Here is a 115,343-nt window from a genome sequence, read left to right as displayed (position 1 = left end):
CCTGAACAACTTCGACGAAATCCTCGAAGCGTCTGACGGCATCATGGTTGCGCGTGGCGATATGGGCGTTGAGATCCCGGTTGAAGAAGTTATCTTCGCGCAGAAGATGATCATCGAAAAATGTATCCGTGCACGTAAAGTCGTTATCACTGCGACCCAGATGCTGGACTCCATGATCAAAAACCCGCGTCCGACCCGCGCTGAAGCCGGTGACGTAGCGAACGCCATCCTCGACGGTACCGACGCAGTAATGCTGTCTGGCGAGTCTGCAAAAGGTAAATACCCGCTGGAAGCCGTTACCATCATGGCGACCATCTGTGAGCGTACTGACCGTGTGATGACCAGCCGTCTGGACTTCAACAACGACAGCCGCAAACTGCGCATCACCGAAGCCGTTTGCCGTGGCGCGGTTGAAACTGCTGAAAAACTGGACGCGCCGCTGATCGTCGTCGCAACCCAGGGTGGTAAATCCGCTCGCGCAGTACGTAAATACTTCCCGGATGCCACCATCCTGGCGCTGACCACCAACGAAACTACCGCGCGTCAGCTGGTGCTGAGCAAAGGCGTTGTTGCACAGGTGGTTAAAGAAATCAGCTCTACCGATGATTTCTATCGTCTGGGTAAAGAAGTCGCTCTGGAAAGCGGCCTGGCTCAAAAAGGTGACGTTGTGGTTATGGTTTCTGGTGCACTGGTTCCGAGCGGCACCACCAACACCGCATCCGTTCACGTGCTGTAATAATTCCATCGCGAATTAATTTGCTAAAAAAAGCGCCCTGGTGGCGCTTTTTTTATTTTATCGATAGCCACAATTAATAAAAAATCAAATCGGATTTCACTATCTAATCCGTGATTATCTAAGATGAATCCGATGGAAGCTTTCTGTTTTCACTCGGGTTTTTAGCCGTTTTTGCACAATTCGATGCTTCTTTGAGCGAACGATCAAAAATAAGTGCATTCCCATCAAAAAAATATTCTCAACATAAAAAAGTTTGTGTAATACTTGTAACGCTACATGGAGATTAACTCAATCTAGAGGGTATTAATAATGAATCGTACTAAACTGGTACTGGGCGCGGTAATCCTGGGTTCTACTCTGCTGGCAGGTTGCTCCAGCAACGCTAAAATCGATCAGCTGTCTTCTGACGTTCAGACTCTGAACGCTAAAGTTGACCAGCTGAGCAACGACGTGAACGCAATGCGTTCCGACGTTCAGGCTGCTAAAGATGACGCAGCTCGCGCTAACCAGCGTCTGGACAACGCAGCTACTAAATACCGCAAGTAATAGTATCTGTGTAATAAAAATGGCGCACATTGTGCGCCATTTTTTTGCTCTGAATTCCCCTTCCCTGTTATTGTGTAGCGCGCACCTCAGCATCTCCTCCCGGCACGCCATTTTGCGCAGACTTCACTTCTGGCCCATTGCTCGCGACCGATGCTTGCCCGGCAGTGACGGTGACTGGATAACCTGCGCGACGATACAACGCCCTTTCCACCAGACTGTTATCCACCGCTTTATTATCTTTAAACTGGGTGAAACCGGCTGGCAGCACATACGGCATGGTCTGGACGTTTTGCTCCTCTTCCGGCGACAGCGGTCGATGCACTTCGACATACCTCATTCCGTTCGGCTCAATCGAATATTTTATCGGCTCATTAATCACCTTGACCGGCGTGCCTGTGCGGACCTGAGCAAACAGTGCTTTAATGTCCGGCGCGTTCATGCGAATACAACCAGAACTCACACGCAGGCCCACGCTGTCCGGCGCGCTGGTGCCATGGATCAGATACTCACCGTTTCCATGCGCCAGACGCAGTGCAAAGCGTCCTAACGGGTTATTTGGCCCAGCAGGTACAACAGGCGGTAATGTGATGCCGCGCTCCAGAGAGCGTTTACGGATGCCTGGTGTAGGGGTCCAGGTAGGATTCGGGATTTTCTGCCCAACCCGGGTTTCCATTACCGGCGTTTCCAGCCCCTGCAAACCGATACCAATTGGGAATACCTGAACAATATTCTCTCCTGGCGGGAAGTAATACAGACGCAGTTCCGCCAGATTCACAATAATGCCTTCGCGTGGTGCATCCGGCAGCAGTAATTGTGAGGGAATAGTAATCAGGGTTCCGGGTTTAGGTACGGGGGCAATAGTATTGTTGGCTTCAAGGATCAGCATGGCAGCGGTATCAAACTTACGGGCTATCGCCTGTAGGTTTTTATCGCCTTCCTGCACGGTGTAGGTTTGGTTTTGCCCAACAAGGCGGCTGTTCGCCTGGGGCAAAGGATAATCGACCGCCCATGCGGCCTGAATAGCGCTGTAAGCGCCGATTAGCATTAACGTAATAACAGACGCGCGTTTCATACTCACTCACCCCCCTGGCGTTCTTGCCGGACGGCGGCGAGCGCCCAATCCGGCTTACGAGTCACTGCGTTGCCTTACACGAACGCTTTCAAGTCGGTCTGAAAGTTAACGTGTTTTATCAGTTTAGCTAAGAGTTGCGGCTTTGGCGCGAATAGCCCGAATCATCGCCTCCAGCCCTTGTGAACGAGACGGCGTGAGGTGCTGTGCGAGCGCCATTTTTTCAAACCACGGACGCACATCAAAATTCACAATATCCTGGGCCGTCATGCGATCATACAAAATGAATACCACGGCAATAAGTCCTTTCACAATTGCCGCATCACTGTCGCCCTGTAATTCAATAATCCCTTCGCCATTCTGGTTCATAACAATCCATACCTGACTTTGACATCCCTGGATGCTATTTTCCGGGCAGCGTAAGTCGTCGTTTAATTCCGGCAAACGCTGACCCAGCTCAATAATGTACAGGTATTTCTCTTCCCAATTAGCGCAACGCAGAAAATTACGCAACAACTTTTCTTTATCCGGTAGCGCAGCCATAACGCCTCCCTGTTAGCCCAGTAAATGATGAATACGCTTGAGGCCCGTTACCAGGCGATCCACTTCTTCATGGGTGTTGTACATTGCAATCGACGCCCGACACATAGCAGGAACGTTATAGTAGGCCATCAGCGGCATAGCGCAGTGATGCCCCGTCCGCACGGCTATTCCATAGTTATCAAGAAAACTGCCGACGTCAAAGGCGTGATGTTTACCAAGGTTAAATGCAATCACACCCAGGCGGTTATCCGGTCCGTAGAGTGTCAAATCCGGCACATCCGCGAGCTGCTCCAACGCATAGCGCATCATGAACTGTTCATATTCGCTGATTTCAGTAAGCCCCAGTGCTGAAACATACTCAATAGCCGCGCCGAGTCCGATAATACCTCCGGTGTTTGGCGTTCCGGCTTCAAAACGCCAAGGGGCTTTAGCCCACGTTGTTCCCTGACTCAAACTCACCGTCGCAATCATTGAACCACCGCCTTCCCAGGGTGGCATCTCCTGCAACAGCGACTCTCTGGCATACAGAACGCCAATACCGGTTGGTCCATAAAGTTTATGCCCGGAGAAAACATAAAAATCGCAATCCAGTGCCTGGACATCCACCTGATGATGCATCACCGCCTGCGCGCCATCCACCAACACTTTTGCGCCGTATTGATGCGCCAGCTCAATCATTTCCGATAACGGGTTCTCGGTACCCAACACGTTAGAAACGTGGGTAATCGCCAGCAGTTGCGTACGATCGTCAAACAGCGTCGGCAGCGTCTCCAGCTGCAACGTACCATCGGCATTGAGCGGAATAACGCGCAGCTCTGCCCCTACGCGGGCACACAGCATCTGCCAGGGCACAATATTGGCGTGGTGCTCCATTTCGCTGATGATAATGTTATCGCCCGCTCGCACATTGCTGCTGCCCCAGCTGTTCGCCACCAGATTGATGCCTTCCGTCGTACCACGAACAAACACCAGCTCTTCCGCTGAGCGGGCGTTAATAAACAACGAGGCAAGCTTGCGCACATTTTCCATTTTTTCCGTGGCCTGGGCGCTCAGCGTATGAATACCGCGGTGGACCGCCGCATAGCCGTGACGATAAAACTCGGCCTCGGCATCAATCACCTGATTGGGTTTTTGCGCGCTGGCAGCGCTGTCCAGATACGCCAACGGTAAACCGTTCACTTCACGCGTCAGGACCGGAAAGTCAGCCCGTACTTTTTCAATGGGAAATGTCATGCTGCGCCTCCCGGCAAGCGTTGGGCGATCCGCGCCAGTACCTGTTGTTTCAGCGTTTCATCGCCCAGGGCTTCCGTCAGCTCAGCGGCAAACGCATAGAGAATCATGTGTTGAGCATCCTGCTGGCCGATCCCTCGCGAACGCAGATAGAACATCTGCTCGTCGTCGATCCGTCCTACCGTCGCCCCGTGGCTGCATTTCACATCGTCGGCGTAGATTTCGAGCTGTGGCTTGGTATCCACCTCCGCCAGCTTTCCGAGCAACAAATTATTGTTGGTCATCTGACCGTCGGTTTTGATGGCGTGCTGGGCGACGTTGATCAGACCATTGAAGACCGCTCGTCCCTTATCGCTGACAATCGTTTTATGCAGCTGGCGACTGTTGCAATACCCTTTGTTGTGCTCAAGCCAGGTCCGTGTATCACAGACTTCATTTTTCACCGGCATCGCCAGACTGTTCAGCCGAAGCGTGGTGTTTTCACCGTCAAGCTGCGTACTGGTGTTATGGCGCAATACCGCATCACCAAGCAAGAAACTGTGGCTAACGGCAGTAGCATCCGCGCCCAATTGAATGTCATTATGCGCAAAGTGGTGACTAAACGGATTTTCGAACGCCAGTTTGATATGGCGCAAATGGGCGTTTGCCGCGACGTTCATCGTTAAGCGTGCGCCGGTGAAATGGCGACGCTCGCTGAGGCTGGCATAGTGTTCAATAACGGTGGCTTCTGCGCCTTCCGCTAGCTCCAGATGGTGGCGATAGTGCGCCGTATTCACCTCATCGCCCGCCAGCCCCTGGGTTATGTGCAGCAGCAGCAGCGGTTTCGCGGGGCGCTGGTTACGCTTCACCTGAATGTGCGTTACGCTACGGGACAGGCTTTCGGTAAGGTGCAAAAACACTTCCGGTTGGATAGCCTCTGGCAGCGCCTGGCGCGCATCGTCAATGGTAATGTCAAAACCGCTACCGTCTGTACTGTCGCTGAGCGTCGGAGAGAATTGCCCGTCAACAAACACCAGTCGTACAGCATCAATTGTCGGCGACAACGCTGCACATTGGGCTGACGTTATCTCAGCGACATGACTGACAAACTGGCTGTTGGTTAATCCCTCCAGCGGCGTGTATTTCCAGTCCTCATGCTTCCGCGTTGGCAGCCCCAGACGCAGCATCTGTTGCAAGTGCTGCTGCGCATGGTGTGAGCGTGTCTCCCCTTGCGTCTCAAACAGATGGTGCCACTGTTGCAGCACGTTACTGCTGTTCGCTAAGCCAGCCATAACCTTGCTCCTCCAGTTGTTTGACCAGCGTAAAATCGCCGGACTTCACAATTCGCCCCTGGTAGAGAACGTGAACAAAATCGGGTTTGATATAGTCCAGGATGCGCTGATAGTGAGTGACGATAATGAATGAGCGTTTCCCGTCACGCAGCGAGTTCACGCCATCCGCAACGATTTTCAGCGCATCAATATCCAGCCCAGAGTCTGACTCATCAAGAATGCACAACTGAGGCTCCAGCACGGCCATTTGCAGAATGTCATTACGTTTTTTCTCACCGCCGGAGAAACCGACGTTTACCGAGCGCGTGAGCAAATCTTCCGGCATCTTCAGCAGCGCTATTTTCTCTTCCATCAGATCCTGGAAGTCGAATCGATCCAGCGACTCTTCGCCACGGTAACTTCGCACCGCATTCAGCGCCGTTTGCAGGAAAAACTGGTTACTGACGCCAGGGATTTCCACCGGATACTGGAATGCCATGAAGATCCCTTCACCGGCCCGGTCTTCCGGCGACAGTTCCAGTAAATCTTTGCCGTTGAACTCTACCGTCCCGCCAGTGACGTCGTAGTCTTCCCGCCCAGCGAGAGTTGCAGAAAGCGTACTTTTCCCCGAACCGTTTGGTCCCATAATGGCGTGAACTTCTCCGGGGCGAACCTCAAGGCTCAACCCACGCAGGATCGCCTTATCTTCCACACTGACCTGTAAATCTTTGATGCTTAACATGTGCTTTCCTTAAAATTTAACCGACGCTGTGCTCAAGACTTATGGCGAGAAGTTTTTGCGCTTCCACGGCAAACTCCAGCGGCAGTTCAGAGAACACGTCTTTACAGAAACCATTCACGATCATCGAAATGGCGTCCTCTTCACTGATGCCGCGCTGCAGGCAGTAAAACAACTGGTCTTCACCAATACGCGACGTGGTGGCTTCATGTTCAAGCTGGGCGCTATTGTTACGACACTCCACATACGGGAAGGTGTGTGCCCCACAATCCGCACCGATCAACATCGAGTCGCATTGGGTATAGTTGCGGGCGTTAGTAGCGGTCGGCATGATTTTCACTAAGCCGCGATAACTGTTCTGGCTGTGTCCGGCGGAGATCCCTTTCGAGATAATGGTCGATTTGGTGTTTTTGCCAATGTGGATCATTTTGGTGCCGGTATCGGCCTGCTGATGTCCACTGGTCAGCGCGACGGAGTAGAATTCGCCGATCGAGTTGTCGCCACGCAAAATGCAGCTTGGGTATTTCCAGGTAATGGCCGAGCCGGTTTCCGACTGCGTCCACGACATTTTGCTGTTTTCGCCTTCGCAGAGTGCGCGCTTGGTGACGAAATTCAAAATACCGCCCGTATTGCCATCGCCGGGAAACCAGTTTTGCACCGTGGAGTATTTCACTTCGGCATCTTTGTGGATGATGACTTCCACCACCGCCGCGTGTAGTTGGTAACTGTCGCGCACCGGGGCTGAACAGCCTTCGATATAGCTGACGTAGCTGCCCTCATCCGCAACCAGAATGGTGCGTTCAAACTGCCCGGTTTTTTCCGCATTGATACGGAAATAGGTCGACAGCTCCATTGGGCAACGTACGCCTTTCGGTACATAAATAAACGTGCCGTCAGATGCCACCGCCGCATTCAGCGCGGCAAAGAAATTGTCATTGCCAGGGACAACCGTGCCCAGGTACTGTTTTACCAGCTCAGGATGATCGTGAATGGCCTCACCGAACGAACAGAAAATAATGCCCTGTTCCGCCAGTTTGTCGCGATAGGTGGTCGCTACCGATACCGAGTCGAAAATGGCATCAACCGCAACTTCTTTGCCTTCACGTACCGGCACGCCAAGCTGTTCGAATGCGTCCTCAACCTCTTTGCTTAAAAATGCATTCGCGCCCGTTTGCTGTACCGCTCCCGGTTCAGACGCACAGGTTTCATCGCAGTTACCGCAGGAAGGTGCGGAGTAATAGCTGTACTCCTGATAATTCAGTTTGTCGTAATGCGCTTTAAGCCAGTGTGGTTCTTCCATGGTCAGCCACGCTTTAAAGGCATTCAGGCGAAATTCCAGCATCCAGTCGGGTTCATTTCGTTTTGCCGAAATCGCGCGCACGACATCTTCATTGATCCCTTTTGCCAGCTCATCGGTTTGCAGTTGGGTGAAGAAGCCCTCTTTGTAATTAAGGTGCCCGCCAGCCCAGGTGTTGACATCGTCAGTTGCTTCAGTATTACGAGACATAGTACCGCCTATACCCCAAAACTTTCGCCACAGCCGCATTCGTTCTGGGCTTTCGGGTTATGAAATTTAAATAACTGGTTTAATCCTTCGCGAACGAAATCGACTTCTGTGCCGTCAATGAACGGCATCGCCTGCAACGGCACATAAAGTCTGGCGCCCTCCGTTTCAAACAGCAGATCGTCTTTTTCGGGTTGGCGGACGGTATCCAGCACGTAACCGAATCCCGCGCACCCTGTTTGCTTCACGCCTAAACGCACACCCAACATGTCAGGTTGCTTTGCCACCAGTTCACGGATATGCGCCGCAGCCGCTGGCGTTAACGTCAGCCCACGCCAGGCAAAATCGTCCGGGTTAAATGTTCCTGAATGCAATTCCATAGAGTTACCTCGAGTCACTAGCTTTTAAGCTATAACACCATGTTAGTGATAATGATTATCACTTCAACCCCTCAACAGCAGGGGCATTCGGGTTAATCGCCCTTTTTGGCTACTTTTAATAAGCATAGACCCTGCAGCGAGGGTTTACAGGGATGGATTATTTTGTTCAATGCATTGATTAATAATGGATTATGAAAATCCAATCGTTCAGTCAGGTCAAATGACAAAAGATGTATAGAAAATGTCTATTTAAGGGATAGGTGGGGATGAAGGTAGGGAAAAACAATTCAAATAATAAACAAACAACGAAAAACCCTTAAGTCTGCTTGCTGGCAGGCTTAAGGGTTCCGGCCCCATCCGGCGCTTATCTCCGGCACTCATATTGGCTTAGCTCTTGAAGGGGCGATAAGAAGAATCTCATACACCGATTAGTTTTTTTTAACACTAATTGCGGTTTGACTATTTTATAAACGCGTTCAATCACATATTTAACGCTGTGCTTCACTGAGCGTGTCCAGCAGCAGGCGTAGCCCTGCGGGTTGATGTTCACGCGAAAGGTATAAACCATAAATCGGCAGGCACTTAGGTTGAAGTTCTGGCAGTAATCGAATTAGCTTTCCCTGCTCCAGCCCTTCCTGCGCCTCCAGCTCTGGTACCAACGCAATCCCCATTCCGGCCACCGCCGACTCGCAGAGCAGCGAAGAGATCCCTGCACTCAAATTCCCTTTGATTGCAACGGAGACAGGCTGCCCCTGAGGATCCAAAAAGTGCCAGGATTGTCCGGCAAAACCGCTGTAGTACAGGCAATTGTGCCGTGTGAGATCGTCGATTGTCTCAGGCGTGCCATGTTGATGCAGATAATCTGCAGACGCGCAAAGCACCGATTTACAGTCGCCCAACCGACGGGCAATAGTCCCTGGCTCTGGATTATCCGTTATGCGGATCGCCACATCGATGCGTTCCCCCACAAGGCTTACCGGTTGATTATTGATCTCCACCTCAATACGTAATTGCGGATATTGCGCCATAAACGTCGGCAGAACCGGAGCAAGAATATGCATCGCGGTAAAATGGGCGCAGGCTACACGTAGCGTGCCGGAGGGAATTTGCGCGGCACTGGCGGCACCAATATCCAGCGAAAGTTGCGCCAGAGAACGTGTTTTCACTAATGCCTCTTCACCCGCTGGCGTGATCGTCAAGCGACGCGATGAGCGATGGATAAGCCTTGCGCCTGCCCATTTTTCCATCTCGTCGAGATAACGACTGACCATCGGACGGGAAAGCCCCAACGCACGCGCGGCTGCGCTCAGGCTACCCAAATCACAGATATGGTTGAATACCGTTGCCGCCATCACTCTGTCCATTGTTCCCATCCGATCGTTTTATGAAACTCAGCATGTCCTAATGAGGGAATTCTAACAGATCCGAATATCCTTAAAATACGGGAACTATCAAAAGACAATTTCCTGCACAAGGTTACCTGGTATGAAAGTTAAAACTCTGGCCCTGCTGTTACCTCTGTTTGCGTCTTCAGCTTTCGCCGCGCCGCTACAGCTGGACGTCTATAATCCACAGGATAAGGCTATTTTCCCGGTTTCTTCGACGCTGGTGTCTGGCCCAAAAGAGGCGATTTTGTTTGACGCCCAGTTCAGTACCAAAGATGGTGAACAACTGGTGCAAATGATTCGCGCCAGCGGTAAAACGCTGAAGGCTATTGTGATCACCTCCGGCGATCCCGATTTCTATTTTGGTCTGGAGCCCATCGTTAAGGCCTTCCCACAGGTAAAAGTCCTGGCAACGCCGCAGGTGGTAGACCATATCCGCGCCACCAAAGAGGCCAAGCTGCAGTTCTGGGGCCCGCAAATGAAGGACGGCGCACCAACATCGCTCACCGTTCCGCAGGCGACTACGCAAACGCAGTTCACGGTTGATGACGAAACGCTGGAACTGCGTCACGCCAACGATTATGCAGCGTATATCTGGATCCCGGCGAATCGAGCCATTATTGGCGGCACAGGCGTGGCTTCAGGTATTCACGTCTGGACGGCGGATACACAGTCTGAACAACAACGTAGTGCATGGCGTAGCGTACTGAGCGAAATACAGAGCTTACAGCCCACTCAGGTGGTCCCGGGTCATTACATTGGCGACCGCCCAACCGGTGATAAAGCTATTCGCTTCACCCAGGACTATTTGCAGTCGTTTGAGCAGGCGATAGGGGCGAAGAAAGGATCGGACTATGTGATTAAAACCATGACGGCAGCATGGCCAGGCCTTGCAGACGTAAGCTCGCTGGAACTAAGTGCGAAGGTTAACAGCGGCGAGATGAAGTGGTAATGAAGATTTAAGGCAAAAAATAACCCCGAACGCGTGTCGGGGTTTCGTTACGATAAGCATACCGGAATCAATGAACGCCCATGCGCCAGGCAAAATAGATCTCTTCTTTCAGTTCAGTGGAAGAGAGCGCCAACAGATCTGCAAACTCCAGCTCAAGCTGTTTCAGCCTTTTCAGGTACTGAGCCGGTGAAAGATCGGTTTTATCACGACGTAAAAATTCTATTGCCAGTTGGGCAGGGTCTAATTGGGTAGACATATCATCCTCGCTTGTGTTCAAAACCTGCACAGTATAACACCATTCCCTGTGCAGATAATGACCAAAAGCAATATGCATCACAAAATTGCGGTCGTCAGACGCGACGTGCAGCACAATCGACCCTGCTCATCGAAGATTTCTATTTGCCACACCTGGTGACGAGAACCTGTATGTAACGCGCGACATACACCCCTGACGAGCCCTTCCCGTGCAGAACGGATATGGTTGGCGTTGATCTCCAGGCCCACCACTTTCTGCTCACCCTGAGTACACAAGTAGCCAGCTACCGAACCAATGCTTTCCGCCAGCACCACGGATGCGCCGCCGTGCAACAACCCAAAGGGTTGTTTGGTGCGATGGTCCACTGGCATCGTAGCTTCCAGCGTATCGTCGCCAATGTGCACAAAACGAATATCGAGCAACCCAACCATATTTCCTTCACCCATGGCATTGAGAGCCTCGAGTGTGACTTCACGTTTCCAGATCATCCTATAATCTCCAGCAGTGCCTGTAATGGGTGGCGAACGCCCGTACCTTCAACGCGTTTAACCTGGCTGCGACAGGAGTACCCTGTAGCCAGACAACGGTTACGTGGCAATCGTTGCATTGCCTGGTGCCATGATAACTCATAGATCCCCAATGAGTTTTGGTGATTCTTCACTTCGTGACCGTAAGTGCCCGCCATACCACAGCACCCCACGCTGACGTTCTCCAGCTTTGCGCCAAAGCGAGCAAAAATAGCCGCCCATTGTGCAGGCGCGCCCGGTAAAGCCGTCACTTCGGTACAGTGCCCAAAGAAGTACCACGGTTCACCGCCAACAGCGACTGACTGCTGTGTTTCCACAGCTTTTGATAACCATTCGTTGGCCAGCAGCACATGGAAATCACCCCGCTGTTCTCCCAGCACCAGCTTGTATTCATCGCGATAACAAAGCACCAGCGCCGGATCAACACCCACCATCGGAATATTCAGCTTCGCTACCCGGTTAAGAAACTCGGATGTCTTTTTCGCCGTTTTGGCAAAACGGTTTAAAAAGCCTTTAATGTGCTGCGCCTTGCCATTTGGCGAAAACGGCAGCAGTACCGGCTGCATACCCAGTTTTTCTACCAGACGTATAAAATCAGCGACCACCTGCGCATCGTAATAGCTGGTGAAAGGGTCTTGTACCACCAGCACCGTACGGGCTTTTTGCTCGAGGCTGAGTAATTCGAGCTGTTCCAGCGTCATATTGGCGGAACGATGCCCCACAAGTTGGCGTTGCAGCGACGGCGCAGACAATAGCGGTAAATCAACCATTCCAATGTGCTTTTTAGCCAGATTTCGCACCAGCGGCTGATTGATGAAGAAGTTAAACGTTTTAGGCGCCCGCGCCATTAGCGGTGCATAGCTCTCAACGGTCGCCACCATATGATCGCGCAACGGGCGCAGATAACGCGTGTGGTACAGTTGCAGGAAGCGTGAGCGGAACTCCGGCACATCAATTTTAATCGGACACTGTGTGGAACAGGCTTTACACGCCAGGCACCCTGACATCGCCTCTTTTACTTCGTGCGAGAAATCGTATTCGCCCTTGCGTGCATGCCAGCTGTTGCGGGTACGGGTAATCAGCGTGCGTAAACTGGCGCGTTTCTCCGGTAGCTCTTTTTCCAGTTGCACAGGATCGATCCCGCGATCGGCCAACAGACGCAGCCACTCACGTACCAGCGTAGCTCGCCCTTTCGGAGAATGGATACGGTTAAGGCTGATTTTCATCGACGGACACATGGGGCTTTTCGCATCGAAGTTAAAGCATAACCCGTTGCCATTACACTCCATTGCCCCACGCCACTCCTGGCGTACGGCCAGCGGGATTTGACGGTCATACGTTCCGCGTTTCACCGCGTCCACTTTCATCATCGGCGCATCAACGTCTTCCGGTGGACAGATTTTGCCGGGGTTGAGCCGGTTTTGCGGATCAAACACCGATTTCACTTTGCGCAGTTCACGATACAGTTCATCACCGAAAAACGCCGGACTGTATTCCGCACGGAAACCTTTCCCGTGCTCACCCCACAACAGACCGCCATATTTTGCCGTCAGCGCGACGACATCATCAGAAATGCGTTTCATCAGCACTTCCTGCTGCGGGTCGCACATATCCAAAGCCGGCCTGACGTGCAGCACGCCAGCATCCACGTGGCCGAACATGCCGTAACTCAGACCATGGCTGTCGAGCAGCGCGCGAAACTCGGCAATATAGTCAGCCAGATGCTCCGGAGGAACGCAGGTATCCTCGGCGAACGGAATTGGCTTCGCGGAACCTTTTGCATTGCCCAGCAGACCGACAGCCTTTTTGCGCATGGCGTAAATTCGTTCGACGCCCGCCAGTTCGGTACATAGCTGCCAGCCAATAACGCCCGCTTCCTGGCGAGCGATTAACCCATCCAGGCGTTCGCAGAGTGCGCTGACCTGCGAATTAATCAAGGTTTCGTCGTCACCGGCAAACTCGACAATATTCAGGCCCAGCATCTCTTTATCCGCGACATCGGTAATCAGTTCGCTTACCGAGTGCCAGACGATGTCTTCACGCGCCAGATTGAGTACTTTGGAGTCGACGGTTTCTACCGACAATGCGCGCGCTTCCACCATCACCGGCGCGTTACGCAACGCCGAATCAAACGAATCGTACTTAACGTTAACCAACTGTCTGACTTTGGGCAGTGGCGTGATATCAAGGCGGGCTTCGGTGATAAACGCCAGCGTACCTTCAGAGCCGGTAAGAATGCGGGTTAAATCAAATTCGGTCATCTCATCGTTAAAGACGTGCCGCAGATCGTAACCCGTCAGGAAGCGATTAAGTTTCGGGAATTTATCCATGATCAGCTGTCGGTTATCACGACAACGCTCATAAACGGTCTTATAGATTCGGCCAATCGTGGTATTGCTTTTACCCAGCATTTCGGCAAGCTCGACCGGCATGGGCTGGGTATCCAGAATATCACCGCCCATCAGCACCGCACGGATGCCCAACACATGATCGGAAGTTTTACCGTAAACCAACGATCCTTGCCCGGACGCATCGGTGTTGATCATCCCGCCGAGCGTTGCCCGGTTACTGGTGGATAATTCGGGGGCAAAGAAATAGCCATATGGCTTCAGAAACTGGTTGAGCTGGTCTTTTATCACCCCGGCTTCTACCCGCACCCAACCTTCTTGCGGGTTGATTTCAATAATGCGGCTCATATAGCGGGACATATCAACAATAATGCCCTGGTTCAGCGCCTGACCGTTAGTCCCGGTGCCGCCGCCGCGCGGGGTAAAAATCAACGACGAGAATAGCGGTTCTGCCGCCAGACGGGCGATTAGCGCCACATCTGCGGTTGAACGAGGGAAAACGACAGCATCAGGAAGCAGCTGATAAATACTGTTATCCGTCGACATTGTCAGACGATCGGCATAGCTCGTTGCCGTATCACCCGTGAATCCTTGCTGCTCCAGCGCCTGCAAAAAATTGAGCACCAGCTGAACGACACCTGGCGCCTGAGAAATTTGTGGAATCATTATAGTGACCCTTTCCTGCGGTCTGTGTTGTGAATTTAATCGTTTGCGTGTTGCTTTGTTTGTTGTATCACATTTTTTTCTAATACGCTCAGCAGATTTACAGGCAGAATCCGCCTGTTCAAAACCGCTGAAATTGCTCATCATTATAGAGTGTGATTAACGTGTTCACGTCGCGTCAACGTTCTGGCGCAAAGACAAAGGTGAAAAGTATTTATGGTAAATTTCCGTCAGCCCAGGGATATTGCACAAGTGCTGCTATCGGTGCTGTTTTTAGCCATCCTGATCGTGGCCTGTCTCTGGATTGTTCAGCCCTTTATCCTCGGTTTTGCCTGGGCAGGTACGATTGTCATTGCGACCTGGCCTATCCTGCTACGCTTACAAAAATTGCTCTGGGGACGTCGTTCACTTGCCGTACTGGTGATGACGCTGTTGTTGGTGTTGTTGTTCATCATCCCCATCGCGCTGCTGGTTAACAGTATCGTCGATGGCAGCGGGCCGCTGATCCATGCCGTAACCGCAGGTGATATGACGCTACCGGATCTGGCTTGGTTGAACAGCATTCCACTGGTGGGTGCCAAAATGTATGGCGCATGGCACAGTTTACTGGATATGGGCGGTTCGGCCATTATGGCCAAGGTTCGTCCTTATATCGGTACCACCACCACCTGGTTTGTCGGTCAGGCCGCGCATATCGGCCGCTTTATGATGCACTGTGGTCTGATGCTGCTGTTCAGTGCCCTGTTGTACTGGCGCGGTGAACAGGTCGCATTAGGTATTCGTCACTTCGCTTGCCGTCTTGCCTCAAAACGTGGCGATGCTGCCATTCTGCTGGCAGCACAAGCCATTCGCGCAGTCGCATTAGGCGTTGTGGTCACCGCTCTGGTGCAGGCAGTGCTCGGGGGTATTGGTCTGGCGGTAACCGGCGTGCCTTACGCCACGCTGCTGGCGGTATTGATGATCCTGTCTTGTCTGGTGCAACTGGGGCCGTTGCCGGTGCTGATTCCGGCCATTATCTGGCTATACTGGACGGGGGATTCCACCTGGGGCACCGTGCTGTTGGTGTGGAGCGGCGTGGTCGGAACACTGGATAACGTGATTCGACCGATGCTGATTCGTATGGGTGCCGATTTGCCACTGATCCTGATTCTCTCCGGGGTCATCGGCGGACTGATTGCCTTCGGCATGATTGGTCTGTTTATCGGTCCAGTAGTGCTGGCCGTTTCCTGGCGTCTGTTTTCCGCCTGGGTAAACGAAGCCCCTGCGCCAGGTACCAATCCGGATGAAATCCTCGAAGAAATTGCTGAAATCGAACGCAATAAGTAATCCAACATCAGGCGGCAGCGCCGCCTGATTGTTTAACAATACTAATCAATCCTCCCTCTTGCGGGATTAGACCCAACCTCGCCCTTCTTTAAATAATCATTTGTGTCGCAAATTCTTTACAGTTTTTAAACTATTGAGATGAATCTGATCGACGTAAAAAATCACTATGCCTACTATTAGCCCATGGCTTTAGATCAACACATTGATTTATAAGCATGGAAATCCCCTGAGTGAAACAACGAATTGCTGTGTGTAGTCTTTGCCCAACTCCCACGTTGGGCTTTTTTTTGTCCTTCGCGCGCCACTCCACCAACCTTAACGCACCAACACATTATCTTCCCCGTCAAGGAACAAATAATATTGCACAAAATACTGTGACTCTCTTCAAGCAGAAATATCCACAGCAATGTTATTACTATTCCACCGTCTTTTATGAAGTGACCAAATAATGAACGCATTAGAACTACAGGCGATCCGCCATATTTTTGCTATGACGGTGGAAGAAAGCGCCAGGTATATCGCGCGCGATAACAATGTTGCCGCCTGGCAGCAATGGGAAAAGGGTGAAAGAGAAATTCCAGAAGACATCATCCGCATTTGTTCAGAAATGAAAGCAAGGAGGAAGTTAAGAATTAATGCAATTATCGACAAAATAAATAATCGTATCGGTAATAACACCATGCGTTTTTTCCCCGATCTGAACGCTTTTCAGGCGGTTTATCACCACGATGGTTTTCTCGACTGGAAAATCTATCAGTCGGCTGCTGTTGAACTCTATGCTCACGATCTTGAGCGTATGTGTTAAGAGATTGCAACGCCTTACCTATTTAGCCTCTTCGCTGAGTAACACATTATGAAAAACACCTATTTCTCCACTGCGATAGGGCTGTACCTAAATTACCTTGTGCACGGTATGGGGGTCATTCTGATGAGCCTCAATATGTCTTCGCTGGAACAACAGTGGCAAACCAATGCTGCGGGCGTCTCGATTGTTATTTCCTCACTCGGCATCGGCCGCTTAAGCGTTTTATTAGTGGCAGGGATGCTTTCCGATCGCTACGGTCGCAGACCATTTATTATCCTTGGTATGACCTGCTACCTGATTTTCTTTATTGGCATCATCAATACTCACAGTATTTTTCTTGCCTATGCTTTTGGTTTTTTAGCAGGAATGGCAAACAGTTTTCTCGATGCCGGAACCTATCCCAGCCTGATGGAGGCATTCCCCCGCTCCCCCAGCACAGCCAATATTTTGATAAAAGCCTTCGTCTCCAGCGGTCAGTTCCTGCTGCCAATGATCATCAGCCTGCTGGTGTGGAGCGAACTTTGGTTTGGCTGGTCCTTCCTGCTGGCGGCTGCCGTTATGATACTCAACGGCGTGTTTTTGTTTCGCTGTCGGTTTCCGCCACACCCCGGGACTCATATCGTCATCCGGGCACAACCTGCTGAACGAGAAACCGCACAACCTAAACATCGTTGCTCCCTGCTCGACCTTGCCAGTTACACCCTATACGGCTACATCGCAATGGCAACATTTTACCTGGTAAGCCAGTGGCTGGCGCAATACGGACAGTTTGTCGCAGGAATGTCCTATACGTTATCTATCAAACTGTTAAGCATTTATACCTGCGGCTCTCTACTGTGCGTGCTGATCACCGCCCCGCTGGCGCGAAAAGCAGAACGCGCGACATCGATGCTGATGCTGTATACGTTTATCTCATTTGTCGCATTGCTGATGGTTTGTCTGCATCCGACACCCTACGTGGTCATTATCTTTGCGTTTGTCATCGGTTTTTCTTCCGCAGGGGGCGTTGTGCAAATCGGTTTAACGCTCATGGCCGCACGCTTTCCGCATGCGAAGGGTAAAGCGACCGGGATTTACTATAGCGCGGGCAGCATTGCGACCTTCACCATTCCATTGATAACAGCAAAACTCTCAGAAACCAGTATTGCTCACATCATGTGGTTTGATACTGGCATAGCTGCTGTTGGGTTCCTGTTGGCGTTATTTATTGGTTATCGCAGCCACATCGCGTCAAAGCATCAGCTAAAAATGATACAAGCCGTAGAATAGCGTGGATGCAATATTGTTCCCCCCTTCTGCAAAATAATTGGCATATGTTTTAAAACATCAACAAAACACCGGCTGGCAGAGTTCAATTTCACAGTGTGTTATGCAATATACCTGGTAACTTAAACGCCATGCTATGTAGGTTCTGTGGCTGCCGCCCGGTATATTAATTACAAGGTCGCCGCAATTTAAACAATATCGACGAGCACAGAACAATTTTAAAATCCGCAAGGAGTTGTGAAAATGTCTCAAAGCAAGACCTTTAATACGCCATTTCTTTTGGCGATAACCTGTATTTATTTAAGTTATTTCCTACACGGCATTAGCGTCATTACACTGGCGCAAAATATGACCTCTCTTGCAGAAAAGTTTTCCACCGACAATGCAGGAATTGCCTATTTGATTTCAGGCATTGGTCTGGGACGACTGGTGAGCATATTATTCTTTGGCGTGCTCTCAGATAAATTTGGTCGTCGGGCTATCATTCTGTTAGGGGCTATTCTTTATATACTGTTCTTCTTCGGTATTCCCGCCAGCCCTAATCTGATGATTGCCTTTATTCTGGCCGTTTGCGTTGGCGTGGCAAACTCGGCACTGGATACCGGTGGGTACCCGGCGTTAATGGAATGCTTCCCTAAAGCCTCTGGCTCAGCCGTTATCCTGGTGAAAGCTATGGTCTCGTTTGGGCAGATGATCTACCCCATCGTCGTCAGTACCATGCTGCTCAACCATATCTGGTACGGTTATGCGGTCATTATCCCGGGAGCGTTGTTTGTAGTCATTACCCTGATGCTGCTAAAAAGTCGTTTCCCCAGCCAGATGGTGGATGCCGGCATCGCGAAAGATCTGCCACAGATGAACAGTAAACCGTTGGTCTGGCTGGAAGGTGTGGCATCCGTCATGTTTGGTGTTGCTGCCTTTTCGACTTTTTACGTCATCGTGGTCTGGATGCCGAAATATGCGATGGCCTTTGCTGACATGGCAGAATCCGACGCATTGAAAACAATCTCTTACTACAGTATGGGGTCGTTGGTCTGCGTATTTATCTTTGCCGCACTGTTGAAAAAATGGGTACGACCTATTTGGGCAAACGTATTTAACGCCGGACTGGCAACCATCACCGCAGCCATGATCTATTTATACCCATCTCCGCTGGTATGTAACGCCGGTTCATTTCTCATTGGATTCTCTGCCGCTGGCGGTATTTTACAGCTCGGTGTCTCGGTGATGTCAGAGTTCTTTCCCAAGAGCAAAGCCAAAGTCACCAGTATTTATATGATGATGGGTGGCGTAGCCAACTTTATTATCCCATTAATCACCGGATACCTCTCTAACATTGGTCTGCAATACATTATTTTGCTGGACCTTGCATTTGCTCTGTTGGCTTTTGTCACCGCCATCATCGTCTTTATTCGTTACTACCGCGTATTTGATATCCCCAAAAATGATGTGCGGTTGGGCGAGCGTTATTTTCAATAAATTGTTTAGAAGGAGTATCAAATGGACGTAACTGCTAAATATGAACTGATTGGTTTGATGGCCTACCCTATCAGACACAGTCTGTCGCCTGAAATGCAAAATAAGGCATTAGAAAAAGCGGGATTGCCATTCACTTACATGGCATTTGAAGTTGATAACTCAACGTTTGCTAATGCAATTGCCGGGCTGAAGGCCTTAAAGATGCGGGGTACCGGGGTCTCAATGCCCAACAAGCAGCTGGCATGTGAGTATGTTGATGAATTAACACCCGCAGCCAAGCTGGTCGGCGCAATTAACACTATCGTCAATGATGATGGTTATCTGCGCGGTTACAATACCGATGGCACGGGCCATATTCGTGCAATTAAGGAAAGTGGTTTCGATATCAAAGGTAAAACCATGGTACTGTTGGGCGCAGGCGGTGCGTCGACGGCTATTGGTGCACAGGCAGCGATTGAAGGCATCAAAGAAATTAAACTCTTTAACCGCCAGGATGAGTTTTTTGCCAAAGCGCAGGAGTTTGCCAAACGCGTCAATGAAAACACCGACTGCGTGGTCACCGTTATCGATCTCGCCGATCGCCAGGCTTTTGCTGATGCACTTGCCAGCGCAGATATTTTGACCAACGGCACTAAAGTCGGCATGAAGCCGCTGGAAAATGAATCTCTCGTGACCGACGCGTCCCTGCTGCGTCCGGAACTGCTGGTAACCGAATGCGTCTACAACCCGCATATGACCAAATTATTGCAGCAGGCACAAAGTGCTGGTTGCAAAACAATTGATGGTTACGGCATGTTGTTGTGGCAAGGGGCTGAACAGTTCAAGCTCTGGACCGGGAAAGATTTCCCACTGGAGTATGTGAAACAGGTTATGGGTTTTGCCGCCTGACGGGCAAGCATTTGTACAATAGTTAAAGGGTAATCAATGAAAACCGTAACCGTAAAAAACCTCGTTATTGGCGAGGGTGCGCCGAAGATCATTGTCTCGCTGATGGGTAAAGACATCGCAACGGTAAAAAGCGAAGCGCTGGCCTATCGCGAAGCGGATTTCGACATTCTGGAATGGCGCGTAGACCATTTCACCGATGTCTCTTCCATTGAGGCTGTGCTGGAAGCTGCGCGCACCATCCGCGATGTGATGGCTGACAAACCACTGCTTTTCACCTTCCGTAGCGCCAAAGAAGGCGGTGAACAGGCTCTGTCTGTCGAGCACTATATTGCACTTAACCGCGCGGCGGTAGACAGCGGTCTGGTGGATATGATCGATCTGGAACTGTTTACCGGAGACGAACTGGTCAAAGCGACCGTCGAGCATGCGCACGCGAAAAATGTCTTTGTGATTATGTCTAATCACGATTTTCATAAGACACCAGCCGCTGAAGAGATTGTCCAGCGCCTGCGTAAAATGCAGGAGCTGGGCGCAGATATCCCCAAGATTGCCTTGATGCCGCAAAATAAAACGGATGTTCTGACGCTGCTTAGTGCCACGCTGGAAATGCAAGAACGCTATGCCGATCGCCCGATAATCACCATGTCGATGGCTAAAACAGGGGTGATTTCACGTTTGTCTGGTGAGGTTTTCGGTTCAGCGGCAACCTTTGGGGCAGTAAAAAAAGCCTCCGCACCAGGACAAATTTCGGTCACCGACCTGCGTACTGTATTGACAATATTGCATCAGGCTTAATTACAGATATATCCATATAAATATCACTAATGCCCTACCCCAGATATTCGTCTAACCACGGATATCTGGCCGGTAATTAAGCGTCATTAAATAACTCACAATATTATTGTCGAATATAGCGACAGGTAGTCGCACGCATATAATCTGGAGTTCACATGAAATTTTCAAGGCCAAATCGGATAGATGGTCGGGTACCCGTATTATCCGCTGCAGATGCAGTCAATTATATTCCTGATGAAGCAACGCTTTGTGTATTAGGTGCTGGAGGGGGTATTCTCGAAGCAACAACATTAATTAATGCACTGGCTGAAAAATATAAAAATTCTCAGTCACCACGAAATTTAGCGTTGATTAGTCCTACAGGTCTGGGTGACCGTGCCGACCGGGGAATTAGCCCACTGGCACAGGAAGGTTTAGTCAAATGGGCATTATGCGGACACTGGGGACAATCACCGCGAATCTCCGATCTGGCTGAACAAAATAAAATTGCTGCCTATAACTATCCTCAGGGCGTATTAACCCAAACCCTGCGTGCATCGGCGGCTCACCAGCCGGGGATCCTTAGTGATATCGGCATCGGTACATTTGTTGACCCTCGCCAACAGGGCGGTAAGCTGAATGAAGTGACCACCGAAGATCTGATCAAATTGGTGGAAATTGATAACAAAGAGTACCTGTATTACAAAGCCATTGCGCCAAACATCGCCTTTATTCGCGCCACCACTTGCGACAGTGAAGGCTACGCCACCTTTGAAGATGAAGTGATGTATCTTGATGCGCTGGTGATTGCCCAGGCCGTACACAATAACGGTGGCATCGTTATGATGCAGGTGCAAAAGATGGTGAAGAAAGCCACGTTGCATCCGAAATCGGTGCGTATTCCCGGCTATCTGGTCGATATTGTGGTCATCGACCCCGACCAAACGCAACTGTATGGTGGCGCGCCGGTTAACCGCTTTATCTCTGGCGATTTTGTTCTCGATGACAGCCAACAGACTGCCCTGCCGCTCAATCAGCGTAAACTGGTGGCCAGACGCGCCCTGTTTGAAATGCGCAAAGGTGCGGTCGGCAACGTTGGCGTAGGCATTGCCGATGGCATTGGCCTCGTCGCGCGCGAAGAAGGCTGTGCTGACGATTTTATTCTGACAGTCGAAACGGGTCCGATTGGCGGCATCACCTCTCAAGGTATTGCTTTCGGCGCCAACGTCAACACCCGCGCCATTCTGGATATGACCTCCCAGTTTGACTTCTATCACGGTGGTGGACTGGACGTGTGCTATTTAAGTTTTGCCGAAGTCGATCGCCACGGCAACGTCGGCGTACACAAATTCAATGGCAAAATCATGGGTACCGGCGGTTTTATCGATATTAGCGCCACCTCCAAAAAAATTATATTCTGCGGCACGTTAACTGCCGGAAGTCTGAAAACGGAAGTTGCCGATGGCAAGTTAAATATCGTGCAGGAAGGTCGGGTGAAAAAATTCGTCAACGAATTACCTGAAGTGACTTTCAGCGGAAAAATTGCTCTCGAACGTGGACTTGATGTGCGTTACATCACTGAACGCGCTGTCTTTACGTTAAAAGCAGATGGTCTTCATTTAATCGAAATTGCACCGGGAGTCTCTTTACAGGAAGACATCCTGGACAAGATGGATTTCACGCCAATTATTTCGCCAAATCTGAAGCTGATGGACGAAAGATTATTTATCGATGCCTCGATGGGTTTTGTATTACCCGACGCCGCCAATTAAAAGGAGTACCCTGATGGACTTTTCTTTAACTGAAGAACAAGAACTGCTGCTTGCCAGTATTCGAGAACTGATTACCAGCAATTTCCCGGAAGAATATTTCCGTACCTGCGATCAGACGGCGACCTACCCGAAAGAGTTTATGCGTGCCCTGGCGGACAACGGTATTTCGATGCTGGGCGTTCCGGAAGAGTTTGGTGGCATCCCGGCGGATTACGTCACACAGATGCTGGCGCTGATGGAAGTTTCAAAATGCGGCGCACCCGCTTTTTTGATCACTAACGGTCAGTGCATTCACAGTATGCGTCGTTTTGGATCCGCTGAACAGCTGCGTAAGACCGCAGAAAGCACCATGGAAACGGGCGATCCAGCGTATGCGCTGGCATTAACCGAACCGGGAGCTGGCTCCGACAACAACAGCGCGACCACCAGCTACACCCGCAAAAACGGTAAGGTCTATCTCAACGGGCAGAAAACCTTTATCACCGGCGCAAAAGAGTATCCATATATGCTGGTACTGGCCCGCGATCCGGAGCCAAAAGATCCGAAAAAAGCCTTTACGCTGTGGTGGGTCGATTCGAAAAAACCCGGCATTAAGGTTAATCCGCTGCACAAAATCGGCTGGCATATGCTCAGCACCTGCGAAGTCTATCTTGATGACGTTGAAGTGGATGAAAGTGATATGGTCGGAGAGGAAGGCATGGGTTTCCTCAACGTCATGTACAACTTCGAAATGGAACGTTTGATCAACGCTGCACGCAGCACCGGTTTTGCTGAATGCGCCTTCGAAGATGCCGCCCGTTACGCCAACCAGCGCATCGCATTCGGTAAGCCAATTGGTCACAATCAGATGATCCAGGAAAAACTGGCGCTGATGGCGATTAAAATCGATAACATGCGCAATATGGTATTAAAAGTCGCCTGGCAGGCCGATCAGGAACAGTCTCTGCGCACCAGTGCAGCGCTGGCAAAACTGTATTGTGCACGTACTGCAATGGAAGTGATTGATGACGCCATTCAGATTATGGGTGGGCTGGGTTACACCGACGAAGCACGCGTTTCTCGCTTCTGGCGTGATGTCCGCTGTGAACGCATTGGCGGTGGTACAGATGAAATCATGATTTACGTCGCGGGTCGCCAAATCCTGAAAGATTATCAGAATAAGTAAGCAGTAATGCTTGCCGGATAGCGCAAATGCGTTATCCGGCACGAGCCAGGTTAATCATATTTCTGGCATCAAACATTCCTGTTCTACAAGGTTATTTTTAAACTGCTTACGATAATCGCTGGGGGTACAACCCACATGCCGCTGAAAGAGTTTGGCAAAGTGATCGACATTTTCATACCCTACCCGCCAGGAAATTTCTGCCAACGAGGACTCCGTATTCGTCAGGGCAAATTTTGCCTCTGTCATTCGCCGCTGAATCACATAATTAATCGGCGAAATACGATACTCCTTAGTAAACTCGTGACAGATATAGCTCACGCTGGCACGAAATTTCTTAGACAACTGTTCCAGCGTAATTTTCTCTCGGAAATTGTTATTTAAATAAACCAACACATCTTTAATTAAGATATCTTTTTTAATATATCCCTGCTCAGAACGATAAGCATTTTTAAAGTTTTCGTAATATAAAACAGTTAATGCATAAGCGAAGGCGTCATAAGCGGAAGACGTCAGGTTATTCTTGCTCTGCGGGATCATAACACTCAGTTCATTAAAGATACTTTTAATAACCTCTTTGCCCTGGCTGACGTTAATAACCGGACACGAGTGCATCTGCAAGAGTTGGTTCTCCTGCCAGTCGTTAAAACGAAAGCCGTAGAGCGCACAGGTGTAAGTGGTTGCAGGTGCGCTGCTATCGGAAGCAACCGCATGTAACCGCCCTTGTTCTATCACTACGATGTCACCCGCATGTGCGACATACAGCGAAGAGTCGATAATTAGCCTTGCGACACCTTTTTTTACATAGATAAGCTCTGTTTCATTGTCATGAACATGATGACCCGACTCCCAGTTAGGATCATCACTGATGACGAATCGCGAAAATCTCGGGGTTTTTCCCTGTTCAAAAAGGGTCTCCATGGCATTATCAAAACAGCGTTGATACATGACAACCTCCACCGAAAGGCAGTAATTTTGCGGATAGTTAATATTGAAAAGTAAAAACGATGATGATGTTATACAACGTTATTCTATCCAGGCGAAACAAAATTATTTGCGTCGTCTGCAAGATGACACCTCCAACTTCAGCACGCTGCTCGCGCAAATTTTTTTATTTTAAAATAACAGGAAAGTATAAATGTTATTAAGTCAGCAATAATAATTTACACACCAGAAACAAAGTGCGTGCAGAAACGGATAAAAATATGATCCATTTCTCAAAAAAACGTCTCGATTTTATTTCCATATTTATCACTTTAACACCCGACGTCGTCTTTACGTTCATAAACTCAGCATTCCTAAAGTCCTTTTTTTTGCAAGATTGTTGGGAATGAAAACAGATTGCCCCGTCGAAAACAGTCCCCCTCTGCCGCACACTATTTTCAGTCAATTTTCCCTACTGTTGGTGATGTCACTCCCCGTCATCATCCACACGAGAATCACTGGAGATGCCATGAAACTAATAACCTGCTTTAAGTTGGTGCCTGAAGAACAGGACATTGTTGTTACCCCAGAACGTTCGCTTAACTTTGACCGGGCCGATGCCAAAATCAGTCAGTTTGATTTGAATGCAATAGAGGCCGCGACGCAACTTAGTGCGGAAGGTGATGAAATCGTCGCCTTAACGGTTGGCGGCTCGCTACTGCAAAACTCCAAAGTGCGTAAAGATGTACTGTCCCGCGGGCCGGACAGTTTGTTTATGGTGCAGGATCCCCAACTGGAGCATTCATTACCGCGAGACACGGCTCAGGCGCTGGCCTGCGCGGCCAAAAACATTGAATTCGACCTGATACTGTTCGGCGAAGGGTCTGGAGACATCTACGCCCAGCAGGTTGGCTTACTGGTTGGCGAACTCTTACAACTTCCGGTAATTAACGCCGTCAGCAACATCCAACGTAACGGCGATCGCATTGTGGTTGAACGTACGCTGGAAGACGAAGTTGAAGTGATTGAACTGTCGCTCCCCGCCGTGCTGTGCGTAACCTCGGATATCAATACGCCGCGTATTCCCTCGATGAAAGCCATTCTGGGCGCAGGTAAAAAACCAGTCACACCGTGGCAAGCCAGCGATATTGGCTGGACACCTGCCTCACCGTTAGCAGAACTGGTGAGCCTCACCGTTCCGCCACAAACAGAACGTAAGCACATCATTCTGGAAAATGACTCAGCAGAAGCCATCGCCGAGCTGGCTGAGCATCTGAAAAAAGCCCTGAACTAAGCCCAACGGAGAGAAATTATCATGAGTAAATTAGCTAACGTATGGGTGTTCAGCGATAACGTAGAACGCTATGCAGAATTAATGGCCGGCGCACGCCTGTGGGGTGAACAGGTACACCTTATTGTACAAGGCAACGAACAGGCCAATCAGGTTAAACCTCTGGGTGCCGATGAGATTGTCGTGCTTGAAACAACATCTGGTTTACAGCGTGTTGAAAATTTTGCCGAGACCATCGCCGCCCTGATACAAGAACACACCGGGCTATTGCTGATGCCAGCGACTAAACGCGCTAAATCCCTTGGTGCGCGGTTAAGTATTCAGCTCAATGCAGCGATGGTAAATGACGCCACGTCGGTAACGCTTGATGATGGCTCACTGTTCGCAGAACACCGTATGTACGGTGGCCTGGCATTCGGCAAAGAAAAAATCAAAACAACTCAGGCAATTATCACCCTTGCCCCAGGTGTACTTGAACCGGTAGAGGCTAATGCTTCACATACCTGCCCTGTTGTCTCCGCACCTTACATCGCACCGCACCATGAAATTATGTGCCAGGAACGTCGCGCCAAATCCGTGAGCAGCGTGGATCTCAGCAAAGCCAAACGTGTGGTGGGTGTGGGCCGCGGCCTGGTTGCGCAAAACGATCTGGAGATGGTGCACCAGTTGGCGTCTGTACTGGGTGCAGAAGTGGGTTGTTCACGACCGATTGCCGAAGGCGAAAACTGGATGGAACGCGAACGCTACATCGGCGTTTCTGGCGTGTTACTGAAATCGGACCTTTACCTCACCCTCGGCATTTCAGGACAAATTCAGCATATGGTTGGCGGTAACGGCGCGAAAGTCATTGTTGCCATCAACAAAGATAAGAAAGCCCCTATTTTCAATTACGCCGATTACGGACTGGTCGGCGACATCTACAAAGTCGTTCCGGCTCTTATCGAGCATCTCAGCCGCTAACCCCCACATTTAACGCACATATCCCGCTGCCCTCGCAGCGGGAAGGGAGCATAAAGCATGTCAGATGAAAAATTTGATGCCATTGTGGTCGGTGCTGGCGTGGCGGGTACGGTTGCAGGCTACGTGATGGCTCAGGCCGGACTGGACGTACTGGTCATCGAGCGCGGTAACAGTGCTGGTAGTAAAAATATGACCGGCGGAAGACTCTATGCACATAGTCTTGAGCGCATCATGCCGGGGTTCGCGCAGGAAGCGCCGCTCGAGCGTAAAGTCACCCGCGAAAAAATCTCCTTTCTGACCGAAGAAAGCGCCGTCACTCTCGATTTCCATCGTGAAAAAGCTGACGCACCAACGCAGGATTCGTATACCGTTTTGCGCAACAGACTTGACCCATGGCTAATGGAAAAAGCGGAACAAGCTGGCGTGCAGTTCATCCCCGGCGTGCGCGTCGATGCCCTGATCCGCGAAGGTAATAAGGTTACCGGAGTTCAGGCCGGTGACGATATCCTGGAAGCCAATATTGTCATCCTTGCCGATGGCGTCAACTCTATGCTGGGGCGTTCCCTGGGGATGGTTCCGCCCTCTTCTGCACATCACTATGCCGTTGGCGTAAAAGAGCTGATCGGCTTACCTCCAGCGGTCATTGCAGATCGCTTCAATCTTTCAGGTAATGAAGGCGCGGCCTGGCTGTTTGCAGGCTCACCGTCTGATGGGTTGATGGGAGGCGGATTTTTGTATACCAACCAGGACTCCATCTCTCTGGGTCTGGTGTGTGGTCTGGGGGATATTGCCCATGCCACAAAAAGCATTCCACAAATGCTGGAAGACTTTAAGCAACATCCAACTATTCGGCCATTGATTGCCGGTGGAGAACTACTGGAATATTCCGCGCATATGGTGCCGGAAGGCGGTCTGGCAATGGTTCCAAAGCTGGTCGATGACGGTGTGATGATCGTGGGCGATGCCGCCGGTTTCTGTTTGAACCTGGGTTTCACGGTGCGAGGTATGGATTTGGCCATCGCTTCCGCAGAAGCCGCAGCCCAAACAGCTATTGCAGCAAAAGGACGCCAGGATTTCTCTGCCAGCAGCCTGATGGACTACAAGCGCGCGCTCGAACAGGGCTGTGTGATGCGTGATTTACAGCATTTTCGCAAGATCCCGGCGTTAATGGAAAACCCACGGCTGTTCACTCAGTATCCGCGTATGGTGGCCGACATCATGAGCGATATGTTCACCGTTGACGGACGTCCAAATCAACCGGTTCGAAAGATGATTATGTCCCACGCAAAACAAATCGGGCTGATGAACTTACTGAAAGACGGTATCAAGGGGGCAACTGCACTATGAATCAGGACAATACCGTTAACGTTGACGTCAAACTGGGCGTCAATAAATTCAATGTCGATGAAGGCCACCCGCACATTATCCTGGCCGAACATCCAGACCTTAATGAATTTCGCAAGCTGCTGAAAGCCTGCCCCGCCGGGCTGTATAAGCAGGATGAGAGTGGAAACATTCATTTTGATTCTGCTGGTTGCCTGGAGTGCGGAACGTGTCGAGTACTGTGCGGCGACACGATCCTCGACCAATGGGAATATCCGGTCGGAACATTTGGCGTTGATTTTCGCTACGGCTAATGGATTTTGCCTGTAGTACACCGGATCGGCCACGCCGGCCATCCGGTCAGATGTATGCCGAAATCATCCTGGGAATAACTTCATGAGTATCACACTAACGTTTAACGCCGAACGCCGCGAAGTCTGGCGGCAACAGGGTTTATGGGGAGATGCTTCGCTTGGCGATTACTGGAACCAAACTGCCAGAGCCATGCCAGATAAAATCGCCGTGGTTGATAACCATGGCGCTTCATACACCTATGCTGCACTCGACAGCGCGGCCAGCAGTCTGGCAACCTGGTTTTTAGCCTGCGGTATTCAACCCGGCGATCGCATTGCCTTCCAGTTACCGGGCTGGTGCGAGTTTACGATTATCTACCTGGCCTGCCTGAAAACCGGGGCCGTTTCCGTACCTCTGCTGCCAGCGTGGCGTGAAGCAGAGCTGGTATGGGTGCTAAATAAGTGTAAAGCGAAGATTTTTTTCGCACCGACGCTGTTTAAACAGACCCGACCGGTCGATCTGATCCTCCCCTTACAAAACCAGTTGCCGCATCTGCAACAGATCGTTGCCGTGGATAAACTGGCTCCGGCAACTACCTCGCTGGCGCTCAGTCAACTGCTTTTAGCTCCGCCTTTAACCCAGATGACTAATGTTCACGCCGATGAACTGGCGGCGGTGTTGTTTACCTCCGGTACCGAGGGAATGCCAAAAGGCGTAATGCTGACCCACAACAACATCCTTGCCAGCGAGCGCGCCTACTGTGCCCGCCTCAATCTCACCTGGCAGGATGTGTTTTTGATGCCCGCACCACTGGGACACGCTACCGGTTTTCTGCATGGCGTTACTGCACCGTTTTTAATCGGCGCACGCAGCGTATTGTTAGATATTTTCACCCCAACCGCCTGTCTTGAACTGCTGGAGCAACAACGCTGTACCTGTGTGCTCGGCGCAACGCCCTTCGTCTACGACATGTTGTGTAGCATGGAAAAACGACCACGCGATCTCTCATCGCTACGCTTTTTCTTATGTGGGGGCACAACCATTCCACAGAAGATTGCCCGTGACTGCCAGCAGCTCGGCATAAAATTATTAAGCATTTATGGCTCGACAGAGAGTTCACCGCATGCGCTGGTCAATCTCGATGATTCGCTTTCTCGCATGATGAATACCGACGGATATGCTGCTGCAGGCGTCGAAATTAAAGTGGTCGACGAAGCACGCAATACGTTGCCCGCGGGGGTAGAAGGTGAAGAAGCTTCGCGTGGTCCCAATGTGTTTATGGGCTACCTCGATGAACCCGAACTTACCGCCCGCGCGCTGGATCAAGACGGCTGGTATTACAGCGGCGACTTATGCCGAATGGACGATGCGGGGTACATCAAAATCACCGGACGGAAAAAAGATATCATTGTCCGCGGTGGAGAAAACATCAGCAGCCGCGAAGTTGAGGATATTTTATTGCAGCATCCTCGCATTCACGATGCCTGTGTTGTCGCGATGCCGGACGAACGCTTAGGTGAAAGGTCGTGTGCTTACGTGGTCCTCAAACCCCCGCATCATTCGTTGTCGCTGGAATCAGTGGTGGCCTTTTTTAGCCGCAAGCGGGTGGCAAAGTATAAATACCCTGAGCACATTGTGATCGTGGAGAAATTACCGCGCACGGCGTCCGGTAAAGTACAAAAATACCAGCTTCGTCAGGATATTATTCAGCGTTTGACCGTGGAGAGTATTACAGGATAAAGCGCCGGATGGCGATGCTCACGCATCTTATCCGGCCTACGTTGAATAGGCCGGATAAGGCATGATATTACTTGTTCAGTTCCGCCAGACTCAGCCAGGTTTGTACGACGGTGTCCGGGTTCAGCGACAGACTGTCGATCCCCTCTTCCATCAGCCAGGCCGCGAAGTCTTCGTGGTCAGAAGGTCCCTGGCCGCAAATACCCACGTATTTGCCCTGTTTCTTGGCTGCACGAATCGCCATCGACAGCAGCGCTTTCACCGCGTCGTTACGCTCATCAAACAGTTCAGAAACCACACCAGAGTCACGATCCAGACCCAGCGCCAGCTGCGTCATGTCGTTTGAGCCGATGGAGAAGCCGTCGAAGTATTCGAGGAACTGCTCGGCCAGCAAGGCGTTAGACGGGATCTCACACATCATGATGATCTTCAGTCCGTTCTCGCCGCGTTTCAGCCCCTGGCGTGCCAGCTCTTCCACCACCGCTTTCGCCTGGGCAACGGTACGTACAAACGGTACCATCACTTCAACGTTAGTCAGGCCCATGTCGTTACGGACACGTTTTACTGCGTCGCATTCCAGCGCGAAGCAGTCGCGGAAGCTGTCGGCAACATAACGGCCCGCCCCACGGAAGCCCAGCATCGGGTTCTCTTCATGCGGTTCATAACGCTCACCGCCGACCAGGTTGGCATATTCGTTGGACTTAAAGTCCGACATACGCACGATGACGCGTTTTGGATAAAACGCCGCACCCAGCGTTGCGATCCCTTCCGTCAGACGACCGACATAGAATTCACGCGGAGAATCGAAACCTTTCATCATGGCGCGGATTTCATTTTGCAGCTCAGGCGTCTGGTCATCGAACTCCAGCAGCGCGCGCGGGTGTACGCCAATCATGCGGTTGATGATAAATTCCAGACGCGCCAGGCCGACGCCTTCGTTTGGCAGACAGGCAAAGTCGAAAGCCCGGTCCGGGTTACCGACGTTCATCATCACCTTCAACGGCAGATCCGGCATGGTCTCCACGCTGGAACTCTTCACGCTAAAGTCGAGCATGTCAGCGTAAACATAACCGGTATCGCCTTCGGCACAGGAGACAGTTACCTTCTCACCATCTTTCATGCGCTCGGTCGCATCGCCACAGCCCACCACGGCCGGGATCCCCAGTTCACGGGCAATGATTGCCGCGTGACAGGTACGACCGCCACGGTTAGTGACAATTGCTGCCGCTTTCTTCATGATCGGTTCCCAGTCCGGGTCGGTCATGTCGGTAACCAGTACGTCGCCTGGTTCGATACGGTTCATTTCGCTGATGTCATGAATGACTTTGACCGGACCCGCGCCAATGCGGTGGCCGATGGCGCGACCTTCAGCAATAATTTTACCCTGAGCATGCAGCGTATAACGCTCCATCACCTGACCGCGAGAGCGCACGGTTTCTGGACGCGCCTGAACAATGAACAGCTTGCCGGTATGGCCGTCTTTCGCCCATTCGATGTCCATTGGACGACCGTAGTGCTTCTCGATCTGCACCGCTTGCTTGGCCAGTTCCTGCACTTCTTCGTTAGTCAGGGAGAAAATGTCGCGTTGTTCCTGCGGGACATCTTCAATGGTCACCTGCTTACCGTGTTCCTGGGTCGGCGCGTAAATCATGCGGATTTTTTTCGATCCCATTGTGCGACGGACGATCGCCGGACGGTTAGCCGCCAGGGTCGGTTTGTGCACGTAGAATTCATCCGGGTTAACGGCGCCCTGCACGACCATTTCGCCCAAGCCCCAGGCGGACGTGATAAAGACAACCTGGTCGAAACCGGATTCGGTATCGATGGAGAACATTACGCCTGAGGACGCGAGGTCAGAACGCACCATCCGCTGAACGCCAGCAGAAAGTGCGACGCCACGGTGGTCATAGCCCTGGTGAACACGATAAGAGATCGCGCGGTCGTTAAACAGCGAGGCAAATACGTGTTTGATGGCAACCAGTACGGCATCAAATCCCTGGACGTTGAGGAAGGTTTCCTGCTGACCGGCAAATGACGCATCTGGCATATCTTCTGCGGTAGCGGAAGAACGCACGGCAAAAGAGGCATTGGCATCGTCCGCTGACAGCTGCGCGTAGGCATCGCGGACGGCATTTTCCAGTTCGGGCTGGAAAGGAGTGTCGATAATCCACTGGCGGATCTGTGCCCCGGCTTTCGCAAGCTCAGTGACATCGTCGATATCCGTTTTATCCAGCAGCTCATAAATGCGCTGGTTTACACCGCTCTGGTCCAGAAACTGGTTAAACGCATCGGCGGTCGTTGCAAAACCATTCGGTACGGAAACACCCATACCTGAAAGGTTAGTAATCATTTCACCCAGGGAGGCATTTTTGCCTCCAACTCTGTCTACATCATTCATGCCGAGTTGGTTATACCAAAGCACCAGCGGTGACGAGCCATTGTTGGACATCGAACAATCCTTATATATGAACGAGGTTAGGAAACTCAATTTTGCGTAATTATCTTGGCATATTTACTCCGGCGAAAAAAACGGTGAATCGTTCAAGCAACTTTATTTTTTATTTTTTCAGATTGTTTCCGCATTTGCGCAAACCCGCGAGCCACACGGGATCACCACAAAAACGACCGGTATAAACATTTGTTCCGAAAAATGAAATGTACTTTTCATTAAATATAAAAATACTGTTTCATTTTATAAAATAGATGCGGCAATATTCGCTTCTGGCGAATTTTAATTTATGCTTTCAGAGAATTATATCTGCCCCAGGATGAGCAAAATGGATAATGCTGTTGATCGTCACGTATTTTATATTTCTGATGGTACGGCCATCACCGCCGAGGTATTGGGTCACGCGGTGATGTCGCAATTTCCGGTCACGATCAGCAGCATTACGCTGCCGTTTGTGGAAAATGAGAGTCGTGCGCGCGCGGTTAAAGACCAGATTGACGCTATCTACCAACAAACTGGCGTGCGCCCTTTAGTGTTTTACTCCATCGTCCTGCCGGAAATTCGCTCGATCATTCTGCAAAGCGAAGGGTTTTGTCAGGATATCGTGCAGGCATTGGTTGCCCCACTGCAGCACGAGATGAAACTCGACCCTACGCCTATCGCCCACCGTACGCACGGTCTGAATCCCGGTAACCTCAACAAGTACGACGCGCGCATCGCTGCCATTGACTACACCCTCGCCCACGACGACGGTATTTCGTTGCGCAACCTCGATCAGGCGCAGGTGATCCTGCTCGGCGTTTCCCGTTGCGGCAAAACCCCGACCAGTTTGTATCTGGCCATGCAGTTTGGTATCCGCGCGGCCAACTACCCCTTTATTGCCGATGATATGGATAATCTGGTGCTGCCCACTTCCCTGAAGCCGTTGCAGCATAAGCTGTTCGGTCTGACTATCGACCCTGAGCGCCTGGCTGCCATCCGCGAAGAACGCCGTGAGAACAGCCGTTACGCCTCGCTGCGTCAGTGCCGTATGGAAGTTGCTGAGGTGGAAGCGCTTTATCGGAAAAACCAGATCCCCTGGCTGAACAGTACCAATTATTCGGTAGAAGAGATTGCTACCAAGATCCTCGATATCATGGGACTGAATCGCCGCATGTACTAGAATGCTAGTGCATTGGTTCGATTTTTTGTTATTATGCTCGCCACCAGGCAGGATGAGTGTGATATTGTGATGTACATCACTTCCCGGTAGTCCTGCCGTTGAAGCAACAAATTTCTGAGACAAGTAATGAACAGAACCGATGAACTCCGTACTGCGCGTATTGACAACCTGGTCACTCCAGCAGAGCTTGCGCAACGGCATCCTGTTTCGTCCTCCGTCGCCCGTCATGTTACGGACTCCCGACGTCGGATAGAAAAAATTTTAAATGGTGAAGACCCCCGTTTACTGGTGATCGTAGGTCCCTGCTCGATTCACGATCTTGATGCCGCGATGGAATACGCGACACGGTTACAGGCGCTGCGCACTAAGCACCAGGCGCGTCTGGAAATCGTGATGCGTACCTATTTTGAAAAACCACGCACCGTCGTAGGCTGGAAAGGTCTGATTTCCGACCCGGATTTGAATGGCAGTTATCGTGTGAACCACGGTATTGAACTGGCGCGAAAACTGCTGTTGCAGGTCAACGAACTGGGCGTCCCCACGGCGACTGAATTCCTCGACATGGTGACCGGCCAGTTTATTGCTGATTTAATCAGTTGGGGAGCTATTGGCGCGCGCACCACCGAAAGTCAGATCCATCGTGAAATGGCCTCCGCGCTCTCCTGCCCGGTCGGCTTTAAGAACGGAACGGATGGCAACACGCGCATCGCCGTCGATGCGATTCGCGCCTCCCGCGCCAGTCACATGTTCCTCTCGCCGGATAAAACCGGTCAGATGACCATTTACCAGACCAGCGGTAACCCTTACGGGCATATCATCATGCGTGGCGGTAAAAAGCCGAATTATTATGCTGAAGATATTGCTGCCGCCTGCGATACCCTGCACGAATTTTCCCTGCCTGAGCATCTGGTGGTCGATTTTAGCCACGGCAATTGCCAGAAGAAGCATCGCCGTCAGTTGGACGTTTGTGATGATGTATGCCAGCAAATTCGCAATGGTTCGACGGCGATTGCCGGGATTATGGCGGAGAGTTTCTTGCGTGAAGGTACGCAAAAAATCGTTAGCGGCCAGCCGCTGGTTTACGGTCAGTCCATTACCGACCCGTGCCTGAACTGGGAAGATACTGAACTGTTGGTTGAAAAACTCGCCTCTGCGGTTGATAGCCGTTTTTAATGCTGTTCGCCGGGCAATATCACCTTGCCCGGCGCTAATCCCTTGTTTTCCCCTTGCTTATTGCGCAAAAAACGTTCTCGTCACAATTATTTCACAAAAACGCTTGCCGCAAATTTGTAGTTTGATGATAATGATTATCATTGTTATATTGATTGTTATTTTTAAACACTATGTCACGTATGGATAACACAACGGCAACGCCTGCAAAAGACAAAACACCGCCTTCCGTCGCGCCAAACGAGCGACGAATTGACAGTAAAACCCTGCTTGGTAACGAAGGACGCGTGATCATAGAACATGATGGTCAGCACTACCTGCTGCGCCAGACACAAGCAGGAAAACTCATTCTGACTAAATAAACAACACATTTCGCCAGCCACCCAGGTCATACCCAGGCAGCCAGCGCTTTTCGATTTCCTAATGGAGAGTTGCTATGCCTTACCTGCACACCGCTTCCCTGCGCCCATCGCTGTTGGCGCTGGCGATTATCAGTAACCTGCCCGCCGTCGCCTGGGCGGCGGTCGAGGATATGACCGTTACCGCCACCGGCAATGCCCGTAGCGCCTTTGAAGCGCCAATGATGGTTAGCGTCATTGACGCCACCGCCCCAGAAAACCAAACCGCCAGCTCGGCTGCCGACCTGTTACGTAAGGTTCCAGGCCTGACCCTTGACGGTACGGGCCGTACCAACGGCCAGGACGTGAATCTGCGCGGCTATGATCGACGCGGAGTTCTGGTACTGGTTGACGGCGTTCGTCAGGGAACCGACACCGGACACCTGAACAGTACCTTCCTCGACCCGGCGCTTATCAAACGCATCGAAGTCGTGCGTGGCCCTTCCGCACTACTGTACGGTAGCGGCGCGCTAGGCGGCGTGATCGCCTATGACACTGCAGATGCCAAAGATCTACTGGACGTCGGGAAAAACAGTGGTTATCGCGTGTTCGGTACCGCGGCGACCGGCGATCACAGTCTCGGCATGGGCGCCAGCACGTATGGCCGTACCGATACGCTGGACGGACTGCTTGCCTGGTCCAGCCGCGATCGCGGTGATTTACGCCAGAGTGACGGTACTACTGCGCCGAATGACGAAGCAATTAACAATATGCTGGCGAAAGGTAGCTGGAAAATTGACAGCGCCCAGACGCTGGCCGGTTCGCTGCGTTACTACAATAATGACGCCCGGGAACCTAAAAACCCGCAGACCAGCGCGGCGGATGCCAGCAATCCGATGACCAACCGTTCAACGATCCAGCGTGATGCGCAACTGACCTACTCGCTCGCTCCGGCGGACAATGACTGGCTGAACGCTGACGCCCGTATCTACTGGTCCGAAGCGCGCATTAATGCTCAGAATGCAGATAACACTGGCGAATTTCGCAAGCAAACCACCAAAGGCGGGAAGATCGACAACCGCAGCCGTCTGTTTACCGACTCTTTTGCATCTCACCTGTTGACCTACGGCGGTGAATACTATCGTCAGGAGCAACAACCGGGAGGAGCAACAACTGGCTTCCCGGAGGCTAAGATCGATTTCAGCTCCGGCTGGCTACAGGATGAAATCACCCTGCGCGACCTACCGGTTACGCTGCTGGGCGGTACCCGTTATGACTCTTATCGCGGCAGCAGCGACGGTTATGAAGATGTCGATGCCGATAAATGGTCGTCCCGCGCCGGATTAACGGTTGCGCCAACTGACTGGCTGATGCTGTTCGGTTCATACGCTCAGGCTTTCCGTGCCCCGACTATGGGCGAGATGTATAATGATGCGAAACACTTCTCGATTGGTCGTTTTTACACCAACTACTGGGTGCCGAACCCTAACCTGCGCCCGGAAACCAACGAAACACAGGAATACGGATTTGGCCTGCGCTTTGACGATCTTCTGATGGCGAGCGACGCGCTCGAATTTAAAGCCAGCTATTTCGACACCAAAGCGAAAGATTACATCTCCACCAGCGTCGATTTCGCCGCTGCGACAACCATGTCCTATAACGTACCCAACGCCAAAATCTGGGGCTGGGATGTGATGGCGAAATATTCCACCGATCTGTTCAGCCTCGACATGGCCTATAACCGCACACGCGGAAAAGATACTGACACCGGCGAATACATTTCAAGCATTAACCCGGACACCGTCACCAGCAAACTGAATGTGCCAGTTGCGCACAGCGGTTTCTCTGTCGGCTGGATAGGGACATTTGCTGACCGTTCAACGCATATCAGCAGCACCTACGCTAAACAGCCCGGCTATGCGGTAAACGATTTCTACGTCAGCTATCAGGGCCAACAAGCGCTGAAAGGCATGACCACCACGCTGGTACTGGGCAACGCCTTCGACAAAGAGTACTGGTCGCCGCAAGGCATTCCGCAGGATGGTCGTAATGGCAAAATTTTCGTGAGTTATCAGTGGTAATCACTTTTCCCCGGTTCGCCGGGGCCGCAATCTGGAAGGAAGAGACAATGAATCATTACACACGCTGGCTGGAACTGAAGAAAGAAAATCCTGGCAAATACGCACGTGATATTGCGGGGTTGATGAATATTAGCGAAGCCGAACTGACCTTTGCACGCGTCGGTCACGATGCCTGGCGCTTACGTGGCGAAGTGCGTGAAATTCTCAGCGCACTGGAAGCAGTTGGCGAAACCAAATGTATTTGCCGCAATGAATACGCAGTACATGAGCAGGTGGGTGCTTTTACCAATCAGCACCTCAACGGTCATGCCGGACTGGTTCTCAATCCGCGCGCCCTCGATCTGCGTCTTTTCCTGAATCAGTGGGCCAGCACCTTTCATATCAGCGAAACAACCGCCCATGGTGAGCGTCAGAGCATTCAGTTCTTCGACCATCAGGGAGATGCGCTGCTGAAGGTCTATACCACGCAAAATACCCTCGTTGAGGAATGGGCAGCGTTGCTGACCCGTTTCATCTTTGCAGAAAACCCGCCGCTGGCACTGCAACCTGCCAACAATTCCGCGCCTGCCGCCGTCACGGTCGATGCGCAGACCGTTGATCAAGAGTGGCGAGCGATGACCGATGTCCACCAGTTCTTCGGTCTGCTGAAACGCCATGAACTCACCCGCCAACAGGCGTTTAATCTGGTGGGCGACGATCTGGCCTGTAAGGTTTCTAATAGTGCACTGGCGCAGTTACTCGACACCGCGCGTCAGGATGGCAACGAAATTATGGTTTTTGTGGGTAATCGCGGCTGTGTACAGATTTTTACCGGCGTGATTGAAAAACTGGTACCGATGAAAGGCTGGCTAAACATCTTCAACCCAACCTTTACCCTACATCTGCTGGAAGAGAGCGTGGCTGAAACGTGGGTGACGCGCAAACCGACCGCCGATGGTCACGTCACCAGTCTGGAACTGTTTGCTGCCGACGGTACGCAAATCGCACAACTGTATGGTCAACGTACGGAAGGCGAGCCGGAACAGACGCAATGGCGCACACAGATTGACGCGCTAACGCCGAAAGGACTGGCCGCATGAAAAAACTGCTGGCCCTGATCGCGCTGCTGCCCTTCGCCGCACTGGCTGCACCCGAGGAACGAGTTGTTGCCCTCGGTGGCGATGTCACCGAGATCGTATACGCACTGGGAGCACAACCCTCCCTTGTGGCGAGAGACAGCACCAGTCAATGGCCTGCTGCGGCAACCGCGTTACCTGATGTTGGTTATTTGCGCCAGCTCAACGCCGAAGGGATCCTTGCCACACGCCCTACGCTGGTCCTTGCCAGCGCACAGGCGCAGCCTTCTCTGGTGTTAAAACAGATCGAGCAGAGCAATGTCAGGGTTGTCACGATCCCAGCAAGCAACGATCTTAACGCGATTGATGAAAAAGTTCGGGTTATCGCCGAGGCTACTCATCGGGAGGCCGACGGCGAAACGCTGCGCGCAACGTTACGTCAGGAACTGGCGACGCTCCCGTCATCTGAACTTAATAAACGTGTGCTGTTTATTCTCAATCATGGTGGGATGACCGCGATGGCGGCGGGCCAGCAAACCGGAGCTGATGCGGCGATTCGTGCCGCTGGTCTACGCAACGCGATGCAGGGCGTTAATCGCTATCAGCCGCTGTCACAAGAAGGCGTCATTGCCAGCCAGCCCGATCTGGTAGTGATTTCACAAGAAGGTGTTAAGGCGATGGGTGGCGAGGCAAACCTGTGGGCGCTACCAGGACTTGCGCAAACACCTGCCGGAAGGAATAAACAGGTATTGCAGGTTGACGACATGGCGCTGTTGGGCTTCAGCATTCGCACACCACAGGCTATTTTGCAGCTTCGTGCTAAAGCGGAGCAATTGCCCTGATGTCCCGGCGGATCACCTGTTCGTTGTGGATGTTGGCATTGATGCTGCTTGTAATGACGGTTCTGGCTACCGGTTTTGGCGCGTTGCGCCTGCCGGTAAGTCTGCTCTGGCGTGATGGCGATGAGGCACTGCGTCAAATCTGGCTCACGATTCGTCTGCCCCGCGTCCTGCTGGCGCTGGTGATTGGCGGCTCTCTGGCGCTCGCTGGCTGCGTGATGCAGGGGCTGTTTCGCAATCCGCTTGCCGACCCTGGATTACTGGGAATAAGCAGCGGCGCCGCCTGCGCTGTGGCCCTGTGGGTGGTGCTGCCTGTCTCCTTGCCCGCGCTGCTGATGTTGTATGCTCCAATGCTGGCCGCTTTTTTCGGCGCGCTGGCGGCAACCGTAGTGATTTTTATCCTTAGCCAACAGCGCGACGGTTCACTCTCACGCCTGCTGCTGGTCGGCATTGCCATTAACGCGCTCTGTGGGGCGGCGGTTGGCGTTTTGTCGTGGGTCAGTAATGATGCGCAACTGCGCCAGCTGTCGCTATGGGGAATGGGAAGTCTGGGGGCCGCGCAGTGGTCCACACTGTTGGCTGTCACTTCACTGACAATCCCGACAGTGCTGATCATCTGGCGACTTGCTCCGGCGCTGAATCTTCTGCAACTGGGTGAGGAAGAGGCGCATTATCTCGGCGTTGATGTGCGTACAATCCAGCGTATTTTGCTGCTTTGTAGCGCACTACTGGTTGCCTCAGCCGTGGCGGTAAGCGGCGTGATTGGCTTTATCGGGTTGGTCATCCCACATTTAATACGTATGTGGCTCGGCTCAGACCATCGGGCCGTTATTCCGGGTTCCGTGCTGGCGGGCGCGTTTTTATTGCTGATTGCAGACACACTGGCCCGTACGGCGGTTGCGCCTGCGGAGATGCCGGTCGGTCTGTTGACCAGTCTTCTCGGCGCACCGTGGTTTTTATGGCTTATTTTTCGTCAGCGAGGACCGCATGGCTGAACATTTCATCGCTGAAGGGCTTCACTATCACGTAGCTGGCAGAGCGGTGATCGACGACGTATCACTCGCCCTTACAAAAGGTGAACTGGTGGCGCTCATCGGCCCAAACGGTGCGGGGAAATCCACTCTGCTACGCTTGCTGACCGGTTTTCTGAAACCGGCTACCGGGCGCTGCGTGCTGGCGGGCAAACCGCTGGAGGAGTGGCCTACCCAAATGCTGTCGCGACACCGGGCGGTAATGCGTCAGCAAACGCAACTGGGATTTGACTGGCCGGTAGAGGCCGTCATCGCGATGGGTCGCGCGCCCTGGACCCAACGACCGGAACCTGAGCTTATTGCACAGGTAATGGAGATGACCGGATGTACGCCTCTGGCAGGCCGGCAATACGCCGCGCTTTCCGGCGGCGAGCAACAGCGAGTGCAGTTAGCCCGTGCGCTGGCGCAACTCTGGTACGACGGTGCGCCTCGCGGTTGGTTATTCCTTGATGAACCGACCTCCGCGCTGGATCTTTACCACCAGCAGCATCTGTTGCGCATGCTAAAAACGCTAACCGCTTCGGGTGAGCTGCATGTGTGCATTGTGCTTCACGATCTGAACCTCGCCGCACTGTGGGCAGACAGAATAGTGCTGCTGCACAACGGCAGGCTGGTGTCGCAGGGAACACCGGAAACTGTGTTACAGGCCGATGATCTGAAGCGCTGGTACGGTGCTCAGGTACACGTTGGCCAGCATCCGGCCAGCGCCTCCCCGCAGGTATTTCTGGCCCCTTAGCTTGAACAACTCACTTCCAGCCGTTTGCCCCAGTCAGGTGGACGGCTGGCATAGTCATCATCGCGATCGGCAAACGGGGTACGCAACACCTGGTGCAACCGGTGCAGTTCGGCGTAATCCCCCTGCTCTGCCTGGCTAATCGCCCGTTGCGCCAGCCAGTTACGTAATACCATCGCCGGATTTACCGCCTTCATCTGTGTTTGTCTGACTGCATCGGCAATATTGTCTTGCTGAAGGCGCGAGCGATACCGCGTGAACCAGTCGTCAAACGCCGCGCGGTCGATAAACTCATCGCGCAGTGGGGATTGCGCACTGTGTTGTTCCGTTTGGCTGAGCATACGAAACGTTCGCGTATAATCACTTCTTTCCCTCGCCATCAGACTAAACAGTTCGCTAAGCAGTTCGTTATCGTCTTTCTGCTCGCTAAAGAAGCCGAGCTTTTGCCGCATCCGCTGACCATAGCGAGTTAACAGCGCCAGCTGGTAACTGTCCAGCGCATCATTTAGCGCCTCGACCGGGATAAACGGCGACAGGGTTTGCGCCAGACGTTGCAAGTTCCACAGCGCGGCAGCCGGTTGGTTATCGAAACTGTATCGCCCCTGGTTGTCAGAGTGGTTGCAGATAAAATCGGGCTCGTAGTCATCAAGAAAACCGAATGGACCGTAATCCATCGTCAGTCCCAGAATCGACATGTTGTCCGTGTTCATAACACCATGCGCAAATCCTACCGCTTGCCAGTCAGCGATTAACGTCGCAGTACGCGTGACAACATCGTTAAACCACAGCTGATACTTATCGGCTTCTTCCTGCCATTGCGGCCAGTAATGGCGAATCGCAAAGTCAGCCAACTCACGCACTTTTTCCGGCTCTCGGCGATAGTAAAAATGCTCAAAGTGGCCAAACCGCATATGGCTTTGCGCCACGCGAATGAGCATCGCCCCTGCTTCGACCGTTTCGCGATAAACCGGCGTGTCACTGGTGACAATCGACAATGCCCGCGTGGTCGGTATTCCCAGGTAGTACATCGCTTCACTGGCCAGGCTTTCACGAATGGTCGAGCGCAACACGGCACGCCCATCACCCATGCGGGAATACGGCGTGAGTCCGGCGCCTTTCAGGTGCCAGTCAAACGTTGAACCATCCGCGAGCTGTTGTTCGCCCAGCAGGATCCCACGTCCGTCGCCAAGCTGACCAGCCCAGACGCCGAACTGATGCCCACTATAAACCTGGGCTAAAGGCGACATCCCGGGAAGCAACGATTCGCCGCCCCAAACGCCTGCACCAGTCGGAATATCAAATAGCGCCGCAGGAATGGCTAATTGCTCCGCCAGCGCATCGTTATGCCAGATAAGGCGCGCGTTTTTCAGAGGGGTGGGTGAAAGCGCGGTATAGGTTGCTGGTAGTTCATCACGCCAGCGAGTGGTAAAAGACAGGGTCATAGGGCCTCCTGCCTCTAGTGTAGACTGTTAATAGCCTGTTAAACACCAGCAAAAAAAAGGGTTATATCTTAGCGAGCGAAATTATCTGCGCAGGTGGCACCGCAGGCCACAATCCTCCCTGCATGGCACTGAATCCCACAGGCAAGACGCGCTCCAGCATCTCTTGTGTATCAATTCCGCTAATGATTATTGACTCACAGCTGGGCGATAGTTGCGCCAGAATAGCCCGCATAAACGGTTCAAACGAAATATGTGCAATCCTTTGTTGAACAAAGTTTTTATCCAGCACGACGCGTTTGAACAGGCCGTCAAAAATTGCCCGGGTTGATATACCGCCAGAACCATAGTTTGTCAGGACTAATGGAAATCGCGCAGCAAGTGCGGCCAATATTGGATTATCTTTACCTTTGTTTAACTCCGGATAGCTTTCATGAATAGTCAGCTCCAGAAATGAAAATCGTTCAACTTGTGAAGCAAGTTCAGTATCTGATAATAAAGTATTAGCAACTGCTGGCGTTAAATTAATCCAGGCGGATACTTTTCGCTGAATAAAAAAATGTTGGCACGTTTCGATTAATTCTAGTTTTTCTACAAATAAACGACATTGTTCGTCGTCTGACATCCGAGGTAGGACCAGCTCGGTGGGTATACGCACATCCCCATGCGCACTGGCGAAACTGGTGATGATATCGACGAATTCAAGATCGCCTTTTTCGCTTCTCGCAGGAAGAAAAGAGAACTCAGAATGGTAAAGATTATCCAGTGAAACAATCATCGTGCCAGCCCCGCTGCATGGGTGTTATCCGGCATCCTGTAGCAAAGGATGGAGAAATACGTTACTGCTGATGCAAGTAGAGGCCCTTTCATTTTTCCCTTTTTAGCCGGTAAATCGAATCCTTTTTTTTAGCTTATCCTGATTATAAGCGAATATCCAGCTTTGCACTTTTTAATATCTCGGAATAAATCATATTTTTAGCAAGATACGCTCTTAATGTTCAGGGGTATTGTCTAACCAAAAGCAGAAATAAAAGTTAACTTTCAAATGGTGATGTTGAGGCTGCGCACTCGATGGCAGCCTCGGAGTTGCGGGGGATTAAATACGTCGCGCCTGCCAAAAGTTTTTACGCCAGTAAACGTTATCCAGAGACGAGCGCATCACGCCACGGCTGGTTGAAGCATGAATAAATTGATTATTGGTATCGTAAATACCAACATGTAGACCGCTTTCCCCAGACCCAGTTTTAAAGAAAACCAGATCGCCGGGCAGCAAATCGTCTTTATCAATTTCGGTACCAATCTTTGATTGCGTACGCGTATCGCGCGGGAGTTGCAGGTCGAATTTATCGCGCATCGTCATCAAAACAAATCCAGAACAATCCACCCCACTACGACTCATACCGCCATAACGATAGGGTGTGCCATGCCAGGTTTGTAGCTGATCATTAAGACCGGCGATAACGGCAATAGAATCCGACAAGCGGGCATTTGGCGCAGGCGCACGATGGCTGCTGCAGCCCGCCAAAAACAATGCTGTGATGAAAAGGAGCCCAAAGCGCATTCAGTACGAATCCTCTGAATTTTATTTTTATGCCAATTTAGCGTGGAAATTATATGATTTTCAAGAACCCATTTCACTTAAGTGGTTGATATGAGCATTCTGTGCCCTTCAATATCCAAACGTCGGAAGTTGACGCCATAGGCCGCAGACAGATTGGCCGGCGTCAGTACCGCATCTCGTGAACCACTGGCAAGCAGTTTCCCGCGTTTGAGTAGCCAGGCTTTATGCGCATAGCGTAAGGTGTGATTAAGGTCGTGGCTACTCATCACAATCGCTATGCCCTGCAAACACAGCTGACTCAACAAGCGGTCCAGTGCGTTTTGTTGCGCGACATCCAGACTGTTCATCGGCTCATCCAGCAGTAAAAGCTGACCTAATGGATTCGCTTGTGGGCAAATCTGCAGGATAACCGCAGCCAGGCGCACACGCTGCCACTCACCGCCGGAAAGTTGGTTCACGCCGCGCCCCAGTTTATCTCCCAGGCCGAGCGCATCGGCGATCTCCTGTAACAGATCGGTGCGTGCTTTGTCGGGTTGATGCAGCGTCAGAAAATGCCAGACCGGCATGGCAAACGGCGGATTTTGCTGTTGCGCAAGATAGGCGCGATATTGCGCCAGCCTGGCGGCGGGCCATTCCTCCAACGGCATATCACCAAAAGTGATACTGCCCTCTCCGTTTGTCAGACCCGCCATACGCGCCAACAGCGTACTTTTTCCGGCACCGTTTGGTCCCACTAAATGCAAGATCTCTCCTGCTTTGATCTCACCAGAAAGCGGGCCGAGACGGGTCGATTCCGCGACGTCCTGTAGCTGCATCAATCGAGACATTAGTTTGCCAGCGCCTGCTTGATGGTTTGCACCAGGATGGGATCCTCAGGCGTCATATCCGGTGAGAATCGTTGCAGCACTTTTCCATCGCGACCCACTAAAAACTTCTCGAAATTCCACAGGATATCGTCCGGGTAGAGCGGCGCACGACCTTTGCTCGCCATTCGCTCGTAGAACCCACTATCCGCAGGCGCAACGGCCGTTGGCGCGGCATCAATCAGCTTCTGATACAGCGGATGGCGTCCCTCGCCGTTGACGTCAATTTTGCTGAACATCGGGAAAGTTACGCCCCATGTGGTACTGCAGTACATTTTTATTTCCTCTTCGCTGCCCGGCTCCTGGCCCAGAAACTGATTGCAAGGGAAACCAAGAACGCTGAAGCCCTGTTGGTGCCAGGCTTTCTGCAGATTTTCCAGTTGCTCGTACTGCGGCGTCAGTCCACATTTTGAAGCAACGTTGACGATTAACAGCACATTCCCGGAATACGGCTGCAGTGAGGTAACTTCGCCGTCGATGGTCGTCACTTCTGTATCGAGGATAGTGTTTTGCATAGCATCTCCAGAACAACAGGTGGATTTTCAGTTTTTAATCATAGACCGAACCAACGCGTTCTAGCGCGCGGCTTTTAACAATAGCCAGATAAATACCGGTGCACCCATGGTGGCCGTTACCACGCCGATAGGTAACTCAGCCGAGGCCAGCACCAAACGCGCGACAACATCAGCAAACAATAATGCGATTGCGCCAGCCAACGCACAACCTGGCAGTAAAACACGGTGATCGGTGAGGCCGCACAGTCGCAAAATATGCGGGATCACAAGCCCAATAAAACCAATCGCCCCTGCCAGAGCCACGCTCACGCCAACCATCCAGCCTGTGGCAACCACCAGCAGGTTGCGCCAGAACCATAATGGCAGTCCCAACTGACGTGCAGAAGTCTCTCCTAACGCCAGCATATTCATCGGCTGCGACTGACAGCAAATCCACACCAACACCGGAATCAACGCCACCATGAGCCAGGCCTGATGCCAGTCTACGCCACCGAAGCCCCCCATCATCCAGTACATCAGCTGACGTAAATCAAACGAGGTAGAGAAGTAGATAGCCCATGTCATCAGCGCGCTACAGATAATCCCCAGCGCCACCCCCGCCAGCAGCAGACGGCTGGTAGACAGATGTCGACGGGCGAAACGTAGCAGAATAAGCGTGATAATCAGCGCCCCGGCAATCGCGCAAAGGCCCAACGCCCAGCCGGGGAGTTGCCCCTGCCCCAGCAGCACCGCCGCGATAAGCCCGACTCCCGCGCCGTTAGATACGCCCAGTAATCCAGGCTCTGCGAGCGGGTTTTCAAACAGAGCTTGCATCACTGCGCCAGATAAGGCCAATGCAGCGCCTACCAGCAAAACGGCAAGGGTACGGGGAAGTCGAATTTGCCAGACGAACAGATCGCCGCGGGCGCTGAACCAGTCGCCGGGAGCGATCCATTGTTCTCCTGCGCACAAGCTTAGAATCGTTGCCAGTAGCATCAGTACTGACAGTGACAGTATCCAGCGCACATTTCGGCGCTGTTGTTGATGGGCGAAAGTCAGCATGTTTTCCATTCTGCTGAAAAGAGATGGAGGTGATTCTACGGTGCTGATTCGGTAGTGAAAAGGAAAAAGGCCGCATAGCGGCCTTTTTAGTTATACGCATCATACTCTGCGTATCGTTAAATCACTCTTCTTTGGGCGTTGCGTTTTCAACCCGGCTTTTTAACTTCTGTCCGGGTCTGAAGGTCACCACGCGCCGTGCTGTAATGGGAATATCTTCGCCCGTTTTCGGGTTACGGCCCGGACGTTGATTCTTATCACGCAGATCGAAGTTACCAAAACCAGAGAGTTTTACCTGCTCACCATTTTCCAGAGCACGACGGATCTCTTCGAAAAACAGCTCGACCAGTTCTTTGGCATCCCGCTTGCTAAGCCCAAGCTTATCAAACAGATATTCTGACATTTCAGCTTTTGTAAGCGCCATAGGTTCAATCCCTCAATGATGCCTGGAATCGCTCTTTTAATGCCTCTACACATTTGGCGACGGTAGCGGCAATCTCCTCTTCTTCAAGTGTACGGCTGGTATCCTGAAGGATCAGGCTGATAGCGAGGCTCTTATAGCCCTCCGCAACACCCTTACCGCGGTACACGTCAAATAAGTTTACGCCAACTACCTGATTTACGCCAACTTTCTTACACTCGGATAAAATATCCGCAGCGGGAACGTTTTCTGCCACAACGACTGCGATATCGCGACGGTTCGCTGGGAAGCGAGAAACTTCACGCGCCTGAGGCACCACGCGGTCTGCGAGCTTATTCCACTCCAGTTCAAACACCAGAGTGCGACCGTTCAGATCAAGTTTACGTTCCAGTTCAGGATGAACAACCCCAATGAAACCAATACGTTCACCTTTCAGATAAATCGCCGCAGACTGACCCGGATGCAGTGCTGGATTCGCTTCAGCTTTGAACTGAATGTCTGCCAGTTTGCCTGTCAGGTCGAGAACCGCTTCCAGATCGCCTTTCAGATCATAGAAATCAACGGTCTCTTTTGCCAGATTCCAGTGTTCATCATGACGGTTACCGCAGATCACGCCAGCCAGCATCAGATCCTGACGGATCCCGAGGTTGGCCTGCGTATCTGGCACGAAACGTAAACCCGTTTCAAAAATACGTACGCGGTTCTGCTGACGGTTCTGGTTATACACTACCGTAGACAGCAAGCCAGTCCACAGGGACAAACGCATTGCCGACATATCAATAGAGATTGGGCTTGGCAGCAGCAGCGCTTCTTCACCCGGATGCAGCAGCGACTGGACTTTCGGGTCGACGAAGCTATAGGTAATGACTTCCTGGTAGCCTTTGTCATTCAGCATGGTTTTTACACGTTTCAGCGACAAATCCGCTTCGCGATGCGTACCCATGATAAGACCCGCCTGAATCGGCGTGTTCGGGATATTGTCATAACCGTATACGCGGGCGACTTCTTCGACCAGGTCTTCTTCGATTTCCATATCGAAACGCCAGCTCGGCGCGACCGCTTTCCACTCATCCTGCCCTTCCGTCACGTCACAACCCAGACGACGCAGAATGTCACTCACCTGCTCATCGGCAATATGGTGTCCGATCAGACGATCCAGTTTGCTACGACGAAGCGTAATGGTTGCGCGTTTTGGCAGCGTGGCTTCATTCGTCACGTCAATGATTGGGCCCGCTTCACCGCCGCAGATATCAATCAGCAGGCGCGTTGCACGTTCCATGGCCTTATGTTGCAGCGCAGGATCGACACCACGCTCATAGCGGTGAGATGCATCGGTGTGCAGACCGTGACGACGCGCGCGACCGGTAATAGACAGCGGGCTGAAGAATGCACATTCCAGCAGGACGTTTTGTGTTTCATCATTCACGCCGGAATGTTCGCCACCAAAGATGCCGCCCATCGCCAGCGCTTTGTTGTGGTCCGCAATCACCAGCGTATCTGCATTCAGCTTCGCTTCGCTGCCGTCCAGCAATACCAGGGTCTCACCCTCTTTTGCCATACGGACAACAATTCCGCCTTCAATGCGGTCTTTGTCGAATGCGTGCATCGGCTGACCCAGTTCGAGCAGCACATAGTTAGTCACGTCAACCACGGCATCGATAGAACGAATACCGCAACGGCGCAGTTTTTCTTTCATCCACAGCGGGGTCGGCGCTTTAACATTGATGCCTTTCACCACGCGGCCCAGATAGCGTGGGCAGGCTTCCACGGCTTCGACCTGAATCGGCAGGACGTCGCTAATGGTCGCGGCTACTGGCGCGATTTCCGGCTCAACCAGCGGGGCTTTGTTCAGTACAGCAACGTCACGCGCTACACCGATGATGCCTAAGCAGTCGGCGCGGTTCGGCGTGACGCTGATTTCGATGGTGTTGTCGTCAAGCTTCAAGTATTCACGGATATCGGTGCCAATTGGCGCATCGGCAGGCAGTTCGATAATCCCGTTATGATCGTCGGAAATACCCAGCTCGGAGAACGAGCACAGCATGCCTTCAGATGGTTCACCGCGCAGTTTCGCGGCTTTAATTTTGAAATCGCCCGGCAGAACGGCACCAACGGTTGCCACAGCCACTTTCAACCCCTGACGGCAGTTTGGCGCGCCGCAGACGATATCCAGCAGGCGGTCGCCGTCTACATTCACTTTGGTGACGCGCAGTTTGTCAGCGTTAGGGTGTTGGCCGCATTCAACCACTTCACCTACCACAACGCCATTGAACGCGCCGGAAACAGGTTCCACACCGTCAACTTCAAGACCCGCCATCGTGATTTGGTTTGACAGCGCATCGCTATCAATCGCCGGATTTACCCATTCGCGTAACCACAGTTCACTGAATTTCATTGTTTTATCCTGCCTTTATTTAAACTGTTTGAGGAAACGCAGATCGTTTTCGAAGAAAGAACGCAGATCGGTAACGCCGTAACGCAGCATAGTAAGACGCTCCATACCCATACCGAATGCAAAGCCGGAATAGATTTCCGGATCGATTCCAACGTTACGCAACACGTTCGGGTGAACCATCCCGCAGCCCAGCACTTCCAGCCATTTGCCGTTTTTGCCCATCACGTCAACTTCCGCAGATGGTTCAGTGAACGGGAAGTAGGAAGGACGAAAACGAACCTGCAGGTCTTCTTCAAAGAAGTTGCGCAGGAAATCGTGCAGCGTGCCTTTCAGGTTGGTGAAGTTGATGTTGGTATCAACAATCAGCCCTTCCATCTGGTGGAACATTGGGGTGTGAGTCTGATCGTAATCGTTACGATATACGCGGCCCGGGGCGATAATACGGATCGGCGGCTGTTTTTCTTTCATGGTGCGGATCTGCACGCCGGAAGTCTGTGTGCGCAGCAGACGCGTCGCGTCAAACCAGAAAGTGTCGTGGTCAGCGCGCGCCGGGTGATGGCCAGGAATGTTGAGCGCATCGAAGTTATGATAGTCATCTTCGATTTCCGGACCGGTCGCCACGGTAAAGCCCAGCTCACCGAAGAAACTTTCAATCCTGTCGATTGTACGCGTTACCGGGTGCAGACCGCCGTTTTCGATACGACGCCCAGGAAGGGAGATATCGATCGTTTCTTCAGCCAGACGAGCATTCAGCGCAGCACTTTCTAATTCGGCCTTACGCGCGTTCAGCGCTTGCTGTACCTGCTCTTTGGCTTCGTTAATCACCGCACCTGCAGCCGGGCGCTCTTCTGGCGGCAGTTCGCGCAGGGTTGTCATCTGAAGGGTCAGGTGCCCTTTCTTGCCCAAATATTCGACGCGGACATTGTCTAACGCGGCAACATCTGAAGCCTGGTTAATGGCGGCCGTTGCACTGGCAACCAGCTCTGCGAGATGTGACATGGTTTTCCTCGTTATGTTGCGATATTCACTAGTCGCTCGTATATACGCAAAATCATTCAAGTTGTATCAACGCGGCCAAAGAGCGAATGCAGCCAATATAGAGACAACTTGAAGGATGACGCGTATAAAAAAAGCCTCCACCAGGGAGGCTTTTAGGCGCTGTTTTCCGTTTCTTCTTTCACGCGCAAGCCTCCTGAGTTCAGGTGCTAAAGTAAAAGAAGAAGCGGAAAATAGCAGCATTCATGCTTGCGTTACCTTGTGTGGTAAAAACCGGACAACCTTTATTGAAAAGGCTTACGGATAAATTGTCAACTAATTGATTGCACTACAAATAAAAGAGAGGGAGCCAGGCTCCCTCTTTTCACCGGCTTATGCCAGAGCTGCTTTCGCTTTTTCGACCAGAGCGGTGAACGCTACTTTGTCGAATACTGCGATGTCAGCCAGGATCTTACGGTCGATTTCAACAGAGGCTTTTTTCAGGCCGTTGATGAATTTGCTGTAAGAAATACCGTTCTGACGTGCTGCTGCGTTGATACGCGCAATCCACAGTTGACGGAACTGACGCTTTTTCTGACGACGGTCACGATAAGCGTACTGACCAGCTTTGATAACAGCCTGGAAGGCAACGCGGTATACGCGAGAACGCGCACCGTAGTAGCCTTTAGCTTGTTTCAAAATTTTCTTGTGACGTGCACGGGCAACTACACCACGTTTTACGCGAGCCATATGTGCTCTCCTGTATCTATATTCTTAGTAAAAAAATGAATTAAACGTTAACGGCTTATGCGTACGGCAGGCACGCGATAACCAGACCCAGATCGCCTTTAGACACGAGGCCTTTTGGACGCAGGTGACGTTTACGCTTAGTAGATTTTTTGGTCAGAATATGACGCAGGTTTGCGTGCTTACGCTTAAATCCACCACCACCGGTTTTTTTGAAACGCTTAGCAGCACCGCGTACGGTCTTAATTTTTGGCATTTTAATAACTTCCACTTCGCATTGTTAATAAACGAAACGTAGGCGAACAACGGCTGTGGAACCCGTAGGCCCCACAGACATTGCTACTTGAAGGCCTTACTGTTTCTTCTTAGGAGCGAGCACCATGATCATCTGGCGGCCTTCGATCTTCGTAGGGAAGGATTCGACTACTGCCAGTTCACTCAGATCGTCACGGACGCGGTTGAGCACTTCCATACCGATCTGTTGGTGGGCCATCTCACGACCGCGAAAACGCAGCGTGATCTTAGCCTTATCGCCATCTTCCAGAAAGCGTACCAGGCTGCGGAGTTTTACCTGGTAATCGCCATCGTCGGTGCCAGGACGGAATTTAATTTCCTTAACCTGGATAACTTTTTGCTTTTTCTTCTGTTCCTTAGAAGACTTACTCTTTTCATAAAGGAACTTGCCGTAGTCCATAATACGACAAACTGGCGGTTCGGCGTTAGGGCTGATTTCAACTAAATCTACTCCAGCTTCTTCAGCTTTTTCGATCGCTTCTCTCAGACTCACAATACCCAAAGCTTCGCCTTCCAGACCTGTTAAGCGAACTTCCAGGGCGCGAATCTCGCCATTGATACGATTCGGACGTGCCGTTTGAACTCGTTTTCCGCCTTTAATACCTTATTCCTCCAGTTGTTGAAGACTGCGGCTGCGAATCTCTTGTTGCAGCTTCTCAATCACTTCATTTACGTCCAGGCTGCCCAAGTCTTTGCCACGACGGGTGCGCACGGCAACTTTGCCTGCTTCTACCTCTTTGTCGCCACAGACCAACATGTAAGGGACACGACGTAAAGTGTGCTCGCGGATTTTAAAGCCAATCTTCTCATTTCTCAAGTCTGCTTTTACACGAATACCCGCATTTTGTAGTTTCTGCGTTAATTCGTTAACGTATTCAGACTGAGAATCGGTGATGTTCATGACCACAACCTGAACCGGCGCGAGCCAGGTCGGGAAGAAGCCAGCGAACTCTTCGGTCAGGATACCGATGAAACGTTCCATCGACCCAAGAATTGCACGGTGAATCATAACCGGAACCTGACGCTCGTTGTTTTCGCCAACGTAAGAGGCGCTTAAACGGGACGGCAGGGAGAAGTCCAGCTGTACAGTACCGCACTGCCATGCACGATCGAGGCAGTCATACAGGGTAAATTCAATTTTCGGACCGTAGAACGCGCCCTCACCCAGTTGGAACTCAAACGGGATGTTGTTTTCTTCCAGCGCAACGGCCAGGTCAGCTTCAGCACGGTCCCACATTTCATCGCTACCGATACGTTTTTCGGGGCGAGTGGACAGTTTGACGACGATTTTCTCGAAGCCAAAGGTGCTGTACATATCGTAGACCATACGAATGCACGCGTTAACTTCATCACGAATCTGCTCTTCAGTACAGAAGATATGTGCATCATCTTGAGTGAAGCCACGAACACGCATCAGGCCATGCAGCGCACCTGACGGTTCATTACGGTGGCAGCTACCAAACTCAGCCATACGCAGCGGCAGATCGCGATAGGATTTCAGACCCTGATTAAAGATCTGCACGTGGCCTGGGCAGTTCATTGGCTTAATGCAGTATTCACGGTTCTCAGAAGAGGTGGTGAACATTGCATCTTTGTAGTTATCCCAGTGACCTGTTTTTTCCCACAGCACACGGTCCATCATGAACGGACCTTTCACTTCCTGATACTGGTATTCTTTCAGTTTTGAACGAACGAATACTTCCAGTTCACGGAAGATAGTCCAGCCATCGTTGTGCCAGAACACCATACCCGGTGCTTCTTCCTGCATATGATACAGGTCAAGCTGTTTACCGATTTTACGGTGATCGCGTTTGGCCGCTTCTTCCAGACGTTGCAGGTAGGCATTCAGGGCTTTTTTATCTGCCCATGCAGTACCATAAATACGCTGCAGCATCTTGTTATTGCTGTCGCCACGCCAGTATGCCCCTGCGGTCTTCATCAGTTTGAAGTGATGGCAGAAACGCATGTTCGGCACGTGCGGGCCACGGCACATATCGACATATTCTTCATGATGGTACAAGCCAGGCTTGTCATCATGGGCAATGTTTTCATCAAGAATGGAGACTTTATAGGTCTCGCCACGCTTCACGAAGGTTTCACGCGCTTCGTACCAGCTGACTTTCTTCTTAATGACATCGTAGTTTTTCTCAGCGAGCTCGTGCATCCGCTTCTCGAGCGCGTCGACGTCTTCCTGGGTTAACGTACGGTCAAGATCGATATCGTAGTAAAAACCGTTATCAACAACCGGTCCGATCGCCATTTTGGTGTGCGGCCAGAGTTGTTTGATCGCGTGCCCTAACAGGTGCGCACAGGAGTGACGAATGATCTCCAGACCTTCTTCATCCTTCGCGGTGATGATGGAGAGCTTCGCATCATGCTCAATCAGATCGGAAGCATCTACCAGCTCACCGTCAACACGGCCAGCAATAGTGGCTTTCGCCAGACCTGGACCGATGTCCAGCGCAACATCCATGGGGCTTACAGCGTGGTCGTAATGGCGTTGGCTGCCATCAGGAAGAGTAATAACAGGCATGTTATATCCTTATTTGCAGTGGTGACCCACACGTAAGATCACATACAAAGATTCAATATTTAAAATTATCAAAAAGGTGTGGGCTGATTCCCGCTTCACTCTGCGAAATATGTCACTGGTTGCCTTAAAGACCACACTGGACCTACACCCGCTTTTTGATAACACCGTTTGACAGTGTACACGGCATTACGGGTCGATCAAAGCAACAATCAACGCGCGCTCTATGATGTAAATCAATTCACTGACACCCAACCGTCTTTGTTACACTTGCACAAAGTCATCTAACCTGAGCAGGAAAAAAACAATGCCCACAAATCGCTTTGCGAAGAAACACTGGAAGATGGTTGTGATTCTGCTCGTTATTTGTGCGGCCATGTTGATGCTGCGCTGGGCTGCGATGATCTGGGGCTAAATGACGCTCACCCACTGTTCCGCTTTCGTTTATTTATCGATTAATCGAATTTGTCTGAAAATAGCGCGTTATGACCAGATAAAAAAATAAAACGCAAATTAAATATTAAATAAACTTAACTTTAATTTAGAAAAGCCAGGTCATTTATTTGACCCGGCTTGTCATTACATCCGATAGCCGAGGGAAACTGTCGTGCGGCGATCGGTATGTTCCGGCGCTGTTGCCGGCGGTTCAGAGTTCCAGGTCACGTTGTAAGCCACCTTTAACCCAAAGTGCTCGTTGATGGCAACGTTCAGGGCGGTTTCAGAGTTGAGCGTGGTATCGTCAGCGCCGAATACCGACACACCCTGAGTAAACTTGGTATTGTCCGTCATCTGCCATGCATAAGCCCCGGACGCATAGCCCAACGGCTGTGTTTCGGTGGTGCCATCCGTGTGCTCGTCATAGCGCACGCCAGGACCGAATTCGAAACGGAAGCTGTGCACAGGTCCGTTGAGGAACTGACGACCATAACCCGCTGTCAGCACGTCACGCTCGCGGTAGCCGTTGTAGCGGTCGGTCAACCAGCTTGCCTGTCCAAAGAGATAGTCATAGTCGGTCATGTTGTAACGACTACGGCCACCTACGGCATATTTCTCCGATGAACGCTCATCATTTGAGGAGGTATTGCTGGCATTTCCCCACAGAGACCATGCGGTCGTTTGGCCGTACCAGGTCATGGTGGTATCTGCGGTTAAAGAAGAACTTTTTGTGTTGCCTGACTGGGCGAGATATCCCGCGTTCAGGTTACCTTCAAAGGGTTTTTTCGCGCTGGAAGGGTCATCCATGACAGTAAAAACGGAATCATCGGCTACAGCATGCATTGACGCAAGCAGGCCTCCCGTCAGCAGTAATGCTGCGGGCACTGTCTTCAAAAGCTTCATTTATTAAGAGTCCGTACAACAAAAAAAGAGACCATTACGGTCTCGGAAACTTTCATATGGATCAATGACAAAAGACCCTTGAAAGGTAACAAATTATAAAAAGACTCGAATAACATAGCAATAAATTCTTATTTCATTTTTTGAATAAGAGCGTTCCTAAACCTTTATTTTATTTATATATCTTTATGGCGATAATTTTAAATAAAGATATGAAAAATCATGTTGTTAATTACTTCACTTTCGGGAGGTTAAGTGCCAGACTGAGTTCAGCCTAACAGGAGGTAAAGATGGTACGTATCTATACGTTAACACTTGCGCCCTCTCTCGATAGCGCAACAATCACCCCGCAAATTTACCCGGAAGGTAAGCTTCGTTGTACCTCGCCGGTTTTTGAACCCGGCGGCGGCGGTATCAACGTCGCTCGCGCAATTGCCCATCTTGGCGGAACCGCAACGGCGATTTTCCCCGCGGGGGGAGCAACCGGAGAGCATCTTGTTGCATTGCTCGCCGACGAAAATGTTCCCGTATCTACCGTCGAAGCCAAAGACTGGACCCGACAAAATCTTCATGTCCACGTGGAGTCCAGCGGCGAACAATATCGTTTTGTCATGCCAGGCGCTGCGCTGACCGATGAAGAGTTCTACCAGCTTCAGGATCAGGTGCTGGAAATTGAGTCTGGTGCGCTGCTGGTCATCAGCGGCAGTTTGCCGCCCGGCGTACAGCTTGAGAAGTTGACCCGACTCATTACCACCGCACAAAAACAGGGGATCCGCTGTATTGTCGACAGTTCAGGCGAAGCACTGACGGCGGCGTTAGCCATCGGCAATATCGAACTGGTCAAACCCAACCTCAAAGAACTGAGTGCGCTGGTAAACCGCGAACTGACACAGCCCGATGATGTGCGCAAGGCCGCGCAGGAAATCGTGCAAAGCGGAAAAGCGCACCGCGTTGTGGTATCGCTTGGGCCGCAAGGGGCGCTGGGTGTAGATCGCGATACCTGCGTTCAGGTGGTTCCGCCACCGGTGAAAAGTCAAAGTACCGTAGGTGCAGGCGACAGTATGGTCGGAGCCATGACGCTTAAACTGGCAGAGAACGCGCCTTTTGAGGATATTGTCCGTTACGGTGTCGCCGCCGGTAGCGCAGCAACCCTGAATCAGGGTACGCGTCTGTGCGCTTTGGACGATACGCAAAAAATATATGCATACCTTGCGCAGTAATGGCACCGTCCCCCTTTTAACAGAAGGGGGATGTTCCGGTAAAACTGTCGGCATGGGGGTTATACGTCTATGCTAAAAAATCACGTGATTACAAAGAAGTGAATCATGTGCAGTCAGACGTCTCCACAACGGTGCGAGGTGAAGAAGAGCGACAAACATTAAGTGCCTTTCCAGCGATGACGCGTCCGTGGTGTGCGTCAGTTCGTGTTTTTTAACCGCATTCTTGCGCTAACCTTATGATCTGGCAGACAACATGGGGAGAGACATCATGTGGCAGGCTATCAGTCGTCTTTTAAGCGAGCAATTAGGTGAAGGCGAAATCGAACTGCGTAATGAACTGCCCGGCGGAGAGATCCACGCCGCATGGCATTTACGCTATGCGGGGCGAGATTTTTTCGTCAAATGCGATGAAAGAGAGCTGTTAACCGGCTTTACGGCAGAAGCCGATCAGCTGGAGCTACTTTCCCGCAGTCAAACTGTATCTGTACCGAAAGTCTGGGCAGTAGGCGCAGACAGAGATTACAGCTTTCTGGTGATGGATTTCCTCCCTCCCCGTCCGCTTGATGCGCATAACGCGTTTATCCTCGGTCAACAGCTTGCGCATTTGCACGAATGGAGCGACCAGCCTCAGTTTGGTCTCGACTTCGATAACGCGCTCTCTACCACGCCGCAGCCAAATACCTGGCAACGTCGCTGGTCAACCTTTTTCGCCGAGCAGCGTATAGGCTGGCAGCTGGAACTCGCCGCTGAAAAAGGCATAGCGTTTGGCAATATTGACGCCATCGTCGAACACGTTCAGCAACGTCTCTCTTCTCATCAGCCGCAGCCGTCTCTCCTGCACGGTGATTTGTGGTCCGGGAACTGCGCCCTCGGTCCTAACGGTCCGTACATCTTTGACCCTGCCTGCTACTGGGGGGACAGAGAGTGTGACCTGGCAATGCTGCCGTTACATACCGATCAGCCGCCGCAAATTTATGACGGTTACCAGTCTGTCTCGCCACTGCCGCTGGACTTTCTCGACAGGCAGCCAATCTACCAGCTCTATACGCTGCTGAATCGGGCAATTCTGTTCGGGGGACAGCATTTGGTTGTGGCGCAGAAAGCACTGGATAGATTACTGGCGGCTTAACGACGTACTGCGTTGCTTATCAGGCCTGCCGTTTCGCAACGAGGCAGGCCCGATAGTTCGGCACTTACAAAAAGCCCAGCAATGAGAAGAAGAAGTAGCCGATCACGATAACGATCACCGGCAGAATATAAAGCGGGAAAATTTGTAAGAAGATCGTATGGTGCGGTACCACAATTCGCGACTCCAGTTGCTCGCGGGATAATCCTTCACTGCCCTTTGCCTGTTCCATAATTAGCTGATCTTCTACGCCTTCGCGTAAGAAACGCGCCTGGCGGCTCATTCTGGCGCCTGAGTCCTGCAACGCCAGGCCGATAAAAATCAGGATGAATATCAGCCAAAAAACGAGATTCAGCCCACTTTGAAAATCGGGCGTTGGCGAGTTATACCAGAACACGTTAAGAAAAGGCGTGTTCACCCGCATCATGTCGATCATCACATGGGCAAAATCGAGCATGACCGCGTTAATCCCTTCCTGCTTTTCGCTGTGCGCGTACATAAACTTCAGTACTGAAACCAGCGTTGAAATCAGCGCGGGAATGAAAACCACCCATCCCACCAGCCTTTTCAAGATGGCAATGCGTCCAGCTTGTTGATACGTCATGAGTTCCCCTTGATTAAGACGTGTCATTTTGGCCTAAGTTTACCCGTTGATTACCGTTTTCGCCTGATCTTTAAAGGCGGTATACTTCTGAATTAGCCATAATGAACGCTCAGAGTCCGTCCAGGCTGGCTCTAATCCCTTTTATCACCGTAAAGGAGAGGTTGTAATGTCAACCCCGCGTCAAATTCTTGCTGCAATTTTCGATATGGATGGGTTACTGGTCGATTCTGAACCGCTTTGGGATCAGGCTGAACTGGATGTGATAGCAAGTTTAGGCGTTGATATCTCCCGCCGCCATGAACTTCCCGATACCCTTGGCTTACGCATCGACATGGTGGTTGATTTGTGGTTTGCGCAGCAACCCTGGAACGGCCCCTCACGTCAGGAAGTCACCGAGCGCATCATTACCCGGGCCATTGCGTTGGTTGAAGAAACAAAACCGCTGCTGCCAGGCGTTCGTGAAGCTGTGGCACTGTGCAAATCTCAGGGAATCAAAGTAGGACTGGCATCCGCCTCGCCGCTACATATGCTGGAAAAAGTGCTGACCATGTTTGATCTGCGCGATGACTTCGACGCGCTGGCTTCTGCAGAAAAACTGCCTTACAGCAAACCGCACCCACAAGTTTACCTCGATTGTGCGGCGAAACTGGGCATTGACCCGTTAAACTGCGTAGCACTGGAAGACTCAGTGAACGGCATGATTGCCTCGAAAGCTGCCCGTATGCGTTCCATCGTCGTACCAGCGCATGAGAATCAGGACGATCCTCGCTTCGTTCTTGCCGACGTCAAACTAACCTCGCTCACCGAACTCACAGCCGCTCATCTGCGCGGCTAATCCTGTAACGGGCAATGATCGTATTGCCCGTCTTTTCAGACCTTAATTTTTAAAACGCCGTTTCATTTTTAATTGTGTTTCTGTTTAACCTCTCCTATCCTTGCCCTATAGCGCAAGCGTTAATGACATAAATAGTTGAGGTAAACATGATTCAGGAAGCTTTTCGTCTCGAGGGTAAAGTCGCCATCGTCACTGGATGTGACACCGGCCTCGGGCAGGGTATGGCAGTGGCGCTGGCTGAAGCGGGCTGCGATGTAGTCGGCGTGAATCGTAAAATACCGCATGAAACCGCAGAGAAAATTAACGCCCTCGGTCGACGCTTTATGGCCATTCAGGCCGACCTCAGTCAACAAGATGCTCTCACCAGCATCGTGACACAAACGGTGTCGGCGTTTGGCCGGGTCGATATTCTGGTCAACAATGCAGGAACTATACGCCGTCAGGATGCGCTGGACTTCAGTGAAAAAGATTGGGATGACGTGATGAATCTGAATCTCAAATCCGTTTTCTTTCTGTCGCAGGCCGTGGCGCGCCAGTTTGTGGCGCAGGGCAATGGTGGAAAAATCATTAACATTGCCTCGATGCTCTCTTTTCAGGGGGGTATCCGTGTACCTTCCTATACCGCATCAAAAAGCGGCGTTCTGGGCATCACTCGCCTGCTCGCCAATGAATGGGCGGCCAAAGGAATTAATGTCAATGCTATCGCGCCCGGCTATATGGCGACCAACAACACCCAGCAACTGCGCGCAGACAGCGAGCGCAATAAGGAGATTATCGATCGTATTCCCGCAGGGCGCTGGGGCACGCCGGATGATCTAAAAGGTCCGGTCGTGTTCCTCGCAAGTCCCGCCTCTGACTATATTCATGGCTATACGCTGGCCGTGGACGGTGGTTGGCTGGCGCGGTAAAGGCGCACTTGTGACAAAGGGTTACAACGTCACCTCTTCCGCCTACTGTATAAAACCCCTATACTGTATGAATCGACAGTTTATTGGGTTTTATCATGACGGCGGAAGGCCACCTTCTTTTTTCTATTGCCTGTGCGGTATTTGCCAAGAATGCCGAGCTAACGCCCGTTCTTGCGCAGGGTGACTGGTGGCATATTGTTCCTTCAGCCATTTTAACGTGCCTGCTGCCGGATATCGATCATCCCAAATCTCTGCTGGGGCAGCGTCTGAAGTGGATATCAAAACCCATTGCCCGGGCATTTGGTCATCGCGGGTTTACACATAGCCTGCTGGCGGTTTTTGCCCTGCTGGCCACGTTCTACCTGAAAGTCCCGGATACCTGGATAATACCGGCTGATGCCTTACAAGGTATGGTACTCGGCTATCTTAGTCACATTCTGGCTGACATGCTGACTCCAGCAGGCGTTCCCCTGCTTTGGCCCTGCCGCTGGCGTTTTCGTCTGCCCATCCTCGTGCCGCAAAAAGGCAATCAACTGGAGCGGTTTCTGTGTATGGCACTGTTCGCATGGGCAATCTGGATGCCGCAAACCGTACAAGAGAACAGCGCGGTACGCTGGTCTTCGCAGATGATTAATACGCTACAAATGCAGTTCAATCGTTTCATAACGCATCAGATTGACTAATAAATCAGCCAAAAAGTCATTTTAGGTATAAACAATTCCATTTGAATATAAGAGGCAAGTCACAGTTCTGCTAATCTTGCGCCAACAGAATCACCTTTAAACGGTGATACGCATAATAAGATCAGGAGAACGGGGATGAACTTTCCATTAATCGCGAACATTATCGTGTTCGTAGTGCTGCTGTTCGTGCTGGCGCAAGCCCGTCACAAACAGTGGAGTCTGGCCAAAAAAGTACTGGTCGGTCTGGTCATGGGTGTCGTGTTCGGCCTCGCGCTGCACACCATTTATGGCTCCGACAGCCAGGTTCTTAAAGATTCAGTACAGTGGTTCAACATTGTCGGCAACGGTTATGTCCAGTTGCTGCAAATGATTGTTATGCCGCTGGTATTTGCGTCTATTCTCAGCGCCGTTGCGCGTCTGCACAACGCCTCTCAGTTAGGTAAAATTAGCTTCCTGACCATCGGCACGCTGCTGTTTACCACGCTGATTGCCGCACTGGTAGGTGTTCTGGTGACCAACCTGTTCGGCCTGACCGCCGAAGGTCTGGTGCAAGGTGGTGCCGAAACCGCCCGTCTGAACGCGATTGAAACCAACTATGTTGGCAAAGTGGCTGACCTCAGCGTTCCGCAACTGGTGCTGTCGTTTATTCCGAAAAACCCGTTTGCCGATCTGACTGGCGCGAACCCGACGTCGATTATCAGCGTGGTTATCTTCGCTGCATTCCTCGGTGTAGCCGCGCTGAAACTGCTGAAAGATGATGCACCAAAAGGCGAGCGCGTTCTGGTCGCTATCGATACCCTGCAAAGCTGGGTGATGAAACTGGTCCGTCTGGTGATGCAGTTGACGCCGTACGGTGTTCTGGCACTGATGACCAAAGTGGTTGCAGGTTCCAACCTGCAGGACATCATCAAGCTGGGTAGCTTCGTCGTGGCCTCTTATCTCGGTCTGGGCATTATGTTCGTGGTTCACGGGATTTTGCTGGGTATTAACGGCGTTAGCCCGTTAAAATACTTCCGCAAGGTATGGCCAGTGCTGACGTTCGCCTTCACCAGCCGCTCCAGCGCAGCCTCAATTCCGCTGAACGTTGAAGCGCAGACCCGTCGTCTGGGCGTGCCTGAATCCATCGCCTCATTTGCCGCCTCGTTTGGTGCCACGATTGGTCAGAACGGTTGTGCGGGCCTGTACCCGGCAATGCTGGCAGTAATGGTTGCACCGACCGTCGGTATCAACCCACTGGACCCAATGTGGATTGCCACGCTGGTTGGTATCGTGACCGTGAGCTCCGCAGGGGTTGCGGGTGTCGGTGGCGGTGCAACATTTGCCGCGCTGATCGTCCTGCCCGCTATGGGTCTGCCAGTCACGCTGGTTGCGCTGCTGATCTCCGTTGAGCCGCTGATCGATATGGGTCGTACCGCGCTGAACGTAAGCGGTTCCATGACTGCCGGTACGCTGACCAGCCAATGGCTCAAGCAGACTGATAAAACGATTCTGGACAGCGACGATAACGCCGAACTGGCGCATCGCTAAGTCTGTCAGCTAAAAAACAAAAAACCGCCGGAGTATCATGCTCCGGCGGTTTTTTTATATCCATTAATCCCTTAGTTCATTTTCCTGGCGAACCTGATTAGCCCAGCGCTGTGCTGATTCCGGGACCGTAAATGCAGGCGAACGTTGAAACGCCTCCCCCATTAAGACAAAAGCGACATATTTTCCGCGTAGTATCCATACGTCACGAAACGCATCCATTTTAATCGCATGCTCTGGTGGCGCGGGCTCCACGCGAGGAACATAGCTGATAACCGGACGATTTTGTTGGCGAAGAGGTTTCATAATCAGTTGCTTCACTAAAGACAAATTCTAAAAATCAGAAAACCGCTATCTTAGCCGATTTTGCCGCCTTGCGTCCTGCCTTGCGTGCGCTGTTTGCCTGGTTCATCGCGCTTTACGTCATCGACCTGTACCTGCGCCACTGAGTGAGTGGTCTATAGTTAAAGCTTTTGACAGCAACAACGACCCTTTCAGCAATGAAACCAGGAGACGAGTTTAATGTCACAGAATGATAAGCATCCACTCCATCACTCAGCGCCGGTTCATGATGCCAGCGAATCCCAGCCAGGACTTGACTCACTGGCACCCACAGACGGTTCACATCGGTCAACACCAGAACCCACGCCGCCAGGTATGCAGCCCACTACGTCCGGCAGTTTAAAAGCGCCGGATATCAAAAGTGACAAACTCAATGCACTGGACAGTTTTTGTAAAGGAAGCGAAGATTTTGCTCTGACAACTAATCAGGGCGTGCGAATCGCAGACGATCAAAACTCTCTGCGTGCAGGTAATCGCGGGCCAACCCTGCTGGAAGACTTTATCCTGCGGGAAAAGATTACCCATTTTGATCATGAACGCATCCCGGAGCGGGTTGTACATGCCCGAGGTTCTGCCGCTCATGGTTACTTTCAGTCCTATGTCAACCTGAGTGCGACGACGAAAGCGGACTTTCTAAGTGATGAATATAAAATCACCCCGGTTTTTGTCCGATTCTCTACCGTTCAGGGCGGCGCAGGCTCTGCGGATACGGTCAGAGATATACGGGGATTTGCGACCAAGTTTTACACTGAAGAGGGCATTTTCGACCTGGTGGGAAACAATACTCCCATCTTCTTTATTCAGGATGCCCATAAATTCCCGGATTTCGTCCATGCGGTTAAACCGGAGCCGCATTGGGCTATCCCGCAGGGCCAAAGCGCCCATGACACCTTCTGGGATTATGTCTCATTACAGCCTGAAACGTTGCACAACGTCATATGGGCAATGTCCGATCGGGGTATTCCGCGCAGCTATCGCACGATGGAAGGCTTCGGTATTCACACATTTCGGTTGATTAATGCGCAAGGGAAAGCCACCTTTGTCCGTTTTCACTGGAAACCGCTGGCAGGCAAAGCCTCGCTGGTATGGGATGAAGCGCAAAAACTTACTGGTCGGGATCCCGACTTTCATCGCCGCGATCTGTGGGAAGCTATCGAAGCGGGCGATTATCCGGAATATGAACTGGGACTACAGCTGATTCCCGAAGAAGATGAATTTAAGTTCGATTTTGACCTGCTCGATCCGACCAAGCTGATCCCGGAAGAGCTGGTTCCGGTGCAACGCGTCGGTAAAATGGTGCTGAACCGCAATCCTGATAATTTCTTCGCCGAAAATGAACAAGTCGCTTTTCATCCCGGACATATCGTCCCTGGCATCGATTTTACTAACGATCCCCTGCTGCAGGGTCGCTTGTTCTCCTATACCGATACCCAAATCAGTCGCCTGGGCGGGCCCAATTTCCATGAAATCCCGATTAATCGCCCGACCTGTCCGTACCATAATTTCCAGCGTGACGGCATGCATCGTATGGACATCGATACCAATCCAGCCAACTATGAACCGAATTCCATCAATGATAACTGGCCGCGTGAAACGCCGCCGGGGCCAAAACGCGGTGGATTTGAGTCGTATCAGGAACGGATTGAAGGAAACAAAATCCGCGAACGTAGCCCCTCTTTTGGCGAATACTATGCGCACCCTCGCCTGTTCTGGCTAAGTCAGACGCCAATTGAACAGCAGCATATCATCGGCGGATTCAGTTTCGAACTCAGTAAGGTTACGCGCCCCTATATTCGGGAAAGAGTGGTCGAACAGTTAGCTCATATTGATACTGCCCTCGCCGAGGCGGTTGCCGATAATCTCGGTTTTGAGCTAACCAAGGAACAGGCCAGCATTGCGCCACCGCCCAACGTCAACGGTTTGAAAAATGCACCGTCACTCAGTTTATATGCAGGTGCGCAAGGTGAGATTAAGGGCCGCGTGGTCGCCATCCTACTTAATGACCAGGTGAAATCGAGCGACCTGCTCGCCATCATGCAAGCCCTACAGGCCAAAGGCGTTCATGCCAAATTGCTCTATTCCCGAATGGGTAAGGTAGTTGCCGATGATGGATCTGCTCTGACGATCGCCGGTACTTTTGCGGGTTCACCATCCCTGACGGTCGATGCGGTTATCGTTCCATGCGGTAATCTCGCGGACATCGTTAAGAACGGTGATGCCCGATATTATTTACTCGAAGCGTATAAGCACTTAAAACCTGTCGCCCTGGCCGGCGATGCTCGTCAGTTTAAAGCAACGTTGAATATCAAAAATGAAGGAGAAGAAGGCGTGGTGGAAGCGAACAGTGCAGACGCACAGTTTATGGATACCCTGTTGACGCTGATGACCGCGCACCGCGTCTGGTCACGTGCCGGAAAAATAGAAACGATTCCCGCCTAAAAAAATGCGGCGCACGATTGCGCCGCAAACTCAGGAATTACACGTTCAGAAAACTGCCAAGACGATAACCGCGCTCCGCAATTGCATATTTCAGTGACGAAGACGTCAGCACGTCGAGCTCAGTTAAGCGGGGGTAACAGTAGGCACTTTGACGAATAATGTCATCGATAAAGGCCGGATGACACATCACTTCCAGCGAAGACTCTCCCCGGTCGGCTGACGCATCCAGCGTCTGTAAAAACAGAGCCTCGGAAATCGCTTCGCCGTAAAACTCGCTGCTGAATCCCTGGGAGGTACGTAACGTTTCCGGAAAATCAGACGCCTGAAAAACGGTCTGACGATCGATACGCAATGCAATCCCCTTCTGGGCAGCAAACCCGGCTACGATAGGAAAAATTTGCGGGAACATATGCACATGGTGATGGCTATCCAGATGCGTCGGCTCCCGCCCGAACAGGTCAATAAAACGCTGATACTGCGCGGCCAGCTCCTGAGAAATTTCATCCAGCGGCAAAGTGTCCTCCTCTGCCATCTGCCAGATCCATTTCCCCAGTAATCCGTCACGAGTAAGGCCCGGCATTGCCGTCAACGGCCTACCCAGCGTCAGAACAAAATGCATCCCGACGGCAAGTGCAGGTATGTCGCGACTCAGCTGTACCGCATGGTCAATCGCCGCACCGTTAACCAGCGCTGTTGTTGAGGTGACAACGCCATTACGACAGGCTTCAACAATGCCGTAGTTTTGTCCTTTACTCAGGCCAAAATCATCCGCATTCACAATCAGTACGCGTTCCATAGCCGACCTCAGTTAGTGTTGTTCGCTTTTGAGTTTCTCAATGCACCCGGCGAAGTTTGGCAACCATTTTTCATGCGCCAGGATTAGCTCACGCGCCAGAATCTCGGCATCGCTGTCAGAATGAACCAGCGGACTCAGGTTTAACGCCAGCAGCACATCATTCAGCTCGCCGCTCAATGCCGCATTGCTCGCCGCAACCTCAAAGCCTTTGATGGTGTAGATAAGACCGAGCACTTTCTCATCAAAATGGGTAATACGTGGGTGCGGCGTAGCACCGTTACGTCCGAGCGTGCAGGTCATCTCAACCGCCCAGTCCGCAGGAATGTTATCAACATGTCCATGATGTGGAATGTTGACGTAGTGCTCGGTCTGTTTGTCGTTGTAGATGGCGTTGATCACTTCACAGGCCGCATCGGAGTAATACGCGCCACCGCGCTGCTCCAGCTCTTTCGGCTTAACGTTTAGCTCAGGATTTTTGTAGAGATCAAACAGTTGTTTTTCTACTTTTTGTACTACCTGGGCACGTGCGCCGCCCTTATAGTACTCGCCCATTTCGATCGCCAGCATCTCTTTTGGCTTGAAGTAGTACAGCAAATACGAGCACGGCAGCAGCTTCAGCGAACGAATCAACCCTTCGCTGAACGGCAGGTCGAAAATGTTCTTCACGGTGGAAGCTTTCAGTTGTCCAGAAGCCACGCCGTCCAGCAGTTCATCAAAGCGCGATGTACCGTTCACCAGCACGTCTTTAATAAAGACCATGTGGTTCAGACCGAACAGATCGATGGATAAATCATCGCTCTCTTTCAGCGCCAGCACATCGCTAATGAACATTTTCATGCCGACAGGAATATTACACACGCCGATGAATTTCTTGAAATTCGTGTGGCGATAGACCGCTTCAGTCACCATCCCGGCCGGGTTAGTAAAGTTAATCACCCACGCATTCGGGCACAGTTCTTCCACATCTTTAATAATATCAAAGATAACCGGAATGGTACGCAGACCTTTGAACAGCCCACCCGCACCGTTGGTTTCCTGTCCCAGATAACCATGGCTCAGCGGAATGCGTTCATCCTTCTCACGGGCCTTCAGTTGCCCTACACGTAGTTGGGTGGTAACGAAATCAGCATCTGTCAGTGCTTCACGGCGGTCCAGCGTTTTAAACAACTTCATCGGTACGCCGGCTTTGTCGATCATGCGCTGGCAAAGGTCAAAAATAATGTCCAGCTTCTCTTTTCCACCGTCGACATCAACCAGCCACAACTCAGAAACCGGTAATTCATGATAGCGCTTAATAAAGCCTTCAAGTAATTCAGGGGTGTAGCTGCTCCCGCCACCGATAGTGACGACTTTTAATTTCTGGCTCATACTTTCTCCCTTCAGTGTCAAAACACTGACGTGTATTATGCTCAACCCGTTTGTCAGGTATAGCGTGGCTGTCCCGACGCTATTTTGGGCAAGCTATAAAAAATGGGTTATTGGCAAATAATATCTACTGATTAAATTCAGTTAATTTCTTACGGTAGCTATTCGGTGTAAACGACGTCAGCTTTTTAAACGTTTTAATAAACAGGCTTGGACTACTGTAGCCAGACTCGTAAGCAATATCCGTTACAGAATAGTTCGTCATTTCCAGCTGTTTTTTAGCAAAGTTAATGCGGATTTCATTAATAATCTGCATCGGCGTTTTGCTGTAATAACGCTGGGTAGCGCGGGTCAGATACTCCTGGGATTTCGCGGACAGGTGTACCATATTTTCCAGCGCATTCTCGCTAAACTGCCGTTTGTCGTGCATGGTCTCGACGGTGGTTTTAAGCCACTGCGGAATATCATCCAGCACCTGCTCTTCGCGATGATGGCGTAACCGATTAATAATATAGAAGGTGACCACTTCTACAAATTCATCCAGCCCGCTCTCGCGAAAGTTCAGTGATGCAATAACCGTTTCAATGTAGGTAAGAAACGAGTTATTCGCCCGATAGACCTGCGATGCAACGAAACAAAATGGCAGCAGCGGGTGATAGTGCTGTTCAAAAAAACGTTTACTAATGCCGACGTTAAGGATCCTTGTCGCACCAAAATCATAAAAACTCTGGTGGTGCGATCCCAACGGGATAAAGACAAAGTCTCCACGTTCTAGCAGTACGCGTTTACCGTTGATTTCCTGATAATAGCGCCCGGTTAAAACCAGGGTAAACTCATAGTAGTCATGCTGATGCAGCCCGCTGATGCTCTCAGTTTTGTTATAGATGAACACATGGAAATTTTTGCCATTAAACAGCTGCTGTTCATAAACGGTTTTGATTTCCGGTGCGTTAATCTGTAGCTGCATTATGCACTCCTCGCTATTTCAGCTTTTCGTGAAGCTCAATCAGTTCAGTCACCAGCTCACGCGCCAGCATTGATGTCATCAGATGGTCCTGCGCGTGGACCAGCACCAGGCTAACTTTCATTTTACCTTCGCCCTGATCGCCTTCAATCAATTTCGTTTGCACGAGGTGCGCTTCGTTCAGCGCCAGACGAGACTGGTCCATCATGGTCTTAGCTGACTCGAAATCACCCTGCTTGGCCATTTTGAGTGCGCCGTACGCCAGGCTACGCGCCTGACCTGAGTTGATGATGAGGCCCATCACCACTTCTTCAAGTTCTTCTGCTTCTGACTGCGTGTCGACGATATTCTCGATATCCAACATACTTTTTTCCTCTGGTTCAGTCCGGCATGACCGTAAAGCCATGCCGGATTAAATTTAGAATTTTAATGCGTTAGCGATATCTTCTTCGCTTTCTTCTTGGTCAATAACGTTCTGCGCTTTGTTGGCTACCACCACGAACGGCAGGTAAACCAGCGTTGCGATACCGAGGTTGAACAGCGCGACCAGCAGAGCAGCGACGCTACCGTTGGTGTTAAAGAACGCGCCCAAACCGGTTGGCATAGTCCACGGTGCAATGTTGGTAATCGGTGGAATAATGCCTGAGTAGTAAGCTGCCAGCGTAATCGCCGCCAGAATCGGTTGCACCAGAATGAACGGGATAAACATCACCGGGTTCATGATGATCGGCAGACCGAACAGGATAGGTTCGTTAATCTGGAACAGACCTGACGGCAGTGCCAGCTTAGCAACCTGACGATAGTCAGGACGACGCGATGCCAGGAAGATAGCGATAATCAGACCCAGCGTTGCTCCGCTACCCCCAAGGAAAATATAGGAGTCGAGCATCGGTTTCGCCCAGACGTGGAACGTCTTACCGGCTTCCAGCGCGGCATCTACGGAACCAAACTGTTGGTAGATAGAGATGTTTTCCAGCGCCCATGGCGTCATGATACCGCTGTCCAGCGCAGTCAGCGCCAGTGAACCGTGAATACCGAAGAACCACAGCAGCGGAACAAAAATCACGTAGGCCCAGCCCACCACGCTGCCCAACGACGCCAGCGGAGTTGAAATGGAATCCATAATGATTTGGTGGAAGTTCGTACCCCAGGTGTTCAGTGCCCAGGCGATGATCCCCATAATGGAGAGGATAAGGAAGCCAGGAATCAGCGCAGAGAAAGAGCGCGATACGGATGTCGGTACGCTATCAGGTAATTTAATGACCCAATTGCGACGAACCACAAAGGTGAACATTTCCGCGACCGCAAGGCCGATAATAATACCGGAAATAATATTGGCACCGCCGAGCCAGTTCGCGCCAACGGCATAGGCTTCACCCACGCTATAAGGCGTTACGGTCATAAACGCGGCGACGGATAACAGCCCGGCAGCCAGTGAGTCGACTTTACGTTCTTCTGCCAGCGCCATGCCGATAAAGAACGGTGCCATCAATGACATGATACCCAGCGTACCGTTATAGACGTTTCCACCAATGCCTTTCAAGCTATTCAAAGTTTCAATAGTTGAAGCATCAAGTCGAATGCCCATTGAATAAAAAAACGACCCCTCCCCAAAGCTCAGGAAAACGTTATTGATTAATACAAACATAGCCCCTGCGAGGGTTAACGGCATTAAACGAATAAAACCGTTCTTGATTGCATTAACGTGTGGCTGCTTTCCAATTTTTACAGCAAAAGGAAGGAGTACCTTTTCAAGTGAAGCAATAGCGTTACTCATAGAAAAATACCCTTAAATACCGCAATTAAAAATTGCGGTGAATGTTAATGAAATAACTCTTTGACGGGAAAAATTAAAATAAAATAATTAATTTGCTGCGGCTTTTTTAATTGCTGCAACAGCAGCCTTAAGCACGCCTAAACCATCGACTTTGCCATACAGCAGCGAGTCAATCACTTCCACAGGCTTGTTGGGTAACAAACGCTGAATTTCGGGCAACATATAAGCAATTTGTGGACCTAATAACACGACATCGGCGACAGGACCTTTTTCTCCGGCCAGCGTTTCAGGAAATGCTTCAATAATAACCGGTACTTCGTATTTTTCGGCCTGAGCACGCATCTTCGAAACCAACAATGAAGTCGACATGCCCGCAGAACAAAACAGATAAATGTGTTTCTTTTCCATTAAAACGATCCTCATGTGCGATTATCTGTCAACCAGACACTCCGCAAGCCATAACCTGCATCCATGCTCTGGGTAACTTGCGTCAGCTAAATTACTTTTTTAGGTGGCTGAAATGAGTATACGGGATTGCACCGGTGGATGGTATTTCCTTGACCAACTAAATTGTCTCTCCTTGACCTATCGTTATGACTCCCCTCACATTTCGGGCAAATAATTCGCAGCAATAAATAAGATCGTTCGGCACAAAAAAACCGGCACGATGGCCGGTTCTTCTGAATGCACAGGCAATAAGCAGTTGTTACTTCTTCGCCGCCTGCGGGTCAGTGTCGTACTCTGCGCAGGTCTGGTAACCGGAGTTAATCACATGTCCGGTGTCGTCTAAAGCAACAAAATAGGTTTCAGCTTTACCATCTCGTTGACCCAGGATGTAGGTCTGGCATGTCCCGCGCGCATGAATCATACTGACTTCAGAAGAAGGTTTACCGGCAATCTGCGCCACCTGCGCCCTGCTCATCCCTTTCTTCACATCTTTCACCACGGGCTGAACAAATTGGTCTTTGGTGCGATCGTAGGCCGTACACCCTGCCAGCATAGTCAAAACAGCCGCTGCGCTTAGAATTCCTGTTAGGTTCTTGTTCATATTCCGTCCTCTTGTATTTCAGCGTGTTATATAAGCCTGGAGCACAACAACACATTTTTCAAGCAATCAGATGATACTTAGGTCGTTTCGGAAAATTCTATTAAAACAAAATGATGTTAGATCAGGCCTGCATCCCTTGTCGTTTGGGTCCCAACGCGTTAGCTTTAACACATCATTTTTTTTGATCATTTCATTTTTCAGAGGGGGTTAAATGACTCTGCAGCAAGAGATAATCCAGGCGCTTGGCGCAAAACCGCGAATTAATGCAGAAGAGGAAATTCGCCGCAGCGTGGATTTCTTGAAATCCTACCTGCAAACGTACCCTTTTCTGAAATCACTGGTATTAGGGATAAGCGGCGGACAGGACTCAACGCTCGCGGGAAAACTTTGCCAGATGGCTATTTCCGAGCTTCGTGAAGAAACGGGGAATGACGCGCTGAAGTTTATTGCCGTACGTCTGCCGTATGGCGTTCAGGCTGATGAACAGGACTGTCAGGATGCCATCGCCTTTATCCAACCTGACCGCGTGCTCACAGTAAATATTAAGGGTGCAGTACTGGCCAGTGAACAGGCCCTGCGTGAAGCGGGTATTGAACTGAGCGATTTTGTCCGTGGCAATGAAAAAGCCCGTGAACGTATGAAGGCCCAGTACAGCATCGCCGGAATGACCAGCGGTGTTGTCGTGGGTACCGATCATGCAGCAGAAGCCATCACCGGATTTTTCACCAAATACGGCGATGGCGGTACTGACATTAACCCTATTTTCCGCCTGAACAAGCGTCAGGGTAAGCAGCTGCTTGCCGCACTGGGTTGCCCGGAACATTTATATAAGAAAGCGCCAACGGCCGACCTCGAAGACGATCGCCCTTCTCTGCCGGATGAAGCCGCATTAGGCGTCACCTATGACAACATCGACGATTATCTGGAAGGAAAAACGCTGGCTGCCGACATCGCGAAAAAAATTGAAGGCTGGTATCTGAAGACCGAACACAAACGTCGCACACCGATTACGGTGTTTGATGACTTCTGGAAAAAAGCGTAATTTTTTTAGTCACATATTGCCGGATAGCACTGGGATCACCGCTGTCCGGCCACTCTTCCTTGTCTGATGCCGCTTTTTTAATCGGTTTCAAACTGCTACACTGGATGAATAACCAGCATCCGGAGTGAGAAGTGGTACGGCGTCAATCAGCCCCACGCCTGACATTTGAGGCAGCGGCAATCTATGAATATCCTGAACACCTGCGTCCATTTTTGAGTGCGCTTCCCACCGCGCCAGGCGTCTATCTGTTTCACAGTGAAAGCGACACTATGCCGCTCTACATTGGTAAAAGCGTCAATATTCGCAGCCGCGTGCTGGCACACCTGCGTACCGCAGACGAAGCGGCAATGCTGCGTCAGGCCAAACGCATTAGCTGGATTTGTACGGCGGGAGAAATTGGTGCCCTGCTGCTGGAAGCGCGGTTGATCAAAGAACAACAGCCGTTGTTTAATAAACGACTGCGGCGCAATCGTCAGCTTTGCGCCTTGCAGCTTACCGACCGAACTGTTCAGATTGTCTACGCACGAGATATTGATTTCTCCCATGCACCCAATCTGTTTGGCCTGTTTGCCAATCGTCGCACAGCGCTACAAGCGTTGCAAAACCTCGCGGATGAACAGCAGCTGTGCTACGGCCTGTTGGGGCTGGAACCCCTGAGTCGCGGGCGTGCCTGTTTTCGCTCCGCGCTTAAACGCTGCGCCGGGGCGTGCTGCGGGAAAGAGAGTCATGAAGCGCATCACTCGCGCCTGCTAGAGGCGCTGGAAAGAGTGAAAGTGATTTGCTGGCCATGGAGCAATGCCATTGCCTTGCAAGAAACCGGTGCCGAAATGACACAGTACCATATCATCAACAACTGGCTGTGGCTGGGAGCCGTTTCAACGCTGGATGAAGCGACTACCCTGGCGCGTATGCCAGCAGGCTTTGACCATGATGGCTACAAAATTCTCTGCCGGCCTGTTCTGTCTGGTCAATATGACATTATTGAACTGCATCCGGAGAATGCCCCGGCATCCAGTTAATCTCGCTGAACAGCAATTTTCCCTCGCGCTCCAGCAGTCGTAATGTGTGTTTGCCGTCATGCCAGCTCGCACCCTGGTCGGCCGTCAGCAGTTTATCACCCAGTTGCCATGCACCACTGATAACAAACACCACGCCGCCGCGTGAACCAAAGGTCGTAAAGGTGCGATCGGCCACTCTGACTTTTGCCTGGCAAACATCTCGTCGGGTCATGATATTAAAATCCATAGACATCTGCCCTTCCGTCAGCTTTGCTTTTACCACCTTGTCACCGGCAAAGGTAAAAGGTTGGTGCTGTTTGAGGGTATGCGTAAAGATGTTCGCTTCTTCCAGAGTGACCTCCCCTCCCTCCAGCAGCGTAATCACGCGTTCTACACCCGGGAAAAGTGAAAATTCACCGTTTGCTGCAATGGAGGCGATACTCGCCCGCCAGTGAAAATCTCGTGTTGCTGGCGGAAAACAGCAAATCTCACGCGTTTCTCCCGCACCATTCCGCCAGAGGTTAACCGGCATTTTGCGGATATCAAAGTATTCCATCATCCCTCCAGAAAGGAGCAGCATGGCAGCCTGCCGTAAACAGACAGCCATAAATCATCATTATTATGTTCACCCTGCAGATTATTGTTATCGGCAGCAGAGTTGATTTGCCTTAGCGATGAACCCGGCATTTTGCAAAAAAGAATAACGCGCTGATCCAGGTAGAATTTTCGCGGGCTTCAGGAGAATAGCGTGTCGTGCGTCCGGTGCAATAGGCAGAAATGAAAAAACCGCCGATCCTGCCCACATCGTTATACGTGTTGTGGACAAGAGCGGCGGTCTTGAGTTTTGTTTCACACTGTGCGGCAATCAGCACGACACAGTGTGAATGATTTAGTGTAGACGCTGATCGATTACTCGGCAGCTTCCGGCATTTTACCTTTCTGCGCTGCACGTTCTGTCAGACGCTTCTCAAAATTGGCATTAAACTGCTTTTTCTGTTCCGGGGTCAGAATGTTGTAAATTTTGTTCTGAGTTTCCATATGCGCCAGCATGTTGGCTTTGCGCTGTTCTTCCATCTTCGCAATCTGCGCTTCGGCTTTCGCTTTATCGAAGCTATCGCTGGCGATGATATCGTGCATTGCACGGCGTTCTTCCAGCGGCGGACGTTTCATCTGATCGCGCTGGCCTTTCATGATCTCGCGAATCTGCTGTTTCTGCGCGTCGGTCAGGTTCAGGTCTTTAAACATCATGTCGTGATGCGGGGCAAATTTACCGTTGTGATGCATCATCGGTTTAGCATCCGCTGGTGCAGCTGTTGTAGTGTCAGCAGCATGAGCCAGGTTCGCAGCACCCAGCGCCAGAGTAGAGGCAACAAACAGAGCAGTCAGTTTACGCATAATTTCTATCCTTTCTTTCAGTTATTTTTACGACACTCATGCGACTCTTATGCAATGTGATGTCGTGTTGACGAGATTAACTTTACCGGCTTAAGCGTCAATTAATCAGAGCAACGGTAAAACAGTGAAAGTGTAAAAAACAAACTTTCATCAATTATGAAGAAAAAAAGAATAAATTGCGCAGAGTTGCAATAAAAAATTACAACAGGATGATTTTGAAAGGATTATGGAGAACTATACCTGAACCCTGTTTATTAAGAAAGCAACTCACCAGGAATAATCCGTAATAAATAAAAACAGCACGCAAAAATAAGCCCTAAAGGATAATCCTGCAGGGCGAATATATTGATCACAACTTTTCGAGCATCAATCCGGCACGTAAACCGCAGGCCACGTTAGGGTTGGGAAAAAGAACGTATTCAACATCATGGGTGACGATAAAACGTTCATCTCCGTCCTGCGCCAGCAAGGTGCCTTCTTTAAAGGGGGTAAAGTTTAGCGTCTGGTTATCCATGTGGAGAATGAAATCGTCGCTACGACGCGTGATTTGCGACACCACGCGATAACGCAGCGGGGATATTTCTCTCGTCGACACCCGCTCGCCCTGCAGCAATTTCTCCAGTGCGTCTGCCGTTTGTGCAAACTGGGTAAGATCGTTTTGCCCGAACGGCAGCGCTTTACCCAGTTCCAACGTACAGGCCAACGCACCAAAATGTTCCCCGCTAAAATGGGTGAACGTGCCGCCAGGCGTCTGATGGAAAACCAGCGCTTCCAGTCCCGCATCTCCCAGCCATTCAAGAAAATCCTCGTCCCAGGCAACGTTGCGTTGTGGCAATACGCCAAAGCGCAGATGCTGTGAACCGCGGATCGCGGTGTGCAGATCCAAATGCCAGCGCACAGGCTCCTTTGCGCGCGAATAAAAATCTTCAAGACACAGCTCAAGCTCGTGGGCTCGGTGCGTTTCTTCACTCGCGGTAAAAATCTGCCACCGGCCGCCAAACATACGATTCAGGTCGCTATGACAATATCGTTTTCCCGCAGCCAGCGCCTGCGGGTTTCCCAGAATCACCAGCAGCCGCCATGTCAGTGTCAGCTCGCCGCTAAACAGACTGGAAAGCAATGAATCGAGTATCTCTACCGGCGCGGTTTCATTGCCATGGATCCCCGCAGACAGCACCAGTGAATGTTCAACGGGTGCAAGCGGCGTCAGTTCCAGAATTCCGTGACCGATCCACTGCCAGTCAAAACCATGAGTGGTTCCTTGCGTTTTCTCTGGAGTGGCGCCTGCGAGCGTGATCGCCAGAAAGTTATCCATGGTGCATCCCCTCCTGCTGGAAAGGATACACTGAGCCGAGGTTGAGCAATTGCGTCAGCGTATCCAGCGCTTCACGCCCCTCGCGCAACAGCTGTGGGTCGGCAAGGTCGGCAGCGGTAAGACGATCGCGATAGTAACGGTCAACCCAGTTATTCAACGTGTTAAACAGCGTGTCGTTCATGATAACCGCCGGATTCACCGCCTGCTGTTCCTGCGGAGTGAGCACCACTCTCAGGCGCAAGCATGCCGGACCACCGCCGTTGGACATACTTTCACGCAGATCGAATACCCGCAGGTCATCGATCGGATTGTCTTCCTCGAGAAGCCGGTTCAAATACCGCCACACGCCAGCATGCTCCCGACACTCCTGTGGCAGGACCAACATCATCGAACCGTCACTACGACTCAGCAACTGACTGTTAAACAGATAAGTGGTCACGACATCCTGCACCGACACTTCCGCTGTCGGGACTTCCAGCGGGGTAAAACCTGCCACCTGACTGCGCAACTGCTCTAACAATGCCTGCTGTCTGACAAACGCCTGCTGATGACAAAACAGCACCTGGCGATTCGATACCGCAATCACATCGTTATGGAACACGCCAAGATCGATAACGTCCGGGTTTTGCTGAGCAAAAATGCGCTGATGTGGGTTGACCTGATTCAGTCGCGCGACCGCCTCGCTGGCCTCACGGGATTGCCTTGCCGGATAGCGCTTCGGTTGGGATGCATTACCTTCTTCACGACCGTAAACAAACAGCTGAACGCCGGGGTCACCGTAATCTCCACCGAGGCGGTTATGGTTTGCCGCCCCTTCATCGCCAAAAAGCGCAACCTGGGGTAACGCACCGTGGACCGCAAAGCTATTCTCATCACGGAAAATCGCCCGTAACAATGCATTGGTAGTAGGCGCTTCCAGTGAACGGTGGAACTTATTATTCAGATTCGCCACCGTCAGATGCACTTTCCCGTCCAGCGAGTCTGCCGAAGGGCAAACCGTCGCCGCATTCGCTACCCACATAGGCGATGCAGAGCTGGCACTGGAGAGCCAGTGAGGCGCCTGACGCGACACTTTCTCCAGCACCTGTTCGTCACTGCCGCTAAAACCCAACTGACGCAGAACCGGAATATAAGGCCGCTCGTGGGGCGGGATCACCGCCTGAGGAAATCCTGCATCCGCCAGTGCTTTCATCTTCAGCAGACCTTGCTTTGCCGCCAGACGCGGGTTCGACACCTGAAATCGATGTTTGGTTGAGGCCTCATTACCAAATGACAATCCAGCATAGTGGTGAGTTAGCCCCACCAAACCATCAAAATTTACCTCACGGGCTTTCATAGCTTATCCTCGCGAGAAAAATCCAGTCCCGGGCTAAGCGCCGTTGGCAGCGTTAAGGCCGGGGATTCCAGACTTGCCATCGGCCAGGCGCAATAATCTGCGGCATACCACGCGCTGGCGCGATGGTTCCCGGAAGCGCCTACACCGCCAAACGGTGCGGTACTGGCAGCGCCGGTTAACGGCTTATTCCAGTTGACGATCCCTGCCCGCGCCTCCAACAGTAGCTGTTCAAACTGGCCGCGATCGGGCGAAACTAACCCACACGACAATCCAAAGCGGGTGTTGTTCGCCATACGAATCGCATCATCAAAGCTGTCATAACGCCAGACGCCGAGCAGCGGACCGAAAACCTCTTCATCAGGTACGTTCCCCGCCCCGGTCAGTTCGATGATTCCAGGGGTCAACAGTGACGTTCCGGCATTTAACAGACGTGGCGCTAACAGCGTACGGCCGCCCAACGACGCCAGACGCTGCCAGGCATCATAGACGTGTTGCGCTGCCTGTTCGGAAATTAGTCCACCCATAAATGGCTGCGGTTGTGCATCCCAGTTGCCGGGCATTAAACGCTGACTAACCTCCACCAGACGCTTCAGGAACGCATCACCCTGCGCGCCTTTTTTTACGAGCAGGCGGCGGGCACAGGTACAGCGCTGTCCGGCGGTGACAAATGCGGACTGAATGGTCAGATGCACTGCGGCATCAATATCTTCCGGATTCTCAATAATCAGCGGGTTGTTGCCCCCCATCTCCAGGGCAAGGATTTTTTCCGGCTGGCCGGATAACTGCTTATGCAGCTGATAACCGGTATTCGCACTGCCGGTAAACAGCAGGCCATCAAGGTCTTCCAGCGCACTCAGCGCCTGTCCCGTTTCACGTCCGCCCTGCACCAGATTCAGCACGCCCGGCGGCAACCCCGCCTGCTCCCACAGTTTTGTTACTGCTTCACCGGTCCACGGCGTCAACTCGCTGGGTTTGAAAATCAACGTATTGCCTGCCAGCAATGCCGGAACAATATGACCATTGGGTAAATGACCGGGGAAGTTATACGGACCAAAAACCGCCAGCACGCCGTGTGGGCGATGGCGCAACGTTGCCGCACCATCCGGTAGTTCGCTGTGCTGCTCACCGGTACGGGCATGATAAGCTTTGACGGAGATGGCGATTTTATTGATCATCGCCGTCAGTTCAGTCGCGGCTTCCCAATGAGGTTTTCCGGTTTCCTTGGCGATAATCTGAGTTAGCTCGGCTTTATTGCTTTCCAGCAATAAAGCAAACTTTTCAACAATAGTCTGGCGTGCGCTGAAAGGCTGTTTAGCCCAACCGGCAAAGGCTGCGCGTGCGGCCTGGCACGCTTGCGTCACCTGCCTTGCATCTGCATCATTACCGTGCCACAGCACATCACCGCTTACCGGGTTGGTTTTCACCCGACGCTCGCCCAGCCCCGTCACCCAGTCACCGTTTATCCATAGTGTCATGCTGTTTTCTCCTCTGCACAAAGACGTACAAAACGTACATGGTCGCCCGCGTGGCATTTCAGGGCATCCAGTTGCGCCGCCGTCAGTACCAGACGTTGGGTATCCGGGTCTGCGCGAACCAGCATGACGCGGAAGTTTTGATAGTTTTCATTGGCAACCAGACAGGCCGGATAATCACCGGTTTCTGGCTGACCTTCCGCCACTTCCACCAGCCTGCTTTTACGAATAGCCCGAACCCGGTCGATATCACATTCCAGCGTTGGCCCACCGTCGAAAATATCGACATAGTTGCGGTAGCGAAATCCTTCTTTCTCCAGCACCGCCCGCGCCGGGGCCGTCTGCGGATGCACCTGACCAATCACGCCTTGCGCTTCATCAGACAGAAAATGGGTATAAATAGGATGCTTGGGCATCAGTTCAGCAATAAAGGCTTTCTGCCCTGTCCCGCAGAGAAAATCCGCCCGGCTGAACTCCATTGAGAAAAAGCGTTTACCAAGGCTTTGCCAGAACGGCGAGTAACCGTGCTCATCAATCACGCCGCGCATTTCGGCCACGACTTTCTCATTAAATCGGTCGCGAAAGGCCGCCATAAACATAAAGCGCGATTTTGACAGCAAATAGCCGTTGCCTTCTTTTCGCCAGTCCGGATCGAGAAACAGCGTGCAAAGCTCGCTGCTACCCGTGTGATCGTTACTCAGAAACAGCGTCGGCAGCGCGTTATAGACATTCAGCTCTTTCGAGGCGTGGACCAGGGTACCAACCCGATAGTTGTACCAGGGATCGTTAAGCCCTACCGCCACCTCAATGGCGCAAATCCCGGCCACGGTTCCGCTGGTACTGTCTTCAAGCACAAACACATATCCCTGCTCACTTTTTGGCAACTCACCGCGCCAGGTTTGGAGTGAACGTTCGATACGCGCCATCAGCGTAGCTTCATTCGCCGGTAGCGAGGTCAACCCGCCGCCGGTCTTACTGGCAAGCTGCATCAACGCGGTGATATCCGCGCGTTCAATGGGACGAATCACCATCATGATGAACCTCCTGCTTTAATGCGTTCGCAGGCCAGCGCAAAGCGATCCAGTCCGGTGGCGACTTCTTCTTCGCTGACGTTGAGCGCTGGCGCAAAACGCACCACGTTAGCGCCAGCGATCAGTACCATCACCCCGGCAACAGCCGCTTCTTGCGAGATGAGTTTCGCTTTCCCGGCAAATTCCGCGTTCAGCACGCAGCCGATCAGCAGTCCGAGTCCACGAATTTCACTAAACAGTCCAAAACGTTCGTTAATGGCGTTTATACGCTCCACAAACCAGTCGTGGCGCTGTTTTACTCCGTTGAGCACTTCCGGTGTATTCACAATTTCCAGCAATTTACCTGCCACCGCCGTCGCCAGCGGGTTTCCGCCGTACGTTGTACCGTGTGTACCAACCGTCATCACGCTGGCGCAACGCTCTGTCGCCAGCAGTGCGCCGATGGGGAAACCACCGCCCAGCGCTTTTGCTGTCGTCAGCAGATCCGGCGTCACGCCGTAGTGCATATAGGCATACAGCTCCCCGGTACGGCCAACGCCGGTCTGAACTTCATCAAAAATCAGCAGCGCATTATGGCGATCGCATAACTCACGTAGCCCCTGCAAAAAGGCTTTTGTTGCCGGTACCACACCGCCTTCACCCTGCACAGGCTCCACGATAACCGCACAGGTGGTGTCATCAATCAGTTGGCTGGCAGAATCGAGAGCGTTGTATACGGCATGACGGATATCCGGCGGCAGCGGCGCGAAATCCTGTGAATAGGCAGGCTGTCCTCCGGCGCTGACGGTAAACAGCGTGCGGCCATGGAAAGCATTTTTAAACGCTACAATCCCGCTCTTCTGGCTGCCAAAACGATCGTGGGCATATTTACGCGCCAGTTTTAGTGCCGCTTCGTTGGCTTCTGCACCGGAGTTACAGAAGAAAATGCGCTCGGCGAAGGTGGCGTCAATCAGCTTTTTCGCCAGACGCAGTACCGGCTCGTTGGTGTAGCCATTTCCCGTATGCCAGAATTTGCTCGCCTGGTCGTTTAATGCCTCGCGCAATGCCGGGTGGGCGTGACCCAGCGCGTTAACCGCAATGCCTCCCGCGAAATCGATATACTCTTTACCCTGCTGATCCCACAGACGTGAACCTTCACCCCGCACCGGAATAAAAGGGGCCGGAGCGTATACGGGCATCATCCATTCATCAAAATTTTCACGCGTAATTGACAGAGACATAGCGACCTCAACGGTAAATAAAAGGTTATTTATATGTTAATAAATATAGTGTTTGCGGTGTAAATGTAGATTGCAGGGTTCGTGCCAGCCAGCGAAAAAAGTGCATAAACGGAGGTCGATGACGGAATATCAACAAGTTACAACGTGGCGATATTCACTGCATGTGCATATAAAGTGAATATGTTTGCGCATCAGGCGACTAAACAGAGGAAAAAACGCAGTTTTATTCAGTCGCCAAATATAATTCTGGAATTGTGATCGTATACGAAATTTTTCGGAAATTATTGCTCCATTCCGACGCGCTTCGCGCCAAAACGGTGCAGTTTTGCTCCATCGTTAACACCATTAGCAATCATTGTTGGAATCAGGTGACAAGAAGCAGTCAGGCTGCAGAAATTCTGCTAACATCCTTGCACTATTCATCTTGCAAAGTGGCAGCGACTATGAAATTTGTCTCTTTTAATATCAACGGCCTGCGTGCCCGTCCCCATCAACTGGCAGCCATTGTCGAAAAACACCAACCGGATGTTATTGGCTTACAGGAGACAAAAGTTCACGACGATATGTTCCCTCTCGAAGAGGTAGCAAAGCTCGGTTACAACGTCTTTTATCACGGCCAGAAAGGTCATTACGGCGTGGCGCTGTTAACGAAAGAAACGCCAATTGCGGTACGTCGTGGCTTCCCGGGCGATGACGAAGAAGCGCAGCGTCGGATCATCATGGCAGAAATTCCGTCCCCTCTGGGCAGCATCACGGTGATCAACGGCTATTTCCCGCAGGGCGAAAGCCGTGACCATGAAACCAAATTCCCGGCCAAAGCCGCGTTTTATCAGAACCTGCAAAACTATCTGGAGACAGAGCTGAAACGCGACAATCCGGTATTGATCATGGGCGATATGAATATTAGCCCAACCGATCTCGATATCGGCATTGGCGAAGAAAACCGTAAACGCTGGCTGCGTACCGGTAAATGTTCCTTCCTGCCGGAGGAGCGTGAGTGGATGGAACGCCTGCTGGGCTGGGGTCTGGTGGATACTTACCGTCACGCAAATCCTGAAAAGAATGACCAGTTCTCGTGGTTCGACTATCGTTCAAAAGGCTTTGACGATAACCGTGGCCTGCGTATCGATCTGCTGCTGGCGAGCAACCCGCTGGCGGAACGCTGTGAAGAAACCGGCATCGACTATGAAATTCGCAGCATGGAAAAACCGTCCGACCATGCGCCTGTATGGGCTAAATTCCGCGTCTGACCTTCTGCGTCTTTTTACTCTCCAGGCCCGGCCTGGAGAGTCTGTTTATTCTGTGCAAAATCAATAAAGTGACGGTAATACATTGTTACGGCCGGGAATTTATTATATCTTCGCGCGCGCTTTTCGCTGACGAAAATGCTCCATTGCACTCGGTTTTACAGGAGAACCCCCATGAAAAAGAAGTTCGCATAAAGCAGAATACCGGCTGCTGATTGTCGCGGTCCTGTTCTGCGTTCTGGCGGGAGTTTTCCATCATTATGGTCTGACCGACCTGATAACCAATTTCCATCATTTACAAGACGTTATCCGCCAAAGCGGTATGTTCGGCTATACGCTTTATATCCTGCTGTTTATTGTTGCAGCGCTGTGTCTGATCCCAGGCAGCATCCTGGTGATCGTCGGCGGTGTGCTGTTTGGCCCCGTGGCTGGGACGCTTATCTCGTTAGTGGCAGCAACCGTGGCCTCGGCGCTGTCGTTTTTGCTGGCTCGCTGGCTTGGACGGGATCTACTACTGAAATACGTTGGGCACACGGCGACGTTTCAGGCTATCGAAAAAGGCATTGCCCATAGCGGAGTAGACTTTCTAATCCTGACCCGGCTCGTGCCGCTGTTCCCCTATAATATTCAAAATTACGCCTATGGGCTGACGGCCATTCCGTTCTGGTCATTTACCGTAATATCGGCACTTACCACCTTACCCGGTATCTTTATCTATACGCTGATGTCGCATGAACTCGCCAGCGAAGGCATTACCCTGGTATTCATCGGTAAGCTCAGCGTGGCAGGGCTGGCGTTATTCGCCCTCGTTCAGGCAGCCAAAGCCTGGGCCCGATATAAGCACATCGATCCGTCAGCCAACCATGAGTGTACGGGTAAATGATAAAACGGAATAAAGCGCGGCTGACTCGCTATTACCGGGCGGGTTTGATTGCTCTGCTACTGCTCGGGCTAATGGCATGGGCATGGATACCTGGCGTGAGTGATTTTCTCCACGGCAGCCTGACAGCATTTACCACACTCGATCAGCATGCTCTTGAGAACTTTATTCGTTCTTATGGAACCCAGGCGGCGGTGGTGTCGTTCTTCCTGATGATCTTACAGGCCATCGTTGCACCGCTTCCTGCGTTTGTGATCACGTTTGCCAATGCCTCGCTGTTTGGCGCATTTTGGGGCGGCGTACTATCCTGGAGCAGCGCAATGGCAGGTGCGGCGCTGTGCTTTTTTATTGCCCGCATTTTAGGTCGCGGTGCGGTGGAAAAGCTGACCGGAAAAACGGTGCTGAACAATATGGACGCTTTTTTCGAGCGCTATGGTAAGCACACTATTCTGGTCTGCCGCCTGTTACCTTTTGTGCCGTTCGACCCGGTAAGCTACGCGGCAGGCCTGACCTCAATTCGTTTTCGCCATTTTTTCATCGCCACAGGCATCGGACAGTTACCCGCCACTATCATCTACTCATGGGCGGGAAGCCTGTTAACCGGCGGCACATTTTGGTTTGTGACGGGTCTGTTTGTCCTGTTTGCCCTAAGCGTGGTGATATCGGTGGCGAGAAGCCTTTATCTTGATCGCCAACGGAAAAAAAGCTGAGACCTTCCCCCATTTTTAGCCATGGAGATATTATGCGTTACTGCTTATTGTGTCTGAGTTTGTTGCTCTGCCCGCTGGCGACGTTTGCCCAGGACGCCAGATGGCAACAAATCAAAAATGACGCCCGTGGTCAAACGGTGTGGTTCAACGCCTGGGGTGGCGACAATGCAGTTAACCAGTATCTCGACTGGGTTAGCGGCGAGATGAAAACGCACTACAACATTAACCTGAAAATCGTGCGCCTGGCAGACGCCGCCGATGCCGTAAAACGCATCCAGACGGAAGCGGCATCCGGGCGAAAAACCGGCGGCTCTGTCGATTTACTGTGGGTTAACGGCGAAAACTTCCGTACGCTAAAAGAAGCCGGGCTGCTGCAAACCCAGTGGGCGCAAACGCTGCCTAACTGGCGCTATGTTGATACACAAAAACCGGTGACCGAAGATTTCTCCGTTCCAACAGAGGGGGCTGAATCACCGTGGGGCGGTGCCCAACTCACCTTTATTGCCCGGCGCGATCTCACCGCGCAGCCGCCGTTATCTCCGCAGGCACTTCTTGAATTTGCGCAGGCGCACCCTGGCACAGTGACCTATCCACGCCCGCCAGACTTTACCGGAACGGCTTTTCTTGAGCAGTTGCTAATTTCGCTCACCACCAAACCACAGGCATTGAAAGTTGCGCCAGATGCGGCGACATTCGCTGAAGTTACCGCGCCATTGTGGCAGTATCTTGATACCTTGCATCCTGTACTTTGGCGTGAAGGCAAAGATTTTCCGCCCACGCCAGCACGAATGGATTCACTGCTCAATAGCGGCACCCTGCGTTTATCATTGACCTTTAACCCTGCCCACGCGCAGCAAAAAGTAGCCAGCGGCGAGTTGCCTAAAAGCAGCTACAGTTTTGGTTTCTCACAGGGCATGCTCGGCAACGTGCACTTTGTTGCCATTCCGGCGAATGCCCACGCCAGTGCCGGAGCAAAAGTCGTGGCAAACTTCCTGCTTTCTCCTGAAGCGCAACTGCGCAAAGCTGACCCGGCTGTCTGGGGAGATCCTTCGGTGCTTGATCCACAAAAATTGCCTGACGAACAGCGTGATGCGTTGCTGGCGCGGATCCCTCAGGGGCTCCCTGCCGTGTTGCCAGAACCGCATGCAGCCTGGGTAAACGCTCTGGAACAAGAATGGCTACGCCGCTACGGTACGCATTAATTCTGCTACTCTGGGCCATCATGGCGGCAGTTTATCTGCCGTTGGCGCCAGCGGCATGGTCTCTGATAACACCGGCGCTTAGTATCACACACTGGCTGGCGCTCTTTGCCGATCCTCAACTTCCGCAGGCGTTACTGGCAACGCTGGTTTCCGTCGGCCTCGCGGCTGGGGGCGCGCTGACCATCGCGCTGCTGGCGATCCTCGCCTTGTGGCCCGGCACAGGCTGGGTACGTCTGTATACGCGTCTTCCGTGGCTGCTGGCAATTCCGCACGTTGCCTTCGCCACCAGCGTGCTGTTGATTTTTGCTGAAGGCGGCATACTTTGGCAATGGTTCCCGTTCCTCAGCCCACAGCCGGACCGCTACGGCATTGGACTTGGCGTAACGCTGGCGGTGAAAGAGAGCGCTTTTTTGTTATGGATTCTCTCGGCCCTGCTGAGTGAAAAACAACTTTCTCAGCAGGTTATCGTATTGGATTCGCTGGGTTACAGCCGACTGCAATGCCTGAACTGGCTGGTTCTGCCCGCTATCGGCCCGGCATTAGGTAAAGCTATGCTGGCGATTGTTGCCTGGTCACTCTCCGTTGTTGATGTGGCAATCGTTCTTGGCCCCGGCAATCCGCCAACGCTTGCCGTATTGAGCTGGCAGTGGCTCAGTCAGGGCGACGTCGAACAGCAGGCGAAAGGCGCACTTGCCAGTCTGTTGCTGGTGCTGTTGCTCCTTGTTATCGCGCTGGTGGGTTATCTGCTCTGGCGTGCCTGGCGACATACTATTCCGGCAGTAAACGGTGAACGCCAGCATTTTTCATCTATGACAATCGCACGCCCGCTGGTACAGATTTTGCCCGTCAGCGGTGTGGTATGCGCGCTGGTACTGGCGCTTATCGCCAGCTATTCCTCGCTAAACAGCGAGGCGCTCAGCAACAGCCTGCAACTGGGGCTCCTTTCCAGCGTGCTGGCGCTTCTGATACTTTTTGCCTGGCTGGAATGGGGTCCACAAACCGGACACCGCTGGGTCTGGCTACCGCTCATTTTGCCTGCGCTACCGCTGGTAACCGGACAATACCTGCTGGCGTTATATGCCGAACAAGATGGACTGATGACGACCATTATCTGGGGCCATCTGCTGTGGGTGATGCCCTGGATGCTATTTGTGCTTAAACCGGCGTGGCAGCGCATTGACCCACGATTAATTTTGATTGCACAAACCCTGGGCTGGACGCGGGGGCGGATATTCTGGCTGGTGAAATGCCCACAGCTGGCGCGCCCGGCATTGATTGCCTTCGCGGTTGGCTTCTCGGTTAGTATCGCCCAGTATATGCCAACGCTGTGGCTAGGTGCCGGCCGCTATCCCACGTTAACCACCGAAGCGGTGGCATTAAGCAGCGGCGGTAGCAGTGCGATTCTGGCAACACAAGCGTTGTGGCAGCTGCTTCTACCACTGCTCGTTTTCGCACTTGCAGCCTTTCTCGCCACGTGGATCGGCCGCTTTCGACAAGGACTCCGCTAATGCTTACCGTACGAGGCGTTTCGTTGTACCAGGGCGTGAAAGCGCTGGTGAAAGACGTTAATTTTCAGGTTAACAAAAGTGACATTGTCACAATTATGGGGCCTTCCGGCAGCGGGAAATCTTCGCTGTTTTCATGGATGATCGGGGGGTTGTCTCCCCAGTTTCAGGCCTCAGGCGAACTGTGGCTTAATGAACGACGCATCGATACGTTACCTACCGCGCAGCGCCAGATTGGCATTTTGTTCCAGGATGCGCTGCTGTTTGACCATTTCAGCGTTGGGCAGAATTTACTGCTGGCCTTACCCGCCAGCCTGCAAGGTCCCGCCAGACGCCATGAGATTGAATGCGCTCTCGCACGCGCTGACCTGGCAGGTTTTTATTCGCGCGATCCGGCGTCACTCTCCGGCGGACAACGCTCGCGTGTCGCCCTGCTCCGCGCACTACTGGCTCAGCCCCAGGCGCTGTTACTTGATGAACCCTTTAGCAGGCTGGATGCGTCGCTACGCGATAACTTTCGCCAATGGGTCTTCACCGAGGTGCGTAAGCTGGGGATCCCGGTGGTACAAGTCACGCATGATGCGCAGGATGTCCCGCCTGCAGGCCGCGTATTTCAGATGGAAAACTGGGCGTGAATGTGGCGATACGCTGCGTTAACGCAAGGTTTTTACGTAACTGGCGGCACAGAATGTCGTCTTCTTTTTTTCAACGTCGGGCTATTCGATGAAACGTGTTTCTCAAATGACCGCGCTGGCACTGGCTTTAGGGCTCGCTTGCGCTTCTTCCTGGGCTGCTGAAACAGCACAGACGCTCACCCTCAACCAGTTACAGCAAAAGCAAGGCGCGGCGATCGATACCCGTCAGAGCGCTTTTTACAACGGCTGGCCACAATCGCTCAATGGTCCTTCAGGACACGAACCTTCCGCACTGAACCTGTCTGCCGCCTGGCTCGACAAGATGAATGATGAACAACTCAGCGCCTGGGTTAAGTCACATCAACTTAAGACCGACGCTCCGGTGGCGCTATATGGCAGTGATAACGACATGCAGGCCGTTAAATCCCGTCTGCAAAAAGTTGGCTTTAACCAGATTTCAACCCTCAGCGATGCGCTGACAGATCCTGCGCGTCTGCAACGTCTGCCGCACTTCGAACAGTTGGTTTACCCACAGTGGCTGCACAATCTTCAGCAGGGTAAAGACGTGACTGCCAAACCAGCGGGTGACTGGAAAGTGATTGAAGCCGCCTGGGGCGCGCCGAAGCTGTATCTGCTCAGCCACATCCCCGGCGCGGGTTACATTGATACCAATGAAGTTGAAAGCGAACCGCTGTGGAATAAAGTTTCCGACGAGCAGCTTAAAGCGATGCTGGCGAAACACGGTATCCGCCACGACACCACGGTAATTTTATACGGCCGCGATGTCTATGCCGCCGCTCGCGTGGCGCAAATTATGCTGTACGCAGGCGTGAAAGACGTTCGTCTGCTCGATGGCGGTTGGCAAACCTGGTCCGACTCAGGTTTACCGGTCGAACGCGGCACTCCGCCAACGGTGAAACCAGAGCCTGATTTCGGCGTGAAAATCCCTGCCCAGCCGCAACTGATGCTCGATACGGAACAGGCTCGCGGTCTGCTGCATCGCCAGGATGCATCTTTGGTGAGCATTCGTTCATGGCCGGAATTTGTCGGTACCACCAGCGGTTACAGCTACATTAAGCCAAAAGGTGAGATCGCAGGCGCGCGTTGGGGCCACGCGGGCAGCGACTCCACCCACATGGAAGATTTCCATAACCCGGATGGCACCATGCGCAGCGCGGATGACATCGCCGCCATGTGGAAGCAATGGAATATCCTGCCGAATCAACAGGTCGCTTTCTATTGCGGTACCGGCTGGCGTGCTTCAGAAACGTTTATGTATGCCCGCGCGATGGGCTGGAAAAACGTCTCTGTTTACGATGGTGGCTGGTACGAGTGGAGCAGCAATCCGAAAAACCCGGTCACCAGCGGTGAACGGGGTCCGGACGCTAGCAAGTAAGACTGGCATTATTGCCGGATGCGGCGAGAACGCTTTACCCAGCCTGGATATATCATCGTTGTAGGCCGGATAAGCGAAGCGCATCCGGCAACGCATTACCTTACGCCTGACGCTGAACGGTTTTCAGCGTCAGATATCCGCTCCAGATCCGGGTGAACGTTGTCATCCAGCACAGCGCGCCAAAGACCCACGCCAGCACGGCAAAATAGTCAGGGAACAGACACCCCAACACAAACAGCAAAATTGTCTCAGTTCCTTCGGTCAGCCCGCCCAGATAATAAAACGATTTATGTGCGTAACCGGGGTTATCAATCTGATGTTTCGCTGCCAGTGCGGCGAAGGCCAGAAAGCTGCTACCGGTGCCAATAAACGCGAACAACAGCCAACTGCCTGCCAGCGCATTCTGCGCCGGAGCGGCAAGAATAAAACCAAACGGCACAAGGGCGTAAAATAAAAAATCGAGCGAGATATCGAGAAATCCCCCCGCGTCGGATAGCCCTCTGCGCCGTGCCAGCGCCCCATCCAGTCCGTCAAACAACCGATTGAGCACAATGGCCACCAGCGCCGCCAGATACCAGCCTAACGCCAGAAATGGCAACGCCAGCACGCCAATGGCAAATCCTACCAGCGTAAGTCCGTCCGGGGTAATCGCCGGTTTATCGATAATACCTACGCACCGATGCAACAGCGGTTTTAATCGTGGATGAAGATGGCGGTCAAGCATGCGGGCGTCCTTTAAAACTGTCGCACAGTCCCTGCGAGGGAATATCGAGAGCGGCATTAAAACGCGCCGAGAGATTTTGAAACGCAATCAGCGCGGTCATTTCCGTAATGGCATCATCGGTAAAATGCTGCTTCATCTGCACTTTCAGCGCATCGTCAACCTGTGGAGGCGTTGCGGTAACCGCATCGGCATAGGCCAGCGCTACGCGCTCTTCTGCACTGAACAGCGTCGAATCTTGCCAGGTGGCAACCTGCATGACTTTATCCAGCGCGCCACAGCGTTCTGCCAGCCGTAAACTATTCGCATCAACACAGAAAGCGCAGTGGCAGACCTGAGAAACGCGGGTCATCAACAGCGCGCGCATCACCGGCGTTAAGCGCGCCTTTTTACGCTCCAGAAACCCGACAAACAGCGCCACCAGCCAGAACAGAAACGGCATCCGCCCCCACCAGCGCGTTGGATGCAGCACATCGCCATAATGTTTTTTCTGCGTGGCAACGAGCGGTTTTAAACTGGAAGGGATACGCGTTAACGGCTTTACCCACGACTGAGGTTCGTTCAACGGTGGCTCCTGAATACTTTAGATAAAACAAAGATAACGATAGTATGTCATTTTCTGCTGTTAGATCTTGATGAATATGATGAAAACCCTCGACGTGGTTGCCGCTATCATTGAACGTGATGGCAAAATTTTACTGGCTCAGCGTCCGCTGCATGCGGATCAGTCAGGCATGTGGGAGTTTGCCGGCGGTAAGGTTGATCCGGGCGAAAGTCAGCCCGAGGCGCTGATCCGCGAACTGCGTGAAGAGTTGGGTATTGAGGCAGTCGTGGGGCGCTACATTGCCAGTCATCAGCGCGAGGTTTCAGGCCGATTGATTCACCTGCATGCCTGGCATGTGCCTTCGTATCAAGGGGAACTTAGAGCGCATGAACATCAGGATATCGTCTGGTGCTCACCCGAAGAGGCGCTGCGTTATCCGCTGGCACCCGCCGATATCCCGTTGTTAGAGACGTTTATCCTTTTACACGCCGCCAGACCAGCGGATTCGTGCTGATCGTTTTATCATCGCGCTGGCACTGCAACAGAACGCCATCGGCTTTAATCACCGCCCCTTCAGAGTAGTTTTGATCCTGATAAATACAGCACTGGCTACAGGGCTGAGCCCGCTGACCGCTGGAACTGAACACTTCCGGCGGTACATTCACCTGCACATCCGGGCGATAAAGCTGATTTGCCAGCGTCGCGCAGGACACCAGTACCAACGCTCCTGCCATGATTAAACGGCGCATTGTCTTTCCTTTGTAACTGACATTTATGCTCAGTATAACGGTATAAATCGGCAGAAACTTTAGTCCCTTCCATCATCGCTTTTGGTTATGACCCACGGCGCAATATTAATTTACTTAGCGGGGTTAATTTTTTCTTGCGTCACGTCACACTGCTGATGGTATAGTCAAAAACTGCACAACACATAACATAAATATCAAAAATATAACCATATCAATACATAAGAGGTTCTTATATCTATGGATCAGACATGTTCTCTGGAGTCATTTCTCAACCATGTGCAAAAGCGCGACCCGAATCAAACCGAGTTCGCGCAAGCCGTTCGTGAGGTAATGACGACGCTGTGGCCCTTTCTTGAGCAGAACCCGCGTTATCGTCAGATGTCGTTGCTGGAACGTCTGGTTGAACCGGAGCGCGTAATCCAGTTCCGCGTAGTTTGGCTGGACGATCGCAATCAGGTGCAGGTCAACCGCGCGTGGCGCGTACAGTTTAGCTCTGCCATTGGCCCGTACAAAGGCGGTATGCGTTTCCACCCTTCCGTGAACCTGTCGATCCTGAAATTCCTGGGTTTCGAGCAGACGTTTAAGAACGCCCTCACCACGCTGCCAATGGGCGGTGGTAAAGGCGGGAGCGATTTCGATCCGAAAGGTAAAAGCGAAGGCGAAATCATGCGTTTCTGCCAGGCACTGATGACCGAACTGTTCCGCCATTTAGGTCCTGATACCGACGTCCCGGCGGGCGATATCGGCGTGGGTGGTCGTGAAGTCGGCTTTATGGCCGGGATGATGAAAAAACTGTCCAACAACAGCGCCTGCGTCTTTACCGGTAAAGGTCTCTCTTTTGGCGGCAGCCTGATCCGCCCGGAAGCCACCGGCTACGGTCTGGTGTACTTCACCGAAGCAATGCTCAAACGCCATGGTCTGGGCTTTGAAGGCATGCGCGTGGCGGTTTCTGGCTCCGGCAACGTAGCGCAATTCGCCATAGAGAAAGCCATGGAGTTTGGCGCGCGAGTAGTTACCGCCTCCGATTCCAGCGGTACCGTAGTTGACGAAAGCGGATTTACCAAAGAAAAACTGGCGCGTCTGTGCGCGATCAAAGACAGCCGTGACGGTCGCGTGGCGGATTACGCCCGTGAGTTTGGCCTGACCTATCTGGAAGGCAAACAGCCGTGGTCGGTTCCGGTCGATATCGCCCTGCCGTGCGCCACTCAGAATGAACTGGATGTCGATGCAGCGCGCGTACTGATCGCCAACGGCGTGAAAGCTGTCGCCGAAGGGGCAAACATGCCGACCACTATCGAGGCCACCGATCTGTTCCTCGAAGCGGGCGTACTGTTCGCACCGGGTAAAGCCGCCAACGCCGGTGGCGTAGCGACATCCGGTCTGGAAATGGCGCAAAACGCCGCTCGTCTGGGCTGGAAAGCGGAGAAAGTGGATGCGCGCCTGCACCACATCATGCTGGATATTCACCATGCCTGCGTTGAATACGGCGGCGAAAGCAAGCAGACCAACTACGTACGTGGCGCCAACATCGCGGGCTTCGTGAAGGTTGCCGACGCGATGCTGGGTCAGGGCGTGATTTAATATTGTCTCTGCAGGCCAGTAGGCCGGATTAGGCACGGGTGCCGCATCCGGCTAAGCCTGATGCGCTATGCTTATCAGGCCTGCAAACTTACAGACCCGCCTCTTCAGATGGCGGGCTTTTTTTCGCCGGACGTTTACGCGGCGCGCTTTTTTTCTTATCGCTACCACTACCGCCAGGTGCAGCAATTCCACGAAAGCGTCGTACCGGTGTGCTGCGCGCCTGATCGATAAGCTGATACAGCGTTCCCACCAGCGGCTGCATGAAATCCTGATAGCGACACTGCTTTTCGCTGATTTGGGTCAGGATAGATTCCCAGTGCGCCGTCATGTCCGGGCGCGTCGCCATTTCTGGCAGCGAGTGGAACAGCGCTTTTCCCGCGTCAGTCGAATGGATATAACGTCCTTTTTTCACCAGGAACCCGCGCTTAAACAGCAGCTCGATAATTCCGGCGCGCGTCGCTTCCGTACCTAAACCATCCGTTGCGCGCAGGATCTTTTTCAGATCTTTATCCTGCACGAATCGCGCAATCCCGGTCATCGCTGACAGCAGAGTTGCATCAGTAAAGTGCCGCGGGGGCTGGGTCTGACGTTCAACTACTTCGCCTTTTTCGCACAGCAGTTCGTCATCTTTTGCCACCACCGGCAGCGGCGTCCCGTCATTATCTTCGTCGCGCTCTTTGTTGCCGAGCAGCGTGCGCCATCCGGCTTCCGCCAGAAAACGCGCTTTGGCGACAAACTTGCCTTTGGCGATGTCCAGCTCAATGACGCACTTCCTGAATACCGCATCTGCGCAAAATTGCATCAGATACTGACGGGCAATCAGGTTGTAAATTTTCGCTTCGTTGTCATTCAGGTTGATGGACGAACTGCGCGCGGTAGGAATGATGGCGTGGTGCGCATCCACTTTTTTGTCGTCCCAACAGCGATTTCGCGTATCGGGATTGACCGCCGGCTGCGGGAGCAGATCCGGCGCATGGACGCTAATCGCGTTCAGTACCGCGTGACGTCCGGCAAAGTGTTCTTCCGGCAGATAACGGCTATCCGAACGCGGATAGGTAATCAACTTATGGGTTTCATACAGCTTCTGGCAGATATCCAGAACGTTTTGCGCACTTAAACCGAAGCGCTTCGCCGCTTCAATCTGCAACGCCGACAGCGAGAACGGCAACGGCGCGGATTCTGATTCCCGTTTATCGTTATAGCTGGTGACTATCGCCGGTTGACCGTTAATGCGGTTCACCACGTGTTCAGCCAGCGTGCGATTCAGCAAGCGCCCTTCTTCATCCTGATACGGCTCACACGCTTCGCTCGGCTGCCAGATAGCGGTAAACCGCTCATCGGCGGGCGTTACGATATGCGCTTTCACTTCGAAGAAGTCTTTGGCGACGAAGTTCTCTATCTCTTCATCGCGACGCACAACCAGCCCGAGCACCGGCGTTTGTACGCGCCCGACCGAAAGTACGCCCTGATAGCCCGCGTTACGTCCAAGAATGGTGTAAGCGCGCGTCATATTGATACCGTACAACCAGTCCGCACGCGCTCGCGCCAGTGCCGACACGCACAGCGGGATAAACTCACTGTTGGCGCGCAACCGCTCAATAGCCCGCTCAACGGCCTGCGGGTTGAGGTCGTTAATCAGGCAACGCTGCACCTTCTGGCGCTTTTCAGGTGCCAGTTGCAGGTAATCCAGCACTTCATCCACCAGCAGTTGCCCTTCACGATCGGGGTCACCGGCGTGAATAACTTCGCTGGCTTCATGCAAAAAGCGCTTAATGACATTGAGCTGTTTGGTCACCGAGGGACGCGGTTGCAGTTGCCACTTTTCAGGGACAATCGGCAGATCGACGAGACTCCAGCGAGCATAACGACTGTCGTAGGCATCCGGCTGCGCCTGTTCAAGCAGGTGACCAATACACCAGGTCACCACTTGTCCATTTCCGCATTCAATAAAACCATCGCCTTTGCGATGCGGCTTCGGCAGCACATCGGCGATAGCACGCGCCAGACTTGGTTTTTCGGCAATAAACAACCGCATCGAGTTAACGAATCTCAACCATGGCGCGACCGCCACGAGCTTCCACTAACTCACCAATGGCGGTGAGATCGATACCGAACTGCGCCGCTGCCGCTTTCACTTCGGCTTCAGCTTCCGGCGTTACCGCCAGCAGTAGACCACCTGAAGTTTGCGGATCGCACAGCAGATCGCGTACCGATTGCGGCATTTCACCCATCAGGTGTCCGTAGCTGGCAAAGTTACGTTGGGTACCACCCGGCACCGCGCCCTGCGCGATGTATTCTTCAACGCCAGGCAGCTTAGGAATATCCTGGTAGACGATCTGTGCCTGAACGCCTGCGCCCTGGCACATCTCACTCAGATGCCCCAGCAGACCAAAACCGGTAACATCGGTCATGGCTTTCACGCCGTCAATATCGGCGAATGCCGCACCGGCAATGTTCATCCGGCACATCACTTCTGTCGCCAGTCCTTTATGTTCTTCCTTAAGCAGTGATTTTTTCTCTGCGGTTGTCAGAACACCTATGCCCAGAGGCTTGGTCAGGAACAACTTACACCCTGCCTCAGCGGTGCTGTTTTTCTTCACGCGTTCGGTCGGCACAACGCCGGTTACCGCAAGGCCGAAGATAGGCTCTGGGGCATCAATAGAGTGGCCGCCCGCCAGCGCAATACCCGCCTGACGGCAGGCAAAGCGTCCGCCTTCGGTGACTTCGCGGGCGATTTCCGGTGCCAGCTTATCCAGCGGCCAGCCCAGAATAGCAATTGCCATAATCGGTTTGCCGCCCATGGCGAAAATATCGCTGATGGCGTTAGTCGCGGCGATGCGTCCAAAATCAAACGGATTATCGACAATCGGCATAAAGAAATCGGTGGTGCTGATAACGCTGGTGCCGTTTCCCAGATCGTATACGGCCGCGTCGTCGCGGGTTTCATTACCCACCAGTAAGTTCGGATCAACAAACTTCGCCTGCTCGCTGTGCAGAATGGTTTCCAGCACTTTTGGGGAAATTTTACAACCGCAACCGGCTCCGTGGCTGTATTGCGTTAAACGAATAGCTTGCTCGCTCATGGACATCTCCTGTCATTGCAATCCGGATATGGTAGCGCTCATTCCTTGATGTGGTAAGAGTGACTGTCTGAATTCGGGTGTCTTTGCTCAGAATCCAGACAGTTTTGCCGTTGATATCAGAAATAACGGACGAATGCGCTCGGATCGGCAAGGTTAATCGTCGTGGATGCTTTTAGCTGCGGTGTGCCCAGATAGAGGAAACCGACGATTTTATCTTGCGGGCGACAGTCGAATGCTTCGCGAACGACCGCACTTTCGGTTAATGCACCACTGCGCCAGATACCGCCAAAGCCCTGGGCAATTGCGGCCATCTGCATAGCCATCACCGCACAACCGGCAGACATTTCTTGTTCCCACAGAGGAACCTTGTCGTTTTCTTCACATTTCGCCACCACGGTAATAATCAACGGCGCGCGAAACGGTGCGCTGAGCGCTTTTTCCTGGGCTTTCTCGTCACTGCCTGCGGCAATCGCCCCTTTTTCAAGCACCGCGCTAAAACGCTCACGCCCTTCGCCCTCAATGACAAAGAATTGCCACGGTTGCAGCGTTTTGTGGTCTGGCGCGCGCATTCCCGCACGCAGAATGTTTTGCAGCTGCTCTCCTGTCGGGGCTGGCTCGACGAGACGAGAGGCGCTACGACGGGTAATCAGTAATTCGAGTGCATCCATTTTCTTAACTCCAACAATGAGATTTGTTCACAAAATTAACACGTGAGCGGATTTTGTTACAGCACAGGCGGTGATTCCTGCTGACAAGTGCCTGTCGGGTCATTACGATAGCCTCATCTTATCGCCTTTCTCCGGAATTTCGGGGTGGCGTGTTGTTAATCGGTAGGGAGAATACATGCGAACCCTGTGGCGATTTATTGCCGGATTTTTTAAATGGACATGGCGATTACTCAATTTCGTCCGTGAATTTGTGCTTAACCTGTTCTTCATCTTCTTGGTGCTGGTGGGCGTGGGCATCTGGATGCAGGTCAGCAGCAGCAATACCAGTGAACACGCTGAGCGAGGCGCACTGCTGCTGGATATCTCGGGGGTGATTGTCGATAAGCCTTCGAGCACCAGTCGCTTAAGCGTTATTGGTCGTCAGCTGTTTGGCGCCAGTTCCGATCGTCTGCAGGAAAACTCCCTGTTCGATATCGTGAATACTATTCGCCAGGCAAAAGATGATCGCAACATCACTGGCATAGTGATGGATCTGAAAAATTTTGCCGGGGCCGACCAGCCTTCCATGCAGTATATCGGTAAAGCGCTGCGGGAATTCCGCGACAGCGGCAAACCGGTCTTTGCCGTGGGCGATAACTTCAGCCAGGGGCAGTACTACCTCGCCAGTTTCGCCAATAAAATTTATCTCTCTCCGCAGGGTTCCGTTGATCTGCACGGCTTTGCCACCAACGGTTTGTACTACAAGTCCCTGCTCGACAAGCTGAAAGTTTCCACGCACGTGTTCCGTGTCGGGACTTATAAGTCTGCCGTAGAACCGTTCATTCGTGATGATATGTCTCCTGCCGCGCGCGAGGCCGACAGCCGCTGGATCGGCGAGCTGTGGCAGAACTATCTCGACACGGTCGCTGCCAACCGCCAGATCCCTGCTCAGCAGGTGTTCCCGGGCGCACAGGCCATGCTGGACGGTTTGACAAAAGTCGATGGTGATACCGCGAAATATGCGCTCGACAACAAACTGGTGGATGCACTCGCTTCCAGCGCTGAAGTCGAAAAAATGCTGACTAAACAGTTTGGCTGGAGCAAAGCGGATAAAAATTATCGCGCCGTCAGCTATTACGATTACTCGCTGAAAACGCCAGCGGATACTGGGGACAGCATTGGCGTCGTCTTCGCGAATGGCGCAATTATGGACGGTGAAGAAACCCCTGGGAATGTGGGCGGTGACACGACTGCCGCGCAGATCCGCGAAGCGCGTCTTGATCCGAAAGTGAAAGCAATTGTGCTGCGCGTGAACAGCCCTGGCGGCAGCGTCAGCGCTTCCGAAGTCATTCGCGCTGAGCTGGCTGCGGCAAAAGCAGCAGGCAAGCCGGTTGTCGTGTCCATGGGCGGCATGGCGGCATCCGGCGGGTACTGGATCTCCACCCCAGCAAGCTACATTGTGGCGAACCCCAGCACGCTGACCGGTTCAATCGGGATCTTTGGCGTGATCAACACTGTGGAAAACAGTCTGGATTCCATTGGTGTACACACCGACGGCGTGGCGACATCCCCACTGGCGGATATCTCCATCACCAAAGCGTTACCACCTGAAGTGCAGCAAATGATGCAACTGAGCATCGAGAACGGCTATAAGCGCTTTATCACGCTGGTCGCAGATGCGCGTAAGACAACGCCTGAGCAGATTGACAAAATCGCGCAGGGCCACGTCTGGACCGGCCAGGATGCGAAAGCCAACGGTCTGGTAGACAGTCTGGGTGATTTTGATGACGCCGTGGCGAAAGCGGCTGAGCTGGCCAAACTGAAGCAATGGCACATTGAGTATTATCAGGACGAACCGACATTCGTTGATATGGTGATGAACAGCATGTCCGGTTCCGTTCGTGCCATGCTGCCTGAAGCTATCCAGGCGATGCTCCCGGCGCCGCTCGCTTCTGCGGCGAGTACGGTTAAAGCGGAGAGCGATAAGCTGGCCGCGTTTAACGATCCGCAAAACCGCTATGCGTTTTGCCTGACCTGCGCCAACGTTCGCTAATCTGCCAATGCTGCCCCAAGTCGGGGCAGCATTTTTTATGAATTCTGATGTCGCGTACTGCGACAATCTCCAGGCGTACAGCCAAACTCCCGACTAAACAAACGAATAAAGTGCGCACAGTCGCTAAATCCCAGACGCAGCGCAATCTCCGTGACGCTCTCTCCAGAATTCATTAGCAGCCAGTGGGCATAGCGCAAACGCGCTCGTCGGATAAACTCTCCTGGCGACTGGGCGAACTCGGCGTTAAACAACCGGGTAAGCTGTCGCGGGCTCAGGTTGACTTCAGCGGCCAGCCAGCGGGTCGAAATGGGCTTTACCAGTCCTTGCTCAATTAAAAAGACCGCTTTGCGTAACCGACTGTCGCTCACGTGGGTAAAACCTATCGCTCTGGAGACCGCCACTGACGTGCTGTCTATGCGGTTGGGGACGGACATCTGGAAGATGGCTTTTGTCGCCCTGTCGGGACCACAGTGGCGGCGAATAAGCTCTGTTGCCAGCCCTATCGTCGAAATGCCCCCCGGACATGTCAGAATCCCTTTTTCCTCAACAAAATCGACCCCGCTACGGGCAGCCAGCTGAGGAAATTGCGTTTTAAAATCATTCAGATGCCAGGGATGAATCGCCGCCATCAGCCCATTGAGGAAACCTTCTTGCGCCAGAACAAAGCTGCCCGTGCAGATACCTACCAGCGGAATGTTGAGCTGATGCGCAAGATGCAGGTAACGTCGCGCGGCCCGATCGGCTTTCGCCATACTGCGCAGCAAGCCGCCAATCACCACCACATAATCAAATTGTTCCGGTGCAACGAATGCGCTATCCGGCATCATCGCCATTCCTGAACTGCTTAGAACAGGTCGGTCTGGTGTAGCGCTCATCAGACGCCAGGAGCAGCGAATTTTCTGGCTATCATCCCCCATATCCGCCGCATGACGTAACGCATCGGTTAATCCCGCCAGCGCCAGCAGAGGAAATTCCGGCCACAGAAGAATGCCGACATTCAACTGTGGTCTGCGCGGTGTCTCTGTCTGACTCGCATCGATAGCCGTAATGATGTCTCCATCCGCCCACTCGCCTGGCTGAAAAATTCTCAGGTCTTTCTTCACTTCAGGCTCCCGTTATAAACGTGAAAGGCGGCGTAAATTCGCACTGGGGGGTAATGAAACACAAAGCAATCCAATCAATATCAAGAGAGCGCCTGCGATAAACGCGGGCTGCAGGGATTCACCAAGGAAGAGTACCCCGGCAATGATTCCCATCGCTGGCGTCATTAAAATCAGGGTTCCCAAAGATGCGACATGATAATAACGCAGCAGGGTAAACCAGATCAGGTAACTTAAAAAGGCGACAATCACCGTCTGAAAAGTCAGACTCATCACCAACACAGTCGTCAGTTGTACCGTCGTTTCTCCCAGCATCAGTCCGATAAGCAATAAAATCAGCGCGGTAGTCGCCAGTTGATAAAACAGTGTGCAGGACGAGGGAATAGTGGCGAGTCGGCTACAGCGGATCGCCACACTGGACGCCCCCCACGCCATACCGGCGAAAAGCCCGCACAGATCGCCCGTCAGGCTCCATTGTGTGTTGCCATTTTGAGGAACCATCGTAACGGCGATGGCGATGCCCAAAAAGGCGATCGCAAGCCCACACCATTGCAGACGACTCAGTCGCTCTTCAGGTAAAAGAAAATGTAATCCAATGGCCGAAAACAAAGGCGCAGTATACAGATAAAGCGCCATATGGGAGGCCGTCGTTAACGTGATCCCTACGGAAACCAGCACAAATTCAAGCGCAAATAGTAATCCAACGATTGCGCCCATTTTGGCGATATTACGGTCACGCAGAAGGCCAAAAATATTATCTCGTCGCTGAAACAGCAATCCAATAAACAGCGCGGCGATTGCGGAACGCAAACCGACCTGCAAAAAAGGTGACATATCATCAGCAGCCGCTTTAATTGCCACCTGCTGACTGCCCCAGACACCGCAAATCAGCACCATCAGCAAAATAGCCGCATTATCAATTCTCTTTCTGATCATTTCTGCACTCGACAACAACACACACCATAGAAGGCTGCTACTGTAGGGCCGAGGGTGCAAAACCACACTGAACAAACGGGACAAGGCACTGAACATAAATGACATATTGATCGGATGGCAGGTATGCGTCATTTGCACTGTATTTTTTCGGGGGGAACTTTATACTGCGCCTGTTTATGCACAACTTAACCTGTGACGCCCATGCAAAAGAAATCGATTTACGTTGCCTATACCGGCGGTACCATTGGTATGCAGCGCTCAGAACAGGGTTATATTCCTGTTTCCGGTCATCTCCAGCGTCAGCTGGCACTGATGCCTGAATTCCACCGCCCAGAGATGCCAGACTTCACCATCCACGAATACGTCCCGCTGATGGATTCCTCAGACATGACGCCAGAAGACTGGCAACATATTGCTGAAGACATTAAAGCGCACTACGACGATTACGATGGTTTTGTCATTCTGCACGGCACTGACACCATGGCGTTTACGGCTTCGGCGCTCTCATTTATGCTGGAGAATCTGGGCAAGCCAGTCATTGTGACAGGGTCACAAATCCCATTAGCAGAGCTACGTTCTGACGGACAAATCAATTTGCTGAATGCGTTGTACGTTGCAGCAAATTATCCGATCAATGAAGTGACCCTGTTTTTCAACAACCGACTGTTTCGCGGTAACCGGACCACTAAAGCGCATGCTGATGGTTTTGACGCGTTTGCCTCACCCAACCTTGCACCACTGCTGGAAGCCGGGATCCACATTCGTCGTCTGGGAACACCGCCCGCACCTCACGGCACAGGTGAGTTGATTGTGCATCCTATCACTCCGCAACCGATTGGCGTGGTCACTATTTATCCTGGGATCTCCGCTGACGTGGTACGCAACTTCCTGCGCCAGCCGGTAAAAGCATTAATTTTGCGCTCCTACGGCGTGGGCAATGCGCCGCAGAATAAAGAGTTCCTGAAAGAACTTGAAGATGCGAGCTCGCGTGGCATTGTGGTGGTGAACCTTACGCAGTGTATGTCCGGCAAGGTGAACATGGGGGGCTACGCGACAGGGAATGCGCTGGCGCATGCTGGCGTGATTGGCGGCGCGGATATGACCGTCGAAGCCACACTCACCAAACTGCACTATTTGCTGAGTCAGGGACTGGATACGCAGACAATTCGTGAAGCAATGACGCAAAATCTGCGTGGTGAGCTCACGCCCGACGATTAAAGGAGTCTATGCCCATGGCCCGAGCCTTACTGTTGGTCGATTTACAAAATGACTTTTGTGCCGGTGGTGCCCTCGCGGTCCCACAAGGTGACAGCACGATCGATATCGCCAACCGCCTGATTGACTGGTGTGCCATACGCGGCGACACGGTCGTTGCCAGTCTGGACTGGCACCCGGCGAATCACGGTAGTTTTGCCAGCCAGCATCAGGTCGAGCCCTACAGCCAGGGGCAACTCGATGGCCTGGCGCAGACGTTCTGGCCCGATCATTGCGTACAAAACAGCGAAGGTGCTGCCCTGCATCCGCTGCTGAACCAGCGTGCGATAACTCAAACGTTCACTAAAGGTGAGAACCCGCTGGTCGACAGCTACAGTGCTTTTTTTGATAACGGTCGTCGTCAGGCTACCGCGCTGAATGCATGGCTACTCGAACACCGCATTGCCGAGCTCATCATCATGGGTCTGGCTACCGACTATTGCGTTAAATTCACCGTTCTGGATGCGCTCGATCTTGGCTACACCGTCAGCGTTATAACCGACGGCTGCCGTGGCGTTAATATTCATCCCCAGGACAGTGCAAACGCCTTTATGGAAATGGCAGCTGCGGGCGCAACGCTGTATACGTTGGACGACTGGCTGGAAACCCAGCCGTAAGCGATGCCGACCGGGTCACTCCTGTCGGCGCGTTATCTCAGGCCAGCGCTGAAATCTCTTCCAGCGATACTTTGCGTGTTTCGATGCCAAAACAAAAAAGAATCAAAGCGCATAGCACCAACATTGCTCCTAGCACGATAAAGACCGTAACCGAGCCATAGCGGGTCAACAAAATAGCGACGCCATAAGGCGTAAACACAGCGACAATCCTCCCCACCGCATTCACAAAACCCGATCCTCTCAATCTAAGATGCGTGGGCCATAGTTCCGGGACATAAACTGCAGAGGCAAAGCAGACATACATATACAGAAAAAAAATCATCACCAGTCCGTAGCTCAGAATTGCCCACTCTTCAGTTTGAAGCGAATAGAAATACCCAAGCAAGGCGATAATAATCAACAAGAATGAGCCAAACAATCGCCGAGGAAAGCGATCGATAATTAACGCGGCAATAAATATCCCGACCGGCGCGCCAATCATAATTATCGCGGTCATAAATATGGATTTCGTTACATCGATTCCCGAATTAACAAATATCGTCGGAATCCATACCGTAATGGTATAGAGCGAAATATTCATTGCAATAAGCACCGTGATCGCCACCAGTGTACAGCGCAACATTGGCCCCTTAAACAAGAGCCAAAATGAACCACTTATCGTGCTTAAATCCGCCGACGAGCATTCGTTCCGGCAGGATGGTAAAGTGATGTTTTTTTCTTTCTCAATTTGCGATTCCACCTGCATAAGATGTTTTTCAGCTTCGCTTCTCTGCCCTTTGCCAGCCAGCCAACGCGGGGATTCAATATAGTATTTTCCCGACAGATACCAGGCCAACAGCATTGCCATGCCGCCGAGCAGAAACATCACCCGCCAGCTTAAAAGTGCAATAATCACGACGCCAATTGCCGCAGATAGCATTGGTGCCCAGTTGCCGACAAATGACAGACGGGCAGACCATTTCCCACGAACCGCGGGTGGAATGAATTCTGTAAATGAGGCATAGCCCACCATAATTAGCGCCCCCATTCCTATCCCCATCAGACAGCGGAAGAAAATAAGCCAGTACATGTTGGGCACAAACGTTGCAGCGCAGGCTGAGACCCCGACGATTAACAAATTGACGCGGAACGCTTTGCGTCGACCGAGATAATCACCAATAAAACCACCGACTAGCGAACCGATAAAGTAACCGAACATCAGCGCTGAGGTAAACGCGGCATTGAGATAATTGTTTGACCAGCCTGTGCTGACTAGTTTTGCTAATACCACATTCCCGGAATAGCTGAGAAAACCAGTTATTAACAAACTAACACTAATAATTCCAAAAATACGAAAATGAAATCGAGATAAAGGTAAGCGATCTAATCTTGCGCCTATAGGGTCACATTGTTCCATCTGGATGCCTCAAATTCAGCTAAATAGAAAGTATGGCGATCGCGGCAGAAAAATTTTGCCGCGCCATCCATCATCATTAGATTCTTATGGCATTTACCAGGTGCAAACTTAAAATAATATCGACACAACCCTCATTATAGCTAATAAACGAGTTGAATATTATTCTCTTTGCAAAATGCAATCCACTCTGCACCCGGTGCCTTATTGGTTATTAGGTAATTAATATGGCTAAAGTCCACGAGCTGAACGAAAGCTTTACGGTCAAACTTTGAGTGATCAACTAACAGGGCCACCTCAGTCGCCTGGCGGATCATGGTTTTTTTGATTTCCGCTTCCGCTTCATTAGAATCAAGCGCCCCACTCTGCATATCCAAACCTTTGCAGCTCATCACCATGATATCAACATGATAACGGCTGATAATCTCCTTGGTGATTCTTCCCTGCAGCGACAGCGTATTCTTATTCAACTCACCGCCGGTAGAAACCACGTTAATTTCTGACTGCGCCAACTCATGAAATGCTTCAGCCGAATTGGTTAGCAACGTCAGATCGTTTCTTTCCTTCAACAGCTTTAATAATTCCATCGCGGTACTGCTGGAGTCGGCAGCCATTGTGGTCTTATTTTTAATAAACGGTAATGCATTACGGGCAATAATCTGCTTTTCTTCGAAGAAAGATTTTGCACGCTTATAAAAATGAATATTGTCGGACAACGCGGTGGTATTGAGCACTGCACCGCCATATGTTCGGGTCAAAAAACCTTCATCTTCCAGTTTTTCAAGATCGCGGCGAATCGTTTCCTCAGTCACCTGAAAGATTGAACTTAAATTAGATACCGCCACTTTCTTATCGTTAGCCACCATTTGCTTAATGGCTTGAATCCTGTCTTTTGCCGCCACGATGACACCTCTGTTTCCTGCAAAGTAATAATAAGACCCTAGTATCTCACAGGCTATGTTTATTTTCAAAAGAACATGTCTGAATCACAGATTTCAATACTTTTTTACGCAGAAACAGAGGTCAATTCTATCCAACTTAATTTATATCCAACGCTTCCGCCATTCGCCTCATCAATAATGAATCATCATCTGTCAGGGGAATGGTTAACGCCTCGACGTTCTCGCGAACCTGTTCAGGTGCGGTTGCACCACTCAGTAAGGTGATCAAATCGCTTTGCTTTAAAATCCACGCCAGAGCTAATGCGGGGATTGTGCAGCGGTATTTTTCACACAGTGGCTGCCACTGCTCTAGCATATCAATCACCCGCAGCATATTTTCCCGCTGAAACCAAACCTTGTTAGCCCGTGCGCCGCCAGGAACATAATCTCGGGCGATAGTACCGGTCAACAACCCCTGCTCAAGCGGTGAATATACCTGCACGATGATGCCATTCTGCTGGCATAGCGGCAGCAGATCAGCTTCCAGCGCCCGGTCAAGAATGCTGTACTTGGCCTGGATGATATCCAGCTCACCGTGTTTGAGATACTCCCTTATATGCCCGGCATCGACGTTTGCCGCACCAATCGAACGGATTTTTCCCTCTTTTTTCAGTGTGTTCAGCGTGTCTACGGTTTCCGCAATCGGCGTAAAACAGGGTTCAACCGACTGCCAGTGGGTCATATAAATATCAATACTGTCGATACCCAATCTTTGCAGGCTGGCATCAACCTCCTCACGAATCGACTCAGGCGTGAGGTTTTTATACAGCTGGCGATCGCCCACTTTGTTAAACAGGCTGCCTGTTCGCTCCCAGACGATGCCGCATTTGGTTTCAACCACTACCTCGCTGCGCGGTAACTTTTTCAGCGCCTGACCGACTATCACTTCACTGTTGCCAAAGTTGTATCCTGGCGCGGTATCAATCAGATTAATACCGCAGCGATGCGCCTCAACAATGGTATCAATACAAATCTGCAAATCGAGATCGCCATTCCATGCCGGACCGCCACCAATGGCCCATGTACCTAATCCCATGCGGGAAAGCGTAATATCCGTACTGCCTAAAGGAATCATTTTCATCTGCCGCTATTACCCTTCGTATTCGTCAAGAAGTTGTTCAACCAGCTTTCTGTTCTTCACACCCGTTGTCGCACCCACGCTCAGTACCGATATTGCCGCCGTTGCATTAGCAAACAGCGCGCAGTCGCGAAGCGGCTTACCTTCAAGCAGCGCGGAGATAAATCCTGAAGCAAAGTTATCCCCCGCGCCGATGGTGTCGATGGCGGTAATCCCCGACACGGCCGGGACTACCATTTTCATATCGACACGTTTGATAAAGCAGCCTCTTTTACCGGTCTTAATCACGACGGTTTTCACACCACAGTTCAGGAAACTGTCGGCAATCTCATCCAGCGTATCTTTCCCGGTGAGCAGTTTTGCCTCTTCAAAATTGGGAAACAGATAATCCACGTAGCTCAGCGCTTCACGGATGTCGTCCAGCGTTTCGTTAAGCCGTGGCTTAATCATGTCGGCGCAGATAATTAATCCATGCACTTTGGCCTGAGTGAAAATATCCGTTAACGCCTGGCCATCAAGCAGCGGACTATTAAAAATACTCGCCAGCGACAGCAGCTTTGCCTGCGAGAATCGGTCAAAATCAACATCGTTTATATTCAGTTTCCATAAACTGCCGTTACGGTTAGTCACAAAGGTGCGTTCACCATCAGCGGTGACTAAACCCACGTTAATGGAAGTATCAATATCAACATCCTGCTTCAGGCTTTTAATATCAATATTCTCCCGATGGCAGTGGTCGACAATAAAATAACCGGCTGCATCATTACCTATCCGACTCATTAACGCCGTGCGATGGCCAAGGCGAGAAATAATCGTCGCCTCATTAATAGCGTCACCTCCCGTGGTCATTGCTATTCGTTCTAATGGATAAGAGTCAACATCAAAGATATTTTTACTCACTGGTTGCAAGGGAATATCAACAATTGCCGCCCCTATACAAATAACCTCGATATTATCCATATTGTCATTCCGCTTTACCGTCAGAGCCAAACAGTTTGATTTTCTCCAGCGCGCGCTCTTTTACCGCTTTGCGAACTTCACGCTCAACGTGCAGGAACGGCTGGTTCTGGTTCTCCTGCATCGCCGCCATTGCCGCCTGGCACAGTTCGGTATGAATATTGATTTTCGAAATACCTAATGAAATGGCTTTTTTGATATCCGCATCGCTAATGCCGGACGCGCCGTGCAGCACCAGCGGAACGGATACCGCCTCGCGCACCCGTTTGACCACATCGAAATTCAGTTTCGGCTCAGAGGTATAAACGCCGTGCTGGTTACCAATCGCCACCGCCAGAGAATCGCAGCCGGTACGCTCGACAAATTCCGCCGCCTGGCTCGGGTCAGTATAGTGATAGCCCGCCAGCGCTTCTTCATAAACCGTTTCATTCCCCACGTGGCCCAGCTCCGCCTCAACCGGAATACCCAACGGATGGAAGAAGTCCACCGCCTCTTTAGTCAGGCGAATATTCTCTTCGAAATCAAAAGCGGAGGCATCGCGCATCAGTGAATTCATGCCGTGAGTCCAGGCGTTATGGATAATTTCCATACTGCGTCCGTGGTCCCAATGGGTAATAACCGGCACTGAGGCTTTTTTCGCCATCGAAACCATCATATGCGAAAAATCTTCAAAAGATGTATTACCCACAAAGCCGGTGCCGAATGAAATAATTACCGGCGATTTAGACTCTTCCGCCGCATCCATCACCCCCATTAACATTTCCGCATTCCACACGTTAAAGTGGGCAATCGCATAATGTTTATTCTGGGCATCATTTTCCCAATATTTAATATCTGCCAGCATAGTTGTTTCTCCCTTTTCAATAAATTAATGGTTAACTTTAATAACGCCTTTGATAATTTCGCGTTTGTTGTTGACTGACTCATCAAACGCGCGCTGAACATCTTCATAATCATAAATATGCGTCACCATCGACTTGACATCGAAACGCCCGGAGGAAATGGCTTCAATAGTGACCGGATAGCGGTTGGCGTAGCGGAAAACAGTCTGAATGGAGACTTCGCGGTTAATTTTGAGGAAATTAATCGCCGAATCACCGGGAACTGTCCCAACGATCATGATTTTCCCGCCGCGCATCACCAGGTACGGAGCCTGCTTAACGGTGATCGCCGAGCCGGCAGTTTCAAAAACAATGTCAGCCCCCATATCGCCGGAGAACTGCTGACAGCGGGCAACGGTGTCCTCTTTCGCCCCGTTGATCACAGTCGTCGCACCAAGCTGCTCGGCCATGGCCAGACGCTTTTCCAGGACATCAACAACGGCGATGTCGGTAGCACCCAAACATTTACAGGCTTGCAGGGTCATTAAACCAATACAGCCCGCCCCCAAAATGACGATTTTCTTGCCCGGTTTAACGTCCGCCAGCATTGCGGCATGCATCCCTACCGCCGCAGGCTCTACCAGCGCGCCTTCCATGGTGTCCATATTATCGGGCAACTTGTAAGTGAAGCTCTCCGGATGGCACAGATAGTGGGTTAGCGCGCCGCGATAATTAGGCTGCGTGGCCATAAAGTCGACATCAGGACAGATGTTGTATTTGCCCTCCAGACAGTAGCGGCAGTGACCGCACGGCACGCCGGGTTCAATGTTCACCCGGTCGCCCGGTTTAAATTTACTGACGCGATTTCCTACCGCCACCACCGTACCGGCACATTCATGTCCGAGGCCAATTTCCTGGTTCGGGTCTTTTGGCGGAATAAAGGGACCTGATTCGAAACCGTGAACATCTGAACCGCAAATACCTACGTATTCAATTTTGATCAGTACTTCATGCTCTTTGGGTACCGGGATATCGGCGGCAATAATTTTCATCGTGCCCGGCGTTTTTAATATCGCTTTTGAATTTTTCATTTTATTTCCCATCAATATTATTTGCTGGTAACTGCATCAATACTGAGGCTTTCGACAGAGACGCCTTTGGTTTCAATTCCGATGGTAGCAATGGCGACAGCGACAATAATGGAGACCGCACCCAGCAGTACAAATACACCCGTCACTCCATAACCGTTAAGCAATACCGCGACTGCATAAGGCGCGGCGATACCGCTGATACGTCCTACCGCATTCGCCAGACCAGAACCGCGAAGTTTCGCTTCAGTCGGCCATATCTCCGGAACATAGACTGCCGAGGCGTAGCAAACGTACATATAGACAAAAGTAATCAGGAAGAAACCAATTAGCGTAATCAGTAGCATGCTGGTTTGCAGTGAATAGATATATCCCAGCACGGCAATTAACACTAATAATCCCACACCCATTGTCTTTCTGGGAATTTTATCCATTACCAGCATGGCTATAAAAATTCCAAACGGCGCGCCGAACATACTCATGGTATTTAAGACAATGGAGTCTTTCAGATTAATGCCCTGAGTCATAAATATTGTCGGTAGCCAATTAATTAAGGTGTACTGGACGACGTTCATGGCAATCAGAACAAAGGAACCTAAAATAACGCGCTTCAGTAACACACCCGTTAATAAGGCCGAGTAAGGAACCGTGCGCGGGGCTTTGCCGTCATCTTCAAATACCACAGGCGGCAGTGGCTTGCCGGTCTGCTGAACAACTCCTTCTTCAATGGCCCGCATCACCTTTTCAGCTTCGGCGTAGCGTCCGCGGGATTCCAGCCAACGAGGCGACTCCGGGAAACTACGCCAGGCAATAACGGTCGCCACCAGCGACAGTACGGCCGGGATCATCAACTGCACGCGCCAGTTCCATTCGGCGCTGATCAACGGCGTCAATCCCATCGCGATCAGCGAACAGAGCGGATAAGACCAGTTACCGATAAACGAGACCCGGCTTGACCAGGTGCCGCGATTCCTGCCTGGCATATATTCGGTGAACCCGGCAAACAGAGTCACCAACAGCGCACCTAATCCAACTCCCATTACAAAACGGCAGGCGATCAGGAAAGTCATATTTGGTGAAAACGCGCCAACGATCATAGAAATAATATGAATCGCTTCATATAAAATAAATGCGTTTTTACGTCCGGTTTTATCGCCGATAATTCCCCCACCGAGCGCGCCGAGAAACATTCCCGCTGTCGTAATGGCTGAAAACGTGGCGGTGGTGGAATTATCGGTCCAACCAAGCTCTTTTAACTGCGCGAGAATTAATCCGCCAACGGCATTACTCCAACAAACCAGTAATCCAAAAGCAACCATCGCAAACATCGATGTGTGCCAACGGCAGTCAGGTAGCCTGTCCAGCCTGGCGCCGCAGTGCGGTTTTGCTATTTGTTCCATGAGATAACGTCCTTTTAATAGACATGTTATTCATCAAAGTCGTAAGTCATGATGACTTTAATCGCGGTTTTATCGACCATGGCGTCAAACCCTTCGCGCCATTGCGACAGGCCGATACGGTGAGTAATCATCGGTTTAACGTTGATTGCGCCGCTGGCCAGCAGGCGTATGGCGTTGCGCCAGGATGTGGAATCGTAGGCCATATGGCCAATGATGCTTTTATTCCACGCGGTGATGTCGTTGATGGAGAAATCGAGAGGTTTAAAGCCCATACCGACGCGAACGACTTCACCATTCGGGCGCAGCATTTCGATTGATTGTTTAAGGGCGATATTCGCACCAGAGCATTCGATGACCAGCCCCAAATTGTCTTTACCGCAGATTTCCTGGTAGCGTGCAACCACATCTTCGGTCGAACCGTTAACGACAGCTGTCGCGCCCAGCTCTTTGGCGATCGGGAAGCGTACGGCAACATCCTCTTCCAGCCCGACCATCACAATATTAACGGCCCCCATAATGCGCGCCATTTGAACAGAAAAGAGTCCTAACGGACCGGTACCAAAGACCACCACATCCTGGCCTGGAAGAAATTTGGATTGCTGAGCGATAGATTTGTAGGCATTGCAGATAGGATCCAGTACAGCCGCCTCTTCATAATCTACCCCTGCCGGGATTTCCCACAGAGCATGGCGGTGAATTTTGAGGATTTCCCCAGGGACCAGACAATATTTAGAAAACCCACCGCCCCAGGTATTGTTGTCCAGACCTAAATTCACCTTTTCTGTACAACAAAGAAAATCGCCCTGTTCACAAGCCGGACAAACGCCGCAAACGTGCCCGCTGTTGTCAGACACAACTCGCTGTCCCACCTTCCAGTCCTTAACCTTGTCGCCAACCTGCACAATTTGACCCGCAAATTCATGACCACGAATCGAATTAAACTGCTCGGATCCACTGTCGACATTGTAGTGTTTCATGTCAGCGCCGCAGATAGCAGCAGCCTTAATTTCAATCACAACGTCATCCGGACCACATACCGGTTCCGGAACATCAATCATCTTGTAGCCGCCAAAGGCCTTGCCAAATCTCGCCAGTGCTTTCATGGAATTTTCCTTTGTGTTTAGTTTTGCATCAGTGACCATCATACTTATCCATATAATTTTTGAGGTCAACACTAAATCTTTAAAACACAGATTATGATCTGTATTTCACAACCAAGATCACAAATAAATGCAAAGATGAACTGAAACCCAAGTGAACGTGGCTGCCGCTTCGCTAAAATGGCGTGAACCCCTTCGCATTTTTCCTGTTATGAAACTGTTAACCTGCGGGTGCTGTTTTTTTCGCCACGCCATTTCCGTGGCGTGTTTGCTTGTTTAAATGTCAAAGAGGAACACCGATGAAACTATTGCCTTTGTTGGCAGCATTACCCCTGCTCTGCGCCAGCGTTGTTTCCGCCAGTTCACTGATGTCAGTTGGCTACTTTAATGGTGGCGGCGACGTCACTGCCGGTCCCGGTGGCGACATCAATAAACTGGATGTTCGCCAGATAACCCATCTCAACTATTCGTTTGGCCTTGTCTACAACAACGAAAAAGACGAGACCAATGACGCCTTAAAAGACGCCAGCAAACTGCATCAGATTTGGCTTTCACAGAAAGTGCAGGATGATTTGCTGAAAATTCCACAGCTGCGTAAACAAAATCCAAACCTGAAAGTTTTGCTTTCCGTCGGCGGCTGGGGAGCGCGTGGATTCTCTGGCGCGGCAGCAACGAAGGAAACACGCGCAGTGTTTATTCAGTCTGCACAGGAGATAATTGCGAAATATGGTCTGGATGGCATCGACCTCGACTGGGAATATCCAGTTAACGGCGCCTGGGGACTGGTCGAAAGCCAACCGGCTGACCGCGCTAACTTCACCGCGCTGTTAACAGAGCTGCGTGCCGCATTGGGGCATAAAAAACTGCTGACCATCGCCGTGGGCGCGAATGCGGAAAGTCCGAAAAGCTGGGTGGATGTAAAAGCCATTGCACCATCGCTCGACTACATCAACCTGATGACCTATGACATGGCTTACGGCACCCAATATTTCAACTCGAACCTGTACGATTCGACGCAATGGCCAACGGTCGCCGCGGCGGATAAGTACAGCGCCGATTTTGTGGTCAATAACTATCTCGCAGCCGGTCTGAAACCGAGTCAAATGAATCTGGGCATTGGCTTTTATGGACGTGTACCAAAACGCGCCGTTGAGCCAGGTATTGACTGGAGCAAACCTGACGCGCAGAAAAACCCGGCTACCCAGCCCTATTTCGAGTCAGCTCAAATTGAGTTGTTCAAATCACTGGGCGTCGACCTGAGCAAAGACACCTACGTGAAGTACAACGATATCGTGGCGAAGTTGATCAACGATCCGCAAAAACGCTTTAGTCAACATTGGGATGATGAAGCGAAAGTGCCGTGGCTGTCGGTACAGTCTGCGGATGGAAAAAAACTCTTTGCCCTCTCCTATGAAAACCCGCGTTCGGTGGCGATCAAAGCCGACTACATCAAAAGCAAAGGGTTGGCAGGCGCCATGTTCTGGGAGTACGGCGCAGATGACAATAATCAGTTGGCGAAGCAGTTAGCCGATTCGTTAGGCATCAAACACTGATCCCAACGCCTGACACAATAGGTTATGATTAGCGCATTCTGCTGCGCCAGCTTTTGGCGCAGCTCTTCATTTTCTACTGGAGGCATGCGCTTTTATGGCTTTTATCCCTAAAAATTACGCCCGTCTGGAAGTCGGTTACCGGGAAAAGGCGCTTAAACTCTTTCCCTGGGTCTGCGGACGCTGTTCCCGTGAGTTCGTGTATTCAAATTTGCGCGAGTTGACGGTACACCATATCGATCACGATCACTCAAATAACCCGGAAGATGGTAGCAACTGGGAAATGTTGTGCCTGTACTGCCACGATCACGAGCATTCCAAATATACGGAAGCGGACCAGTATGGTTCAACGGTGGTTGCAGGAGAAGATGCGCAAAAGGCCGTAGGCGAAGCGAAATACAACCCGTTCGCCGATCTGAAAGCGATGATGAACAAGAAATAACATCAACTGCAGGCCCGACACAGATGTTTGCCGGGCCTGGGTAATCAGGATTTAAACGTCGCAATCGGTTCTGGCGTAATACCAAACTCCACCTTCAACTGCTGCTTGCTCTTCATCACCATCTCACCGTTGGTATCAATCGTCATATGCTGCGCGTCAATATTGTTTCGCGCCTGCCATAACATCACCAGCTGTAAGCTATTCTCTTTTTGTTCTACCGTTAGCGCTACGCCATCCGGCCATTTTCCGAGTTCAACGGCAGTCGATAAGCGCTGATAAACTTCCGGCGTCATGCTGTTGATCATCTCATCAAGATTCATGTTAAATCCACTCTCCGTAGAATAATTTGCTGAATCGTTTCTTCAACCCTTGGTTTGCTCACCGTTTTCACCATCGGTAAAGTTCAAAGACGCTGAGTTAACGCAGTACCGTTCACCGGTAGGTTTCGGACCATCCGGGAAGACGTGTCCCAGGTGTGCATCACAGTTTCCGCAGCGGATTTCAATGCGCTGCATGCCGTGTGACGTATCTTTTATGTAACGGATAGCCTCATCGCTGACAGGCTCGTAAAAGCTGGGCCAGCCGCAGCCTGAGTCATATTTTGTCTCGGAACGAAATAGCGGATTGTCGCAGATCAAACAGTGGTAGATGCCGTCACGTTTGTTATGTAGCAAACGTCCGGTAAATGGCGGTTCTGTCCCGTGATTCTGCGTCACATAGAACTGCATTTCGGTTAAATTTTTTTTCAGTTCTTCTGGAGAAGGTTGATTAGCCATTTGCTCACATCTCGCTTTATCTAAACTCACATCGCGAGACAGATTCTAACAAAACATTAACACCGGAGTGCGAACTTTTGTTCTAAACTTGATCCTTGCGAAATGGCAGCCTGCAATTCGTGATCAGAATCACGTTTTTATCTTGATTGCCCTTTAAAATTCGGGCCGCCGACCCCATGTGGTTTCAAGCCCAAAGGAAGAGTGAGGCGAGTCAGTTGCGCAAAGCTTAGGCAGCAGATTGATTTGTCGCAATGATTGACACGATTCCGCTTGACGCTGCGTAAGGTTTTTGTAATTTTACAGGCAACCTTTTATTCACTAACAAATAGCTGGTGGAATATATGACTATCAAAGTAGGTATCAACGGTTTTGGCCGTATCGGTCGCATTGTTTTCCGTGCTGCTCAAGAACGCTCTGACATCGAGATCGTTGCAATCAACGACCTGTTAGACGCTGACTACATGGCTTACATGCTGAAATATGACTCCACTCACGGCCGTTTCAACGGTACCGTTGAAGTGAAAGACGGTCATCTGATCGTAAACGGTAAAAAAATCCGTGTTACCGCTGAACGTGATCCGGCTAACCTGAAATGGGACGAAGTTGGTGTTGACGTAGTAGCTGAAGCTACTGGCCTGTTCCTGACAGATGAAACCGCTCGTAAGCACATCACTGCTGGCGCGAAAAAAGTGGTTCTGACTGGTCCGTCCAAAGATAACACTCCGATGTTTGTTAAAGGCGCTAACTTTGACAAATACGAAGGTCAGGACATCGTTTCTAACGCTTCCTGCACCACTAACTGCCTGGCTCCGCTGGCTAAAGTTATCAACGACAACTTCGGCATCATCGAAGGTCTGATGACTACTGTTCACGCGACCACCGCTACTCAGAAAACCGTTGATGGCCCGTCTCACAAAGACTGGCGCGGCGGCCGCGGCGCATCCCAGAACATCATCCCGTCCTCTACCGGTGCAGCTAAAGCTGTAGGTAAAGTACTGCCAGAACTGAACGGCAAACTGACTGGTATGGCGTTCCGCGTTCCTACCCCGAACGTATCCGTTGTTGACCTGACCGTTCGTCTGGAAAAAGCTGCTTCTTACGAAGAAATTAAGAAAGCAATCAAAGCTGCTTCCGAAGGCCCGATGAAAGGCGTTCTGGGTTACACCGAAGACGACGTAGTATCTACCGATTTCAACGGTGAAGTTTGCACTTCCGTGTTCGATGCTAAAGCAGGTATCGCACTGAACGACAACTTCGTGAAACTGGTATCCTGGTACGACAACGAAACCGGCTACTCCAACAAAGTTCTGGACCTGATTGCTCACATCTCCAAATAAGTTGAGATGAAACAGTAATCTGTAAGAGCGACTCAGGTCGCTCTTTTTTTTGCCTGAAGAAAGGATTGCGTAATGATTAATAAAATTTTTGCACTTCCGGTAATCGAACAAATTACCCCTGTCCTCTCCCGCCGTCAGCTTGATGAGCTTGAGGTTCTTGTTGTCGATCACCCACAGGTTAAAGCTTCTTTCGCGCTGCAGGGCGCACATCTTCTTTCCTGGAAACCAAATGGTGAAGAGGAAGTCCTGTGGTTAAGTAATAATACCCCGTTTAAAACCGGCGTAGCGCTGCGTGGCGGCGTACCAATTTGCTGGCCGTGGTTTGGTCCGGCTGCTAAGCAGGGCCTGCCTTCGCATGGTTTTGCCCGCAACCTGCCATGGACGCTGAAAGCGCACAACGAAGACGACAATGGCGTGGTGCTGACGTTTGAACTGCAGAGCAACGCTGAAACGCGTCAGCTATGGCCGCACGAGTTCTGCCTGCTGGCCCGCTTCAAAGTGGGAGTCACCTGTGAAATGGAGCTGGAAGCTCATGGTGAGTTTGAAACCACCTCGGCACTGCATACCTATTTCAACGTTGGTGACATTGCGGCAGTGAAAGTCAGTGGTCTTGGCGATCGCCTGATCGATAAAGTGAATGATGCTAAAGAAGATGTGCTGGCTGATGGGATCCAGACCTTCCCGGACCGCACCGATCGCGTTTATCTGAATCCGGAAGCGTGCAGCGTGATTCATGATGATGCGTTGAATCGCAATATAGATGTTGTCCACCACCACCATCTGAATGTAGTGGGCTGGAACCCTGGCCCGGCGCTGTCCGTCAGCATGGGCGACATGCCGGATGATGGCTACAAAACGTTTGTTTGTGTAGAAACGGCTTACGCGACCGCTCCGCAGAAAACCACCGAAGAAAAACCATCTCGCCTCGCGCAGACTATTCGTGTAGCTAAACGCTAACACAGCTCTCCGCACCATGCCGGATGCGGCTAACGCCTTATCCGGCCTACAAACTACACGCAGCCGCAGGCCTGATAAGCACAGCGCCATCAGGCAGTTACAC

General features: G+C 51.7%; 112 protein-coding genes, 1 other RNA gene and 1 other annotated feature (1 of these 114 running past the window's edge). Of the genes, 51 read left to right on the top strand and 62 right to left on the bottom strand.

Annotated elements, in window-relative coordinates:
- Both pykF and lpp read left to right on the top strand, forming a co-directional pair.
- Positions 1–736, top strand: the 3' portion of a protein-coding gene (gene pykF / locus OGY68_RS16850; protein WP_003029366.1) for a pyruvate kinase PykF. The gene continues 677 nt to the left of window position 1, outside the view; 736 of the gene's 1,413 nt are visible here — the last part of the coding sequence; its start codon lies off the left edge, out of view; the stop codon is at positions 734–736.
- Positions 737–1,045: 309 nt separating this feature from the next.
- Positions 1,046–1,282 (top strand): murein lipoprotein Lpp, encoded by a 237-nt coding sequence (gene lpp / locus OGY68_RS16845; protein WP_003029373.1) that lies wholly within the window; start codon positions 1,046–1,048, stop codon positions 1,280–1,282.
- 67 nt (positions 1,283–1,349) lie between these two features.
- On the opposite strand, the gene ldtE is transcribed toward lpp, so the two are convergent.
- The 8 genes from ldtE to OGY68_RS16805 all read right to left on the bottom strand — a co-directional run bounded on the left by ldtE (position 1,350) and on the right by OGY68_RS16805 (position 9,361).
- Positions 1,350–2,354: a L,D-transpeptidase LdtE gene (ldtE, locus tag OGY68_RS16840; RefSeq protein ID WP_008784610.1), complete on the bottom strand. Its 1,005-nt coding sequence runs from the start codon at positions 2,352–2,354 to the stop codon at positions 1,350–1,352.
- 123 nt (positions 2,355–2,477) lie between these two features.
- On the bottom strand, positions 2,478–2,894 hold the full coding sequence (gene sufE, locus OGY68_RS16835) for a cysteine desulfuration protein SufE (RefSeq protein ID WP_003832654.1): 417 nt from the start codon (positions 2,892–2,894) through the stop codon (positions 2,478–2,480).
- Positions 2,895–2,906: 12 nt separating this feature from the next.
- Positions 2,907–4,127 carry a cysteine desulfurase SufS gene (sufS, locus tag OGY68_RS16830; protein ID WP_008784609.1) on the bottom strand — a complete coding sequence of 407 codons (1,221 nt, stop codon included), beginning with the start codon at positions 4,125–4,127 and terminating at the stop codon, positions 2,907–2,909.
- Positions 4,124–5,395 carry a Fe-S cluster assembly protein SufD gene (sufD, locus tag OGY68_RS16825; RefSeq protein ID WP_057067860.1) on the bottom strand — a complete coding sequence of 424 codons (1,272 nt, stop codon included), beginning with the start codon at positions 5,393–5,395 and terminating at the stop codon, positions 4,124–4,126. Before sufD ends, sufS begins: the two co-directional genes overlap by 4 nt.
- Positions 5,370–6,116 carry a Fe-S cluster assembly ATPase SufC gene (gene sufC, locus OGY68_RS16820; protein WP_003832649.1) on the bottom strand — a complete coding sequence of 249 codons (747 nt, stop codon included), beginning with the start codon at positions 6,114–6,116 and terminating at the stop codon, positions 5,370–5,372. The genes sufD and sufC overlap by 26 nt, the downstream gene beginning before the upstream one ends.
- A 16-nt stretch (positions 6,117–6,132) precedes the next feature.
- Positions 6,133–7,620 carry a Fe-S cluster assembly protein SufB gene (sufB, locus tag OGY68_RS16815; RefSeq protein ID WP_020996440.1) on the bottom strand — a complete coding sequence of 496 codons (1,488 nt, stop codon included), beginning with the start codon at positions 7,618–7,620 and terminating at the stop codon, positions 6,133–6,135.
- A gap of 8 nt (positions 7,621–7,628) precedes the next feature.
- On the bottom strand, positions 7,629–7,997 hold the full coding sequence (gene sufA / locus OGY68_RS16810; protein WP_003832645.1) for a Fe-S cluster assembly scaffold SufA: 369 nt from the start codon (positions 7,995–7,997) through the stop codon (positions 7,629–7,631).
- A gap of 488 nt (positions 7,998–8,485) precedes the next feature.
- Positions 8,486–9,361, bottom strand: a complete 876-nt coding sequence (locus OGY68_RS16805; protein ID WP_057067859.1) for a LysR family transcriptional regulator — start codon at positions 9,359–9,361, stop codon at positions 8,486–8,488.
- Positions 9,362–9,482: 121 nt separating this feature from the next.
- Here OGY68_RS16805 and OGY68_RS16800 point away from each other — a divergent pair, with 121 nt between their 5' ends.
- A complete protein-coding gene (locus tag OGY68_RS16800; RefSeq protein WP_286617275.1) occupies positions 9,483–10,334 on the top strand; it encodes a Vmh family MBL fold metallo-hydrolase in 852 nt (283 codons plus the stop codon).
- 67 nt (positions 10,335–10,401) lie between these two features.
- Here OGY68_RS16800 and OGY68_RS16795 read toward each other — a convergent pair whose 3' ends face one another.
- The 3 genes from OGY68_RS16795 to ydiJ all read right to left on the bottom strand — a co-directional run bounded on the left by OGY68_RS16795 (position 10,402) and on the right by ydiJ (position 14,131).
- Positions 10,402–10,590 carry a YdiH family protein gene (locus tag OGY68_RS16795; protein ID WP_003030540.1) on the bottom strand — a complete coding sequence of 63 codons (189 nt, stop codon included), beginning with the start codon at positions 10,588–10,590 and terminating at the stop codon, positions 10,402–10,404.
- A 77-nt stretch (positions 10,591–10,667) separates the two neighbouring features.
- On the bottom strand, positions 10,668–11,078 hold the full coding sequence (gene menI, locus OGY68_RS16790) for a 1,4-dihydroxy-2-naphthoyl-CoA hydrolase (protein WP_008784603.1): 411 nt from the start codon (positions 11,076–11,078) through the stop codon (positions 10,668–10,670).
- A complete protein-coding gene (gene ydiJ, locus OGY68_RS16785; RefSeq protein ID WP_057067855.1) occupies positions 11,075–14,131 on the bottom strand; it encodes a D-2-hydroxyglutarate dehydrogenase YdiJ in 3,057 nt (1,018 codons plus the stop codon). The genes menI and ydiJ overlap by 4 nt, the downstream gene beginning before the upstream one ends.
- Positions 14,132–14,344: 213 nt before the next feature.
- Here ydiJ and ydiK point away from each other — a divergent pair, with 213 nt between their 5' ends.
- From ydiK to OGY68_RS16740, 9 genes are all read left to right on the top strand, one after another.
- Complete coding sequence (ydiK, locus tag OGY68_RS16780) at positions 14,345–15,454, top strand: AI-2E family transporter YdiK (protein WP_003832632.1); 1,110 nt, start codon at positions 14,345–14,347, stop codon at positions 15,452–15,454.
- Positions 15,455–15,637: 183 nt separating this feature from the next.
- Positions 15,638–15,745, top strand: an RNA gene (gene rprA / locus OGY68_RS16775) — antisense sRNA RprA.
- A 157-nt stretch (positions 15,746–15,902) separates the two neighbouring features.
- Positions 15,903–16,259 (top strand): YdiL family protein, encoded by a 357-nt coding sequence (locus OGY68_RS16770; protein WP_008784601.1) that lies wholly within the window; start codon positions 15,903–15,905, stop codon positions 16,257–16,259.
- A gap of 48 nt (positions 16,260–16,307) precedes the next feature.
- On the top strand, positions 16,308–17,528 hold the full coding sequence (locus OGY68_RS16765) for an MFS transporter (RefSeq protein ID WP_057067852.1): 1,221 nt from the start codon (positions 16,308–16,310) through the stop codon (positions 17,526–17,528).
- Positions 17,529–17,768: 240 nt separating this feature from the next.
- Complete coding sequence (locus OGY68_RS16760) at positions 17,769–19,004, top strand: MFS transporter (protein ID WP_057067849.1); 1,236 nt, start codon at positions 17,769–17,771, stop codon at positions 19,002–19,004.
- 21 nt (positions 19,005–19,025) lie between these two features.
- Positions 19,026–19,892: a quinate/shikimate dehydrogenase gene (gene ydiB, locus OGY68_RS16755; protein ID WP_003836604.1), complete on the top strand. Its 867-nt coding sequence runs from the start codon at positions 19,026–19,028 to the stop codon at positions 19,890–19,892.
- A 36-nt stretch (positions 19,893–19,928) separates the two neighbouring features.
- A complete protein-coding gene (gene aroD, locus OGY68_RS16750) occupies positions 19,929–20,687 on the top strand; it encodes a type I 3-dehydroquinate dehydratase (protein ID WP_057067848.1) in 759 nt (252 codons plus the stop codon).
- Positions 20,688–20,842: 155 nt separating this feature from the next.
- On the top strand, positions 20,843–22,438 hold the full coding sequence (locus tag OGY68_RS16745; RefSeq protein ID WP_008784596.1) for an acyl CoA:acetate/3-ketoacid CoA transferase: 1,596 nt from the start codon (positions 20,843–20,845) through the stop codon (positions 22,436–22,438).
- A 13-nt stretch (positions 22,439–22,451) separates the two neighbouring features.
- Complete coding sequence (locus OGY68_RS16740) at positions 22,452–23,603, top strand: acyl-CoA dehydrogenase (protein WP_003832619.1); 1,152 nt, start codon at positions 22,452–22,454, stop codon at positions 23,601–23,603.
- Between the two features lie 54 nt (positions 23,604–23,657).
- Here OGY68_RS16740 and OGY68_RS16735 read toward each other — a convergent pair whose 3' ends face one another.
- Entirely contained in the window at positions 23,658–24,548 is an 891-nt protein-coding gene (locus OGY68_RS16735) for an AraC family transcriptional regulator (RefSeq protein WP_008784594.1), read from the bottom strand.
- Between the two features lie 505 nt (positions 24,549–25,053).
- Between OGY68_RS16735 and OGY68_RS16730 the strand changes: the two genes are divergently transcribed.
- The 5 genes from OGY68_RS16730 to fadK all read left to right on the top strand — a co-directional run bounded on the left by OGY68_RS16730 (position 25,054) and on the right by fadK (position 30,132).
- The gene (locus tag OGY68_RS16730; protein ID WP_057067846.1) at positions 25,054–25,818 is read left to right on the top strand and encodes an electron transfer flavoprotein; all 765 of its coding nucleotides are present in this window, start codon (positions 25,054–25,056) and stop codon (positions 25,816–25,818) included.
- A gap of 21 nt (positions 25,819–25,839) precedes the next feature.
- The gene (locus OGY68_RS16725; RefSeq protein ID WP_057067844.1) at positions 25,840–26,775 is read left to right on the top strand and encodes an electron transfer flavoprotein subunit alpha; all 936 of its coding nucleotides are present in this window, start codon (positions 25,840–25,842) and stop codon (positions 26,773–26,775) included.
- Positions 26,776–26,832: 57 nt separating this feature from the next.
- A complete protein-coding gene (locus OGY68_RS16720; RefSeq protein ID WP_057067842.1) occupies positions 26,833–28,122 on the top strand; it encodes an FAD-dependent oxidoreductase in 1,290 nt (429 codons plus the stop codon).
- Positions 28,119–28,412, top strand: coding sequence for a ferredoxin family protein (locus tag OGY68_RS16715; RefSeq protein ID WP_003832609.1), 294 nt, complete (start codon positions 28,119–28,121; stop codon positions 28,410–28,412). The genes OGY68_RS16720 and OGY68_RS16715 overlap by 4 nt, the downstream gene beginning before the upstream one ends.
- An 82-nt stretch (positions 28,413–28,494) precedes the next feature.
- Complete coding sequence (gene fadK / locus OGY68_RS16710; RefSeq protein WP_057067839.1) at positions 28,495–30,132, top strand: medium-chain fatty-acid--CoA ligase; 1,638 nt, start codon at positions 28,495–28,497, stop codon at positions 30,130–30,132.
- 67 nt (positions 30,133–30,199) lie between these two features.
- Here the strand turns inward: fadK and ppsA are convergent, their stop codons facing one another.
- Entirely contained in the window at positions 30,200–32,578 is a 2,379-nt protein-coding gene (gene ppsA, locus OGY68_RS16705) for a phosphoenolpyruvate synthase (RefSeq protein ID WP_003832604.1), read from the bottom strand.
- Positions 32,579–32,906: 328 nt separating this feature from the next.
- Here ppsA and ppsR point away from each other — a divergent pair, with 328 nt between their 5' ends.
- From ppsR to OGY68_RS16665, 8 genes are all read left to right on the top strand, one after another.
- Positions 32,907–33,740 carry a posphoenolpyruvate synthetase regulatory kinase/phosphorylase PpsR gene (gene ppsR / locus OGY68_RS16700; protein ID WP_003832602.1) on the top strand — a complete coding sequence of 278 codons (834 nt, stop codon included), beginning with the start codon at positions 32,907–32,909 and terminating at the stop codon, positions 33,738–33,740.
- A 126-nt stretch (positions 33,741–33,866) separates the two neighbouring features.
- Positions 33,867–34,913 (top strand): 3-deoxy-7-phosphoheptulonate synthase AroH, encoded by a 1,047-nt coding sequence (gene aroH, locus OGY68_RS16695; protein WP_286617273.1) that lies wholly within the window; start codon positions 33,867–33,869, stop codon positions 34,911–34,913.
- Between the two features lie 170 nt (positions 34,914–35,083).
- Positions 35,084–35,272, top strand: a complete 189-nt coding sequence (hemP, locus tag OGY68_RS16690) for a hemin uptake protein HemP (protein ID WP_032943171.1) — start codon at positions 35,084–35,086, stop codon at positions 35,270–35,272.
- Between the two features lie 74 nt (positions 35,273–35,346).
- Positions 35,347–37,329, top strand: coding sequence for a TonB-dependent hemoglobin/transferrin/lactoferrin family receptor (locus tag OGY68_RS16685; RefSeq protein ID WP_008784586.1), 1,983 nt, complete (start codon positions 35,347–35,349; stop codon positions 37,327–37,329).
- A gap of 47 nt (positions 37,330–37,376) precedes the next feature.
- On the top strand, positions 37,377–38,408 hold the full coding sequence (chuS, locus tag OGY68_RS16680) for a hematinate-forming heme oxygenase ChuS (protein WP_048226740.1): 1,032 nt from the start codon (positions 37,377–37,379) through the stop codon (positions 38,406–38,408).
- Positions 38,405–39,226, top strand: a complete 822-nt coding sequence (locus tag OGY68_RS16675) for a heme/hemin ABC transporter substrate-binding protein (RefSeq protein WP_057066982.1) — start codon at positions 38,405–38,407, stop codon at positions 39,224–39,226. Before chuS ends, OGY68_RS16675 begins: the two co-directional genes overlap by 4 nt.
- A complete protein-coding gene (locus OGY68_RS16670) occupies positions 39,226–40,218 on the top strand; it encodes a FecCD family ABC transporter permease (protein ID WP_057066981.1) in 993 nt (330 codons plus the stop codon). The genes OGY68_RS16675 and OGY68_RS16670 overlap by 1 nt, the downstream gene beginning before the upstream one ends.
- Positions 40,211–40,990 (top strand): heme ABC transporter ATP-binding protein, encoded by a 780-nt coding sequence (locus tag OGY68_RS16665; RefSeq protein WP_057066979.1) that lies wholly within the window; start codon positions 40,211–40,213, stop codon positions 40,988–40,990. The genes OGY68_RS16670 and OGY68_RS16665 overlap by 8 nt, the downstream gene beginning before the upstream one ends.
- Here OGY68_RS16665 and selO read toward each other — a convergent pair.
- The 14 genes from selO to thrS all read right to left on the bottom strand — a co-directional run bounded on the left by selO (position 40,987) and on the right by thrS (position 53,768).
- Positions 40,987–42,429, bottom strand: coding sequence for a protein adenylyltransferase SelO (gene selO / locus OGY68_RS16660; RefSeq protein ID WP_057066977.1), 1,443 nt, complete (start codon positions 42,427–42,429; stop codon positions 40,987–40,989). The genes OGY68_RS16665 and selO overlap by 4 nt on opposite strands.
- A gap of 61 nt (positions 42,430–42,490) precedes the next feature.
- Positions 42,491–43,204 (bottom strand): EAL domain-containing protein, encoded by a 714-nt coding sequence (locus tag OGY68_RS16655; RefSeq protein ID WP_057066974.1) that lies wholly within the window; start codon positions 43,202–43,204, stop codon positions 42,491–42,493.
- A gap of 318 nt (positions 43,205–43,522) precedes the next feature.
- Entirely contained in the window at positions 43,523–43,987 is a 465-nt protein-coding gene (locus OGY68_RS16650) for a C40 family peptidase (RefSeq protein ID WP_057066972.1), read from the bottom strand.
- Between the two features lie 77 nt (positions 43,988–44,064).
- Positions 44,065–44,814 carry a vitamin B12 ABC transporter ATP-binding protein BtuD gene (gene btuD, locus OGY68_RS16645; RefSeq protein WP_286617271.1) on the bottom strand — a complete coding sequence of 250 codons (750 nt, stop codon included), beginning with the start codon at positions 44,812–44,814 and terminating at the stop codon, positions 44,065–44,067.
- Positions 44,814–45,365: a glutathione peroxidase gene (locus tag OGY68_RS16640; RefSeq protein ID WP_057066969.1), complete on the bottom strand. Its 552-nt coding sequence runs from the start codon at positions 45,363–45,365 to the stop codon at positions 44,814–44,816. Before OGY68_RS16640 ends, btuD begins: the two co-directional genes overlap by 1 nt.
- Positions 45,366–45,425: 60 nt before the next feature.
- Positions 45,426–46,406: a vitamin B12 ABC transporter permease BtuC gene (btuC, locus tag OGY68_RS16635; protein ID WP_003832584.1), complete on the bottom strand. Its 981-nt coding sequence runs from the start codon at positions 46,404–46,406 to the stop codon at positions 45,426–45,428.
- Between the two features lie 121 nt (positions 46,407–46,527).
- Complete coding sequence (gene ihfA, locus OGY68_RS16630) at positions 46,528–46,827, bottom strand: integration host factor subunit alpha (protein WP_003030571.1); 300 nt, start codon at positions 46,825–46,827, stop codon at positions 46,528–46,530.
- Between the two features lie 4 nt (positions 46,828–46,831).
- Positions 46,832–49,219, bottom strand: a complete 2,388-nt coding sequence (gene pheT / locus OGY68_RS16625) for a phenylalanine--tRNA ligase subunit beta (RefSeq protein ID WP_286617269.1) — start codon at positions 49,217–49,219, stop codon at positions 46,832–46,834.
- 15 nt (positions 49,220–49,234) lie between these two features.
- Complete coding sequence (gene pheS / locus OGY68_RS16620; protein WP_003832580.1) at positions 49,235–50,218, bottom strand: phenylalanine--tRNA ligase subunit alpha; 984 nt, start codon at positions 50,216–50,218, stop codon at positions 49,235–49,237.
- Positions 50,219–50,342: 124 nt separating this feature from the next.
- Positions 50,343–50,467: a sequence feature (Phe leader region), on the bottom strand.
- Positions 50,418–50,462 (bottom strand): pheST operon leader peptide PheM, encoded by a 45-nt coding sequence (gene pheM, locus OGY68_RS16615; RefSeq protein ID WP_001386830.1) that lies wholly within the window; start codon positions 50,460–50,462, stop codon positions 50,418–50,420. Its footprint overlaps the feature before it by 45 nt.
- A gap of 120 nt (positions 50,468–50,587) precedes the next feature.
- Positions 50,588–50,944 carry a 50S ribosomal protein L20 gene (gene rplT, locus OGY68_RS16610; protein WP_003030578.1) on the bottom strand — a complete coding sequence of 119 codons (357 nt, stop codon included), beginning with the start codon at positions 50,942–50,944 and terminating at the stop codon, positions 50,588–50,590.
- Positions 50,945–50,999: 55 nt separating this feature from the next.
- Complete coding sequence (rpmI, locus tag OGY68_RS16605) at positions 51,000–51,197, bottom strand: 50S ribosomal protein L35 (protein ID WP_003030583.1); 198 nt, start codon at positions 51,195–51,197, stop codon at positions 51,000–51,002.
- Positions 51,198–51,293: 96 nt separating this feature from the next.
- Positions 51,294–51,836: a translation initiation factor IF-3 gene (gene infC, locus OGY68_RS16600; RefSeq protein ID WP_048997935.1), complete on the bottom strand. Its 543-nt coding sequence runs from the start codon at positions 51,834–51,836 to the stop codon at positions 51,294–51,296.
- A gap of 3 nt (positions 51,837–51,839) precedes the next feature.
- Entirely contained in the window at positions 51,840–53,768 is a 1,929-nt protein-coding gene (gene thrS / locus OGY68_RS16595; protein WP_003832572.1) for a threonine--tRNA ligase, read from the bottom strand.
- 304 nt (positions 53,769–54,072) lie between these two features.
- Here thrS and yniD point away from each other — a divergent pair, with 304 nt between their 5' ends.
- On the top strand, positions 54,073–54,180 hold the full coding sequence (yniD, locus tag OGY68_RS16590) for a small membrane protein YniD (protein WP_003030590.1): 108 nt from the start codon (positions 54,073–54,075) through the stop codon (positions 54,178–54,180).
- A 164-nt stretch (positions 54,181–54,344) separates the two neighbouring features.
- On the opposite strand, the gene OGY68_RS16585 is transcribed toward yniD, so the two are convergent.
- On the bottom strand, positions 54,345–55,103 hold the full coding sequence (locus tag OGY68_RS16585; RefSeq protein WP_003832568.1) for a DUF481 domain-containing protein: 759 nt from the start codon (positions 55,101–55,103) through the stop codon (positions 54,345–54,347).
- A gap of 287 nt (positions 55,104–55,390) precedes the next feature.
- Here OGY68_RS16585 and pfkB point away from each other — a divergent pair, with 287 nt between their 5' ends.
- Together pfkB and OGY68_RS16575 are read left to right on the top strand one after the other, a co-directional pair.
- A complete protein-coding gene (gene pfkB, locus OGY68_RS16580; protein WP_048226753.1) occupies positions 55,391–56,320 on the top strand; it encodes a 6-phosphofructokinase II in 930 nt (309 codons plus the stop codon).
- A 268-nt stretch (positions 56,321–56,588) separates the two neighbouring features.
- Positions 56,589–57,449, top strand: a complete 861-nt coding sequence (locus OGY68_RS16575; protein ID WP_003030598.1) for a fructosamine kinase family protein — start codon at positions 56,589–56,591, stop codon at positions 57,447–57,449.
- Positions 57,450–57,513: 64 nt separating this feature from the next.
- On the opposite strand, the gene OGY68_RS16570 is transcribed toward OGY68_RS16575, so the two are convergent.
- Positions 57,514–58,050, bottom strand: coding sequence for a YniB family protein (locus tag OGY68_RS16570; RefSeq protein ID WP_057066966.1), 537 nt, complete (start codon positions 58,048–58,050; stop codon positions 57,514–57,516).
- A 166-nt stretch (positions 58,051–58,216) separates the two neighbouring features.
- On the opposite strand from OGY68_RS16570, the gene hxpB reads away from it, so the two are divergent.
- From hxpB to tcyP, 4 genes are all read left to right on the top strand, one after another.
- Positions 58,217–58,885: a hexitol phosphatase HxpB gene (hxpB, locus tag OGY68_RS16565; protein WP_003832561.1), complete on the top strand. Its 669-nt coding sequence runs from the start codon at positions 58,217–58,219 to the stop codon at positions 58,883–58,885.
- Between the two features lie 146 nt (positions 58,886–59,031).
- The gene (gene kduD / locus OGY68_RS16560; protein WP_048214334.1) at positions 59,032–59,793 is read left to right on the top strand and encodes a 2-dehydro-3-deoxy-D-gluconate 5-dehydrogenase KduD; all 762 of its coding nucleotides are present in this window, start codon (positions 59,032–59,034) and stop codon (positions 59,791–59,793) included.
- Positions 59,794–59,876: 83 nt separating this feature from the next.
- Positions 59,877–60,476: a metal-dependent hydrolase gene (locus OGY68_RS16555; protein ID WP_008784570.1), complete on the top strand. Its 600-nt coding sequence runs from the start codon at positions 59,877–59,879 to the stop codon at positions 60,474–60,476.
- Between the two features lie 135 nt (positions 60,477–60,611).
- Positions 60,612–62,003: a cystine/sulfocysteine:cation symporter gene (tcyP, locus tag OGY68_RS16550; RefSeq protein ID WP_003832558.1), complete on the top strand. Its 1,392-nt coding sequence runs from the start codon at positions 60,612–60,614 to the stop codon at positions 62,001–62,003.
- A 63-nt stretch (positions 62,004–62,066) separates the two neighbouring features.
- Here tcyP and cedA read toward each other — a convergent pair whose 3' ends face one another.
- On the bottom strand, positions 62,067–62,330 hold the full coding sequence (cedA, locus tag OGY68_RS16545; RefSeq protein WP_008784569.1) for a cell division activator CedA: 264 nt from the start codon (positions 62,328–62,330) through the stop codon (positions 62,067–62,069).
- 192 nt (positions 62,331–62,522) lie between these two features.
- On the opposite strand from cedA, the gene katE reads away from it, so the two are divergent.
- On the top strand, positions 62,523–64,781 hold the full coding sequence (gene katE, locus OGY68_RS16540) for a catalase HPII (protein WP_286580303.1): 2,259 nt from the start codon (positions 62,523–62,525) through the stop codon (positions 64,779–64,781).
- Between the two features lie 37 nt (positions 64,782–64,818).
- Here the strand turns inward: katE and chbG are convergent, their stop codons facing one another.
- From chbG to osmE, 7 genes are all read right to left on the bottom strand, one after another.
- Positions 64,819–65,577: a chitin disaccharide deacetylase gene (gene chbG / locus OGY68_RS16535; protein WP_057066961.1), complete on the bottom strand. Its 759-nt coding sequence runs from the start codon at positions 65,575–65,577 to the stop codon at positions 64,819–64,821.
- 12 nt (positions 65,578–65,589) lie between these two features.
- On the bottom strand, positions 65,590–66,945 hold the full coding sequence (locus OGY68_RS16530; RefSeq protein ID WP_057066959.1) for a 6-phospho-beta-glucosidase: 1,356 nt from the start codon (positions 66,943–66,945) through the stop codon (positions 65,590–65,592).
- A 124-nt stretch (positions 66,946–67,069) separates the two neighbouring features.
- On the bottom strand, positions 67,070–67,912 hold the full coding sequence (gene chbR, locus OGY68_RS16525; RefSeq protein WP_085951046.1) for a transcriptional regulator ChbR: 843 nt from the start codon (positions 67,910–67,912) through the stop codon (positions 67,070–67,072).
- Between the two features lie 10 nt (positions 67,913–67,922).
- A complete protein-coding gene (chbA, locus tag OGY68_RS16520; protein WP_003832549.1) occupies positions 67,923–68,270 on the bottom strand; it encodes a PTS N,N'-diacetylchitobiose transporter subunit IIA in 348 nt (115 codons plus the stop codon).
- Between the two features lie 54 nt (positions 68,271–68,324).
- Positions 68,325–69,683, bottom strand: coding sequence for a PTS N,N'-diacetylchitobiose transporter subunit IIC (gene chbC, locus OGY68_RS16515; RefSeq protein WP_003030619.1), 1,359 nt, complete (start codon positions 69,681–69,683; stop codon positions 68,325–68,327).
- 87 nt (positions 69,684–69,770) lie between these two features.
- Complete coding sequence (gene chbB / locus OGY68_RS16510; RefSeq protein ID WP_003832547.1) at positions 69,771–70,091, bottom strand: PTS N,N'-diacetylchitobiose transporter subunit IIB; 321 nt, start codon at positions 70,089–70,091, stop codon at positions 69,771–69,773.
- A 298-nt stretch (positions 70,092–70,389) separates the two neighbouring features.
- Positions 70,390–70,731, bottom strand: a complete 342-nt coding sequence (gene osmE / locus OGY68_RS16505; protein ID WP_003030621.1) for an osmotically-inducible lipoprotein OsmE — start codon at positions 70,729–70,731, stop codon at positions 70,390–70,392.
- A 211-nt stretch (positions 70,732–70,942) separates the two neighbouring features.
- Here osmE and nadE point away from each other — a divergent pair, with 211 nt between their 5' ends.
- Positions 70,943–71,773 carry an NAD(+) synthase gene (gene nadE / locus OGY68_RS16500; RefSeq protein ID WP_057066955.1) on the top strand — a complete coding sequence of 277 codons (831 nt, stop codon included), beginning with the start codon at positions 70,943–70,945 and terminating at the stop codon, positions 71,771–71,773.
- A 131-nt stretch (positions 71,774–71,904) separates the two neighbouring features.
- A complete protein-coding gene (gene cho / locus OGY68_RS16495) occupies positions 71,905–72,792 on the top strand; it encodes an excinuclease Cho (RefSeq protein WP_057066952.1) in 888 nt (295 codons plus the stop codon).
- Here cho and ves read toward each other — a convergent pair.
- The 7 genes from ves to astC all read right to left on the bottom strand — a co-directional run bounded on the left by ves (position 72,752) and on the right by astC (position 80,540).
- Entirely contained in the window at positions 72,752–73,327 is a 576-nt protein-coding gene (gene ves, locus OGY68_RS16490; RefSeq protein WP_032943147.1) for an environmental stress-induced protein Ves, read from the bottom strand. The genes cho and ves overlap by 41 nt on opposite strands.
- Before the next feature lie 353 nt (positions 73,328–73,680).
- Entirely contained in the window at positions 73,681–74,166 is a 486-nt protein-coding gene (gene spy / locus OGY68_RS16485) for an ATP-independent periplasmic protein-refolding chaperone Spy (RefSeq protein ID WP_003832537.1), read from the bottom strand.
- A 349-nt stretch (positions 74,167–74,515) separates the two neighbouring features.
- Positions 74,516–75,481, bottom strand: coding sequence for a succinylglutamate desuccinylase (gene astE, locus OGY68_RS16480; RefSeq protein ID WP_032943143.1), 966 nt, complete (start codon positions 75,479–75,481; stop codon positions 74,516–74,518).
- Positions 75,474–76,817 (bottom strand): N-succinylarginine dihydrolase, encoded by a 1,344-nt coding sequence (gene astB, locus OGY68_RS16475; RefSeq protein ID WP_275383348.1) that lies wholly within the window; start codon positions 76,815–76,817, stop codon positions 75,474–75,476. Before astB ends, astE begins: the two co-directional genes overlap by 8 nt.
- Complete coding sequence (gene astD, locus OGY68_RS16470) at positions 76,814–78,292, bottom strand: succinylglutamate-semialdehyde dehydrogenase (RefSeq protein ID WP_057069043.1); 1,479 nt, start codon at positions 78,290–78,292, stop codon at positions 76,814–76,816. Before astD ends, astB begins: the two co-directional genes overlap by 4 nt.
- The gene (astA, locus tag OGY68_RS16465) at positions 78,289–79,323 is read right to left on the bottom strand and encodes an arginine N-succinyltransferase (protein WP_057069045.1); all 1,035 of its coding nucleotides are present in this window, start codon (positions 79,321–79,323) and stop codon (positions 78,289–78,291) included. Before astA ends, astD begins: the two co-directional genes overlap by 4 nt.
- Complete coding sequence (gene astC / locus OGY68_RS16460; protein ID WP_286617267.1) at positions 79,320–80,540, bottom strand: succinylornithine/acetylornithine transaminase; 1,221 nt, start codon at positions 80,538–80,540, stop codon at positions 79,320–79,322. Before astC ends, astA begins: the two co-directional genes overlap by 4 nt.
- 443 nt (positions 80,541–80,983) lie before the next feature.
- Here astC and xthA point away from each other — a divergent pair, with 443 nt between their 5' ends.
- The 7 genes from xthA (at position 80,984) to OGY68_RS16425 (ending at position 88,115) form a co-directional block, all read left to right on the top strand.
- Complete coding sequence (gene xthA, locus OGY68_RS16455) at positions 80,984–81,790, top strand: exodeoxyribonuclease III (RefSeq protein WP_003030642.1); 807 nt, start codon at positions 80,984–80,986, stop codon at positions 81,788–81,790.
- Positions 81,791–82,013: 223 nt separating this feature from the next.
- Positions 82,014–82,670 (top strand): TVP38/TMEM64 family protein, encoded by a 657-nt coding sequence (locus tag OGY68_RS16450; RefSeq protein ID WP_170974252.1) that lies wholly within the window; start codon positions 82,014–82,016, stop codon positions 82,668–82,670.
- Positions 82,667–83,377 (top strand): TVP38/TMEM64 family protein, encoded by a 711-nt coding sequence (locus OGY68_RS16445; RefSeq protein WP_057068352.1) that lies wholly within the window; start codon positions 82,667–82,669, stop codon positions 83,375–83,377. Before OGY68_RS16450 ends, OGY68_RS16445 begins: the two co-directional genes overlap by 4 nt.
- 32 nt (positions 83,378–83,409) lie before the next feature.
- Positions 83,410–84,579: an ABC transporter substrate-binding protein gene (locus OGY68_RS16440; RefSeq protein ID WP_057068354.1), complete on the top strand. Its 1,170-nt coding sequence runs from the start codon at positions 83,410–83,412 to the stop codon at positions 84,577–84,579.
- Complete coding sequence (locus OGY68_RS16435; RefSeq protein ID WP_057068356.1) at positions 84,552–86,087, top strand: ABC transporter permease family protein; 1,536 nt, start codon at positions 84,552–84,554, stop codon at positions 86,085–86,087. The genes OGY68_RS16440 and OGY68_RS16435 overlap by 28 nt, the downstream gene beginning before the upstream one ends.
- Entirely contained in the window at positions 86,087–86,719 is a 633-nt protein-coding gene (locus OGY68_RS16430; protein ID WP_057068359.1) for an ATP-binding cassette domain-containing protein, read from the top strand. Before OGY68_RS16435 ends, OGY68_RS16430 begins: the two co-directional genes overlap by 1 nt.
- Before the next feature lie 88 nt (positions 86,720–86,807).
- Positions 86,808–88,115: a sulfurtransferase gene (locus OGY68_RS16425; RefSeq protein WP_057068361.1), complete on the top strand. Its 1,308-nt coding sequence runs from the start codon at positions 86,808–86,810 to the stop codon at positions 88,113–88,115.
- Between the two features lie 100 nt (positions 88,116–88,215).
- Here OGY68_RS16425 and OGY68_RS16420 read toward each other — a convergent pair whose 3' ends face one another.
- Positions 88,216–88,839 (bottom strand): CDP-alcohol phosphatidyltransferase family protein, encoded by a 624-nt coding sequence (locus OGY68_RS16420; RefSeq protein ID WP_008784544.1) that lies wholly within the window; start codon positions 88,837–88,839, stop codon positions 88,216–88,218.
- Positions 88,832–89,401, bottom strand: coding sequence for a carboxymuconolactone decarboxylase family protein (locus OGY68_RS16415; protein WP_020996450.1), 570 nt, complete (start codon positions 89,399–89,401; stop codon positions 88,832–88,834). Before OGY68_RS16415 ends, OGY68_RS16420 begins: the two co-directional genes overlap by 8 nt.
- A 79-nt stretch (positions 89,402–89,480) precedes the next feature.
- Between OGY68_RS16415 and OGY68_RS16410 the strand changes: the two genes are divergently transcribed.
- Positions 89,481–89,894 (top strand): pyrimidine (deoxy)nucleoside triphosphate diphosphatase, encoded by a 414-nt coding sequence (locus tag OGY68_RS16410; RefSeq protein WP_286617459.1) that lies wholly within the window; start codon positions 89,481–89,483, stop codon positions 89,892–89,894.
- On the opposite strand, the gene OGY68_RS16405 is transcribed toward OGY68_RS16410, so the two are convergent.
- Complete coding sequence (locus OGY68_RS16405; protein WP_171846094.1) at positions 89,854–90,114, bottom strand: YnjH family protein; 261 nt, start codon at positions 90,112–90,114, stop codon at positions 89,854–89,856. The two genes, OGY68_RS16410 and OGY68_RS16405, sit on opposite strands and share 41 nt — an antisense overlap.
- A 252-nt stretch (positions 90,115–90,366) precedes the next feature.
- On the opposite strand from OGY68_RS16405, the gene gdhA reads away from it, so the two are divergent.
- Positions 90,367–91,710, top strand: a complete 1,344-nt coding sequence (gene gdhA / locus OGY68_RS16400) for an NADP-specific glutamate dehydrogenase (protein WP_003832501.1) — start codon at positions 90,367–90,369, stop codon at positions 91,708–91,710.
- An 88-nt stretch (positions 91,711–91,798) separates the two neighbouring features.
- Here gdhA and topB read toward each other — a convergent pair whose 3' ends face one another.
- The 3 genes from topB to OGY68_RS16385 form a co-directional block, all read right to left on the bottom strand.
- On the bottom strand, positions 91,799–93,745 hold the full coding sequence (gene topB, locus OGY68_RS16395; protein WP_032934436.1) for a DNA topoisomerase III: 1,947 nt from the start codon (positions 93,743–93,745) through the stop codon (positions 91,799–91,801).
- A 4-nt stretch (positions 93,746–93,749) separates the two neighbouring features.
- A complete protein-coding gene (selD, locus tag OGY68_RS16390; protein WP_003832497.1) occupies positions 93,750–94,793 on the bottom strand; it encodes a selenide, water dikinase SelD in 1,044 nt (347 codons plus the stop codon).
- A 116-nt stretch (positions 94,794–94,909) separates the two neighbouring features.
- Entirely contained in the window at positions 94,910–95,461 is a 552-nt protein-coding gene (locus OGY68_RS16385; protein ID WP_057068365.1) for an NAD(P)H nitroreductase, read from the bottom strand.
- A 175-nt stretch (positions 95,462–95,636) separates the two neighbouring features.
- Here OGY68_RS16385 and sppA point away from each other — a divergent pair, with 175 nt between their 5' ends.
- Positions 95,637–97,493: a signal peptide peptidase SppA gene (sppA, locus tag OGY68_RS16380; RefSeq protein ID WP_286617265.1), complete on the top strand. Its 1,857-nt coding sequence runs from the start codon at positions 95,637–95,639 to the stop codon at positions 97,491–97,493.
- A gap of 35 nt (positions 97,494–97,528) precedes the next feature.
- Here sppA and OGY68_RS16375 read toward each other — a convergent pair whose 3' ends face one another.
- Both OGY68_RS16375 and OGY68_RS16370 read right to left on the bottom strand, forming a co-directional pair.
- Positions 97,529–98,596, bottom strand: a complete 1,068-nt coding sequence (locus tag OGY68_RS16375) for a GlxA family transcriptional regulator (protein WP_057068367.1) — start codon at positions 98,594–98,596, stop codon at positions 97,529–97,531.
- Positions 98,597–98,608: 12 nt separating this feature from the next.
- Positions 98,609–99,529 (bottom strand): DMT family transporter, encoded by a 921-nt coding sequence (locus OGY68_RS16370; protein ID WP_057068369.1) that lies wholly within the window; start codon positions 99,527–99,529, stop codon positions 98,609–98,611.
- Positions 99,530–99,730: 201 nt separating this feature from the next.
- On the opposite strand from OGY68_RS16370, the gene ansA reads away from it, so the two are divergent.
- Both ansA and pncA read left to right on the top strand, forming a co-directional pair.
- Positions 99,731–100,747, top strand: coding sequence for an asparaginase (gene ansA, locus OGY68_RS16365; protein ID WP_003832492.1), 1,017 nt, complete (start codon positions 99,731–99,733; stop codon positions 100,745–100,747).
- 14 nt (positions 100,748–100,761) lie between these two features.
- On the top strand, positions 100,762–101,400 hold the full coding sequence (pncA, locus tag OGY68_RS16360; protein ID WP_020996452.1) for a bifunctional nicotinamidase/pyrazinamidase: 639 nt from the start codon (positions 100,762–100,764) through the stop codon (positions 101,398–101,400).
- 37 nt (positions 101,401–101,437) lie between these two features.
- Here the strand turns inward: pncA and OGY68_RS16355 are convergent, their stop codons facing one another.
- The 8 genes from OGY68_RS16355 to OGY68_RS16320 form a co-directional block, all read right to left on the bottom strand.
- A complete protein-coding gene (locus OGY68_RS16355; RefSeq protein WP_057068371.1) occupies positions 101,438–102,796 on the bottom strand; it encodes an MFS transporter in 1,359 nt (452 codons plus the stop codon).
- A 140-nt stretch (positions 102,797–102,936) separates the two neighbouring features.
- Positions 102,937–103,695 (bottom strand): DeoR/GlpR family DNA-binding transcription regulator, encoded by a 759-nt coding sequence (locus tag OGY68_RS16350; protein WP_032943120.1) that lies wholly within the window; start codon positions 103,693–103,695, stop codon positions 102,937–102,939.
- Positions 103,696–103,831: 136 nt separating this feature from the next.
- Positions 103,832–104,815: an NADH-dependent methylglyoxal reductase gene (gene ydjG, locus OGY68_RS16345; protein ID WP_032943118.1), complete on the bottom strand. Its 984-nt coding sequence runs from the start codon at positions 104,813–104,815 to the stop codon at positions 103,832–103,834.
- Positions 104,816–104,824: 9 nt separating this feature from the next.
- Positions 104,825–105,772, bottom strand: a complete 948-nt coding sequence (locus OGY68_RS16340; protein WP_057068373.1) for a sugar kinase — start codon at positions 105,770–105,772, stop codon at positions 104,825–104,827.
- Between the two features lie 4 nt (positions 105,773–105,776).
- Entirely contained in the window at positions 105,777–106,613 is an 837-nt protein-coding gene (locus OGY68_RS16335) for a ketose-bisphosphate aldolase (RefSeq protein ID WP_057068375.1), read from the bottom strand.
- 24 nt (positions 106,614–106,637) lie between these two features.
- The gene (locus tag OGY68_RS16330; protein ID WP_003832485.1) at positions 106,638–107,681 is read right to left on the bottom strand and encodes an NAD(P)-dependent alcohol dehydrogenase; all 1,044 of its coding nucleotides are present in this window, start codon (positions 107,679–107,681) and stop codon (positions 106,638–106,640) included.
- A 17-nt stretch (positions 107,682–107,698) separates the two neighbouring features.
- Positions 107,699–109,078 carry an MFS transporter gene (locus OGY68_RS16325; protein WP_057068377.1) on the bottom strand — a complete coding sequence of 460 codons (1,380 nt, stop codon included), beginning with the start codon at positions 109,076–109,078 and terminating at the stop codon, positions 107,699–107,701.
- A 26-nt stretch (positions 109,079–109,104) separates the two neighbouring features.
- Positions 109,105–110,181, bottom strand: a complete 1,077-nt coding sequence (locus tag OGY68_RS16320) for a zinc-binding dehydrogenase (RefSeq protein WP_286617263.1) — start codon at positions 110,179–110,181, stop codon at positions 109,105–109,107.
- 296 nt (positions 110,182–110,477) lie between these two features.
- Between OGY68_RS16320 and chiD the strand changes: the two genes are divergently transcribed.
- Both chiD and yajD read left to right on the top strand, forming a co-directional pair.
- On the top strand, positions 110,478–111,731 hold the full coding sequence (gene chiD, locus OGY68_RS16315) for a chitinase ChiD (protein WP_020996455.1): 1,254 nt from the start codon (positions 110,478–110,480) through the stop codon (positions 111,729–111,731).
- A 94-nt stretch (positions 111,732–111,825) separates the two neighbouring features.
- Positions 111,826–112,170, top strand: a complete 345-nt coding sequence (gene yajD, locus OGY68_RS16310; protein WP_003832478.1) for an HNH nuclease YajD — start codon at positions 111,826–111,828, stop codon at positions 112,168–112,170.
- Positions 112,171–112,214: 44 nt separating this feature from the next.
- Here the strand turns inward: yajD and OGY68_RS16305 are convergent, their stop codons facing one another.
- Both OGY68_RS16305 and msrB read right to left on the bottom strand, forming a co-directional pair.
- Entirely contained in the window at positions 112,215–112,490 is a 276-nt protein-coding gene (locus OGY68_RS16305) for a YeaC family protein (protein ID WP_008784528.1), read from the bottom strand.
- Between the two features lie 42 nt (positions 112,491–112,532).
- Positions 112,533–112,946, bottom strand: coding sequence for a peptide-methionine (R)-S-oxide reductase MsrB (msrB, locus tag OGY68_RS16300; RefSeq protein ID WP_003832475.1), 414 nt, complete (start codon positions 112,944–112,946; stop codon positions 112,533–112,535).
- A 341-nt stretch (positions 112,947–113,287) separates the two neighbouring features.
- On the opposite strand from msrB, the gene gapA reads away from it, so the two are divergent.
- Both gapA and OGY68_RS16290 read left to right on the top strand, forming a co-directional pair.
- Positions 113,288–114,283: a glyceraldehyde-3-phosphate dehydrogenase gene (gene gapA / locus OGY68_RS16295; RefSeq protein WP_003030697.1), complete on the top strand. Its 996-nt coding sequence runs from the start codon at positions 113,288–113,290 to the stop codon at positions 114,281–114,283.
- 72 nt (positions 114,284–114,355) lie between these two features.
- Entirely contained in the window at positions 114,356–115,240 is an 885-nt protein-coding gene (locus OGY68_RS16290; protein ID WP_008784524.1) for a D-hexose-6-phosphate mutarotase, read from the top strand.
- The last annotated feature ends 103 nt before the right edge of the window (positions 115,241–115,343 follow it).

The sequence above is a fragment of the Citrobacter sp. Cpo065 genome (assembly GCF_030332805.1).
GTDB lineage: Bacteria > Pseudomonadota > Gammaproteobacteria > Enterobacterales > Enterobacteriaceae > Citrobacter > Citrobacter portucalensis.
The sequence above is the reverse complement of the archived record's forward strand: the minus strand, read 5'-3'. Positions and strand labels throughout refer to the sequence as shown.

Bases quoted from the DNA above. Each gene is read 5' to 3' on its own strand.
- lpp (WP_003029373.1), top strand. From the start codon at position 1,046: ATGAATCGTACTAAACTGGTACTGGGCGCGGTAATCCTGGGTTCTACT.
- ldtE (WP_008784610.1), bottom strand. From the start codon at position 2,354: ATGAAACGCGCGTCTGTTATTACGTTAATGCTAATCGGCGCTTACAGC.
- sufE (WP_003832654.1), bottom strand. From the start codon at position 2,894: ATGGCTGCGCTACCGGATAAAGAAAAGTTGTTGCGTAATTTTCTGCGT.
- sufS (WP_008784609.1), bottom strand. From the start codon at position 4,127: ATGACATTTCCCATTGAAAAAGTACGGGCTGACTTTCCGGTCCTGACG.
- sufD (WP_057067860.1), bottom strand. From the start codon at position 5,395: ATGGCTGGCTTAGCGAACAGCAGTAACGTGCTGCAACAGTGGCACCAT.
- sufC (WP_003832649.1), bottom strand. From the start codon at position 6,116: ATGTTAAGCATCAAAGATTTACAGGTCAGTGTGGAAGATAAGGCGATC.
- sufB (WP_020996440.1), bottom strand. From the start codon at position 7,620: ATGTCTCGTAATACTGAAGCAACTGACGATGTCAACACCTGGGCTGGC.
- sufA (WP_003832645.1), bottom strand. From the start codon at position 7,997: ATGGAATTGCATTCAGGAACATTTAACCCGGACGATTTTGCCTGGCGT.
- OGY68_RS16805 (WP_057067859.1), bottom strand. From the start codon at position 9,361: ATGGACAGAGTGATGGCGGCAACGGTATTCAACCATATCTGTGATTTG.
- OGY68_RS16800 (WP_286617275.1), top strand. From the start codon at position 9,483: ATGAAAGTTAAAACTCTGGCCCTGCTGTTACCTCTGTTTGCGTCTTCA.
- OGY68_RS16795 (WP_003030540.1), bottom strand. From the start codon at position 10,590: ATGTCTACCCAATTAGACCCTGCCCAACTGGCAATAGAATTTTTACGT.
- menI (WP_008784603.1), bottom strand. From the start codon at position 11,078: ATGATCTGGAAACGTGAAGTCACACTCGAGGCTCTCAATGCCATGGGT.
- ydiJ (WP_057067855.1), bottom strand. From the start codon at position 14,131: ATGATTCCACAAATTTCTCAGGCGCCAGGTGTCGTTCAGCTGGTGCTC.
- ydiK (WP_003832632.1), top strand. From the start codon at position 14,345: ATGGTAAATTTCCGTCAGCCCAGGGATATTGCACAAGTGCTGCTATCG.
- OGY68_RS16770 (WP_008784601.1), top strand. From the start codon at position 15,903: ATGAACGCATTAGAACTACAGGCGATCCGCCATATTTTTGCTATGACG.
- OGY68_RS16765 (WP_057067852.1), top strand. From the start codon at position 16,308: ATGAAAAACACCTATTTCTCCACTGCGATAGGGCTGTACCTAAATTAC.
- OGY68_RS16760 (WP_057067849.1), top strand. From the start codon at position 17,769: ATGTCTCAAAGCAAGACCTTTAATACGCCATTTCTTTTGGCGATAACC.
- ydiB (WP_003836604.1), top strand. From the start codon at position 19,026: ATGGACGTAACTGCTAAATATGAACTGATTGGTTTGATGGCCTACCCT.
- aroD (WP_057067848.1), top strand. From the start codon at position 19,929: ATGAAAACCGTAACCGTAAAAAACCTCGTTATTGGCGAGGGTGCGCCG.
- OGY68_RS16745 (WP_008784596.1), top strand. From the start codon at position 20,843: ATGAAATTTTCAAGGCCAAATCGGATAGATGGTCGGGTACCCGTATTA.
- OGY68_RS16740 (WP_003832619.1), top strand. From the start codon at position 22,452: ATGGACTTTTCTTTAACTGAAGAACAAGAACTGCTGCTTGCCAGTATT.
- OGY68_RS16735 (WP_008784594.1), bottom strand. From the start codon at position 24,548: ATGTATCAACGCTGTTTTGATAATGCCATGGAGACCCTTTTTGAACAG.
- OGY68_RS16730 (WP_057067846.1), top strand. From the start codon at position 25,054: ATGAAACTAATAACCTGCTTTAAGTTGGTGCCTGAAGAACAGGACATT.
- OGY68_RS16725 (WP_057067844.1), top strand. From the start codon at position 25,840: ATGAGTAAATTAGCTAACGTATGGGTGTTCAGCGATAACGTAGAACGC.
- OGY68_RS16720 (WP_057067842.1), top strand. From the start codon at position 26,833: ATGTCAGATGAAAAATTTGATGCCATTGTGGTCGGTGCTGGCGTGGCG.
- OGY68_RS16715 (WP_003832609.1), top strand. From the start codon at position 28,119: ATGAATCAGGACAATACCGTTAACGTTGACGTCAAACTGGGCGTCAAT.
- fadK (WP_057067839.1), top strand. From the start codon at position 28,495: ATGAGTATCACACTAACGTTTAACGCCGAACGCCGCGAAGTCTGGCGG.
- ppsA (WP_003832604.1), bottom strand. From the start codon at position 32,578: ATGTCCAACAATGGCTCGTCACCGCTGGTGCTTTGGTATAACCAACTC.
- ppsR (WP_003832602.1), top strand. From the start codon at position 32,907: ATGGATAATGCTGTTGATCGTCACGTATTTTATATTTCTGATGGTACG.
- aroH (WP_286617273.1), top strand. From the start codon at position 33,867: ATGAACAGAACCGATGAACTCCGTACTGCGCGTATTGACAACCTGGTC.
- hemP (WP_032943171.1), top strand. From the start codon at position 35,084: ATGTCACGTATGGATAACACAACGGCAACGCCTGCAAAAGACAAAACA.
- OGY68_RS16685 (WP_008784586.1), top strand. From the start codon at position 35,347: ATGCCTTACCTGCACACCGCTTCCCTGCGCCCATCGCTGTTGGCGCTG.
- chuS (WP_048226740.1), top strand. From the start codon at position 37,377: ATGAATCATTACACACGCTGGCTGGAACTGAAGAAAGAAAATCCTGGC.
- OGY68_RS16675 (WP_057066982.1), top strand. From the start codon at position 38,405: ATGAAAAAACTGCTGGCCCTGATCGCGCTGCTGCCCTTCGCCGCACTG.
- OGY68_RS16670 (WP_057066981.1), top strand. From the start codon at position 39,226: ATGTCCCGGCGGATCACCTGTTCGTTGTGGATGTTGGCATTGATGCTG.
- OGY68_RS16665 (WP_057066979.1), top strand. From the start codon at position 40,211: ATGGCTGAACATTTCATCGCTGAAGGGCTTCACTATCACGTAGCTGGC.
- selO (WP_057066977.1), bottom strand. From the start codon at position 42,429: ATGACCCTGTCTTTTACCACTCGCTGGCGTGATGAACTACCAGCAACC.
- OGY68_RS16655 (WP_057066974.1), bottom strand. From the start codon at position 43,204: ATGATTGTTTCACTGGATAATCTTTACCATTCTGAGTTCTCTTTTCTT.
- OGY68_RS16650 (WP_057066972.1), bottom strand. From the start codon at position 43,987: ATGCGCTTTGGGCTCCTTTTCATCACAGCATTGTTTTTGGCGGGCTGC.
- btuD (WP_286617271.1), bottom strand. From the start codon at position 44,814: ATGTCTCGATTGATGCAGCTACAGGACGTCGCGGAATCGACCCGTCTC.
- OGY68_RS16640 (WP_057066969.1), bottom strand. From the start codon at position 45,365: ATGCAAAACACTATCCTCGATACAGAAGTGACGACCATCGACGGCGAA.
- btuC (WP_003832584.1), bottom strand. From the start codon at position 46,406: ATGCTGACTTTCGCCCATCAACAACAGCGCCGAAATGTGCGCTGGATA.
- ihfA (WP_003030571.1), bottom strand. From the start codon at position 46,827: ATGGCGCTTACAAAAGCTGAAATGTCAGAATATCTGTTTGATAAGCTT.
- pheT (WP_286617269.1), bottom strand. From the start codon at position 49,219: ATGAAATTCAGTGAACTGTGGTTACGCGAATGGGTAAATCCGGCGATT.
- pheS (WP_003832580.1), bottom strand. From the start codon at position 50,218: ATGTCACATCTCGCAGAGCTGGTTGCCAGTGCAACGGCCGCCATTAAC.
- rplT (WP_003030578.1), bottom strand. From the start codon at position 50,944: ATGGCTCGCGTAAAACGTGGTGTAGTTGCCCGTGCACGTCACAAGAAA.
- rpmI (WP_003030583.1), bottom strand. From the start codon at position 51,197: ATGCCAAAAATTAAGACCGTACGCGGTGCTGCTAAGCGTTTCAAAAAA.
- thrS (WP_003832572.1), bottom strand. From the start codon at position 53,768: ATGCCTGTTATTACTCTTCCTGATGGCAGCCAACGCCATTACGACCAC.
- yniD (WP_003030590.1), top strand. From the start codon at position 54,073: ATGCCCACAAATCGCTTTGCGAAGAAACACTGGAAGATGGTTGTGATT.
- OGY68_RS16585 (WP_003832568.1), bottom strand. From the start codon at position 55,103: ATGAAGCTTTTGAAGACAGTGCCCGCAGCATTACTGCTGACGGGAGGC.
- pfkB (WP_048226753.1), top strand. From the start codon at position 55,391: ATGGTACGTATCTATACGTTAACACTTGCGCCCTCTCTCGATAGCGCA.
- OGY68_RS16575 (WP_003030598.1), top strand. From the start codon at position 56,589: ATGTGGCAGGCTATCAGTCGTCTTTTAAGCGAGCAATTAGGTGAAGGC.
- OGY68_RS16570 (WP_057066966.1), bottom strand. From the start codon at position 58,050: ATGACGTATCAACAAGCTGGACGCATTGCCATCTTGAAAAGGCTGGTG.
- hxpB (WP_003832561.1), top strand. From the start codon at position 58,217: ATGTCAACCCCGCGTCAAATTCTTGCTGCAATTTTCGATATGGATGGG.
- kduD (WP_048214334.1), top strand. From the start codon at position 59,032: ATGATTCAGGAAGCTTTTCGTCTCGAGGGTAAAGTCGCCATCGTCACT.
- tcyP (WP_003832558.1), top strand. From the start codon at position 60,612: ATGAACTTTCCATTAATCGCGAACATTATCGTGTTCGTAGTGCTGCTG.
- katE (WP_286580303.1), top strand. From the start codon at position 62,523: ATGTCACAGAATGATAAGCATCCACTCCATCACTCAGCGCCGGTTCAT.
- chbG (WP_057066961.1), bottom strand. From the start codon at position 65,577: ATGGAACGCGTACTGATTGTGAATGCGGATGATTTTGGCCTGAGTAAA.
- OGY68_RS16530 (WP_057066959.1), bottom strand. From the start codon at position 66,945: ATGAGCCAGAAATTAAAAGTCGTCACTATCGGTGGCGGGAGCAGCTAC.
- chbA (WP_003832549.1), bottom strand. From the start codon at position 68,270: ATGTTGGATATCGAGAATATCGTCGACACGCAGTCAGAAGCAGAAGAA.
- chbC (WP_003030619.1), bottom strand. From the start codon at position 69,683: ATGAGTAACGCTATTGCTTCACTTGAAAAGGTACTCCTTCCTTTTGCT.
- chbB (WP_003832547.1), bottom strand. From the start codon at position 70,091: ATGGAAAAGAAACACATTTATCTGTTTTGTTCTGCGGGCATGTCGACT.
- osmE (WP_003030621.1), bottom strand. From the start codon at position 70,731: ATGAACAAGAACCTAACAGGAATTCTAAGCGCAGCGGCTGTTTTGACT.
- nadE (WP_057066955.1), top strand. From the start codon at position 70,943: ATGACTCTGCAGCAAGAGATAATCCAGGCGCTTGGCGCAAAACCGCGA.
- ves (WP_032943147.1), bottom strand. From the start codon at position 73,327: ATGGAATACTTTGATATCCGCAAAATGCCGGTTAACCTCTGGCGGAAT.
- spy (WP_003832537.1), bottom strand. From the start codon at position 74,166: ATGCGTAAACTGACTGCTCTGTTTGTTGCCTCTACTCTGGCGCTGGGT.
- astE (WP_032943143.1), bottom strand. From the start codon at position 75,481: ATGGATAACTTTCTGGCGATCACGCTCGCAGGCGCCACTCCAGAGAAA.
- astB (WP_275383348.1), bottom strand. From the start codon at position 76,817: ATGAAAGCCCGTGAGGTAAATTTTGATGGTTTGGTGGGGCTAACTCAC.
- astD (WP_057069043.1), bottom strand. From the start codon at position 78,292: ATGACACTATGGATAAACGGTGACTGGGTGACGGGGCTGGGCGAGCGT.
- astA (WP_057069045.1), bottom strand. From the start codon at position 79,323: ATGATGGTGATTCGTCCCATTGAACGCGCGGATATCACCGCGTTGATG.
- astC (WP_286617267.1), bottom strand. From the start codon at position 80,540: ATGTCTCTGTCAATTACGCGTGAAAATTTTGATGAATGGATGATGCCC.
- xthA (WP_003030642.1), top strand. From the start codon at position 80,984: ATGAAATTTGTCTCTTTTAATATCAACGGCCTGCGTGCCCGTCCCCAT.
- OGY68_RS16445 (WP_057068352.1), top strand. From the start codon at position 82,667: ATGATAAAACGGAATAAAGCGCGGCTGACTCGCTATTACCGGGCGGGT.
- OGY68_RS16440 (WP_057068354.1), top strand. From the start codon at position 83,410: ATGCGTTACTGCTTATTGTGTCTGAGTTTGTTGCTCTGCCCGCTGGCG.
- OGY68_RS16435 (WP_057068356.1), top strand. From the start codon at position 84,552: ATGGCTACGCCGCTACGGTACGCATTAATTCTGCTACTCTGGGCCATC.
- OGY68_RS16430 (WP_057068359.1), top strand. From the start codon at position 86,087: ATGCTTACCGTACGAGGCGTTTCGTTGTACCAGGGCGTGAAAGCGCTG.
- OGY68_RS16425 (WP_057068361.1), top strand. From the start codon at position 86,808: ATGAAACGTGTTTCTCAAATGACCGCGCTGGCACTGGCTTTAGGGCTC.
- OGY68_RS16420 (WP_008784544.1), bottom strand. From the start codon at position 88,839: ATGCTTGACCGCCATCTTCATCCACGATTAAAACCGCTGTTGCATCGG.
- OGY68_RS16410 (WP_286617459.1), top strand. From the start codon at position 89,481: ATGAAAACCCTCGACGTGGTTGCCGCTATCATTGAACGTGATGGCAAA.
- OGY68_RS16405 (WP_171846094.1), bottom strand. From the start codon at position 90,114: ATGGCAGGAGCGTTGGTACTGGTGTCCTGCGCGACGCTGGCAAATCAG.
- gdhA (WP_003832501.1), top strand. From the start codon at position 90,367: ATGGATCAGACATGTTCTCTGGAGTCATTTCTCAACCATGTGCAAAAG.
- topB (WP_032934436.1), bottom strand. From the start codon at position 93,745: ATGCGGTTGTTTATTGCCGAAAAACCAAGTCTGGCGCGTGCTATCGCC.
- selD (WP_003832497.1), bottom strand. From the start codon at position 94,793: ATGAGCGAGCAAGCTATTCGTTTAACGCAATACAGCCACGGAGCCGGT.
- OGY68_RS16385 (WP_057068365.1), bottom strand. From the start codon at position 95,461: ATGGATGCACTCGAATTACTGATTACCCGTCGTAGCGCCTCTCGTCTC.
- sppA (WP_286617265.1), top strand. From the start codon at position 95,637: ATGCGAACCCTGTGGCGATTTATTGCCGGATTTTTTAAATGGACATGG.
- OGY68_RS16370 (WP_057068369.1), bottom strand. From the start codon at position 99,529: ATGATCAGAAAGAGAATTGATAATGCGGCTATTTTGCTGATGGTGCTG.
- ansA (WP_003832492.1), top strand. From the start codon at position 99,731: ATGCAAAAGAAATCGATTTACGTTGCCTATACCGGCGGTACCATTGGT.
- pncA (WP_020996452.1), top strand. From the start codon at position 100,762: ATGGCCCGAGCCTTACTGTTGGTCGATTTACAAAATGACTTTTGTGCC.
- OGY68_RS16355 (WP_057068371.1), bottom strand. From the start codon at position 102,796: ATGGAACAATGTGACCCTATAGGCGCAAGATTAGATCGCTTACCTTTA.
- ydjG (WP_032943118.1), bottom strand. From the start codon at position 104,815: ATGAAAATGATTCCTTTAGGCAGTACGGATATTACGCTTTCCCGCATG.
- OGY68_RS16340 (WP_057068373.1), bottom strand. From the start codon at position 105,772: ATGGATAATATCGAGGTTATTTGTATAGGGGCGGCAATTGTTGATATT.
- OGY68_RS16335 (WP_057068375.1), bottom strand. From the start codon at position 106,613: ATGCTGGCAGATATTAAATATTGGGAAAATGATGCCCAGAATAAACAT.
- OGY68_RS16330 (WP_003832485.1), bottom strand. From the start codon at position 107,681: ATGAAAAATTCAAAAGCGATATTAAAAACGCCGGGCACGATGAAAATT.
- OGY68_RS16325 (WP_057068377.1), bottom strand. From the start codon at position 109,078: ATGGAACAAATAGCAAAACCGCACTGCGGCGCCAGGCTGGACAGGCTA.
- OGY68_RS16320 (WP_286617263.1), bottom strand. From the start codon at position 110,181: ATGAAAGCACTGGCGAGATTTGGCAAGGCCTTTGGCGGCTACAAGATG.
- chiD (WP_020996455.1), top strand. From the start codon at position 110,478: ATGAAACTATTGCCTTTGTTGGCAGCATTACCCCTGCTCTGCGCCAGC.
- yajD (WP_003832478.1), top strand. From the start codon at position 111,826: ATGGCTTTTATCCCTAAAAATTACGCCCGTCTGGAAGTCGGTTACCGG.
- OGY68_RS16305 (WP_008784528.1), bottom strand. From the start codon at position 112,490: ATGAATCTTGATGAGATGATCAACAGCATGACGCCGGAAGTTTATCAG.
- msrB (WP_003832475.1), bottom strand. From the start codon at position 112,946: ATGGCTAATCAACCTTCTCCAGAAGAACTGAAAAAAAATTTAACCGAA.
- gapA (WP_003030697.1), top strand. From the start codon at position 113,288: ATGACTATCAAAGTAGGTATCAACGGTTTTGGCCGTATCGGTCGCATT.
- OGY68_RS16290 (WP_008784524.1), top strand. From the start codon at position 114,356: ATGATTAATAAAATTTTTGCACTTCCGGTAATCGAACAAATTACCCCT.